The sequence below is a fragment of the Vibrio profundi genome (assembly GCF_005281835.1).
GTDB lineage: Bacteria > Pseudomonadota > Gammaproteobacteria > Enterobacterales > Vibrionaceae > Vibrio > Vibrio profundi.
Genome location: NZ_RZIS01000003.1, coordinates 173,015 through 287,560 on the forward strand (window position 1 = coordinate 173,015; position 114,546 = coordinate 287,560).

General features: G+C 43.4%; 116 protein-coding genes (2 of these 116 only partly in view). 59 read left to right on the forward strand and 57 right to left on the reverse strand.

The genetic code is table 11. The annotated features are described in order from the left end of the window. Window positions 1–299, reverse strand: partial view of an HlyD family secretion protein gene (locus ELZ11_RS09535; protein WP_137357175.1) — the start only. It extends 925 nt beyond the left edge of the window; the window shows 299 of its 1,224 coding nt (coding positions 1–299); its start codon is at window positions 297–299; its stop codon lies beyond the left edge, outside the window. Then, window positions 293–625, reverse strand: a complete 333-nt coding sequence (locus ELZ11_RS09540) for an MFS transporter (protein ID WP_137357176.1) — start codon at window positions 623–625, stop codon at window positions 293–295. Before ELZ11_RS09540 ends, ELZ11_RS09535 begins: the two co-directional genes overlap by 7 nt. A gap of 131 nt (window positions 626–756) precedes the next feature. Here ELZ11_RS09540 and ELZ11_RS09545 point away from each other — a divergent pair, with 131 nt between their 5' ends. Beyond that, entirely contained in the window at window positions 757–1,767 is a 1,011-nt protein-coding gene (locus ELZ11_RS09545) for an AraC family transcriptional regulator (RefSeq protein WP_137357177.1), read from the forward strand. A gap of 31 nt (window positions 1,768–1,798) precedes the next feature. Here ELZ11_RS09545 and ELZ11_RS09550 read toward each other — a convergent pair whose 3' ends face one another. After that, window positions 1,799–2,206 (reverse strand): VOC family protein, encoded by a 408-nt coding sequence (locus tag ELZ11_RS09550; RefSeq protein WP_137357178.1) that lies wholly within the window; start codon window positions 2,204–2,206, stop codon window positions 1,799–1,801. A 126-nt stretch (window positions 2,207–2,332) separates the two neighbouring features. Between ELZ11_RS09550 and ELZ11_RS09555 the strand changes: the two genes are divergently transcribed. Both ELZ11_RS09555 and ELZ11_RS09560 read left to right on the forward strand, forming a co-directional pair. Continuing rightward, window positions 2,333–2,644, forward strand: coding sequence for a putative quinol monooxygenase (locus tag ELZ11_RS09555; RefSeq protein WP_137357179.1), 312 nt, complete (start codon window positions 2,333–2,335; stop codon window positions 2,642–2,644). A 16-nt stretch (window positions 2,645–2,660) separates the two neighbouring features. Continuing rightward, window positions 2,661–3,563, forward strand: a complete 903-nt coding sequence (locus ELZ11_RS09560; RefSeq protein WP_137357180.1) for an NAD(P)-dependent oxidoreductase — start codon at window positions 2,661–2,663, stop codon at window positions 3,561–3,563. Here the strand turns inward: ELZ11_RS09560 and ELZ11_RS09565 are convergent. Then, complete coding sequence (locus ELZ11_RS09565; protein WP_137357181.1) at window positions 3,500–4,399, reverse strand: urea transporter; 900 nt, start codon at window positions 4,397–4,399, stop codon at window positions 3,500–3,502. The genes ELZ11_RS09560 and ELZ11_RS09565 overlap by 64 nt on opposite strands. Before the next feature lie 71 nt (window positions 4,400–4,470). After that, a complete protein-coding gene (locus ELZ11_RS09570; RefSeq protein ID WP_137357182.1) occupies window positions 4,471–5,130 on the reverse strand; it encodes a pyridoxamine 5'-phosphate oxidase family protein in 660 nt (219 codons plus the stop codon). Between the two features lie 91 nt (window positions 5,131–5,221). On the opposite strand from ELZ11_RS09570, the gene pdxR reads away from it, so the two are divergent. Continuing rightward, the gene (pdxR, locus tag ELZ11_RS09575; protein ID WP_137357183.1) at window positions 5,222–6,640 is read left to right on the forward strand and encodes a MocR-like pyridoxine biosynthesis transcription factor PdxR; all 1,419 of its coding nucleotides are present in this window, start codon (window positions 5,222–5,224) and stop codon (window positions 6,638–6,640) included. 44 nt (window positions 6,641–6,684) lie between these two features. Continuing rightward, window positions 6,685–7,443: a class II glutamine amidotransferase gene (locus tag ELZ11_RS09580; protein WP_137357184.1), complete on the forward strand. Its 759-nt coding sequence runs from the start codon at window positions 6,685–6,687 to the stop codon at window positions 7,441–7,443. Between the two features lie 175 nt (window positions 7,444–7,618). Here ELZ11_RS09580 and yjeH read toward each other — a convergent pair whose 3' ends face one another. Beyond that, window positions 7,619–8,890 carry an L-methionine/branched-chain amino acid transporter gene (gene yjeH / locus ELZ11_RS09585; protein WP_137357185.1) on the reverse strand — a complete coding sequence of 424 codons (1,272 nt, stop codon included), beginning with the start codon at window positions 8,888–8,890 and terminating at the stop codon, window positions 7,619–7,621. A gap of 263 nt (window positions 8,891–9,153) precedes the next feature. On the opposite strand from yjeH, the gene ELZ11_RS09590 reads away from it, so the two are divergent. From ELZ11_RS09590 to ELZ11_RS09605, 4 genes are all read left to right on the forward strand, one after another. Further along, complete coding sequence (locus tag ELZ11_RS09590; protein WP_137357186.1) at window positions 9,154–9,603, forward strand: Lrp/AsnC family transcriptional regulator; 450 nt, start codon at window positions 9,154–9,156, stop codon at window positions 9,601–9,603. A gap of 1 nt (window position 9,604) precedes the next feature. After that, window positions 9,605–9,982: a nuclear transport factor 2 family protein gene (locus ELZ11_RS09595; RefSeq protein ID WP_137357187.1), complete on the forward strand. Its 378-nt coding sequence runs from the start codon at window positions 9,605–9,607 to the stop codon at window positions 9,980–9,982. Beyond that, entirely contained in the window at window positions 9,972–10,919 is a 948-nt protein-coding gene (locus tag ELZ11_RS09600) for a LysR family transcriptional regulator (protein WP_137357188.1), read from the forward strand. Before ELZ11_RS09595 ends, ELZ11_RS09600 begins: the two co-directional genes overlap by 11 nt. Before the next feature lie 100 nt (window positions 10,920–11,019). After that, entirely contained in the window at window positions 11,020–11,634 is a 615-nt protein-coding gene (locus ELZ11_RS09605; RefSeq protein WP_137357189.1) for a LysE family translocator, read from the forward strand. Between the two features lie 138 nt (window positions 11,635–11,772). Here the strand turns inward: ELZ11_RS09605 and ELZ11_RS09610 are convergent, their stop codons facing one another. Beyond that, window positions 11,773–12,960 carry an alpha/beta hydrolase gene (locus ELZ11_RS09610; RefSeq protein WP_137357190.1) on the reverse strand — a complete coding sequence of 396 codons (1,188 nt, stop codon included), beginning with the start codon at window positions 12,958–12,960 and terminating at the stop codon, window positions 11,773–11,775. Window positions 12,961–13,010: 50 nt separating this feature from the next. Next, window positions 13,011–13,259 carry a hypothetical protein gene (locus ELZ11_RS09615; RefSeq protein WP_137357191.1) on the reverse strand — a complete coding sequence of 83 codons (249 nt, stop codon included), beginning with the start codon at window positions 13,257–13,259 and terminating at the stop codon, window positions 13,011–13,013. A gap of 274 nt (window positions 13,260–13,533) precedes the next feature. Here ELZ11_RS09615 and hcp point away from each other — a divergent pair, with 274 nt between their 5' ends. The 6 genes from hcp (at window position 13,534) to ELZ11_RS09645 (ending at window position 22,444) form a co-directional block, all read left to right on the forward strand. Beyond that, window positions 13,534–15,195 (forward strand): hydroxylamine reductase, encoded by a 1,662-nt coding sequence (gene hcp, locus ELZ11_RS09620; RefSeq protein ID WP_137357192.1) that lies wholly within the window; start codon window positions 13,534–13,536, stop codon window positions 15,193–15,195. A gap of 80 nt (window positions 15,196–15,275) precedes the next feature. Further along, window positions 15,276–16,328: an FAD-binding oxidoreductase gene (locus ELZ11_RS09625; protein WP_137357193.1), complete on the forward strand. Its 1,053-nt coding sequence runs from the start codon at window positions 15,276–15,278 to the stop codon at window positions 16,326–16,328. Between the two features lie 484 nt (window positions 16,329–16,812). After that, entirely contained in the window at window positions 16,813–17,205 is a 393-nt protein-coding gene (locus ELZ11_RS09630; RefSeq protein WP_137357194.1) for a RidA family protein, read from the forward strand. 173 nt (window positions 17,206–17,378) lie between these two features. Then, window positions 17,379–18,893, forward strand: coding sequence for a sodium:solute symporter family protein (locus ELZ11_RS09635; RefSeq protein WP_137357195.1), 1,515 nt, complete (start codon window positions 17,379–17,381; stop codon window positions 18,891–18,893). Between the two features lie 215 nt (window positions 18,894–19,108). Beyond that, entirely contained in the window at window positions 19,109–19,804 is a 696-nt protein-coding gene (locus ELZ11_RS09640) for an oligogalacturonate-specific porin KdgM family protein (protein WP_137357196.1), read from the forward strand. Between the two features lie 189 nt (window positions 19,805–19,993). Beyond that, window positions 19,994–22,444 carry a family 20 glycosylhydrolase gene (locus tag ELZ11_RS09645; protein ID WP_137357197.1) on the forward strand — a complete coding sequence of 817 codons (2,451 nt, stop codon included), beginning with the start codon at window positions 19,994–19,996 and terminating at the stop codon, window positions 22,442–22,444. 196 nt (window positions 22,445–22,640) lie between these two features. Here the strand turns inward: ELZ11_RS09645 and ELZ11_RS09650 are convergent, their stop codons facing one another. The 3 genes from ELZ11_RS09650 to ELZ11_RS09660 form a co-directional block, all read right to left on the reverse strand. Next, window positions 22,641–24,077, reverse strand: coding sequence for a glyceraldehyde-3-phosphate dehydrogenase (locus ELZ11_RS09650; RefSeq protein ID WP_137357198.1), 1,437 nt, complete (start codon window positions 24,075–24,077; stop codon window positions 22,641–22,643). Between the two features lie 382 nt (window positions 24,078–24,459). Beyond that, the gene (locus tag ELZ11_RS09655; RefSeq protein WP_137357199.1) at window positions 24,460–25,503 is read right to left on the reverse strand and encodes a sulfate ABC transporter permease; all 1,044 of its coding nucleotides are present in this window, start codon (window positions 25,501–25,503) and stop codon (window positions 24,460–24,462) included. Then, window positions 25,500–25,949 (reverse strand): hypothetical protein, encoded by a 450-nt coding sequence (locus ELZ11_RS09660; protein WP_244291638.1) that lies wholly within the window; start codon window positions 25,947–25,949, stop codon window positions 25,500–25,502. Before ELZ11_RS09660 ends, ELZ11_RS09655 begins: the two co-directional genes overlap by 4 nt. Window positions 25,950–26,057: 108 nt before the next feature. Here ELZ11_RS09660 and ELZ11_RS09665 point away from each other — a divergent pair, with 108 nt between their 5' ends. Further along, window positions 26,058–28,685: a hybrid sensor histidine kinase/response regulator gene (locus ELZ11_RS09665; RefSeq protein ID WP_244291639.1), complete on the forward strand. Its 2,628-nt coding sequence runs from the start codon at window positions 26,058–26,060 to the stop codon at window positions 28,683–28,685. Window positions 28,686–28,727: 42 nt separating this feature from the next. Here the strand turns inward: ELZ11_RS09665 and ELZ11_RS09670 are convergent, their stop codons facing one another. The 4 genes from ELZ11_RS09670 to ELZ11_RS09685 form a co-directional block, all read right to left on the reverse strand. After that, window positions 28,728–28,964, reverse strand: coding sequence for a hypothetical protein (locus ELZ11_RS09670; protein ID WP_137357200.1), 237 nt, complete (start codon window positions 28,962–28,964; stop codon window positions 28,728–28,730). A gap of 695 nt (window positions 28,965–29,659) precedes the next feature. Beyond that, window positions 29,660–30,577, reverse strand: coding sequence for a DMT family transporter (locus ELZ11_RS09675; RefSeq protein ID WP_137357201.1), 918 nt, complete (start codon window positions 30,575–30,577; stop codon window positions 29,660–29,662). A 232-nt stretch (window positions 30,578–30,809) separates the two neighbouring features. Then, complete coding sequence (locus tag ELZ11_RS09680) at window positions 30,810–31,436, reverse strand: D-Ala-D-Ala carboxypeptidase family metallohydrolase (RefSeq protein ID WP_137357202.1); 627 nt, start codon at window positions 31,434–31,436, stop codon at window positions 30,810–30,812. A 148-nt stretch (window positions 31,437–31,584) separates the two neighbouring features. Then, complete coding sequence (locus ELZ11_RS09685; protein WP_032550242.1) at window positions 31,585–31,899, reverse strand: DUF496 family protein; 315 nt, start codon at window positions 31,897–31,899, stop codon at window positions 31,585–31,587. A gap of 196 nt (window positions 31,900–32,095) precedes the next feature. Here ELZ11_RS09685 and ELZ11_RS09690 point away from each other — a divergent pair, with 196 nt between their 5' ends. The 6 genes from ELZ11_RS09690 (at window position 32,096) to luxQ (ending at window position 38,458) form a co-directional block, all read left to right on the forward strand. Further along, window positions 32,096–32,299, forward strand: a complete 204-nt coding sequence (locus ELZ11_RS09690; protein WP_137357203.1) for a hypothetical protein — start codon at window positions 32,096–32,098, stop codon at window positions 32,297–32,299. A gap of 65 nt (window positions 32,300–32,364) precedes the next feature. Continuing rightward, a complete protein-coding gene (locus ELZ11_RS09695) occupies window positions 32,365–33,021 on the forward strand; it encodes a YceH family protein (RefSeq protein ID WP_137357204.1) in 657 nt (218 codons plus the stop codon). Beyond that, the gene (locus tag ELZ11_RS09700) at window positions 33,021–33,326 is read left to right on the forward strand and encodes a GIY-YIG nuclease family protein (RefSeq protein WP_137357205.1); all 306 of its coding nucleotides are present in this window, start codon (window positions 33,021–33,023) and stop codon (window positions 33,324–33,326) included. The genes ELZ11_RS09695 and ELZ11_RS09700 overlap by 1 nt, the downstream gene beginning before the upstream one ends. 70 nt (window positions 33,327–33,396) lie before the next feature. Continuing rightward, complete coding sequence (locus ELZ11_RS09705; protein WP_208746702.1) at window positions 33,397–34,530, forward strand: conjugal transfer protein TraF; 1,134 nt, start codon at window positions 33,397–33,399, stop codon at window positions 34,528–34,530. Between the two features lie 248 nt (window positions 34,531–34,778). Further along, on the forward strand, window positions 34,779–35,876 hold the full coding sequence (locus ELZ11_RS09710) for an autoinducer 2-binding periplasmic protein LuxP (protein WP_137357207.1): 1,098 nt from the start codon (window positions 34,779–34,781) through the stop codon (window positions 35,874–35,876). Then, window positions 35,876–38,458: a quorum-sensing autoinducer 2 sensor kinase/phosphatase LuxQ gene (gene luxQ, locus ELZ11_RS09715; protein ID WP_137357208.1), complete on the forward strand. Its 2,583-nt coding sequence runs from the start codon at window positions 35,876–35,878 to the stop codon at window positions 38,456–38,458. Before ELZ11_RS09710 ends, luxQ begins: the two co-directional genes overlap by 1 nt. A gap of 28 nt (window positions 38,459–38,486) precedes the next feature. Here the strand turns inward: luxQ and ELZ11_RS09720 are convergent, their stop codons facing one another. The 5 genes from ELZ11_RS09720 to ELZ11_RS09740 form a co-directional block, all read right to left on the reverse strand. After that, the gene (locus tag ELZ11_RS09720; RefSeq protein WP_137357209.1) at window positions 38,487–39,152 is read right to left on the reverse strand and encodes a PilZ domain-containing protein; all 666 of its coding nucleotides are present in this window, start codon (window positions 39,150–39,152) and stop codon (window positions 38,487–38,489) included. A 122-nt stretch (window positions 39,153–39,274) separates the two neighbouring features. Further along, window positions 39,275–40,819, reverse strand: a complete 1,545-nt coding sequence (gene glpD / locus ELZ11_RS09725; RefSeq protein WP_137357210.1) for a glycerol-3-phosphate dehydrogenase — start codon at window positions 40,817–40,819, stop codon at window positions 39,275–39,277. 271 nt (window positions 40,820–41,090) lie between these two features. Next, complete coding sequence (locus ELZ11_RS09730; protein ID WP_137357211.1) at window positions 41,091–42,872, reverse strand: choice-of-anchor I family protein; 1,782 nt, start codon at window positions 42,870–42,872, stop codon at window positions 41,091–41,093. Between the two features lie 85 nt (window positions 42,873–42,957). Then, on the reverse strand, window positions 42,958–43,389 hold the full coding sequence (locus ELZ11_RS09735) for an acyl-CoA thioesterase (RefSeq protein WP_137357212.1): 432 nt from the start codon (window positions 43,387–43,389) through the stop codon (window positions 42,958–42,960). A gap of 70 nt (window positions 43,390–43,459) precedes the next feature. Continuing rightward, window positions 43,460–44,440, reverse strand: a complete 981-nt coding sequence (locus tag ELZ11_RS09740; RefSeq protein ID WP_137357213.1) for a sensor domain-containing diguanylate cyclase — start codon at window positions 44,438–44,440, stop codon at window positions 43,460–43,462. A 161-nt stretch (window positions 44,441–44,601) separates the two neighbouring features. Here ELZ11_RS09740 and ELZ11_RS09745 point away from each other — a divergent pair, with 161 nt between their 5' ends. Next, complete coding sequence (locus tag ELZ11_RS09745) at window positions 44,602–44,949, forward strand: HopJ type III effector protein (RefSeq protein WP_137357214.1); 348 nt, start codon at window positions 44,602–44,604, stop codon at window positions 44,947–44,949. Between the two features lie 240 nt (window positions 44,950–45,189). After that, window positions 45,190–45,729 (forward strand): outer membrane beta-barrel protein, encoded by a 540-nt coding sequence (locus tag ELZ11_RS09750; protein WP_137357215.1) that lies wholly within the window; start codon window positions 45,190–45,192, stop codon window positions 45,727–45,729. Window positions 45,730–45,752: 23 nt separating this feature from the next. Here ELZ11_RS09750 and ELZ11_RS09755 read toward each other — a convergent pair whose 3' ends face one another. Next, window positions 45,753–46,061, reverse strand: a complete 309-nt coding sequence (locus tag ELZ11_RS09755; RefSeq protein ID WP_137357216.1) for a DUF1289 domain-containing protein — start codon at window positions 46,059–46,061, stop codon at window positions 45,753–45,755. Window positions 46,062–46,274: 213 nt separating this feature from the next. Between ELZ11_RS09755 and yegD the strand changes: the two genes are divergently transcribed. From yegD to ELZ11_RS09805, 10 genes are all read left to right on the forward strand, one after another. Beyond that, the gene (gene yegD / locus ELZ11_RS09760; protein WP_137357217.1) at window positions 46,275–47,627 is read left to right on the forward strand and encodes a molecular chaperone; all 1,353 of its coding nucleotides are present in this window, start codon (window positions 46,275–46,277) and stop codon (window positions 47,625–47,627) included. 187 nt (window positions 47,628–47,814) lie between these two features. Beyond that, window positions 47,815–48,489 (forward strand): DUF3313 domain-containing protein, encoded by a 675-nt coding sequence (locus tag ELZ11_RS09765; RefSeq protein ID WP_137357218.1) that lies wholly within the window; start codon window positions 47,815–47,817, stop codon window positions 48,487–48,489. A gap of 9 nt (window positions 48,490–48,498) precedes the next feature. Further along, window positions 48,499–48,714, forward strand: coding sequence for a DUF3820 family protein (locus ELZ11_RS09770; protein WP_137357219.1), 216 nt, complete (start codon window positions 48,499–48,501; stop codon window positions 48,712–48,714). 41 nt (window positions 48,715–48,755) lie between these two features. Continuing rightward, on the forward strand, window positions 48,756–48,998 hold the full coding sequence (locus ELZ11_RS09775) for a hypothetical protein (RefSeq protein WP_137357220.1): 243 nt from the start codon (window positions 48,756–48,758) through the stop codon (window positions 48,996–48,998). Between the two features lie 289 nt (window positions 48,999–49,287). Next, window positions 49,288–51,615 (forward strand): LysM peptidoglycan-binding domain-containing protein, encoded by a 2,328-nt coding sequence (locus ELZ11_RS09780; protein ID WP_137357221.1) that lies wholly within the window; start codon window positions 49,288–49,290, stop codon window positions 51,613–51,615. After that, entirely contained in the window at window positions 51,612–52,001 is a 390-nt protein-coding gene (locus ELZ11_RS09785) for a hypothetical protein (protein WP_137357222.1), read from the forward strand. The genes ELZ11_RS09780 and ELZ11_RS09785 overlap by 4 nt, the downstream gene beginning before the upstream one ends. Before the next feature lie 666 nt (window positions 52,002–52,667). Further along, on the forward strand, window positions 52,668–54,281 hold the full coding sequence (locus ELZ11_RS09790; RefSeq protein WP_137357223.1) for an endonuclease: 1,614 nt from the start codon (window positions 52,668–52,670) through the stop codon (window positions 54,279–54,281). Between the two features lie 235 nt (window positions 54,282–54,516). Then, on the forward strand, window positions 54,517–55,065 hold the full coding sequence (locus ELZ11_RS09795; RefSeq protein WP_137357224.1) for a hypothetical protein: 549 nt from the start codon (window positions 54,517–54,519) through the stop codon (window positions 55,063–55,065). A gap of 39 nt (window positions 55,066–55,104) precedes the next feature. Next, window positions 55,105–55,755 carry a glutathione S-transferase family protein gene (locus tag ELZ11_RS09800; protein WP_137357225.1) on the forward strand — a complete coding sequence of 217 codons (651 nt, stop codon included), beginning with the start codon at window positions 55,105–55,107 and terminating at the stop codon, window positions 55,753–55,755. 12 nt (window positions 55,756–55,767) lie between these two features. Next, entirely contained in the window at window positions 55,768–56,658 is an 891-nt protein-coding gene (locus ELZ11_RS09805) for a DMT family transporter (RefSeq protein WP_244291647.1), read from the forward strand. A 43-nt stretch (window positions 56,659–56,701) separates the two neighbouring features. On the opposite strand, the gene ELZ11_RS09810 is transcribed toward ELZ11_RS09805, so the two are convergent. The 15 genes from ELZ11_RS09810 to ELZ11_RS09880 form a co-directional block, all read right to left on the reverse strand. Further along, the gene (locus tag ELZ11_RS09810) at window positions 56,702–56,947 is read right to left on the reverse strand and encodes a hypothetical protein (protein WP_137357226.1); all 246 of its coding nucleotides are present in this window, start codon (window positions 56,945–56,947) and stop codon (window positions 56,702–56,704) included. Between the two features lie 229 nt (window positions 56,948–57,176). After that, window positions 57,177–57,650: a MarR family winged helix-turn-helix transcriptional regulator gene (locus tag ELZ11_RS09815; RefSeq protein ID WP_137357227.1), complete on the reverse strand. Its 474-nt coding sequence runs from the start codon at window positions 57,648–57,650 to the stop codon at window positions 57,177–57,179. Window positions 57,651–57,954: 304 nt separating this feature from the next. Beyond that, entirely contained in the window at window positions 57,955–59,163 is a 1,209-nt protein-coding gene (gene choV / locus ELZ11_RS09820; protein ID WP_374939812.1) for a choline ABC transporter ATP-binding protein, read from the reverse strand. Between the two features lie 2 nt (window positions 59,164–59,165). Then, window positions 59,166–60,008 (reverse strand): choline ABC transporter permease subunit, encoded by an 843-nt coding sequence (gene choW / locus ELZ11_RS09825; RefSeq protein ID WP_137357228.1) that lies wholly within the window; start codon window positions 60,006–60,008, stop codon window positions 59,166–59,168. Between the two features lie 54 nt (window positions 60,009–60,062). Then, complete coding sequence (locus ELZ11_RS09830) at window positions 60,063–61,004, reverse strand: choline ABC transporter substrate-binding protein (protein WP_137357229.1); 942 nt, start codon at window positions 61,002–61,004, stop codon at window positions 60,063–60,065. Window positions 61,005–61,147: 143 nt separating this feature from the next. Further along, window positions 61,148–62,845, reverse strand: a complete 1,698-nt coding sequence (gene betA / locus ELZ11_RS09835) for a choline dehydrogenase (protein WP_137357230.1) — start codon at window positions 62,843–62,845, stop codon at window positions 61,148–61,150. A 20-nt stretch (window positions 62,846–62,865) separates the two neighbouring features. Continuing rightward, on the reverse strand, window positions 62,866–64,326 hold the full coding sequence (gene betB, locus ELZ11_RS09840; RefSeq protein ID WP_137357231.1) for a betaine-aldehyde dehydrogenase: 1,461 nt from the start codon (window positions 64,324–64,326) through the stop codon (window positions 62,866–62,868). A 53-nt stretch (window positions 64,327–64,379) separates the two neighbouring features. After that, the gene (gene betI, locus ELZ11_RS09845; RefSeq protein ID WP_137357232.1) at window positions 64,380–64,994 is read right to left on the reverse strand and encodes a transcriptional regulator BetI; all 615 of its coding nucleotides are present in this window, start codon (window positions 64,992–64,994) and stop codon (window positions 64,380–64,382) included. Window positions 64,995–65,428: 434 nt separating this feature from the next. Beyond that, window positions 65,429–65,926, reverse strand: a complete 498-nt coding sequence (locus tag ELZ11_RS09850; protein ID WP_137357233.1) for a GNAT family N-acetyltransferase — start codon at window positions 65,924–65,926, stop codon at window positions 65,429–65,431. A gap of 36 nt (window positions 65,927–65,962) precedes the next feature. Beyond that, entirely contained in the window at window positions 65,963–66,460 is a 498-nt protein-coding gene (locus ELZ11_RS09855; protein WP_137357234.1) for a GNAT family N-acetyltransferase, read from the reverse strand. Window position 66,461: 1 nt separating this feature from the next. Then, on the reverse strand, window positions 66,462–66,977 hold the full coding sequence (locus ELZ11_RS09860) for a P-loop nucleotide/nucleoside kinase family protein (RefSeq protein WP_137357235.1): 516 nt from the start codon (window positions 66,975–66,977) through the stop codon (window positions 66,462–66,464). An 82-nt stretch (window positions 66,978–67,059) separates the two neighbouring features. Further along, a complete protein-coding gene (locus tag ELZ11_RS09865) occupies window positions 67,060–67,764 on the reverse strand; it encodes an esterase/lipase family protein (protein WP_137357236.1) in 705 nt (234 codons plus the stop codon). A 117-nt stretch (window positions 67,765–67,881) separates the two neighbouring features. After that, the gene (locus tag ELZ11_RS09870; protein ID WP_137357237.1) at window positions 67,882–68,877 is read right to left on the reverse strand and encodes an alpha/beta hydrolase family protein; all 996 of its coding nucleotides are present in this window, start codon (window positions 68,875–68,877) and stop codon (window positions 67,882–67,884) included. 274 nt (window positions 68,878–69,151) lie between these two features. Then, window positions 69,152–69,421 (reverse strand): hypothetical protein, encoded by a 270-nt coding sequence (locus ELZ11_RS09875; protein ID WP_137357238.1) that lies wholly within the window; start codon window positions 69,419–69,421, stop codon window positions 69,152–69,154. Between the two features lie 103 nt (window positions 69,422–69,524). Then, window positions 69,525–69,821, reverse strand: coding sequence for a hypothetical protein (locus ELZ11_RS09880; protein WP_137357239.1), 297 nt, complete (start codon window positions 69,819–69,821; stop codon window positions 69,525–69,527). Window positions 69,822–69,972: 151 nt separating this feature from the next. Between ELZ11_RS09880 and ELZ11_RS09885 the strand changes: the two genes are divergently transcribed. From ELZ11_RS09885 to ELZ11_RS09910, 6 genes are all read left to right on the forward strand, one after another. Further along, on the forward strand, window positions 69,973–70,311 hold the full coding sequence (locus ELZ11_RS09885) for a PBPRA1643 family SWIM/SEC-C metal-binding motif protein (protein WP_137357240.1): 339 nt from the start codon (window positions 69,973–69,975) through the stop codon (window positions 70,309–70,311). Window positions 70,312–70,514: 203 nt separating this feature from the next. Beyond that, entirely contained in the window at window positions 70,515–71,399 is an 885-nt protein-coding gene (locus ELZ11_RS09890; RefSeq protein ID WP_167494656.1) for an aminoglycoside phosphotransferase family protein, read from the forward strand. Between the two features lie 170 nt (window positions 71,400–71,569). Continuing rightward, complete coding sequence (locus ELZ11_RS09895; RefSeq protein WP_137357242.1) at window positions 71,570–71,998, forward strand: hypothetical protein; 429 nt, start codon at window positions 71,570–71,572, stop codon at window positions 71,996–71,998. A gap of 111 nt (window positions 71,999–72,109) precedes the next feature. Then, a complete protein-coding gene (locus ELZ11_RS09900) occupies window positions 72,110–72,604 on the forward strand; it encodes a GNAT family N-acetyltransferase (protein ID WP_137357243.1) in 495 nt (164 codons plus the stop codon). 56 nt (window positions 72,605–72,660) lie between these two features. After that, complete coding sequence (locus tag ELZ11_RS09905; RefSeq protein ID WP_137357244.1) at window positions 72,661–73,266, forward strand: sugar O-acetyltransferase; 606 nt, start codon at window positions 72,661–72,663, stop codon at window positions 73,264–73,266. Between the two features lie 263 nt (window positions 73,267–73,529). Continuing rightward, window positions 73,530–75,077, forward strand: coding sequence for a glutamate synthase-related protein (locus ELZ11_RS09910; protein ID WP_137357245.1), 1,548 nt, complete (start codon window positions 73,530–73,532; stop codon window positions 75,075–75,077). A 117-nt stretch (window positions 75,078–75,194) separates the two neighbouring features. On the opposite strand, the gene ELZ11_RS09915 is transcribed toward ELZ11_RS09910, so the two are convergent. The 5 genes from ELZ11_RS09915 to ELZ11_RS09935 all read right to left on the reverse strand — a co-directional run bounded on the left by ELZ11_RS09915 (window position 75,195) and on the right by ELZ11_RS09935 (window position 81,232). Continuing rightward, a complete protein-coding gene (locus ELZ11_RS09915) occupies window positions 75,195–76,379 on the reverse strand; it encodes a BamA/TamA family outer membrane protein (RefSeq protein ID WP_137357246.1) in 1,185 nt (394 codons plus the stop codon). 24 nt (window positions 76,380–76,403) lie between these two features. Continuing rightward, window positions 76,404–76,946 (reverse strand): outer membrane beta-barrel protein, encoded by a 543-nt coding sequence (locus ELZ11_RS09920; protein WP_137357247.1) that lies wholly within the window; start codon window positions 76,944–76,946, stop codon window positions 76,404–76,406. Window positions 76,947–76,954: 8 nt separating this feature from the next. Next, the gene (locus ELZ11_RS09925; protein WP_137357248.1) at window positions 76,955–77,413 is read right to left on the reverse strand and encodes a glycine zipper family protein; all 459 of its coding nucleotides are present in this window, start codon (window positions 77,411–77,413) and stop codon (window positions 76,955–76,957) included. Window positions 77,414–77,622: 209 nt separating this feature from the next. Continuing rightward, window positions 77,623–79,209 (reverse strand): BCCT family transporter, encoded by a 1,587-nt coding sequence (locus ELZ11_RS09930; RefSeq protein ID WP_137357249.1) that lies wholly within the window; start codon window positions 79,207–79,209, stop codon window positions 77,623–77,625. A 358-nt stretch (window positions 79,210–79,567) separates the two neighbouring features. After that, a complete protein-coding gene (locus tag ELZ11_RS09935) occupies window positions 79,568–81,232 on the reverse strand; it encodes an RluA family pseudouridine synthase (protein ID WP_167494669.1) in 1,665 nt (554 codons plus the stop codon). 373 nt (window positions 81,233–81,605) lie between these two features. On the opposite strand from ELZ11_RS09935, the gene ELZ11_RS09940 reads away from it, so the two are divergent. Next, window positions 81,606–82,448 (forward strand): CPBP family intramembrane glutamic endopeptidase, encoded by an 843-nt coding sequence (locus ELZ11_RS09940; RefSeq protein WP_137357250.1) that lies wholly within the window; start codon window positions 81,606–81,608, stop codon window positions 82,446–82,448. A 123-nt stretch (window positions 82,449–82,571) separates the two neighbouring features. Here ELZ11_RS09940 and ELZ11_RS09945 read toward each other — a convergent pair whose 3' ends face one another. Continuing rightward, window positions 82,572–83,255: a hypothetical protein gene (locus ELZ11_RS09945; RefSeq protein ID WP_137357251.1), complete on the reverse strand. Its 684-nt coding sequence runs from the start codon at window positions 83,253–83,255 to the stop codon at window positions 82,572–82,574. Between the two features lie 288 nt (window positions 83,256–83,543). Here ELZ11_RS09945 and ELZ11_RS09950 point away from each other — a divergent pair, with 288 nt between their 5' ends. After that, window positions 83,544–84,380, forward strand: a complete 837-nt coding sequence (locus ELZ11_RS09950) for a LysR family transcriptional regulator (protein ID WP_137357252.1) — start codon at window positions 83,544–83,546, stop codon at window positions 84,378–84,380. A gap of 83 nt (window positions 84,381–84,463) precedes the next feature. Here the strand turns inward: ELZ11_RS09950 and ELZ11_RS09955 are convergent, their stop codons facing one another. The 4 genes from ELZ11_RS09955 to ELZ11_RS09970 form a co-directional block, all read right to left on the reverse strand. Beyond that, entirely contained in the window at window positions 84,464–85,495 is a 1,032-nt protein-coding gene (locus tag ELZ11_RS09955; RefSeq protein WP_137357253.1) for an HlyD family secretion protein, read from the reverse strand. Window positions 85,496–85,498: 3 nt separating this feature from the next. Beyond that, window positions 85,499–86,005 carry a magnesium transporter gene (locus ELZ11_RS09960; protein ID WP_374939813.1) on the reverse strand — a complete coding sequence of 169 codons (507 nt, stop codon included), beginning with the start codon at window positions 86,003–86,005 and terminating at the stop codon, window positions 85,499–85,501. Window positions 86,006–86,189: 184 nt separating this feature from the next. Continuing rightward, the gene (locus ELZ11_RS09965; protein ID WP_137357255.1) at window positions 86,190–87,935 is read right to left on the reverse strand and encodes an EAL domain-containing protein; all 1,746 of its coding nucleotides are present in this window, start codon (window positions 87,933–87,935) and stop codon (window positions 86,190–86,192) included. Window positions 87,936–88,615: 680 nt separating this feature from the next. Further along, window positions 88,616–89,656: an alkene reductase gene (locus ELZ11_RS09970; protein ID WP_137357256.1), complete on the reverse strand. Its 1,041-nt coding sequence runs from the start codon at window positions 89,654–89,656 to the stop codon at window positions 88,616–88,618. Window positions 89,657–89,796: 140 nt separating this feature from the next. On the opposite strand from ELZ11_RS09970, the gene ELZ11_RS09975 reads away from it, so the two are divergent. Then, the gene (locus tag ELZ11_RS09975; protein WP_137357257.1) at window positions 89,797–90,375 is read left to right on the forward strand and encodes a TetR/AcrR family transcriptional regulator; all 579 of its coding nucleotides are present in this window, start codon (window positions 89,797–89,799) and stop codon (window positions 90,373–90,375) included. A gap of 182 nt (window positions 90,376–90,557) precedes the next feature. Here the strand turns inward: ELZ11_RS09975 and ELZ11_RS09980 are convergent, their stop codons facing one another. Genes ELZ11_RS09980 through ELZ11_RS09990 form a run of 3 tightly spaced genes read right to left on the reverse strand, consistent with a single transcriptional unit; the run spans window position 90,558 to window position 94,956 of the window. Continuing rightward, entirely contained in the window at window positions 90,558–91,682 is a 1,125-nt protein-coding gene (locus ELZ11_RS09980) for an HDOD domain-containing protein (protein ID WP_137357258.1), read from the reverse strand. Next, window positions 91,663–93,738 carry an MHYT domain-containing protein gene (locus ELZ11_RS09985; protein ID WP_137357259.1) on the reverse strand — a complete coding sequence of 692 codons (2,076 nt, stop codon included), beginning with the start codon at window positions 93,736–93,738 and terminating at the stop codon, window positions 91,663–91,665. Before ELZ11_RS09985 ends, ELZ11_RS09980 begins: the two co-directional genes overlap by 20 nt. 45 nt (window positions 93,739–93,783) lie before the next feature. Next, complete coding sequence (locus ELZ11_RS09990; protein ID WP_137357260.1) at window positions 93,784–94,956, reverse strand: HD domain-containing phosphohydrolase; 1,173 nt, start codon at window positions 94,954–94,956, stop codon at window positions 93,784–93,786. A gap of 323 nt (window positions 94,957–95,279) precedes the next feature. Between ELZ11_RS09990 and ELZ11_RS09995 the strand changes: the two genes are divergently transcribed. After that, entirely contained in the window at window positions 95,280–95,696 is a 417-nt protein-coding gene (locus ELZ11_RS09995; protein WP_137357261.1) for a hypothetical protein, read from the forward strand. 66 nt (window positions 95,697–95,762) lie between these two features. Further along, window positions 95,763–96,059: a Dabb family protein gene (locus ELZ11_RS10000; RefSeq protein WP_137357262.1), complete on the forward strand. Its 297-nt coding sequence runs from the start codon at window positions 95,763–95,765 to the stop codon at window positions 96,057–96,059. A 137-nt stretch (window positions 96,060–96,196) separates the two neighbouring features. On the opposite strand, the gene ELZ11_RS10005 is transcribed toward ELZ11_RS10000, so the two are convergent. Next, window positions 96,197–96,379, reverse strand: coding sequence for a hypothetical protein (locus ELZ11_RS10005; protein ID WP_137357263.1), 183 nt, complete (start codon window positions 96,377–96,379; stop codon window positions 96,197–96,199). Window positions 96,380–96,669: 290 nt separating this feature from the next. Here ELZ11_RS10005 and ELZ11_RS10010 point away from each other — a divergent pair, with 290 nt between their 5' ends. The 11 genes from ELZ11_RS10010 (at window position 96,670) to ELZ11_RS10055 (ending at window position 102,597) form a co-directional block, all read left to right on the forward strand. Next, a complete protein-coding gene (locus ELZ11_RS10010; protein WP_137357264.1) occupies window positions 96,670–97,536 on the forward strand; it encodes an NAD-dependent epimerase/dehydratase family protein in 867 nt (288 codons plus the stop codon). Beyond that, the gene (locus ELZ11_RS10015; RefSeq protein ID WP_137357265.1) at window positions 97,533–98,006 is read left to right on the forward strand and encodes a GNAT family N-acetyltransferase; all 474 of its coding nucleotides are present in this window, start codon (window positions 97,533–97,535) and stop codon (window positions 98,004–98,006) included. Before ELZ11_RS10010 ends, ELZ11_RS10015 begins: the two co-directional genes overlap by 4 nt. 90 nt (window positions 98,007–98,096) lie before the next feature. Further along, window positions 98,097–98,573: a GNAT family N-acetyltransferase gene (locus ELZ11_RS10020; protein WP_137357266.1), complete on the forward strand. Its 477-nt coding sequence runs from the start codon at window positions 98,097–98,099 to the stop codon at window positions 98,571–98,573. Between the two features lie 78 nt (window positions 98,574–98,651). Continuing rightward, window positions 98,652–98,858, forward strand: a complete 207-nt coding sequence (locus tag ELZ11_RS24010; protein ID WP_137357267.1) for a GDCCVxC domain-containing (seleno)protein — start codon at window positions 98,652–98,654, stop codon at window positions 98,856–98,858. 120 nt (window positions 98,859–98,978) lie between these two features. Beyond that, window positions 98,979–99,128: a hypothetical protein gene (locus ELZ11_RS23785; RefSeq protein ID WP_167494657.1), complete on the forward strand. Its 150-nt coding sequence runs from the start codon at window positions 98,979–98,981 to the stop codon at window positions 99,126–99,128. A gap of 157 nt (window positions 99,129–99,285) precedes the next feature. After that, the gene (locus ELZ11_RS10030; protein WP_137357268.1) at window positions 99,286–99,642 is read left to right on the forward strand and encodes a MerR family transcriptional regulator; all 357 of its coding nucleotides are present in this window, start codon (window positions 99,286–99,288) and stop codon (window positions 99,640–99,642) included. 56 nt (window positions 99,643–99,698) lie between these two features. After that, entirely contained in the window at window positions 99,699–100,076 is a 378-nt protein-coding gene (locus ELZ11_RS10035; RefSeq protein ID WP_137357269.1) for a carboxymuconolactone decarboxylase family protein, read from the forward strand. An 84-nt stretch (window positions 100,077–100,160) separates the two neighbouring features. Continuing rightward, window positions 100,161–101,045 carry an NAD-dependent epimerase/dehydratase family protein gene (locus ELZ11_RS10040; protein WP_137357270.1) on the forward strand — a complete coding sequence of 295 codons (885 nt, stop codon included), beginning with the start codon at window positions 100,161–100,163 and terminating at the stop codon, window positions 101,043–101,045. Window positions 101,046–101,122: 77 nt separating this feature from the next. Next, window positions 101,123–101,482, forward strand: a complete 360-nt coding sequence (locus ELZ11_RS10045; RefSeq protein ID WP_137357271.1) for a nuclear transport factor 2 family protein — start codon at window positions 101,123–101,125, stop codon at window positions 101,480–101,482. Between the two features lie 153 nt (window positions 101,483–101,635). Then, a complete protein-coding gene (locus tag ELZ11_RS10050) occupies window positions 101,636–102,100 on the forward strand; it encodes an acyltransferase (RefSeq protein ID WP_137357272.1) in 465 nt (154 codons plus the stop codon). A gap of 20 nt (window positions 102,101–102,120) precedes the next feature. Then, window positions 102,121–102,597: a GNAT family N-acetyltransferase gene (locus tag ELZ11_RS10055; RefSeq protein ID WP_137357519.1), complete on the forward strand. Its 477-nt coding sequence runs from the start codon at window positions 102,121–102,123 to the stop codon at window positions 102,595–102,597. An 87-nt stretch (window positions 102,598–102,684) separates the two neighbouring features. Here ELZ11_RS10055 and ELZ11_RS10060 read toward each other — a convergent pair whose 3' ends face one another. After that, window positions 102,685–103,332 carry a glutathione S-transferase gene (locus ELZ11_RS10060; protein WP_137357273.1) on the reverse strand — a complete coding sequence of 216 codons (648 nt, stop codon included), beginning with the start codon at window positions 103,330–103,332 and terminating at the stop codon, window positions 102,685–102,687. Between the two features lie 162 nt (window positions 103,333–103,494). Between ELZ11_RS10060 and ELZ11_RS10065 the strand changes: the two genes are divergently transcribed. Then, window positions 103,495–105,762 (forward strand): peptidase U32 family protein, encoded by a 2,268-nt coding sequence (locus ELZ11_RS10065; RefSeq protein ID WP_137357274.1) that lies wholly within the window; start codon window positions 103,495–103,497, stop codon window positions 105,760–105,762. A gap of 70 nt (window positions 105,763–105,832) precedes the next feature. Here the strand turns inward: ELZ11_RS10065 and ELZ11_RS10070 are convergent, their stop codons facing one another. Both ELZ11_RS10070 and ELZ11_RS10075 read right to left on the reverse strand, forming a co-directional pair. Continuing rightward, complete coding sequence (locus tag ELZ11_RS10070; protein ID WP_137357275.1) at window positions 105,833–106,735, reverse strand: DMT family transporter; 903 nt, start codon at window positions 106,733–106,735, stop codon at window positions 105,833–105,835. 238 nt (window positions 106,736–106,973) lie between these two features. After that, window positions 106,974–108,785: an ABC transporter ATP-binding protein/permease gene (locus tag ELZ11_RS10075; RefSeq protein WP_137357276.1), complete on the reverse strand. Its 1,812-nt coding sequence runs from the start codon at window positions 108,783–108,785 to the stop codon at window positions 106,974–106,976. Window positions 108,786–109,043: 258 nt separating this feature from the next. Between ELZ11_RS10075 and ELZ11_RS10080 the strand changes: the two genes are divergently transcribed. Next, window positions 109,044–109,556: a macro domain-containing protein gene (locus ELZ11_RS10080; protein ID WP_137357277.1), complete on the forward strand. Its 513-nt coding sequence runs from the start codon at window positions 109,044–109,046 to the stop codon at window positions 109,554–109,556. Window positions 109,557–109,603: 47 nt separating this feature from the next. On the opposite strand, the gene ELZ11_RS10085 is transcribed toward ELZ11_RS10080, so the two are convergent. From ELZ11_RS10085 to ELZ11_RS10100, 4 genes are all read right to left on the reverse strand, one after another. Continuing rightward, window positions 109,604–110,224, reverse strand: a complete 621-nt coding sequence (locus ELZ11_RS10085; RefSeq protein WP_137357278.1) for a glutathione S-transferase family protein — start codon at window positions 110,222–110,224, stop codon at window positions 109,604–109,606. Window positions 110,225–110,234: 10 nt separating this feature from the next. Next, window positions 110,235–111,266 (reverse strand): NADP-dependent oxidoreductase, encoded by a 1,032-nt coding sequence (locus tag ELZ11_RS10090; protein ID WP_137357279.1) that lies wholly within the window; start codon window positions 111,264–111,266, stop codon window positions 110,235–110,237. Between the two features lie 212 nt (window positions 111,267–111,478). Further along, window positions 111,479–112,069, reverse strand: a complete 591-nt coding sequence (locus ELZ11_RS10095; RefSeq protein ID WP_137357280.1) for a TetR/AcrR family transcriptional regulator — start codon at window positions 112,067–112,069, stop codon at window positions 111,479–111,481. A gap of 250 nt (window positions 112,070–112,319) precedes the next feature. After that, window positions 112,320–114,035 carry a S8 family serine peptidase gene (locus ELZ11_RS10100; protein ID WP_137357281.1) on the reverse strand — a complete coding sequence of 572 codons (1,716 nt, stop codon included), beginning with the start codon at window positions 114,033–114,035 and terminating at the stop codon, window positions 112,320–112,322. A 419-nt stretch (window positions 114,036–114,454) separates the two neighbouring features. On the opposite strand from ELZ11_RS10100, the gene ELZ11_RS10105 reads away from it, so the two are divergent. Beyond that, window positions 114,455–114,546 carry the beginning of a hypothetical protein gene (locus tag ELZ11_RS10105; RefSeq protein ID WP_137357282.1) on the forward strand. 1,021 nt of this gene lie beyond the right edge of the window, so 92 of the gene's 1,113 nt are visible here — the first part of the coding sequence; it begins with the start codon at window positions 114,455–114,457; the stop codon falls past the right edge of the window.

A 114,546-nucleotide genomic window follows, 5' to 3' on the forward strand; every position in this document is an offset into this window, starting at 1 on the left:
GTTTCGTCTATCTCATAGATAAGTTCGCCTTTCGACACAGACTGGTTCGGAGAAATATGTATTTTATCCACCTTACCAGTTACTGCTGTAGAGTCTGGCCTTAGTTGGATATGCGGAGATTGCACCACCGAGCCACCCGATAGATCCATCGGTGTATAGTTAATTAAGCCAACCCATACAAATAGAAGCCATGACGTACCGCCAAGGTAAGCAAAGCTCTTCGTCGCTTTGTTCCAAGGCATACCCACCATACGCAATAAGTAAATGAATAACGCCCATACCGCTAGACCCTCTAACATGATGGCTCCTCCTCAGTTTGTTCTTTTGGTGATGAAGGGGACTTCCATGTATCGCGCAGGTTAATGATTGCTTTTTCCATATCAACGAATGCTAGGATTACCGCGAGTACCCAAACCCAATGCCAAATAAAACCTATCCAGGTGAGGGCGGTAATCAATCCGATTTGATGATGATCTTTACTGTGCGCTTTATTGATAGGTAATTCATGTAAGCGCCAAAAGCCGTAGCCAGCCGCCGCGATAGTCGCGATTAAGACAATTCCTGCCACAACGTGCAATGCGGTATCGGCACCGGTGCCTACGAATGGAACACTAAGTAAACTCATTAATTTATCCTGTTCTTTGCAATGGTTCGCATTCTGACGAAGTTACAAATCAATGATTTTATTTTTACAGATTATCTCTATAGATAAGCATTTTTGATGTAATCTGTGTATTGCATTGGTCGGAGGGAACTATGAGTAAAAACGTTAACTTTATTCGAGCGTTAGGATTGGTCGGGGTTTATCAGTTAAGTCGTGCGCATTACGGGATTAATAACGAGCAGCTTGCATTGCCTGCCTCAGTTTTCAGTAACCCGATGACGTTGATTCCGACGAAAGAAATGTGTCGATGGTTAACCAGCTTGGAAGAGGCAACTAAAGATCCGGACGTCATGCTAAAAATGGCAATGAAAGTTGATTTAGATAGGATTGGCTCAATTAGCCATTGGTTCTTTTCTGGTCACGATCTCGCGTCCACGATACGTCGAATCAACATGGGGCTTCATTGTTTGCAGTCTGGTGCTTACCTAGCGGGAGCGCAAGTTGGGCCATTGATAAAGTGGACGTACCATAACCCAATGGTGGACGCTGACGTTAAGGTGCATGACAGCGTGCGAGTAGCGGTGTTAATGACTAAAATCTTACGTCGTTATTTGGGGGATGACTATTCTCCAACTCGTGTGATGCTCTCTGGTAAACGAGAAAACACCGCCATTTATGAACAGCATTTCGATTGTGAGGTAGAGTGGAATCACTCCCGGACTGAAGTTTGGCTAAAAGCCGATTTACGTTTAGCGATTAATCAACATTCTAATAACTCGCGCAAACAATTGGCGATGAGTTTCAGTGACTTGGATGATTTCCTTAATATGCCGGATCCCAGTGATGAATATAAAGTGATTTATGAAATGGTGAATTACAGTTGTCATTTTGGATTGCCCACGTTAGCCAAAGTGTCTCAGCTGCTGGGGCTTTCTGAGCAACAATTTCAAAGAAGGCTACAAAAACTTGGAATCAATTTCTCTACAGTGATGGGCTATGTGCTGAGCAACTCGGCTGTCGATCTTATGCAGCATTCGGTGCCACTTGAAGAAATATCAAAGCGATTGGGTTACACCAATAGCGCGAGCTTTAATCGTATGTTCAAGAAGCACCGTGGTTTAACGCCTAAACAATATTTAGAAAGGTTCAGGCTAAACGGGTAGAGGCGCTAAGCATGCCTATTTCGCTTCTGGGCTAGCGGATCACTTGCCCAGAAATCGCAGGGTGGAATAAGGGTTGCACCACGTTTCCTGCTGGATCTTGGCAATGGAAGCTGCGTGCGCCGTCACTATGATCATGAGGTGTATCGAGTAGCGGGACATTAATGGATTGCATGTACTCGAACCATTGCTGCAACTCTTCTTTGCTATCAACCACAAACCCGAAATGATCTAAGGTTTGCGCTGGGACATCTATACTGCTTCTGGCTCTACCGAGCGATAGATTGTCATTACCGCAAGTTAGATAAACTAAGTTGTCACTTGCGCGCCTTAGTACACTCATCCCCATGACTTCTGTGTAGAACTGCAGACATTCTTCAAATTCATGTACCACTAACGCCAAGTGTCTAAGGCCATTAAAGGGTTTTGGTTTCTCAGCCATTACAAATTCCTTTTGTACTATATGTGTCAACTTATTGTATACAATTCTTGCGTTAAATACGAATTCATGGTGTTCTAGGTGTTATCTACATCAAATTGCTATCAACAACAAAAAACAGGGAAAGTTATGTTTTCTATCATCGTGAAGAATGTCGTTAAACAAGGAAGTCGAGAACAATATTTGGCTGTCATGAAAGAGAATGCGTTAGCGTCTGTATCAAATGAGAGAGGCTGTTATGTTTTTGATGTTTTAGAAGCGCAAGAAGATGATCATGTATTTTATCTTTACGAAATTTATAGTGACGAAGCAGCGTTGGCAGAGCATAAACTGACTGATCATTATCTAGCGAGCAGGCAGCAACTTGCGGGGCTAGTCGTGGATCAATCTGTGATCCGTTGTGATGTGGTTGACCGTAATTCAAAGCTGATAAACGCTTAATGGTAAGGAGTAACGCATGAACGAAACAATCGGTTTTATTGGACTAGGGCTAATGGGCAACCCTATGGTTGCAAGGCTGCTGGATGCAGGTTACGACGTTAATGTTTGGGCAAGAACGCCCAGTAAGGCATCGTTCGTTGTCAGCAAAGGTGCAAACCTTAAACCAGACTTAGAGGAATTGGTTTGCTCTTCAGATATTCTGATGCTTTGCGTTTCAGATACCAACGCGGTTGAAGCCATAGTCCATGGTGACAATGGAATAATTTCAGCATTAACAAATTGTCCTAATGCTAAAGTAAAAATCATTATGGATTTCTCTAGTATTTCACCAACAGCAACCACAGCATTGGCTGAAACGCTATATAAAGAACATGACATTGAGTGGATCGATAACCCGGTTTCAGGTGGTGTCGCGGGGGCTGAAAATGGCTCACTAGCGATAATGTGTGGTGGCAGTGAATCCACCATCGAGAAGCTAAAACCCATTTATTTCGTCTTGGGTGAAAACGTCACCAGAATGGGTAACGCTGGTGCAGGGCAAGTGACCAAAATTGGTAATCAAATGCTGGTAAGCTGTAATGTTTTGGTGATGGCCGAAGTGTTTGCTCTTGCAGAAAAAGCGGGAGTTGATTCTACCAATATCGCTCAAGCGCTAAGCGGTGGTTTTGCCGATTCGCTCCCTTTACAAATTACGGGCCCAAGAATGGCAGAACGAGATTACGAACCTGTAAAATGGCATGTCAAAACTCTTCTTAAAGATTTAGACATGGCTAAGCAGTTAGCATTTGAAGAGCAAGCCTCTACACCAATGGCTGCACTGGCGGCTGAGTTGATGAGAGTTCATGGCAATCAAGGCTATTTGGATTCGGACCCATGTACATTAATGGAACAGTATTTACCGAGCGCACCAGAAAAATAAACCATTAGCCAAGCGCTCAAAATAAATGGGGCTGTAAGTGGAAGTAGTTGCAGCCCATGAAATACATAAGTAATCACGCAGCTTGTTATCCCACCTAATATCACTAAGCCCCAATGCACATTTTTATAGTGCAGTAAGGCAAGCGTAACCAATACCACGTTGTATCCATATAAGCCTCGGTCGACTAACGCCTGATCCACGCCCAAGTATGAATTCACTCCGGTTGTCACGAGTAATGCCCCAATAACCCAAAGCGCATGTATTGGCTTGTGCATGACCAGTGCCGCGAGAATAAGTAGACCAGAGAGTTCATTATTAATGAACGCCACCTGACTGATGCCTTTTAAAAGAATGGCAAGCTCGTTTGGAATGTGAAACCACAAATGCTGCTCGGTTGAAACGGGACTGATGTCCATATTAAGCATAGAAAGCAAGGTGAAGATCAACCATGTAGTTGCGATAAAGGCACTGGTATAGCTTTTATATCTTTTAAAGCTAAACACGAATTTTGCGATGGGCACCGTAAGCGCGGCGCCTCCAACAGTAACTAACCACAGCCAGAAGTTAAGTTCGTAGAAATTTCCGATGAAAAGCGCGATAAGTGCACCGTTCAGTGCATATAAACCTTGGTCGATATCTGTTTTAGGTTTATGCGTTAACTGAGCAATAAAATGGCTGGTGATAGCACCGCTTACCGTCAGGAAAAGCAATGTAATTGATTCAACGGCAATAGCGCACAAAATGAAAAACGCAGTGAGTAATGAAGGCGAAAAGTAGACTTGCCCGATACCATTGAGCAAGCCATAAACTTGTAAGGTGCGTTTTCCTAACATCATTTCATGTATCAATCCGTGTTTATTGTTATCTAGATTGTATACAACTTGATGGGTTTGAAAATAGCTAAATGTTAATTTTGATACCAGCGTTCACCATAAGCTTGCTGATAATCAGGCTCGTTCAGTGTATCGGATAGATCGGGCGTCGCTTCGAGTGGCCCTACAACCGTTCGATAGGGAAGAACCCCCGCCCATACTGGAATGTCGAGATCGGCTTGATCGTCATTTACGCCATGCTTACCAATCTTGACGGACGCTTCATTCAATGGAATAGCCAGCAGCTCTGTTGCTGTTAATTCTTTTTCATTGCTAAGTCTTACTTCACCCGTTCGCCCTGGTGCGATTTGTTCAATGAAGATATTTAAGAGTCGGTCTTTTTCAGCGTTGTCTTCGATGACCTCAAAGGAGCCAAATACCACTGCCGAACGATAATGTGCGCTATGGTGGAATGCCGATCTTGCGAGCACCCAGCCATCGAACAAAGTGAAGGTTAAACAGGTTTTCGCTCCATTTTTTAAGCTACGTAGCAATCGGCTATTCCGTGCTCCATGAATATAAACATGATCTTCAACACGCCATGCCAACATAGGTATTACCACAGGGCCTGATTCCTCGTTAATGGCAACATGGGCAATCAAGCTCTCGTCGATGATTTGGTGTAGCTTCTCGGTTTCGAATACCGCTTTTCTGCTGTTCTTCTTTATTTGTGTTCTTTGCGTACTTGATAACATATTGCTTCCTCTTTCCTTGCGCTATGTCGCCAATATACGAAGCAACTGGTATGTTATCTAGAACCAGTTCTAACAAGTGGATGGATCCAGTTTGCAGCCGATAGATGTAGGTGATTTGGTATTAGATGACACTAAGCCAAGCCGACAAAGTGCACTATTTCATGGGATTAGAGAGAAAATAATTGCAGGCTTGTGGCCGAAAGAGGGAAAGCTTCCTTCAACGCGAAAGCTGGCCATGGAATTAGGCTTAAGCCGAAACACGATCATTCTTGCCTACGAACAATTGGTTTCTGAAGGTTATATCAATAGTGTGAAAGGTTCGGGCTTTTTTGTGTGTTTGGAGCTGCCGGAACATTACTTAACTAGCAGTGAAACTGTTGCCAAACCAGCATCCGTTGCCATCAATGAAGAGTGCTTGAACAAAGCCTTTGCGCCGGGAGTTCCCGACTTGTCACTATTTCCATTTTCGACCTGGCAGAGGTTTTTGCAACGTCATAGCAACCGCATCTCATTGGCTGGGAGCCGCAGTATACAAGGTGACATGAATTTGAGAGCCGCGCTTAGTGACTATTTGTCTAGCTGCCGCTCGGTGCAGTGCAATCCTGATCGAATTGTTATCACTTCGGGGGCTCAACAAGCGCTGACAATAGCATTAATGGCGACGCTTCAGGCACAAGACGACATCTTGATGGAAGACCCTGGTTACTCGCAGATGCGTAAGTCGATTGATTTACTGACTCTCAACCTTAAACCTTTACCTATTCATGAGGGGGTAGGGCCGCGAATAGATGACATACTGAGTAGTAACGCTAAAGCGGTCTATTTAACGCCTAGTAACCAATATCCGATGGGAACAACACTCACCACCGAACAGAGATTAAAGTTAATTGACTGGGCCCATTCCAAGCAGCGATGGATTATTGAAGACGATTACGATAGTGAATTTCAGTTCGCGCACCGCCCATACACCAGTATGCAAGGGTTAGCGGGGAAGGTGGGCCAAGACGACCGAGTACTTTATGTAGGTTCGTTTAGTAAAGTGATGTTTAACGGCTTGAGGTTAGGCTACTTAGTGTTACCGGAACAGTTGGTGGAGCGATGTATAGCGATAAAAGATGCGCTTAGTGGTGATTCGCCGTCTCATACTCAAGCTGCATTGGCCGATTTCATTGTAGAGGGTGATTTACTTCGCCACATACGAAAGATGCGCAGGGTATACAAAGAAAAGCACTTGGCAATGACTCACGCTATTTCGGCAGAGTTTGGTGATAGGGTGCAGGTTATTTCACAAGCCGCGGGCTTGCATGTCACGTTGAAATGGGTGATTGGCCCAAGTGAGGATGAGTGGTGCGAACGAGCCAAAGAGGCGGGCATCATTGTTCGGCCGTTTCATTTCTATGAAAGTGGTTTGGGTAGTGAGCGTGAGTGGCAAGGTGCGGTGTTAGGTTTTGGTAATGTCGGCTTAAATGATATTGATAGCTTAATAAATAAGCTTGCGAGTGTTTTTTAATCATGATTTAGTAAGGTGAGTCGTTTAAATCATCAGGAGGGTGTATGTGCCGCTGGCTAGCGTATCAAGGGGATCCAATTTATATGGATCAACTGGTGTATGAACCTGAACATTCACTAGTACATCAAAGTTTGGAAGCAAGAAAAGCCGTTACACGAGTCAACGCCGATGGGTTTGGCTTAGGTTGGTATACAGAGCGCTCTACGCCAGGCCAGTTCCATGAAGTATTGCCCGCATGGGGAGATGAGAATCTGCGTTCTCTCACTCATCATATTCAATCTCACAGGTTTATGGCTCATGTCCGGTCGTCGACAGGCACTCAGGTTTCACGATCTAACTGTCACCCGTTTATCATCAGTAATTGGATGTTTTTGCATAATGGGCAAATCGGTGAATTCGATAAGATTAAGTTTGAATTAGAGCGCCGATTACCAGAAGCTTTATATCTTGAAAAACGTGGCTCTACCGATAGTGAGTTGATCTTCTTGCTAATGTTGAAGAACGGTTTGGAAACAGAGCCGGAACAAGCAATTCGAACGACATTGAAAGAAATATCCAGTTTGCTGGTTGATAAAGGAGTGCAAGAGCCTTTCAAAGCGTCTATCTGCATTTCTGATGGTGAGCAGTTCTGGGTAGTGAGATTTAGTACCGATGATGCACCGCCAACGGTCTTTTGTCAGGTCAAAGGGACGGATATTGCGTTAGCGTCGGAACCGTTAGAAACCAAAGCCGGGTGGAAATCTTTGCCCCCTCAAACGCTTTTGCACATAAAAGAGTCACAACTCTCTTATTCAGATTTGTAAAGAAAAGAGCCTAAAGTAAGGATACTTTGGGCTCTTTTTGTATCGTTATCTCGTCCGAAATGTGTTTACACATTGAGGACGAATTATGACTACTTACAAAACTAAAGATTATGAAGGGATAACCCGCGTTTATCGTGCTAACGATAGCTTATTACTAACTACTTACTGTTTCTCGCTAAAGCTCTTTAGATAAAGGGGCTTTCTTGTGCTTTTTGAACCAGCTATTCCAAGGTAGGCAAAGTAGAATGAAAATAGAGACGGCGTAAATCATCGACCAACCCAAACACATGAATACCAGTGTACAGAGAACGAGCGCTACAGCTGATAAGCCTTTTGCAAACCCTGACAGCAGTTTGTAGGCGGCTAGCATCGCAAGCAAATACACTAGGACAAAAATACCATTCGCAAGTTTAAGGAAAAACTCTAAATCCAACCCCGAAAACTCACCGAGGGCGCACGAAACTAATACCACTCCGCCAACCGCTAGCGTCGCATAGTGAGGCACCCCTTGTGACGATAGTTTAGCCATGAAGCTGCTTGGTCGGTGTTGGCGTGCTTGCGCCCAAACCATTCTAGAAAGGCTTTGTGTATATAAGTTTAAGCTGGCAAAGCAGGCAAAGAAACCAAGCACACTAATAATCACTTTAAAGCTGCTGCCAAACAGTTGCTCTGCGATCCACGGAATAGAGGCTGAATCGAATTGAGCTGAACCGTAAGCCTGCATCTTGAGGATGACCACTGAGCAAGCCCAATAGGTCGCGCCAGCTACAAAACAGCCCGCGATAATGGCGATGGGGAAATCGCGCTGTGGATTTTTAAACTCTTCTCCCATATGAGCGAAAGCTTCAATTCCGACGAAACACCAAAACATAACTCCAAGCGCTAGGCCTATCGACCAAAGGGAATCTGTAGTGAGAGCGGGCATGGCAAGGTCTGGTGTACCTATTTCGGCTTTCCAAAGAAATGCGCCGATAAGTGCGAAAATCGAAAGTGCGATGACACTTTGCAGTCGCCCTGAAGATTTACTCCCCATTAAGTTGACCGCAACTAATAGGAATACCGTAAATAATTGCGCGGCAAGAGGAGAGTTAAGCCCTTGAGGTAATAGCTGCTGAGCAAAACCTCCGGCGAGCGCGACGGCCGCTGGCACGCCGACTGGAATCACACTGACAAACAGCCACGCGACGCTGGTTTCAAGTCTTTCGCCGAATGCCTTACGAACAAAGTAAGCCGTTCCGCCTGCATTTGGGTAGCGCTTGCCCAATGAAGCAAAGGTCAAAGCTATTGGACAAATTGCGACAAATAATATGAGCCATGCCCATAGCGAAAATTGCCCGGCAATACCGGCGGCTATGGCTGGGATCATGAATAATCCTGTGCCTAACAACGTAGTGGAAAGCTGACCAATGCCCGACAGTAATGTGATTTCTTGCTTCAATTGCGCCATACGCTCTCCCTAGCATGGTTTTATTATTCTTTGATGATTTACGAGAATAACGCGTTGTTTGTATGATTACAGTAAGCAATATGTCTTAAGTGAGCGTCATTTTGACGGAATAACACATTTTCTGAGTGAATATGACGGCTTCGCACTGTATTTAGGGCATAGAAACACGCTAAGCAATGAGATAAACGGTTTAATACTAAGAATAAATATGTCAAATTGCGATTGAGAAGAATAAGACACAGTATTGGAAGTGGTTACAGTTGATGGATAAATTTGACGAACAAATATTGGATATATTGAAAACCAACGCTCGCTGCTCGGTGAGTGATATTGCTAGGGATGTTAACCTCTCGCGCTCTGCTGTAACGGCACGAATCAAAAAGTTGGAAACCGATAAAGTTATCCTTGGATACCACACTCAAATAGCGGCGAATGAAGAAGAAAGCAACGTGTGCGCCTATCTTGCTCTCAAATTTGATATGTCTAGTTCAACACACAACTGCGAATGCTATGCGAGTCAAATCTATAAGATTGACGGCGTGAAATGGTGTCACGCGATTAGCGGTGAAACTGACATGATGCTTTACGTTGAAGCTCCAAGCATGGCTCGGTTGAATCAGATTAGAGATGAGCTTCAAGCCTACCCTGATTTACGCCATTTAATGACCCACACCGTTTTAACTGAATTCTTTAATACAACACGAGCGAAATAATATGACAGCAAAAGAGGTGGTGTTGGCTTATTGGCAGGCAATGCAAAGTAATGATTTTTATAAGGCCGCCGAGTGGCTCACTTCAGAATGTGAAGTCTATTGGCCTCAGTCTAAAGAGCTAATTGTTGGTCGTGAAAACTTTGGACACGTTAACTCTGAATATCCAGCTAAAGGAAAGTGGACATTTGACGTGAATCGAGTGGTTGCTGAGGGTAATCAAGTCGTGACGGATGTGACCGTTTCTGATGGTGAACGTGTTGATACCGTTGTTACTTTTCACACGGTAGAGGGCCAACTGATAGCCAAGCAACATGAGTATTGGCCGGAAAGCTTTGAGGCCCCAGAGTGGCGTAAAACTTGGGTTAGCTATGCTGAATAACATAAACCTAAACTTGCTGCGTTCATTGCACGTTTTGCTTGAAGAGTGCCACGTGAGCAAGGCCGCTCAGCGCTTGCACATCACGCAATCGGCAGTGAGTCGTCAGTTGGCTCAGTTACGCGAATTATGTAGCGATCCTTTGTTAGTGAGAGACGGGAATCGTTTAATTCCAACGCCTAGAGCTCTGCTGTTAAAAACGAAATTGGACGACTTGCTGGGGGAGTTTGATCATTTTCTCGATGATAAACCGTTCGAGCCGAGTGATTGGAAAGGTGAGTTAATTCTGGCATCTAGTGATTACGTTGCTCAGTATATTTTGCCTGATATCGCGGCCAATATCGCAGCACAGGCCCCTGAATTGGATTTGGCTTATCGTCTTTGGCAGCCAAGTTTTCTAGACGAGATGAACGATACCGGTATTCACTTGGCATCGACCATGCTGCCAACCAAGCCCGAGCAAGTATCGAGTATCAAATTAGGGGAGGACAAATCGGTCTGCGTAATGCGCAAGAGCCATCCGCTCTCTTCGAAGCAAGAGATCAGTGTCGATGAGCTGGTGGCTTATGCTCACATCAAAGTTACAGGTGGTGGAGACAAAGACTCCCATGCCGATATCGCGCTAAAAGCGCTAGGTTATCAACGCAGAATAGCGTTAAAAGTGCCTTTCTTTTCCGCTGCTTGTAATGCGTTGTCCCGTAACGACCATTTAATGATTGTGCCAGAACATATTGCGATAAATTTAGCGCACCACGTTGAACTCGAATATCGCCATTTACCATTTGATACGCAAAGTCATCTCTATTGGTTAATGTGGCACCCTAAGTACGATAATGATTCCGCCCATCGTTGGGTGAGAGAGTTGGTTTCCAAGACCATGAAAGATTCATCGTACTCAATAGGTATGATTTTAAATCATATCCAAGATGATAATCTTTGATTTCAACTTATGATATGGACTTGTTACTGTCGCTTCATCAAGTAGTTAAAGAGATGCCGAATAACAGGAAGGCGCTTCTTAAGTTGAAAAAGGATTCAAAATGACGTTTACAGTTTGGTTGTCGTTATTGGCAATTTGTTTATTAGGAGCGATGTCTCCAGGCCCAAGTTTAGCCATGATTGCGAAGCACAGTTTAGCGGGTGGGCGAGTGAATGGCCTGATTGCAGCTTGGGCACATGCCGCGGGTATTGGGCTATATGCGTTCGTGACGATCATTGGTTTAGCGGTCGTGCTAGAACAATCTCCAATGCTATTTAAAGGCATTAGCTATGCGGGTGCAGGTTACTTGGCTTATTTGGGCTACAATGCGCTACGTTCGAAAGGTGGGGTAGCAGCTAAACTAGAGTCTGGTGAGCGCATGAGTTATGCCCAGTCGGCACGTGAAGCATTTCTGCTCTCGTTACTAAGCCCAAAGATCGCATTATTCTTCATCGCTTTGTTTAGCCAATTTGTGGCGCTAGGTAATGAGTTAAGTAATCAAATTATCATAGTGGCAACGCCTTTGGTGGTCGATGGCTTGTGGTACACCTTCATCACCTTGATTTTGTCGAGCCCACTGGTTGTTGAGAGAATCCGTTCAAAAGCGCAGCTTATCGATAGGCTTTCAGGTTTAGTCCTTATCTTACTAGCGATACGTGTTGTGGTGACGGTGTAACTTATTGAGTGCTTCAATTAGGGGTAAGCTAGATATCTAAGTCAGAACGCAAAAAGCGCGCTCAGTGTGAATATCACTGAGCGCGCTTTTTCGTGTGTGTCAGTTTTCACGTTATAAGTTCTAACACCGACGCTCTCATTAATTAGTGGCGATTTTCGCGGCGTCGGAACTCATTACTTTATCTAACATTTGCATGCTTTGTGCAAAGTAAGGGTTGTAAGTTAAGCGAGCGTGAATCTTTCCTGCTTCTTGATGGCCATATGCCGAGTACCAGATCTCTTCCCCCGCACTACATTTCGCTTCAGCTTCGGTCTCTTGACCGTTATTACAAATGCGCTCTGAGCCGTTAACGCCATAATTAGGATTGTCTGGCGAGAACAATAGCCCCATATGTGAGCCGTTAGAAATACGTTGCTGATCAAGCTGCATTGAAAATGTCTGACTACGGGGATCTGCCAATGACGTTTCTCCCTGCCAAATCAAAGCGTTATTTGGGTTGGAAAGTACGGCCGAGAATTGGTCGGCAACGTATTGAGTGTCGATAACGCTGTCACCTTCGCTCATCATGATAAACACAGGCTTGTTGTATTGCGCTTGTTCTAAATCTTCTCTTACTGCTTCTGATGTTTGGTAATACACCGCTGCGCCGTTCATCGGTAAGGAGTTGTACCTCAAGTAGTTATCTTCAGGATCTTGATCTGCCCACGTAATGAAATTACTGGCAAGACTTGCGTACTGTACTGCGGGTGAGTTTGGTTGAAACGCAGGAGAAAACAGCATCAACCCCGAAATACTAGGATCATGAATGGCTTGTGAGGTGACTAAGTTCGCACCTGTCGAATAGCCGCCAAGCCATACAGAATCGTAATCCTGTTGAAGAAGTTTAGTGTGGTGGGCTACCACTTGTTGCCAATCGTTTAAAGTCGGCAGCATAAGATCGCCAGCCTTACTTCCATGCCCTGGCAGTAAAACGGTACGTACTAGGTAGCCTTGCTCTTGCAAGTGCGTCGCAATATCGACAAATGAATAAGGCGAGTCACCTAAACCATGCACAAGAAGTACTGCTTTTCCGTTAGGTTCGAGAGGGCGATATTCAGTAGGCGCGTTGGCGTCCAATTCTTGCTGCTTGTTATCTGTCACGAATACTCGGTTTTCAGCCAGCCACGCTCTGGTTTCTTTTTGGTATTGCTCGAATGAATCTTGTTGATATTGCGGAAGCTGTGTAGAAGCTTGAAACGCAGGGTCGACAGGCTCGTTAGAGCAACCGAGCAGCGCTACGGAAAGTAGTGCTGCTGAAATAGTGGAGAGTGTGGCTATCTTTTTCATACCTTTAATTCGTATCTGTAGGTTGTTTGGTACTGTGGTTTAAACAGTCATTACTTCTTGTTGGATAGGTCTTCATATTCGCCTTCGATGGCGTCTGAATTAGCGTTATTCGTGTATTGCGTATTCGAGTATTGGCTACCAGCATAGCTAGTTGCGTAACCTTGTTGCTTCATTTTGTTTTGAATGCGCTTACCAGTGATCAATGCAGCGATGGCAAGTGGGATGGCTAAAACAAGGCTTGTTACCAAAGCCATAAAGCCAGCGATTAAAGCAAATACAGTCACAAAAATATTTTTCATGTTCTTTCCTCTTTCTATTTATCAGCACTATATCAAGCGCTATATGAATCAAACATGAACAATTACTTAAGATTAGTTAGTGTCGGAATGACCTAACTGAACTTTTATGACGTCCACTTTATAGGTCATATATACCTATATAAAATATGGTTAATTATAAATGTTTAATCTTTTCAATGATTTAAAAGTTGGCACGCTTGATGCTCTAGGGAGGTCGGATATAAATCACTGTAAGCAAAGCACTTACAGGCAAATAAAATTACTGGAGCCCGATATGTTCTGTATTCAATGTGAACAAACGATTCAAACCCCAACCGTAAAAGGTTGTTCTTTCTCGCAAGGCATGTGTGGAAAAACTTCCGAAGTTTCTGACTTACAAGACGTGTTGGTGCATTCTCTCCAAGGTGTTTCTTTTTGGGCCAGTTTAGGCCGAGCGTGTGGTGTCATCGATTCAGAAATTGATGAATGGGCGCCAAAAGCATTCTTCGCGACATTGACCAACGTTAACTTTGATCCTGCTCGAATCATTGAATTTGCGCAGCAATCACATCAGTACAAAGACAAATTAGAGCAACAAGTCCGTGCGGCATCGATTATTGCGGGCTTTGAAATCCCAGAACTTTCACCTGCTGCGAAGTTTGATTTACCGACCGATCCACAAGCGTTGATCGAGCTAGCACCTCAAGCGGCAGTGAACCGTGGTCATGATTCTCAACATGAAGATGTGATTGGTTTACGTTTGTTGTGTTTGTACGGCCTTAAAGGTGCTGCGGCTTACATGGAGCATGCTCGAGTACTGGGTCAAACGAATGAAGAGATTCAAGGGGAATACCACGAAATCATGGCGTTCTTAGGCACAGATCCTACCGATCTTAAACAACTGCTTGATACCTCAATGCAGATTGGCTTGATGAACTACAAAGTGATGGAAATGCTAGACAAAGGTGAGACGGATACATTCGGTCACCCAGAGCCAACGTCAGTAAACGTCAAAACGGTGAAAGGGCACTGTATTCTTGTATCTGGACATGATCTGCATGACTTAGAAAAAATCCTGCAGCAAACGGAAGGTAAGGGTATTAATGTTTACACCAATGGTGAAATGTTGCCTGCACATGGTTACCCAGAGCTGAAGAAGTACTCCCACCTTGTGGGTAACTACGGTAGCGCTTGGCAAAACCAGCAGAAGGAGTTCGCTAACTTCCCGGGTGCAATTGTCATGACGTCTAACTGTCTGCTTAACCCTGACATTGGCCAATACCGCGATCGTTTGTTTACTCGTAGCATCGTAGGCTGGCCAGGTGTTTCTCACGTTGAAGGGGATGACTTTAGCGAAGTGATTGATTGTGCACTAGCACAACCGGGCTTCCAGCATGATGAAATTGAGCAGATGATCACTGTCGGCTTTGGCCGCAACGCCTTAATGGCTGCAGCACCAGCCGTAATCGACCAAGTGAAAGAAGGTAACATTAAGCATTTCTTCTTAGTCGGTGGCTGTGATGGTGATAAAGCGGAACGTAGTTACTACACAGATTTTACTGCTCAGGCGCCTGACGACTCAGTTATTCTGACGCTAGCGTGTGGTAAATTCCGTTTTAATAAGAACCAATTTGGTGAAATTAATGGTATTCCACGTCTGTTAGATGTAGGTCAATGTAACGATGCTTACTCTGCGATTCAATTAGCTCTTGCACTGTCTCAAGAGTTTGATTGTGGTATTAATGAATTGCCACTGACTCTTGTACTTTCTTGGTTCGAGCAAAAAGCGATAGTTATCTTGTTAACACTGTTTGCATTAGGTGTGAAAGGTATTTATACCGGCCCAACTGCGCCAGCTTTCTTAACGGAGAACTTGCTGAATATCATCCAGCAAGAATTTGATATGCGCGCTATCTCGACTCCAGAGAAAGACTTGAAAGACATCTTAGCTGCCTAATAGTTGCAGTTATAAGCCTCAGTGCAAGCTGGGGCTTTCTCGTATCTATACCTATCACCCTAACAAGAGGTCACGTGGTTATGCACGCATGGTCGGAAAGTGATTCCATTGAACTTATCTGTCTAAAAAAATGGCATGAAACGCCAGATACCGTCAGCTTAGAGCTGGGTAGTGTTCATGAAGAACTTAAATTTGATTTTAAACCTGGTCAGTTCATTACATTAGGTTTGAACATGCCGCAAAAGCTGGACTATCGAGCGTACTCTATTAGTTCTGGGCCTAATGAGAATAGCCTTAAGTTAACGATAAAACGTGTAGAAGGCGGGTTGGTTTCTAATTTTATCGTCGATGAACTGGATGAAGGTGACGAACTCGATGTACTGAAACCAGCTGGTGGTTTTAATTGCGTTGATTGCCTACCGTCTCAATCGAACAAAGTTACTTTGGTGAGCGCTGGCTGCGGTATCACTCCTGTTATGGCCATGGTTAAGTACTGGCTGTCGTTTGATAGTGGAATTGAAATTGATTTCATTCATATGGCCCGTAATCGCCAGGAAACGATTTACTACCAAGAGTTGCTGGCACTAGATACTCAATTTGATAACTTTAACTTACGTTTGTTACTGAAAGACAATACCGATACAGATTGTCCTCAAGGCCGACTCGATAAAAACTGGTTGTTGAAATTAAGCCCTGATATTCAAGAAAGAACGGTGTATTTATGTGGCCCAGTGGGCTTCATGCAAGATGTCGAAAGCTACTTAAAAGAAATTGACTTCAATATGTCTAACTTTTATCAGGAAAGCTTTACGCCTGCAGTAAGCACATCTGAGGTAACCTCAACGCCTACCACACAGGAGGAAGCGAGCTCTGTGAGTGTTTTTGTTCCTGACTTTGGTGTAGAGCTGAATGCCGAGAAAGGGAGCCCGCTCATTGATAGTTTAGAAAAAGGTGGAGTACCTGTTATTGCTGCGTGCCGAAGTGGAATTTGTGGGTCGTGTAAATGTAAAGTGACCAAAGGATCGGTGACGTCGACCAGTACTGAAACCCTGACCGAAGCCGAGATAGAGCAAGGTTATGTACTTGCTTGTTCGTCTTCGATAGACTCGGACGTAGAGATCGCTATCAATTAATCCTTTCTAATAAACAGCCTTCATATTAGCCGCCTTGTTTTCTGGGCGGCTTTTTTGTTTGTGGATACCTCTAATTTTCTCTCTATCCGTAATCCCTACTTATTTATAGCGACCTAGATCTCAAATTTGGGTAGTTACTAACACGCTTTCGCCTATTTCTAACATCTGAAATCGAATCCTAACAAAGTTTATCTTATTGTTTTTATTGTGTTTATTCTTATTGTTACTTTATTTGTGTAGGAAAGTATCACACAAGTTCGGGGTAAATGTGTGTTTTATCACTGTATAAATTAAGGGGAATTGTAAGATGACTACATTGCTTGAGAGATCAAATATCGCTACTTCCTCCGCTGGTAAATTCCACCATGTGTGAGGCGCATTGGATGACATGTAGGGGTATCGAAGGACAACAAGCCAGCTTGCGAATAAGAGTGAGCGAGGCAGATATTCAGTTTTGTAATTAAAGATTTTAATTGGAGTACAAATAATGATTAAGCGTTACGGAGTAGAAGGCGGAACGGGTACTGGCGGTCAACATTTACCATTTGCACGTGCGACAGAGGCGGGTGGCTTCCTTTATGTTTCAGGGCAAACACCAATGACAGACGGTGAAGTGGTTGAAGGTGGAATCGTTGATCAGTCACGCTTAGCCATTCAAAACTGTGTCGATATTATGTCGGAAGCAGGTTACTCACTAGAAGATGTAGTACACGTAAAAGTGGTATTAACCGATTCTCGTTATTTCCAATCATTTAATAAAGTATTTAAAGAGTTTTTTGGTGAGCATCCACCTGCACGTATTTGCATGGTGTGTGATTTAGTAGTGGATGTAAAAGTTGAAGTAGACGTAACTTGTTACAAACAAGATCGCCGCTAAATATCACAGATATGAATTATTAAAGTATTGAGGGGTTATGCTCCCTGTTATTATCCCTCAATACTCTCTCCCTACAAATATAAATTAATTGAAATTAATAAAATAACATTCAATTAAATAAATATAGAAAATGAATTCAGGATTGAATTCTATATCTCACTGAGAGGTGTTTAATGAATAGTACGCTTTTTCTAACAGGCTTCGGCTTGTACGTTTGTTTCTTAATTTGGTTAGGGTGGTTTGTTTCCCGTAATCAAAAATCGGGTGAAGACTTTCTACTAGGTGGACGTGGCCTTCCTTTATTCCTTGTACTAGGTACTACTGTTGCCACTATGGTTGGTACTGGCTCTAGTATGGGCGCGGTTGGTTTTGGTTACGCGAACGGTTGGGCTGGCGCTTTATACGGTATCGGCGGCGCGATTGGTATTTTGCTACTTGCATTATGGTTCGCACCGGTAAGAAAGCTTAACTTCATGACGATGAGTGAAGAACTGGCGTACTATGTTGGCGCAAATCGTATCGTTAAGAACGTGGTCGGTTTACTGATCTTCATCGCTTCTATCGGTTGGTTAGGCGCGCACATTCTTGGTGGTGGTATGTACTTAGCGTGGATCGCTGACATCGACCTAAACCTAGCGAAAGTCATCATTGCAGCAGCCTTTACCATCTACGTAGTTATTGGCGGTTACACAGCTGTAGTATGGACTGACACAATTCAAGCGATCATCTTGTTCGCAGGCTTCATCCTAATGGCGGTTCTGTCTGTTGAGCACATTGGTGGCATGGATAACCTATACGCGGCGATGGACCCAGCAGCAACAAGCTTCCTAGCAATTGAAAAACTTGGTGTGATTCCAGCGATTTCACTAGCGGTTGTAATCGGTGTTGGTGTTCTGGCTACTCCATCTTTCCGTCAGCGTATTTACTCAGGTAAAGATGTATCGACTATCCGCCGCTCATTCGTAGCGTCTGGTGTGTTGTACCTGTTCTTCTCAATCATCCCGGCAATCATCGGTATGGCTGCTCATGCGATTGACCCAACGCTAGATAACCCGAACTTCTCATTCCCTTACATTGCTGCAACGGTTCTACCTGTTGGCATCGGTATGATTGTTCTTATTGCTGGACTATCTGCAACGATGTCGAGCGCAAGTTCTGATGCGATTGCAGGTGTATCTATCTTACTGCGTGACGTCTACGTAATGTTTACTGGCCGCGTACCAAACAAAGAGTCAATGCTGAACTACTCACGTTTAGCTCTGATTGTAGTTATCGGGTTCGCACTACTGTTCGCATTGACTTCAAACGACATTATTGGCTACATCACTAAGATGATTTCAACGGTTATGTCAGGTATGTTCGTCTGCGGTATGTTAGGTAAGTTCTGGAGCCGTTATAACTGGCAAGGTGCTATCGCAACTCTGGCAGGTGCATCAGTCGCTTCGTTTGCGGTAATGCTAAGCCCTGAGCTAACAGCATTCTGGGGTAACCCTGTAATCCCATCGTGTCTATTTGCCTTAATTGCTGGTGTTGTAGTGAGCTTAGTGACTCCTGCTAATGAAGTGACACCTGAAATGGCGCAAGCAATTCTTGATGATGAGCGTGCACTGATGGAAATGGAACTGTCTGACTCTGGTGTGCTGGAAGAAGATAAATCATCAAATCGCCCAGTAACTCAAACCAACTAATATATACCTCAATTTGCCTCCGCTAATTATATAGTGGAGGCAATACTAAAAATACATTTCAAAATAATAATAACTAACAAAGCCCAATCTATTTATTGGTGTTATGGATATTACTCACCAAGAATAAAATAAGAACAACAGGTTATCTAAGTATTTATTTAAACCGTGTGAATCATTCACGTGGGGTTGCTTTTTACTTCTAGGAAAAAGAAATAATGAAAAAATCACTTAGTGTAGCTTTATTAGCAGTATTACCAATGACGGCGGCGGCTGGCGGATATGTTGATCTACGTTCTGAGTATCGTAGTACAACCGATCAATTAAGAAGCCGGTTTATTGTAGGGAACCACTTTGATAATGGATACGGGTTAGAAACGCTAACTAATGTAAGGCATGCCGCTGGAGCGTATGACGAAACCAAAGTAATTAATACCGAGTTTACGCATTACTACACCCACTCAATTAACGACAATTTTATGCTAAACCCTGGTGTAGTCATGAACTTTCAAGGATCCAACACATTCTTGATGCCGTATTTAAAGCTGAATTACAACTTTGATAATGGCTTGTTTGTGCATGGTCGCTATCGCTACGACTTTTCTACGGAAGCTTTAGTGAATGATTACGATGAGGAAGAAACCGCGAAGCGCCATCGCTACGATATTTGGACAGGGTACAACACAGACCACTACACGATCTCTTATGCCTTTACTTATTTCGACCAAATTACTCATCACACAAATGAGTTAGCAACAGGAAAGCTGAACGCGCGTGAGCATACAGTGAAAGCGGTTTACAAATGGAAGCCGACCGTAAGACCTTATGCGGAAGTTGTCGATGCAGACAAAGTGGCATCGCATGACTATAAAACCGACTGGCGATTCCGTGTAGGCGTTAACTTTGCTTTCTAACGATTAGCAACTTGAAAGAAAAATATCACTTTGAATAAACCTTATTGATTGGAATGAACCCTACCGAGTTCAATTCACGGTGTTTATTCAAATCTGGAATCTATTTATCTCTATATCCGAGCGACGATTCGTTATGTGATAACGCTCGGACAAACAAATTTAGTATTTATATTAATAGGATTAAACAGAATGAAAAAAACTATATTGTCTCTATTGATTTCTAGCTCAATGGCAGCGCCAATGGCATTTGCAATGGCACCTAATACCGATTTGAATCTGATGCCTTACCCGCAAGAAGTGGAACTAAAATCGGGCAAAGTAAATATTGATAGCGACTTTAAAGTCTTCATTAAAGGTTACAACTCAGAGCGTGTAGATTTTACAGCGAAACGCTTTATCGACCGTCTTGAACGTCAAACTGGTGTCCCTACACTGAACTGGCGTACTGACAATGAAAAAGACGCGAATCTGATCATCGATGTTGATTCAGCGCCTAAAGCTAAAACCCAAAACATTGATTCGGTAGAAACGTATCAGATCACAACCAAAGGTCAGCAGATCGTTTTAAGTTCTGAGAGTCCTTACGGAGCTATCCGTGGTATCGAAACGCTGTTACAGCTCGTTCAGTCGACTTCTGAAGGTTACTACATCCCTCAAGTTGAGATTCAAGACGAACCAAGATTCCGTTGGCGTGGTATCTCTTACGACACCTCACGTCACTTCGTAGAGTTTGAAGTATTGCTTCGTCAGCTAGACGCTATGGCTTCTGCGAAAATGAACGTGTTCCACTGGCACTTCTGGGATGACCAAGGCATTCGAATTCAAACGGATAGCTGGACACGTTTATGGTCTGAAACTTCAGACGGTAATTACTACACCAAAGATCAAGTTCGCTATTTAGTTGAGTACGCACGTAACTTAGGTATTCGCGTTATTCCAGAAGTATCGCTTCCTGGTCACTCTTCGGGCGTCGCGCACGCCTATCCGCACTTAATGTCGGGCGGCGAAGGGCAAAGCTATGAGCAGCAGCGTGAGTGGGGCGTATTTGAACCACTGATGGATCCGTTGAACCCTGAGCTGTATGAGATGCTTGGTGACGTGTTTGATGAAATGGTTGAGCTTTTCCCTGATGAGTACTTCCATATCGGTGGTGATGAGCCAAATTACTCGCAGTGGAAAAACAGCGAGAAGCACCAACAATTTATCGCAGATAACAATATTGATGGCGAACGAGGCTTGCAGTCGTACCTCAACATTAAAGTTGAGAAGATGTTAGAAGAGCGCGGCAAGAAAATGACGGGCTGGGATGAGATCTGGCATAAAGATCTACCAACGTCGATTGTTATTCAAAGCTGGCAAGGGCACGACAGTATCGGCCGAGCAGCGAAAGAAGGCTACCAAGGGATCCTTTCGACAGGCTACTACTTAGATCAGCCTCAACCAACCAGTTACCACTACCGTAATGATCCTATTCCAACAGGTATCACGGTTGACGATAAAGTCCATGATGGCGAGAAGTTTGTAACATATCAGTGGGAAAAACCAAGAACGAAAGGTGGCCCACGTAAAGGAACATTATCGATTATCGAAGCGAAAGACGGCTCTTTCCGCGCTTTCTCAGATTACAACGGTAAGTCTCGTGAAGAAATCTTCATCAAAGAATACGTTCCGGGTGAGAAGTTCGTTGGCCATTTTGACAACTTTATGTCGTACACAGAGTTCAATTTGGACTTAAACGCGAAAGGTTTTGATGCTGGAAGCTATCAACTGATTGGTAATGTTCGCTGGCCTACCACGGGTAAAGTAATCGCAAGCAGTGATATCAAAGGTAGTGTGATTCCTGAGCCAAATGGTGGCTACCCTGCTGAACTGACGGAAAAAGAAAAAGAGCTGATTTTAGGTGGTGAAATCACTATGTGGCTTGAAAACAAAGACACGCATACTGTTGAGCAATACTTGTGGCCACGTAGCTACGCGATTGCAGAACGCTTGTGGTCGAATCAAGAGCTAACGGATGAGCGCAGCATGTATGAACGTATGCAGGTAATGGATACATGGTCTGAAGTGTCTGTTGGCCTACGTCACCATGCGAATGCTGACATGCTATTGAAGCGCCTTGCAAAAGGGCAAGACATTCGAGCATTGCAACAGTTAGCGAAGTACACGGAGCCAGCTCAGTACTATGCGCGAAACTGGGAGAAGTGGATTTCGACTGAAAACCACGGTGATTTGTATAACCAACATGAGCGTTTGAACCGTTTCGTTGACGCACTTGTTGTCGAAAGCTACGCAGTATACGAAATGGAAGATTTAGTATCAGCTTACGCTAAAGGTGATAAAGCAGCCTTACAAGCGTTGGGCGAGCACTTCAATACAGCGAAATCGGCAGCGGAGTCTGCTAAGCCGGTACTTGCTAACCACGTTGCCTCAGTCGATAGCGTGATCATCGCTGATAAAACGATTCAAGTAGCAGATCTTGCATTGACCTTAATTGGTAAAGCAGAAGCAGGTGAGAAGGTTCGTAAAGAAGATGCTAAAGCGTATCAAGAAATCTTAAGCGAAGCTGCGAAGATCTACGATGAAGCGATTGTGGCGACTGTACGCCCAGCAGAACAGCTATTGAAAACGTTAACTCAGTAATTGTCACTTCAATAATGATACCTCGACAACAACCAATACAAATGAACCAAAAAAGCCGCTCAGATCCCTGAGCGGCAAGATTGGGGGTGATTGTTCTAGTTCATCACAACTAGAACAATATCTTTATCATTATTATGTTGTGGAGTCTGTTCTTAGCCGCTGTCAAAGCGGCTAAGTTATATCTTCCGAAGCTGAATTAAGCGGCTGGGAAAGTCTTGTAACGAACGCCCATCATCTGCTCCATACAGTGAACAACTTGGCAGCTGTAGCCAAACTCGTTGTCATACCAAATGTACAGTACAGCACGGTTGTCTTGTGCAATTGTCGCAACACCATCAACCACACCCGCGTGGCGAGAGCCTACTAAATCGCTAGAAACGATTTCTGTAGAATCTGTGTAGTCAATTTGAGCAGAAAGCGAAGATGTCAGCGCCATCTCACGAAGGTATGCGTTTAGCTCTTCTTTGTCTGTACCTTTTTCAAGGTTCAAGTTTGCTACTGCCATAGAAACGTTCGGGGTAGGGACACGAATCGCGTTACCCGTTAGTTTTCCAGCCATTTCAGGCATTGCTTTCGCTACAGCTTTAGCAGCGCCAGTTGACGTAAGAACCATGTTTAGTGAAGCAGCACGGCCACGACGGTCACCAGAGTGGAAGTTGTCGATCAGGTTTTGGTCATTCGTGAATGAGTGAACCGTTTCGATGTGACCAGACAATACACCATATTTATCGTGTACCGCTTTCAGTACCGGAGTGATGGCATTGGTTGTACAACTTGCCGCAGAAATGATGGTATCTTCAGGTAGGATAACGTCTTCGTTAACACCGAATACGACGTTTTTGATGTCGCCTTTACCTGGAGCGGTTAGCAGTACTTTATCAGCACCGTTACACGCAACGTGTTGGCCTAGGCCTTCAGCATCACGCCATACACCTGTGTTATCAACAACAAGCGCGTTGTTAATGCCGTAAGTGGTGTAGTCGATATCTTCAGGTTTGTTCGCGTAGATAACTTGAATGTAGTTACCGTTAACGATAATCGCTTTGCGCTGCTCATCAACCACAATGCTGCCGTTGAATTGGCCGTGTACAGAGTCACGACGTAGCAAGCTTGCACGCTTTTCCAAGTCGCCTTGTTTGCCACCACGAACTACGATTGCACGAAGACGAAGTGGGTAGCCAGGGCCACTCTTTTCAATTAGCAGGCGAGTCAGTAGACGACCAATACGACCGAAGCCGTATAGCACTACGTCGCGAGGTTCTGTCATTACGTCGCCAGTTAAAGCGCCCATAAGAGCAGTTTGAAGGAAGTCACCTAAGCCTTCGGTGTCTTCACGATCTTGCCAGAATTCATGAGCCAAACGGCCGACATCAATGCGGCTTGGAGATAGTTCCATTGTCGCAAGGTGTTGGATGATAGGCATTGTTTGTTCAGGAGTAAGAGATGATCCGGTGTAGCGTCTAGCAACTCGGTGAGCTTTGATAATGTCGATAGTCGTTGCGTTGACTAGCGTTTTACCAAAGAGGATAACTTCTACGCCTTTTTGGCGATAAAGTTGACCTAATACAGGAGAAATGGATTCAGCAATCGTTTGGCTCGTTTGCCAGTCTTGAAGGTGCTTTTCAGGGCTCATCTTAACTCGGGACCTTTTCACGTTAGTTATGCATCACTTACGAGGTGTAGGGTGGTAAGTGTGCTGTGGGGATTTAATCATCAAGGAATGACAGTCTTAATCGCTGCTAGCAGCCTTGATATAGGGTGTACTTAAGTTGTAATTTTTATGTGGCAGGATTGTAAGGGCTAAACGCTTATTCTGCTAGGAAAAATAAAAGCAGTTGATTCGACTGGTTTTAACTTGTTAATAGGATGATAGTCACAGTTTTGTAGGGTGTTTCACCTATTGACTTTTTTAATGAATACCACTTAATTTGCGATGATAACGATCACCTTCAATCTATATTGATGTCTGTGTGCAATATTATGAATTTTACTGTGATATGTAGCACGTAAAATGCCTAGAATGTGAAAGATAGGCCGATCGAATACACGTTCACTTCTGTTTCAATTCCGTTGAGTGGATTTTGAGGTTCAGAGAAATGTCCACTATTCGGTTCTTCTCTTCCCCAGACATGTTGCCATTCAAGGTATGCGCTCAAATTCGCAATAATTGAGTACTTGGCACCGATAATCAAAGACTCATTGTCGTCTAATTTCCTACGTTGGCCATAAGTGATGTAAGGGGTCCACTCGTTAAATAGATAGTTCATGCTGAAATACCAATTGGAATGTAGCTCATTAGAAAACACAAACTCCGACATTAGGTTCACGTTACCCCATAAGTACTGCCCACCAATGCTGAACATATTGAGTTGATCGTTAACCTTTGGCCCGCCGTGTATGTCTTGAACGTAAGAGGAGTGAATATATGACATCCGAATCAACCCATGTTCATTGTTTAGATCAGCGGTAAAGCCTAAGGTTTTGTCTGCTTCAATATCAAAGGAAAACCCGTAGCGCTCATGAGTAGAAGTGCTGGGGGTGGCGAAAAATGGAGCGACACGCAGTGAAAGGCTTTCTCCAATCCAAGTGTTCCAATCCACTGATATACCATCAAAGTAAGTTAAGCCGAATATGCTGTCGTAAACATCTTGGGGCGGTCTAATCCAAGGGTAAGCCTCTGACACGTAGTAGTATTCGGAAACCATGAACAGAGGTAGCCTTAGTCGACCAATCTTCGTCGTTGTATCGGCGTATTGGTAAGCCACATACGCCCATTCTAAATCAGGATCTGAATAGGTGTTTTTGGGGCTCTTTACCACCTGGACAGAACTCCGAAAGTTTCCACCCATCATCCAATCAAGCTGAACGCCCAGCGTGGTGTCACAGTCGTAACACCATTCATCAGTAAAATTGGAGTGGTAGAACACGGGAATGCTTTGGTCGGTAACAACCGCGGTTTGTGTTCCGAACCCGCTAAGCCGTATGTCATCAGTGAGCTGGAATGCCGCTAATGAAACGGGGGAGATGGTAGCCAACAAGAGTAGAAAGTATTTTTTCATAACTCTTCCTTAATTTTTATTGTATAGAGTATTTTGACGTTGTTTGGTAAGTGTTGTAGCGGGTAATAGGCGATGCCCGTAGGTGTTTTTTTAAGCCAGTTGATGACACTGTTAAGGTCATTCTTTTTTAGTTCAAATGGGGCGGTGGCGCGGCCAGAGAAAGATTGCTTTGCCCAAATAGACTGCATTTGAGAAGGGCTTTTATTCAGAAGGGAAGAATAAAACCTTTTTCTTATATTTGAGTCAGATGGGAGATCAAGCAGTTTGGCACTGTTGCCATTGATAGAAGTGATATTCCCTTTATACAGCATTTTGACTTGAACCTTTTTTAAAGGTTTTAAGTCGTGATTTAGGGATATGACAGCGTATTCCTCTGCGTATGATTGAGAGAAGGCAAATATTGCTAGTGGAGCGACGAAATATGACCAAAATGACTTCATTGTCATAAATTATTATTTACCTTAAATCCATTTAGGCGGTTCAACATTTATTTATTGTCTATTATTACCATAGGCTAGGTGAAATTACTTTCAAGGAAGGGAGTGATTATTATAATGATAAATATATCAATAAAATTGCGTCTTATCTTACTTTCTATCGTTCCCGCAATTATAATAATTGGCTTTAGTATAAATGAGGTAATTAACAACAAAGAGAGAATGCAAAATTTTGAAGTGACTTTGATCAAGACAAAGGCACTCCACGGTTTTGGCTCTCTTACCAACAACATCTATAACGCTTTGATGATCAACCCCGAGCTACAGTCTCGTTCTTATTTTATAAATCAAAGTATTAGCAACCTGCAAGGGATTACTGAGCTTGAAAACAAGCTGACGCAATATCAAGGTTCGACTCAGCTATCGGCAGTGTTAGATGAATTGGCAGAAGTGCTAGCTGAGCTTGCGAAAACGGATGTTCAAGACCAAGTATTTGTGGGTGAATGGGCATTCGATGTGATGCAGGATTTGTTGTTAGAGCTAACTCGAATTGACTCTAATATTTCAGATAAAGAAATTGCGAGGACTGATCAGTTATTTCTAGACTTAAGTAACTTTACATTTTGGCTTCAACGTGAGGCATGGCTTAGTTATATCATCTACTTAGATCCTGCGAGTAAAAATGAAAAGATCAGTTATTTCTATCAAGCAGTCGAAAGGCAAACTCAATATTTAGAGAACTTTTTATCGTTAGGTGCGACTTCAGAACAAATCAATGAACTGCTGGCCATATTTTCACAAGAAGAATATCAACTTGGGCTGTCAATGCGAGAGAGTATTCTTCGCCAGACAACGTCTTCGAAGGTACTCTTAAACTATATTCAGAATCTGGAGCAGCGCCACAATCAACTTACCGAACTAATTGTTCTATATACCAACGGGTTAGATGAACAAATCCAAAATGGTATCAAGCAAGATCAGAGGCACAATACGTTGATTACTTCGATTGTGACTTTCTCGACGCTCTTCATGCTCATTATCGGCACCACTACCTCTCTGCGCTTGAACCGCAAGCTTTCACGTATCGTTGAAACAATGCGACAACACAACGGTGGTGAAGGGGAGCTGAAACAAATTCAAGTGGATGGAAGCGATGAACTGGCGGTATTCGCCCGTAAAGTGAACCAAATCATGGCTGCGGAGCAACAACATATCCATGAGATCATCGCAGCCAAAGAAGATGCGATTTCAGCAAACAAAGCCAAGAGTGCCTTTTTGGCGAATATGTCACATGAGATTAGAACGCCGCTCAATGGTATTATCGGTATGGCCGAAATCCTTTCCCAAAGTGATTTAAATGCCAATCAGAAAGAAGTTTTAGCGGACATCGATTCATCATCCCAGTCTCTACTGGTGCTACTGAATGACATTTTAGATTTGTCTAAGATCGAGTCAGGAAACCTTACCTTAACGCCTCATAATGCAGATCTGAAAGAAACCGTTTACGACTCTGTGAGTGTTATTCTTTCCAAGTCGATTAGCCAACATATTGAGCTAGAGATTAATCTAGATCCAATGTTGCCGCAGCAACTGCTGTTTGATGAGTATAGATTGCGCCAAGTGCTGACCAATTTATTGTCTAACTCCATCAAGTTCACCCCAGCAGGAACCATTACTACTTCAGTTCAGTATCTCCCTATTTCAGCCACGAAAGGTATTGTTGAATTCAGTGTTAAAGATAGCGGAGTAGGGATTGACGATGAGAAGCTAGAATCGATTTTCGAACCATTTACCCAAGAAGATGGCAGTATCACTCGCCAATTCGGTGGCACTGGGTTGGGGCTAGCGATTTGTCGTCAATTGGTAGATTTGATGGGAGGGACAATCGACGCTTCTTCGGTCAAAGGCGTTGGATCTACCTTCAAATTTGAAATCTTGGTTGATGTCGTTGAAACCTCTTTGGCGATGTACACCAACCTTAAGCAAGCATTGATCATTACGAACTCGTTTAATTATGTCGATCAGCTTAAACGGGAATGTAACAGCTACAGTATTGACGTTTCCTTAGCTCAATCAGTCCAAACTGCCCAGTTTGAAGGAACGGACTATGACTTGATCTTGTACTGTCACACATTGCATCACTCGCTTGAAGGGGACCTTGAGTTCTTAAGCCAACACCAAAGCTTGAGTAAAGTGATTGTTTGCCAACACCACTTGTTTAAGTCTGCGGCCAACATAGACAGTGTACATGCAACACACACATTGCCATTCCTAGGAAAGCGTTTCCAAACGAGCCTAGACCGTTTAGATCTTCTGCAACACGATAATGTTGAGCCAGTTCCTGAAGTGGAAATGAAGCGCTCAGCTAATCGACGTATTTTGATCGTGGAAGACAATTTGATGAATCAGAAAATTGCCAGTTTCTTCTTAGAAAAAGCGGGCTACGAGTATTTGATTACCAGTAATGGTCAAGAAGCCGTTGATGCAATAACTCAGGGAGGGGAGTTTGATGCAATATTGATGGATTGTATGATGCCAGTGATGGATGGTATAACAGCGACAAAAACGATTCGCCAATGGGAAAAAGAACAAGGTGTTGCGAAGCTACCGATCATCGCTTTAACAGCCAGTGTTCTCGATGAAGACATTCGTCATTGCTTTGAAGCTGGGATGGATGCTTATCTGCCAAAGCCTTACAAATCCCATCAACTGTACGATTTATTCGACAATCTACAGCTAGCTTAAGGAGGTAAACCGCAGTATGTGTCGGTTTACCTCATCAATTCGTTATCTCACTTCTAAGCCTAGATTGTATTGAGCTAGGCACCTCACTACATAGCTAACTTTCAATATTGCAGCAATCAGGATAGTACTGATGTGGGCGGCAATTTGGACTGGAATAGAAAACTGGTCGGCTAATGGGTAAGAGATAATGACGCTGACCACCATTAATAGAGCGGTTACAGCTAAAAGTGCGTTAGATGCTGAAAGTAGAGTTTTGAAGCGTTGAGTCATTTTGTTCATTTTGAACTCCAAATAGAATTGAATCTTATTTCAAGTACTGCGAGAACTGTGCCAGATTTTAATGTCTTTATTTATCAGTGGTTTAGTTGTGTTTTTCTGAAGTGTGTAGTCATATTTACATGTGTGGTTACGGTGTCATTATGACATAAAGGTGTCAATTGGTGCTTGGTGAGCGAAATGCCTGACTTGGATAATGACCAAGCACCGTGTGAGATATCTCTTACAAATGAGTGCGAGCATGACTAGAAATTACTAAGCAGATTGTTAGTGGATGCTTGTAATTTGCTGATTAATAAGGGTTATATATTTTATCTATTGTTTGGGCTCTCGATTGTTTGAGAAATTGACGATTGAGGGAAGGGGGAAATACCTTATTATTAAGTTGTCAGCAGGAAGCAGACACGGAACAGGAAAGACCCACGGATAGGTCATCTTCAGGACGAAGATTAGATGATTCAGGATGAATTATCTGCAAAGGATGCAACAGGACACCACTTAAGGATTAAGTGATGTGAGCTAACTAGGATAGTTGGCAGGCAGGATAGCCGAGGACACCGCTAGGATGGCGATGAAAAGGAATGCGCTGAAGGATACAGCACACTATCAAGGAATAGATGCAGGGAGCACCTATTAGTAGCTGGATTGCTGCGAGTAAGAACAGAAACCCACCAAGTGAAAACTTGGTGGGTTTTTCTTTATTTCAGTTTAATAATCGACAAGATTACCAGTGTCATTCCAGCGGCATGAAACATAGTGAAAGGTTCGCCTAAGATAGCGATTGCAAAAATAGCGGTAATGACAGGACCGATATTGCTGGTTAAGCTCAATAGCGAAGGTGTGAGTCGGGCCATTGCTGCTGCGACAAAATAAGAGGGCAGTACGGTACAAAAAATCCCTAAGGCCACGCCTAGAATAACTAGCTCTTGATTGAGTGAAGTCATGTCTAAACCTGATACCTGCAAGTGAATCAAGATAGTGACTCCAGCACTCCCCATTCCGATGCTTGTAAATAGCTGGCTGCCAATCGCAGTGATGATCCGTTTACTTAAGATTAAGTAACACGCAAAAATAAAAGCGGAACTTATCGCAAGGCCGCTACCAAACCATACTTGACTTCCTAGGTACGAAAAATCGTGCGCTACAATTAGGCTGATCCCTAGATAACCGATGATAATGGCTGAAACGGTTTTTCTGTTTGGCTTCTGTCCATAAAAACACCAGCTTAATAACACGACAAAAGTTGGAAATAAGAAGATCAGTAGCCTTTCTAATTGCGCAGAAATGGATGCTAGTGCGGTGATATCCAAGTAGCTCGCTAAGTAATAGCCAAGTATGCCAATAGCAGCAGCTTGCCATCCATAATTACGGATATGTTTTCGATTTTGTTCGCTTCTAAGGCTCCAAATCAGCATCACCAGATAGAGTGGCAGTGAGCTAAATGCCCTTAGTGACATGATTGACGTGGCATCGCCGCCATACTGATAAGCGAGCTTGATGAGAACAGGTTTAATTGAAAAGAGCGCAGCGCCGATAAGTGCGAAAATAAGCCCTTGTTTGTATTGGCTTGAGGTTGTTGCATTTTCAAAAGTGCTATCGACGGTTTTTTCTGACATGTGCTCGCTTCCTTGTTGAGGGCTACGAGCGAAAGCAAAAGAGGGGAAACCCTGGCTGTCTACTCGCAGCCAGGTATAACTAATCCTACCGGCTACGTGGTATAAGAAGTAACAGCCAAAGGTAAGAATAGTTAGTGTTCATAGAATCTCTCATTTGATGAAATTTCAGCCTACTAAGGTTTTGTAACATGCACAAGCTCTCATTTACTTATTTAGTCAGGTGAGCTTAAGGTTACCAGCGGCGAAACCCACACGTATCTATATGAAAACGTAATCCGGAATACAAACCTAACCCAACGTCATATTTCTGCCCGACTTTATTGTGTATGGCAATGAGCTTTTTATGAAGTTCTGCGCGGTCTATTTCTTGTGACGGAACTAAGTCTAATGCACAAAAGTTGAGATGTTTACTTCGTGCTGCGCCCCCTGCCTGTTTGTTGTAGATATCGGTTCTTTCGCCAGAGACAGGAATCACTATACCTATTTCGGGTTCAATATATTCTTGAATGAACTTAAGTGTATTGATCATTGTTGAAATATGATCGCGGTGCGGCAAAGTGAATAGGGCTGTGTTACTCATTACCCAGTCTGTACCTTGAAGTAAAATTAAGTGGAGCGGCATGCTCTGCTGGATTCCAGCATCACGAAGCTGATTGCCAATTTTCTTGATTTTGTCTTCCGCGTGATTGAGTAATACCCAACCTTGAAAAGCGGTGCGCGTTGGTACTTTATACCCATGAACATCGACAACCAAATCATCATAAGAAAGCTCCTCTTCAACACTATAGAGTTTGGAGAACTCTTCTGGCATCGGCTGTGAATTAATCACTAGAAGGCTCAACAATAGGCTTAAGCTCATAAACATAATCCATACGAATGAATGAACTCTGAGTATAGACGTCAATAACAAAAACGATGATATAGGGGGAGAGGAACGAATTAGGATGTGGTTACTGCAGATAAAAAGAAACCCACCAGAAGGTGGGTTTTAAGACTGTTCGCTCAGGTTATTTTTTACCTTGAGTTTGCTTGTCTTCTTCAGTTAGTTCGCGGATGCGACGGCTGATGTCACGGCGTGCTTTAGAGATTTCAGCACTCTTGATGATGTGATCATCAACGCGATCTTCGTAGTCCGCTTTCATGTTTTTGATAATACCTAAGATCTCGTCATGAGACATTTCTGGCTTGATGTAGTCCAGTAGGTTATCCAGTAGGTCAACACGCTTACGGTTGTCACGAACTTTCTTTTCGTTGTCTAGAAGTTCACGTTTCAGTTTGTTCTTACGACGTGCTTGGTTAACGATTTCAAATACGCTGCTCATAGATTCCTTTTCCTAATCTTGATAATACGTTGTCTGACGACGATTAAAGCACAACAAAACGTGATGTAACAGTCTTTAGATCAAAGCACACATGGAGTTGACTGAATAATCATCAATCTCGCCGAGCGGTGATTGTGTTTTGTTGATGTATCACGATATTATCCAAAGCAGAAAAACTATCTGAATGAAAATACTAATGGATCAGCAGAAATTGCACGACGAGTTTGATGATGAAGAGCAATACATTGACTTGTCACCAGATCAAGAAAGAATCAGAAGTGCTTACGTCAAAGAGCGTAAGCAGCTTGAAGTCATCGAAATCGAGTTAAACCGTTCTAAGATTATTATGATTGATGAACAAGGCCGAAAGAAGAAAGTCCCTATTTTGTCCGAGCATTAATGTTTTGCTCATCAGAAATGAGCAAAAGTTTGGATGGATTCGTAGACGAATAATAAGGAAAAGGTATGAATGTTGAGCTTTCCCCAGTAGAAGCACGTGTAATTGGTTGTCTGATTGAAAAAGAGGTGACGACCCCTGATCACTACCCTCTGACTTTGAATAGTTTAACTACTGCATGTAATCAAAAGAGCAACCGCGAACCAGTGTTAGCTTTGTCGGAAGCTGAAGTTTTAGATACGGTTGAAGGGCTTATTTCTCGCCGTTTAGTGAGCGATGAAAGCAGTTTTAACAGCCGCGTGAGTAAATACCAGCATCGCTTTTGTAATACCGAGTTTGGTGACCTGCAATTTACTGAGCAAGAGCGCGGTGTTATTTGTTGTATGTTGTTACGTGGCGCGCAAACCCCGGGTGAACTTAGAACGCGTACCAACCGTCTAGCGTCATTCTCAGATGTAAAAGAAGTGGAAGCGGTACTCGATGCGCTTGCTCAACGTGAAGCGGGTGCTTTAGTTGTGAAGTTACCGCGTGAAGCAGGCAAAAGGGAGTCTCGCTATCAACACCTACTTAGTGGAGAAGTTGACATTGAGGCGTTTGTTTCCTCTGCACCTGTTGCTTCGACATCTCCAGCTAATAATGATCGATTAACTGAACTCGAAAGTGAAGTATCGAGCCTTAAACAAGAACTCGCTGAATTAAAAGAGTTAGTGAACTCGCTTATCTGATGTCAGATAAATCAAAAAATACGGATTGGGTCGTTTACCTGATCCGTAATCGCCACAATGCGCTTTATTGTGGCATTACCAATGACCTACCAAGACGCTTCGAGCAACACCAGTCAGGAAAAGGTGCGAAAGCCTTAAAGGGGAAAGGCCCGTTAAGCTTAGTATGGCACCACACTACCGAGTCAAAAAGTGCAGCTTTGAAGATGGAGTACTCCATTAAGCAGCAACCCAAAGCTAAGAAAGAAAAGCTAGTGAGATCACAATTATCCATTGAACTAATCGATGGTACGGTAGTCTATAGCTAGATTTTATGTTCCTGTCTAATTTATAGACTAACCTTATGATGCTATTTAGAATTATAAGGTTGATATGGATATGAAACAGCTAAATAAAATGGCGCTAGCAGTGGGTTTTGCTTGTGCGTCGATGTCAGTTCAAGCTGCCAATCATGTTGCAGATGGCCGTGGCAATGCAATGGGTAATACCGGCGTAGCGTCGGCAGATTATCTTGTTGCTCCTTTCTATAACCCAGCTCTGGGTGCAAATTTTCGCGAACACGATGACTTTGGATTATTACTCCCAGCGGTTGGCGTGAACGCGAGAGATACTGATGAATCATTGGCGACACTCGATGACTTACAGGACTCGATTGAAGAATTTGAAAGTAACCCTTCTCCAGCTGTAGAAGCTGAATTGAACGGGTATTTAGATGATTTAACGGGTAATAAACCTGTTGTAGTAACCGCGGGGGCGGGTATCGCAATAGCATTACCTATTGAGGCTGTATCGACCAACCTGTTTACTCGAGGTTATGTGGAAGTCATAGCATCAGCCGATATAGACGACAACCCAAATACAACGTTGAGATATGAGAATTCGACGGTTGAAATGGCGGCTTTTGGGTATGCGGAAATTGGTATATCGTTTGCTAAAGAGTTTGTGATTCAAGAAGAGCGAGTATCATTTGGTATCTCTCCAAAATACCAAGAGCTTACAACCTATTCCGCAAGCTCTAAAGTTGAAGATTTCGATCTGGATGATTATGACCAATCTGAAATGTCAGAAACCGCATTTAACTTTGATATAGGTGCGGTCTGGTATAGAGAGAACTTCCGCGTCGGTTTCGCAATTAAAGATGTACTGGCACAAGAAGTGGCGTTTTCACAGGGGACAACTGGGGTATATGAGCTAAATCCGCAAGCAACACTTGGCTTTGCTTATGCTCATGAATATTTTACATTGGCGGCTGATGCTGACTTAACCAGTCAAGAGCGCTTTAAGAATGTAGATGATGACACCCAGTTTATTCGTTTCGGTATTGAAGGTGATGCATGGGGCTGGGCACAGCTCAGAGCGGGTTATGAAATTGATATCGAAGATACGTTAGATAACTCTCTAACAGCAGGTATTGGGATTAGCCCTTGGGATGTGGTTAGTTTAGATCTTGCAGGATCATATGCTGGTGACAACCAATTTGGTGCTTCTGGGAATCTTGCTTTCACATTCTAGAATCCAAGTTTGTTTACAATGATAAAGCCGCCTTCAAGGCGGCTTTTATGTATTTGCACTCAACAATAGTGACTGGTTATCGTTTATTCAGATAACGATAAAAATTATTGTGAACACCATACTAATTAGCGGCGAGAGCTATCATTTTGTTTATTTGTCCCCCATAATATATGCACGTCATCGCACGAATGGCGATTGGTTAGGTTACAAAAATGAGCCAAAGTAGCTCATCACATAATGAGAATTAAATGAAACGTTCACTGTTGTTAATGGGGCTGGCGTTTATTGCGTCTCCCGTGCTTTCGCACGGCACCCATGTATTGAATGGATATTGGGAATACAAGGACTACTTAAAGGCCTTCCCAGAACAAAATGCTTTAACGGAACAAATGAACGATGTCGTTCAAAATCACCCCGTTCCTCTCACTATCACTCAAAGTAAACCGATTACGATTTCTGTGGTATATCCGGGCCAGCAAATATCAGATTATTGGAGCCGGAATATTACAGCGTTTGAAAAGCGCCTTGATAAACTCAACATCAATTATCAAATCAATCAGGTGTTCACTCGCGTAAATGCTGACATTGCTCAGCAGAGCATCTCATTGCAAGAAGCGATAGAAAACAAAACCGATTACCTCATTTTTACCCTCGATACTACCCGTCATAGAAAATTCATAGAGCATGTTTTGAGCTCTACAGAAACAAAGTTGATTCTGCAAAATATTACTACACCAGTTAGAGCTTGGAAGGAACGTCAGCCTTTCATGTACGTCGGATTTGATCACGCAACAGGAAGTTTAAAGCTGGCTGAATACTTTAAAGAAGCCTCTAAAGAATCTAGCCAATATTCAGTGCTATACCGCTCAGAAGGCTATATCAGTGATGCGCGTGGTGACACTTTCATCCATGAACTCACAAAAAACAGCGATTTTAAACTTCGTTCGTCTTTTTACACCAAGGCTACGAAAGAAAGTGCATATAAAGCTGCTAAGCTTAGTATTGAAAAGAATGAAGACTTAGATTTTATCTATGCATGTTCTACAGATGTAGCTCTTGGAGCAGTTCAAGCTATTCGTGAGCTAGGTAGAACTGATATCATGGTCAATGGATGGGGCGGCGGTTCTGCTGAATTGGAAGCGATTCAGAACAATGAATTAGACGTGACTGTCATGCGTATGAACGACGACACCGGTATTGCCATGGCTGAAGCGATTAAATGGGATATTGAAGGTAAGCAAGTTCCAACGGTTTATTCAGGCGATTTTGCCATTGTTTCTAAGAACGATACACCAAAGCAAATCGCAAAATTAAAACAAAGAGCATTTAGGTATTCTGGTCAATAATGAGAAAACGGTACTCCGAACTGCAACGTCCAACCCTCGCTAAACTTATTACTCGAATCATTATTCTTGTAATAGGGATGATGGCAGTTGGAGTGCTGATTCAAAATTATCAAACCAGCAGTAAAATCATTCAGCAAGAAACCAGCAGAACAGTCAAACAAACATCGAGCTTGATTCAGAATATGTTCGATTACCGCTTGTCTGTTCTGCAACTTCATCAAGACAGCAGTTCTAATAGCCAAGCCCTCACAAACTTCTTTACAACGAAAGACCAAGAGTCATTAAGTTATTACTTCTTTGGCATCGATCAAAAAGAACCGGACCACGCGCCAGATCTACGTTTCGTCACTACTCATGATGGGATGGTGTGGAATGATGGTAATTCTCACTTCTATGGCCTCTCTCAAGACAATCTAGCGACGTTAGCCAATAAGGTTGCATTTAGCAGTAATTGGCATTTCATTAAAATCGATACTGACATTGGTGAACGCCATATTTTGGCTCGCCGTACCCCCGTTATCGCTCCGGAATCTGGAGAGGTTTTAGGCCAGCTTTATATTGCCATTATCTTGGATAATAACTTCTCGCTGGCTGAGTCGATTCAAAAAGGCAGCAACTGCGAAAACATCGTGATTGAAGCTCATGGCAAACCTGTCACATCGACGTTCTCCGGAAAAGAAGAGTATTCCGTTTCAGATGTTCTTAATTACACCACGCACGACGTCGACTCCCTAGGTCACTTTGTCACGATCACAACGATTCAGATTAATTCAGTAGAAACTCCCTTAATTATCCGAGCCGTTCAAAAAAACTCGAATGTTATTGAGCTTGAGAAGAACCATAGGCAAGCGCTATTGCTGGTGATTTTCGGTATTTTGATGTTGTCGATTCTAGCGCGAGCTTGGATTCAGAAACGAGTATCTGGCGAACTTGATAAATTGATGGATTACACGCGTTCGGCTAGTAACGCTGAAAAATTCAATGAATTCGATGGCTCGGCTATTTATGAATTCGACCATATTGGCCGTACACTTGAGGGGACTTTTGAACGGCTAGTGGAGCAAAACCAAAAACTCCAAGATTTGTTTAATTTTGCGCATTCACCAATCTTGGTGTGGTCAGACACTGGAAATCTGATTCAGATGAACCCGGCGGCGGAGCTAGAGCTATCTAAAGTTGATGCAAGTGATGATCAAGCTTCTCCAGACTTCTCTCCGGCTAAAACCTTTGAAAATGACATGCTGCAACACATTAATATGGTGGTGCAGGGCGCAACGCTCACGGGGATTAACGTTCCTATCGGTAACAAAGTCTTTAGATGGAATTTGTCACCGATTAAAGTGGAACATGGCATTTCTGGGGTGGTGGTTCAAGGACAAGATATCACTAAGCTGATTGATGCAGAAAAGCAGAGTAATTTGGCTCGTAAAGAAGCCGAGCAACTCGCCAGTGTTCGCGCGGACTTCCTAGCGAAAATGAGCCATGAAATTCGCACCCCGTTAAACGGCATTCTAGGTGTAGCCCAACTGCTTAAACGTTCTATTCACAATGAAGCCAATGTCGAGCAAGTGGATATTCTGTGTAATAGCGCGGAACATTTGTTGGCCGTGTTGAATGACATTTTAGATTTTTCAAAGATAGAACAAGGCCAGTTCCACATTCAACAGAAAGACTTCAAAGTGGTTGAGTTGGTCAACACTCTTGAAAAGATCTATCAGCCGTTATGTGTTGAAAAAGGGATCGAGCTTAAACTCGATAACCCTATAGCGAAAGAAACTGAAATTTATACCGATCAAGTTCGTTTGAATCAGATTTTGTTTAATTTATTGAGCAACGCTATCAAATTTACTCCGAGTGGAGAGATTTCAGTCGAGCTCAATTTGGAGACGGTACCTAACTCGACGAAGGGCGAATTCTCAATTGTAGTCAAAGATAGCGGCATTGGTATTCGCGAAGACAAATTGGATGCGGTATTCGAACCATTTGTTCAAGAAGAGCCGACGATCACTCGTGAGTACGGCGGAACAGGCTTAGGCTTGGCAATCGTTAAGAACTTAGTCGATATGCTTGAGGGTGACATCAAAGTCAAAAGTGAGAAAGGCAATGGCTCGACGTTTATTGTCGATATTCCAGTTGAGATTCGCTTTGCGCCAAAATTGAGTTCCGTTGCGGATAGTGAATCTGAGTCTACGGATCTGTTTGATGACGCACTCAAAGTTTTGCTGGTGGAAGATAATCACACCAATGCGTTTATCGCTCAAGCATTTTGTAAGAAATACGGCATGATTGTTACTTGGGCCAAAGATGGTCTGGAAGCGCTTACCTCACTAGAATCAGAATCCTACGATTTGATCCTAATGGATAATCAGTTACCAAACTTGGGCGGTATTGAAACCACTCAGCGTATTCGTGATGAGCTGAAATTGAATACGCCTGTATACGCCTGTACGGCGGACACACAGAAGTTAACTCGAGATAGCTTTATGTCGGCGGGGGCGGATTACGTGATCGTTAAACCTATAAAAGAAAACGACTTACACCAAGCGTTCGTCCACTACAAACAGTCATTTTTACGAGCCTAGATTGCAGCTCGCGCCTAGTTGGTTCTTATTACAATGTTCCAGCTAGGAAAGCTTGCTCTAACACTTCGCGTTTTAAGTCTTGGCTCATATCGATGCTGTTTTCATAGCGTATACCCACCAACCAGCCACCAGGCTTCTTAATTACGCGTACGACCTTATAGCTAATGTCCTTTGGAAGGAATTCATTCAACTTGGTTGAGATTTCAATGTTAGATTTTGAATTCAGGTCAGGATCTTCAGACAGCAAAATACCGCATCCAGAGATCGAAAAATCTACAAGTTTGCCTTCGTAAGTGACTGATTGAGAGACGAGTTGACACTCAAGATCGATCTTATACCTTTCATGCTCTCTAACGGGCTTAGTCGCAATGTTAACGGGAGGACGCAGGAACAGCATTCGAGCAGGTTTAGAGATGAGGCAAATGGTACTGGTTTTGAACGCAATAATATGCCCAAGCTCAGTGTCGGTGATTGCTCGTATAATGATATCAACGTTATCGAGCTTTCTAAGTACTAGGCTTTCGACTACATGTTTAGATAGATCAAGGACGAGATAACCCTCATGCTTAACACCAACATAAGTTGCCGAAATAGATACGGAATCATTTGGTCCGAAATTTAAAGCAGCGGATACTCTTGAACCAGGCTTTAAGTGGTTGATTAGTTGTTTGTTTTTTTCTGACTGCTGACTCATGTACTGCGAAAGGATATTTAATTGGAATGAAGTTCAATATACCTTCGACATGGTTTGTTGTCAGTTATTTATGATGAGTAATATGACACTACGCACTGTGTAGTGTCATATTTTGCAGCAGATTACTGATTAGCAGCGTGTGCTACTTGCGGGTAACCCTTTAGTGAGTTGAAGCAAGTTTCAATTTGAGCTTGGTCTGAAGCATTTAATAATAGGCCAAGCTTGGTACGGCGCCACAGAAGATCTTCGATGGTTACGACAAACTCATGCTCAATTAAGTAGCGGATTTCTTGCTCATAGCATTCGCCAAACTTCTCACCTAAATCTTGTTCAGATGACACACCAGACAATAGAGTTTGAGTACGGCTGCCGTAAGTCTTCAACCAGCGACGTAAGATTTCACCTTCAATGTAAGGGTGTTGCTGTTTCAACGCATCGAACAACGTTTGATAATCGTATTGCTCGCCGCCCGGTAAAGGAGCCTCTGCGGTCCAAGGCGACTGCATGTTCGATAGAAATGGATTCAGCTGTTTCATGGCTGATTCTGCAAGCTTACGATAAGTCGTTAACTTCCCGCCAAAGATTGAAAGTAGTGGCGCATCGCTGCCTTCTTGTTCTAGTGACAATGTATAATCACGCGTGATCGCTTGTGGCGAATCTGATTCATCGTCACATAGAGGTCGAACACCAGCGAAAGTCGATACCACATCGTCTTTGCTAAGTTGTTTAACGAAATGCTTGTTGACCACATCCAATAGATATTCGGTTTCTTTTTCGCTGATAGAGACTTTACGAGGATCGCCTTTGTATTCCACATCGGTAGTACCAATGATTGAAAACTTATCTAAATATGGAATAACGAACACGATTCGTTGATCTTCGTTTTGAAGGATGTACGCCTGCTCTTCGTCATGAAGTTTCGGAACAATAATGTGCGATCCTTGAATCAAACGGATTCCATAAGGCGACTTGCCTTTTAGTTTATCGTCAATGAAAGCTTTTACCCATGGGCCTGTTGCATTCACTAGAGCGCGGCATTGCCTTTCAACTCGAGTATTCGTTTGAGTATCTAGCAAAGTTACTTTCCAGATAGAGCCTTCGCGGACAGCGGACTCAACTTTGCAGTAGTTCCTAACTTCTGCACCTTTTTCTTTAGCTTGCATAGCATTCAATACAACCAATCGTGCATCGTCTACCCAGCAATCTGAGTACTCAAAACCGATCTTCATATCAGGTTTGGTGACGGTTCCTGCGTTTAGGTCGATCCTTTTACTGCCAGGTAGGGAAGTGCGTTTACCAAGGTTGTCGTATAAGAAGAGTCCAGCGCGGATCATCCAAGCAGGGCGTAGGAATGGGCGATGAGGCAAACGAAAACGCATTGGTTTAGCGATATGTGGCGCTTTGCCAAGCAACACTTCGCGCTCTGCTAAAGCTTCACCAACTAATCGGAATTCGTAGTGCTCTAAGTAGCGTAATCCACCGTGAATAAGTTTAGAGCTGGCTGAAGACGTTGCACTAGCAAAATCCTGTGAATCGTATAAGCCAACAGAAAGACCGCGTCCTGCTGCATCCGCTGCGATACCTGCACCATTAATCCCGCCACCAACGACAATAAGGTCGAGTATTTTGTTGTTTTCATTTTCGGTTAAGGGGCTCTGATTGCTCATTTGGTTGTTCCTTTGTTTTCGTTCGCTCATTTTGAGTTGAATATATACGAACTTTAGCTATTGGTGTTAGCTTTTTGTTGCTTTATTTGATTTTGATCTGTTTTTTCTGTTCGAAAGGTAGCTATATCAACATATAAGCGAGCATATCCTTTCGTTTGTTAGTGTTAATTGTAGAAGACGCTGGCTGAAAGTATAAAAAAAGCGAGCAAACCAGATAACTAGTTTGCTCGCTATTGTTCTATTTACTCGTTGTTGCTTTAAAGGCGGATACTTACAGGTTAATACGGTACACCGTGGTGGTTCCGCTTACTTCATTGCCAACAGCCAGTAAGTGTTGTTGATTACGCTGAAAGTATTTGATGGACTCTGGGCCCAGATCACCAGCTTTCGCATTGTACTCGCCGTTGGCACATTCACCATCTTCCACCTGAGTGCAGACATCTTGATCGTAGAAGCGGTTGTTGGTGTAGTTGACGAATAATGCTTGCGCCGGGTTAGTAATATCATAAGTCATGATACCGCCCTGTCGCTCTAATCCAATGAAAGCGTAGTGGCGTCCATTGATCGAAGCTACTTCAATAGCTTCAGGTTCTATGCCTTTGTCGTCGCTTCTGTCGTCTCCGCTCTGATTGCTGTCATTGGTGCTGTTGAAGTGTTCGGCTTGTGATAGCTGTGCAATATTGGCGAACTCGTCACCACTGTCATACACGCGTGTGCCGTTTTCATCCCATATAGAGAATGAACGGGAGCCAAACGCTTGAATAGTATCTGACGATGCCAGTGGCGTTTTGTCATCCACGACTTTTAGTCGACCAAGTTGGGACTTGTCTTTCAGGGCATTCGCAAGTGGGTGGGTGGCTTCAACTTGCAGTCCTTTCCCGCGAGTTTCGTCTGTGTGGGCAATACAGAAATCGACTTTGGAATTGTAGTCCGATGTTCCAGTGTAATCGTCACCGTCCCAAGCAAAGCTTTTTGCGTCACATTGGCTTTGGGTCGTTTCGATACCATATTCTCTGCCGTCACCCTCATTCGCTGTAACTATGTAGGTGTTGCCATTAACTGTGTAGCTCGCGATGCTGTCAGGCATATATAGACCTTCGAGCTTTGAGTAGGATTTGAACTTTCCTAAGGCCTTATCTTTATTTGATGCATCGAGTTGAGTGCTTTGCCAAGATTTACCGCCCAAGCCAAAGATTTCGTCTATCGAAGCAGACTCGACATCTATCGCCGCGATAGCATTGTTCTCTTGGAGTGAGACATACAGCTTGCCGTTCTCAGCAAATGTCAGATATTCGGGTTCCAAATCTTGAGCTACTGAAGCGTTTGGTCCTGAGATACGAACATTATCAGAAAGCTCTGGGTGTCTTTCTGATCCTTCGTTAAACGCTTCGAACCCAATCTGTGTGACTTTAGCGGTGAGAGGGTTTTCGCCTAGATCGACTAGTGTGATGCTACCTACCGGATCATTGGAATAGTCCGCATTGGGTTCACCTTCGTTTGCACTCGCGATGTAGCGTCCATCCTTAGAAAAACTCACCATATCTGGCAGGGAACCAGCAGCATATGTAGTCACAAGCTCTAATGTATCTGAGCGAAATAAGCCAATAATACCTGGCTGTTGCTTATCTTTGTTTTCAATCGCGACAGCGACTAGGCCTTGGTAAGTCGAGACACTGTTAGCGGCACCTATCTGGATATTGGCATGTTTACCAGCGGCTTGTAGATCAATAGTACCCGAGTGGTTTGGTTTAGATTGCTCGTCGAGTTCGAGAACATCCACTTTTTTGGCCTGAGCATTCACTACGTAGAGTTTGTCTGTGCATGAATCGTAACTCACGATTTCTGCAGCGGAGGTACCGAACTTTGCGTCAGCAATCGATGTACCTAATACCGTTAGGCTGCTAATAGAAGTCTCGCCCGCTTCGATATTACTTGTCGGTTGACATTGCACAGGGCTCAATAGTGATGACTCGGATGTGTTAGGCGATGTACAGCCAGCCAGTAATACGGCGCTTAGACTAATGGTGAGTAGTGATTTTGCAGGTAAAGACATAATTCCTCCTTGGATATTAGGAGAAAGAAACTAAAGAGGAATTATGACAAAGAGGTTTAACTTCTATGAATTAAATAAGGCGAGCTTATTTCGTGGAAGACATCTCTTGAATTGCTGCGTTAAGACGAATTGAAAGCAGTGCTTTTTGGTTTGAAGCGAAATCAAACATGACAATAGTCGCACTACCTGTAGTGGTGATCTGATTTTGTTTTTTGCTCACGATGGCGTACTCCATAGTGAACCTGTCTTCTTGAACATCGGTCACTTTAGAGCCAACTAGCAAGGTATCTGGATAAGTGACAGGCAAACGGTACTTACAGTAGGTGTCACCAAGTACTGGGCCAACTTTAGTAATGGCCATTTCTTCCATCAGTTCAACACGCTTGAAAAAATCGAGGCGGGCGGTTTCAAAGTAACGGAAATAGACGGCATTATTGACGTGGTTTAGTGCGTCCATTTCTCCCCAAGCAACAGGGATTTCTGTGATGACAGGGTAATCAGATAGTAGCGCTTCCATGCTTATTCTCTTGTTATTGTTGGAATAAAAACTCTACCCTGATTTTAACAATATCGCAACAATCTAAGCGTTACTCTGCTTTCGCTCTTTTGGTTTGTTTGTGTTGGTACATTTTTTTATCTGCTTCTTGCATCAATTCATCAAAAGAGAGTGGGCTATAACAATCAATAATACTTGTGCCATAGCTAACCGAAGTCAGTTCAAGTTGCACGTGCCCCTTCGTTGCAGCGTGATATTTATCTTCAATTCTTCCAGCCATTAATGTGAGCTCTCGCCGCGATCCTAAAAGCGATACAACGATAAATTCATCTCCTCCCATTCGCGCAATGATGTCGCTTTCTCTGCAATTTTCTTTGAGGATGTTTGCCAATGTCACTATGCATAGATCCCCCGCGGGGTGTCCAAAGGTATCGTTAACCACTTTCATGTTGTCGATATCGAGGTACACCACACCGATGGCATGTTGATATCGACGAGCGTCTTTGAATTTTTGTTCGCCTAATACTCGAAGGCCTCGACGGTTATTGACCCCAGTTAACTCGTCGCAAATGGCAAGGCTTTTGATCGTTTCGTAATCACTGAGCATTTGCAGATCTGCAGTGATTAATTGGCATAGTTGATAGAGAACAGACTGAAGGGTTTGATTGTAATGAGTTGCTTTCGTATCAATCACGCAGATGGTGCCAAAAATCTTTCCATTCGGCCAATAAATAGGAAGGCCGCAATAGGATCGAACAGGGCCGTCTTGTACTGCTGGTGCGTCTTTCCATAAGTCATCATCTTTGGCATTATGGACGTAGAGTTTCTCTTGGGACTCGGCGATTTTTCGACAGAAGCTATGCATTTCCCAAGGCCAAGAATCACCGCTTTTGAGAAAGTTGTCTTCATTGAGGCTTGCCACTACGACATTGAATTCGTTCTGCCTGAATTGGACGATGGTTCCGCAAGCAGAATTGTATAGTTCCGAAATGATATCCACGGTTTGCTGCCATTTAGCCAAATCAATTGAGTCTGGTTTGGCGCTGAGCAAACAAGTTTGTTCATCAAACATAGGGTTCTCCATCTAGGAAGCTATATAAATAGTATATACCCTTGTAAATACGTTGGAGTCGCTTGAAGCCGATATTTCAAGTGGTCTAGCAAATAAAATTATTTTATTTAGTAAGTGTTTGAAATGAAAAAGAACACTTGTGAAAAACAGGAGAAGTAAAAATGGATTTAAATGCATTTCTGATTGCATTAAAGAGTAAACCTGAAGCTGTAGAGTTTGAAGAGACCATGGCAGTGATAGATGGTCACTATGATTTTGAACCAACCGCGTTCAAAAATGGCGATACCGAAAACGAAGCAGGCCAGAACAACGGCTCTTGCAAAATCTTTGCATTTGGGCAATTAAATGATCTTACTGTAGAACAGACATTAGCGTGCTTTGGTAAGTTCTACCGTGTAGACGTTTTAGAGTTTCCAGAGAATACTGATCATCAGAATATTCGTAACTTTATTCAAAATGGTTGGTCTGGTATTCTGTTTTCACAACCTGCATTGGCATTGAAAGGTTAGCCCCAAATAAACAATTAAGGTGCGATATAGGTTATCGGGCCTTAATTTAGTTAAAACTCTTCTTACTAATTTCACATACACCCCGCGTCGACCCCCTCTTTGTGTATCTCGTTTCATCTTTATTGCTGATGATTAATAACGGATTCTTTCATTTTACTTAAGTAACAAATTGAATATTTGGCAGCTGAGTAGACACCTACTAGTCTTAATATGGACTAAGTTTGGTTAGTGGTGGTTAATATGAAAAGGATGGCGTTGGCTGCGGCAATATTAGCAACAACATTTAGTGTGGCAGCTTTGGCTCAAGAAGAGCGAAAAGAGAAGCACCCTAAAATGTTCTATTTAGGTGCAAGCTTAAGTATGGCGAACTTTGGCGACTCTCAGTATCAAGGTGACGATAAGCCTGATAGTACATTGTTGGGTGGCATTGTTGGCTTTCAGCCACTAAATTTTCTGGCGATTGAAGGCCGTGAATACGTACGTGTTTCCGATCGAGATGAACGAATAAAATGGTACGCGTCGGTCGTTTCGAAATGGCTTATTCCGATTGATTATCACTTCAATATTTTCGGTACAGCTGGCTATGCAGGTGTGAAAAAAGACATGGTCGGGGACGACGATGTTGTGTGGGCTCCGACATTTGGCGGTGGCTTACGCTTCAGAAACAACACTCCATTAATGCTGGATCTTGAAGCTGAATACTTACATGAAGATTCAGTCGCACCTGCGGGTGATGATGGTGTTATTTCCTTTAACATCAACGTTTATTACGCATTCTAAACATGAGCTAGTCTAAGTTGCCATTATAAAATTGGCAGCTTAGATAAGCAGTGTCTGCACATACAAGTTCCCGTTTGGGCGACTTGGCTCGTATCGCGCTTTTCTAACTCAAAACACCAGCAAGTTTCTTTCCCTGCACTAATATCGCATTGAGCCGGTTTATCGCATTGAGGGCATGTGTGCGTTGATGACGCTTCACCAAGTCGATTCATAATATCTTGACGCTCTGACTCATCTAAATCTTTCCAACCGACAATTTCGTTCATGGTTCGATAACAGCCACTACAAATTCCGCCGTTGTTCTTACATGCGGCGACACAAGGAGTCTTCATATTGATAATTCCAACGATTGATGAGCGGAGCAAGTTAACATTATTTGTTGGCAAAGTGTATATGGGAGCCTATATCTCGAATCGATGTTTACCTGTCTTAATAGGCAAAGCCGCGCTTAGTCGGCGCATTGTCTTTTATTTCACAATGTTGTCTCGTATTTGGTTGCGTAATCATGTAGCATTTCGCCCCTTTTGTTGAAGTTGAGGGTTATTATGTTTATAGGTTTTGATTATGGCACGGCGAATTGCTCAGTTGCCGCGATGTCTGATGGACAACCTCAATTACTTCCTGTTGAAGGAAGCAGCCATTACATTCCTTCGACTATCTGCGCTCCGACCCGTGAGAGCGTTTCCGAATATTTGTTTCGTCACTTAGACATTAAACCGAGCGACACAATTGGTGAGCAAGTGTTGCGTAGGGCGGTTGCTGCGAATCGAGAAGAGAGCATAGATTTAGTTGCCGAAGATATGGCTTTTGGTCAGGCAGCGTTAGATTTGTATTTAGAAGATCCGCGAGACGTATACTACGTAAAATCTCCAAAATCATTCTTGGGTGCCAGTGGTTTACATGACGTACAGATCAGCTTCTTTGAGGATCTAGTATGCGCCATGATGGCTAATATCAAGTCTCAAGCTGAGCACACCACCCAAAAAGTGATTTCTGAAGCTGTGATCGGTCGTCCAATCAACTTCCATGGACGTGGTGGTGAAGAGGCGAACCGACAAGCAGAGCGTATTCTGTCGCGAGCAGCCAAACGAGCAGGTTTCAACAATATTGAGTTCCAATTTGAGCCAGTAGCGGCAGGGTTAGAGTTTGAAAGCACCTTGCAAGCCGATCAAACAGTACTGGTTGTCGATATCGGTGGTGGTACGACAGACTGTTCATTACTGGATATGGGGCCGACGTGGGCTAATCGAAACGATAGAACACAAAGCCTGTTGGCGCATAGCGGCCAACGAGTAGGTGGTAACGATTTAGATATCTACTTAGCGTTCAAACAGCTAATGAATCCATTTGGAATGGGGAGTAAAAGTGCTGGTGGCATTGAAATGCCATTGACTCAGTTTTGGAATCCTATTGCCATTAATAACGTAGAAGCTCAGCGTGATTTTTATTCTCGTGAAAACTTACGATCATTGAAGTTGCTACGTAAGGAAGCTCAACAGCCTGAGAAACTAGACAGACTTCTTAAGGTGTACCAAGAAACGTTGGGATACAGCATAGTAAGACGTGCAGAGGAAGCCAAAATAGCATTGGCTGATGTCGCTCAATATAAAGCGGCAATGAATATTGCGTCTGAGCTAGTAGAAGTCGATATTAGCGTTGAGCAAATGGTGGAAGCAATTGAAACGCCGAAAGCCAAAATGGTCGAGTTAGTAAAAGAAGCGATTCAGCAAGGTGAGAAAAAGCCTGATGTTATCTTCATGACAGGCGGCTCGGCACGCTCGCCAATTCTTCGCCAAGCAGTAGAGCAAGCTGTACCGAATACTCAGATTGTGAGTGGGAATTACTTTGGCTCCGTTACCGCAGGGCTAGCCCGTTGGGCCGACGTGTGTTTTAGCTAGCTTGCTTTAGATGCCCAAAATTTTCGATTTATCAAAACTCATCCATTTAGGGTGAGTTTTTTTGTTTTAAGTTAGATCAATGCTAACCACTCTGCGCTCAATGTTTTATTCATAACTCATAATTCACAATAATTTCATTTACGGTTCGATATTCTATTTGTAGATGATTTAGAGCAGATAAAAGAATATGAATAGTGTGAAATTAGGGTTTGTTGTTAGCGTAGTGTTGTTATTGGTGGGGTGCGTAAGTGGTCCACGCCATCATGCGACTAAGTTTACCACTTATGAGGATTTTCAAGCTGGGCCAGTAGGGGGTGTTGATTTAGTGTGGGCGAGAATTGGCTTAAGAGATCCTGTCCGTCTACATAATAAGCTCATGAAATATGACTCAGTGGTTATCGACCAAATTTTTGTCGTCGCGGATGAAGACACTATTAACGAAGAGCAAATCGAAGAGCTGACAACCTATATGGTGCAGCAACTCACAGAGAAGATATCTCCACATAAACCGGTAGTAGACACGCCATCAGAACACTCATTACGTCTTAGTATTGCACTAAGCAATGTTGAAACACCTAATCCGATTTTGGCTGTCACGAGTAGTGTTTTGCCTTATGGTTTAGCGATTTCGACTATTTCTATGATCGCGACGGGTGAGCACACCAATGTAGGCAGTGCCACCATTGAATTGCTGGTGAGTGATGCATCGACTGGGCAGCCTTTGTTTGCGGCGATTGATCGTGAAGCGGGCAATAAAGACTTTTCCACTATGATTGATTCTCTAGATGATCCAAAAGACGCGATAAATTTTTGGGTTGATCGTTTAGGTGTTACCCTACAGGGATGGAAACAACCTGACTAAAAAGCAAGAATGTTAGAAAAAGAAAACTTAGTTAAATTGGCCCGCATGCAAATGCCTTTCGGTAAATATGCTGGAAGAGTATTGATCGATTTACCTGAAGAGTACTTATTGTGGTTCGATAAGAAGGGGCTCCCGAGCGGTGAGCTAGGCGATTTATTAAAGCTATGTTTAGCGCTAAAAATAGAAGGTTTAGACAGAGTCGTGAAGCCTTTAAAGCGAATATAACTTGTCGATGAAACTCTCCACTTTTAATTAAAAGACGTACTATGAATTTAGATATCAATGCACTGAAACACCACCAACTAGTAGAAGATGGTCAACTTGAAGGGTGCTACATCCATCAGCCAGCTCAGGGTAGCCAGCAAGACGACAAAGCGGTCATGGCAGAACGCCAAGCGTTAGAAAAATTGGGGTATCAGGTTATACAGGTTAAAGCTAAAGGCGGTTCAACGACGTTTGCTGAGGCAATGCAAAAGCTAGCGAAGAAGACGGGCCATCAGTTTAAATAATCAGTGACTGCAACCGACTATATCCCCTTAACTTTCTTAACAATACTATGTGTTTTCATAAAGAAGAGTCAGACCGTAAGGCTGACTCTTTTTTTCCCCATTGCAAGCTAGACCTTTTACTCATTTACACTCTGTTAATGTGTTTCTACCATATAAAAAGTTATCCGAACTTAGATTGTGATTGTATACGTATCAAATCAATTTTAGTTATTTCGCATAAGTAAACCAGCACAAGCACGGTCACTATTTAGCTATAATTGACCGATATTTACCTGCATTGGTCGAGTTGATGAGATATCAAAGTAAACCCGTAGATTCAATGCCACTGATGGCACCTGAAGATACATTTGAAGAGAAAACACAAACCACCCCCCCTAATCATCCTACATCAACGAATGATCCTCAAGAAGCTACCTTGGAATACAACGTGGCGTTAGCTTGTTCACTCGATGAAGTAAAAGCATTCAGTATTGATTCGTTTGTTATAGCTGAAACTGAAAAAGAAAAGAGCACTCTCAGCTCTTGGGTTAAATCAAGAGGCTCAGATGACATCAGCACCATCTTGAGTACGCCGATATTGGTTAATGAGCCTAAAACTCTGCTCTATCAGTTTGCAGGCTCTAAGAAAACAGCATTGAGCTATGACAACGTCCTTCCTGTCAAAAAAGGCAGTGCCGTTTATCGCGATGTCTTTATTCCGGTTAAGCCTTCAGTTCAAGTTGGTGAGCGTTTAGGTTGGCCTACCGAGGGGTATTTCTACCACTTTATTGATGATGTACTTAGCCATGAGTACAAAATCGCGGGCAATAACAAGTGGGGCTTCAATGTCACTGAGTCCACGAAAGAGGGGCTGAGCGATGAAATCATCGTTTCCAAACCACAATCTACGATTTTACTGCCCTATAAAATCGACAATCAGGTGATTGCAAGGCAACACCTTTTGTATAGAAAAGAGAAACTCTCACAAGACCTACTTTTAGATGACATTACGGGGGAGTGGCTCGATGAATACGCTTGTCCTCTTGATATGGATGTGGTGTTCTCCACTCGAACGGCATCGATTGTAGAAAAAGAGAAAGAGCAGGATGGTAAAGTCATTTACATCATTAAGAGTGGGGATAATCTGTCCAAAGTCGCGCGCAGACAGGGAATAACACTCGATGAATTATTGAGTTTAAACCCTAGGTTCAAGGACTCTCCAGACAGAGTGAATGTCGGTGACGAAATCATCATTGAAGTGACCGAATCTTATTCAGTTGAGCCTGAGTATCATACCTGTCAACGTGATATTAAGACGAACCAACGTGAAACATGGAGTAGTATTGCAGCTTTATATAATCTCTCGGCTAAGTCCCTATTGGTAATGAATCCGGATTATGAAGCAGACCCTTCTTCGTTATCTCTTGGTGACAAGCTTCAAGTGACATTATCTAAAGAATCGAGTGGTCCATCTTCTATACGTTCACCTTTGCCTGCAGAAGACGTGACAACATTAAAAACAGCGTTTGCTCATTCCAATATTCAGTGTGCCGTAAGCAGTAAAACCCACTGTCATGTGCAGCCAGTGGTTGATAGTGGAGACGGTGATCAAAACACACCTGTAATTAAAGTTAAGCAACTCATTCTGCGTTCAGAGCCGTTGTCAACATCTGATAAATTGGAGTTATTGGCTTCTGGTGATGGAGAAGCCCTTAGTAAGGGAAGTAAAGGAGGTGAGGTCAAAGCCATTCAAGAGGTATTGATCGACTTAGGTTTCGATTTAGGGGCTGACGGTGATTTTGGCCGCGTGATAGAAGGTGCAGTTAAACAGTTTCAAGCCCACTATATGCCAACACATACGATACATAAAAGCTACCAATTTGGTGATGTGGATGGGATTGTCGGCAAAAATACCATTATTGCTTTAGATGAGGCTGTTAAAGAAGGTTGGAAGTTTGTTGATGATGAGATGGACGAAAAGTGGCTAACAGTTCCCAAGGGAAAATTTACCTTTGACAGCGAAGGCGATGATAACCCATTATCTCCCTATTTTTCGAGACAAGCCCATGTTCCTAATAATAGTGGCGTGGTGGTCGGTCGATCTGGTATTACAATTGGCCGAGGTTTAGATATGGGTAATCCACCAACGGGTGCAACAGGACAATCCCCTTCAGCATTGAACTTAAAAGAGCTATTCCAAAAATCTGGATTGATGCCAGAGCTTTCAAACTGGTTACTAAACGTCGAAGGTATACAAAAAGAAGCAGCCCTTGAATCGTTGAATAATTCAGGGTTGGACAACAAAACGCTCACCCTAACCCGTAAACAACAACACCTAATGTTTAACCAAGTTTATGCTTATATGGAAGATAAGACCCGAATTTTGTTAACAAAACCTGATGTGAGAGAAAAATTTGGGGTAGTTGATTGGGACAACTTATCTCTCAATGTAAGGAATGTTTTAGTCGATTTAACTTATCGAGGAGACAATAGTCCTAGTACTAGAGAAGTATTTGTTCCTGCGTTAGTTAATTATAATGCCCAAACGTTTAAGGCAGTTATGTCGAATGTTAAAGCGTGGAGGAGATATGATATTCCACGTGGTAGGTTTATTGCGAGAAAGGAACATTTAGAATGAAATTTGAACGTATTTTAACGGTATGTTTGGTGTGGGTATCAGCTTATACAAGTGCTTCTGAATATAGATTATATGCTTCGGATTATTCAGTTAGAACGAAGAAAGAAAACTTTGCTGCCTATGTTTTGAAAGGTAATCCATGTATCACTGTATATGAATTTAAAACAGGGAAGTCAGTCCAATATTGTGACTTGGGAAATAAAGAGAAAAAAGCAGGCTCTGTCCATGGCGATATATCATTAACCCACTTACAGCGAGACTATCCTACTGTTTATGTCACGGATTTAAGTCTGTGGAGTGGTGACGTTACATTTACAGTAGCTACTCCTTGGTCTGATCTATCATGTACCATCGATGTTCAAACACAGGTAGTGAGTTGTGAGTAGCCAGAGTTAGCTATTTTACTCAAATTAGCTACCTCACTTTTATCTCAGACCTTGGTAGATTTTACATTTAACCATAACCACGTTTTTTATGGTCCTAAAATAAAAGTGGTTTTTCATCTAAGCAGTCAGAAAAGGGCTGCTTTAATCAATTCATTTAGATCTAGAAATAAGCAATGATAAACCGCTTGCCATGCTATTATCGGTTGTAATAAAGAAAATCCTGTGCGAGTTTGTGAAAATGCTCGGGGTCATGTCTTTTATTTTGCCCTAGCTAAATTTATTCGAACGTCCGACATTCATCAGAAATCGTAACTTGGAATGTCCAAAGGTGAGTTATAACAATGAGAGGCATGGCCGATCTTCTAAAGTTATGTTTAGCGCAAAAATCGATGGGCTAGACAGTGTCGTGAAATCATTAAGACGGATGTAATTATTCCCTCATAGTCCACATTATTGTATTTGAAGCCCACGTATCTACGTGGGCTTTTTTTGGGGGGCTTTGGCATAGGCAATCGGTTTTAGTGTGTCCAAGAAATACTGGTTTAATGTCACATATATAAATAAATGTCGGTTTCCATACATTTATAAATGAGATCTATATCTCTCTTAACATTTTGATTACTTTCTATGCTTAGTTGATTTTTATCCAATTAAACAGAAGGTTATATGATAAATAGAATAATAACACTAAGTGGTATAGCGCTATTGTGCTCTGTGAATGCGCAGGCACAAGTCCAAAATGGATCTTTTGAAACTTGGACAGGAAATACACCGGATGGATGGAGTGTAATCGACTCTGGTATTTCAGTTTCGTCAGTTTCAACCCCAGTTGATGAAGGTCAACTGGCTGCGCAAATAGTGGTTAATACCGGAACGCAAAGTAGTACCGATTTTTTGCAAAGCGTCTCGGTAGAGCAGGGTAAAACATATGAGTTTTCGGTACGTGTTTACCATACTGAAGGTAATGTTAAAGCCCGCTTGTATGTAGATGGTTATCAAGATTACTCAAATAATGGCGTAACGAATCAGTGGCAAGATCTAAGCTATTCGTATAATGCGGCCTCAACGAAATCTATCCAAGTAGGCCTACGATTCTACGACACAACAGGGTTTGATGGCTCTGAAACCGTATATATCGATAACTTCCAACCTACAGACACGATACCTGTTGAGGGCTGTAGTGATACCAGCGCGACACTGACTCTAGTTACTGATGAATACGCATCGGAAACGGCTTGGGCATTGAAGAATTCAAGTAATCAGGCTGTGTATTCAGGTGATAGTTACCAAAACAACACCACCAATAATGTAGAGATGTGCTTGGCTGATGGTGAATATACCTTCGAAATTACAGACTCTTATGGTGACGGGATCTGTTGTGGCAACGGTAACGGCTCATACAGCTTATCTGTGAACAGTGTAGTTGTGGCGTCTGGCGGCGAATTCCAATCTAGTCAAAGTACCGCTTTTACCGTTGGTGGAACAACGACTCCGACGGAGCCACCAGTATTAGGTGATTACTATAAGGATGCAGAAGGTAAAACTGGTTTTGCATTAAAAACAGCACTGCATCAAATTATTGATGGGCATAATAACCAAGGTTATAGCGCTATTTGGACACTGGTTAAAGATGCAGATCTAGATGCATACTACGAGACAGATGGTTCGATTCTAGATATGTATTCAGAGAACCCTGCGGGTTCTGATGCGATTCAATTTGTTAAAGTGACTGACCAATGTGGTAATTACAGTAAAGAAGGCGATTGTTACAACCGCGAACACTCTTTCCCGAAGAGTTGGTTTGGTGGCAAAATCGAGCCAATGAATTCAGACGGCCATCATTTATTTGCAACGGATGGTTACGTGAACTCAAAGCGTAGTAACTGGCCTTTTGGTGAAGTAGCAACTGCGACTTATACATCTAGTAACGGTTCAAAAGTAGGGGAAGCAGCAACGAGCTTAGGCTATTCGGGCACAGTGTTCGAGCCGATTGATGAGTTCAAAGGCGATTTTGCCCGTGCTTACTTCTATATGGCGACTCGCTACGAGAGTGAGATTGCAAACTGGGAAGGGAATTCGACTAGCTCTGACGCTGTTTTAGATGGCACTAACACCACGGTATTTGAACCATGGTTGCTTAGCATGCTGAAACGCTGGCATTCACAAGATCCTGTTAGTCAGAAGGAGCTGGACCGAAACCAAGCAGTCCAAGACTTCCAAGGAAACCGAAACCCGTTTATCGATCATCCTGAGTTTGTTTCCCAAATCTGGGGAAACTAGGCTTCGATATAGCCTTGATAATATTTGAATAAAAACAATAGCCTAACCGTTTGATTAGGCTATTTTATCGATCAATTTCTGACGGCACCTCTCTCTAAAGCGTCCTAAAGCATCGCTTAGTAAATGCACGTATTTGCGACGATCAATGCAATTCCATTCCTGTTTATCTGTTTTCTATCCTTAGATTAGTGTCAACGATTTATAGTTGATCACTTTGAACTACAGGGACAAGGGTATGAAACGAGTAAAAGGACTGATGCTATTGGTGCCGTTGTTGCTAACAGCATGTGAAGATAAAAATGAGGTGTATAGCAGCCCTCCTCAAGACATCGTTGCAAAAGTTGAGGCGTACCTACCTTTAGTCGAACAATACATTCATGATAATCAGAAGATTGCATTGGAGCTTGGCGAGCCTTTAAGTGACAAGCAACTTCAGATGGCCAGCCGAATTGGGCTTACATATCCAGATAAGGTTCGTATTCATTATGTCGAACGTCTCCCTCGCCCCGAGAATGAATCTTTATTATTTCAATTTCAGAGACTAGGAATGGATTCACCACACTTTGCTGGTATTACTTATGGTCATGGGATTTGGATCAAGAACCAGTACAGAGGGGATAAGCTTTTGCTCGCACATGAGCTTATTCATGTACGCCAGGTGGAAGAACAAGGGCTAACGGAACAGACAAGAAGCTATTTGTTACAGCTCATGATTTTTGGCTACAAGGAAGCACCCGATGAAGTAGAAGCGTATACTCTAGCTCCACAGTACCTAGAAAAATAAGTACGAGCTACATGTTTCTTAACCAAGGAAGGGATCGCCTTGTATCAACTTTACTATTACCCGAATAACGCCAGTCTAGCGCCACACTTTTTATTGCACTATATGCAGTTAGACTATGAACTGTTGTTGGTCGACAAAAAGTCGAATGCTCAGAAATCAGCAGATTATCTAAAACTGAACCCCGCTGGGCGCATTCCTACGCTAGTGGATCAAGGGAGGCCGTTATTTGAAAGTTCAGCGATTTGTATTCATTTGTGTGAGTCCCACCCTGAATATGAATTGATTCCTGAACTTGGTGATAGGGATAGACCGACTTTCTTTCAATGGTTAGCCTACTTAAACAACACTTTACAAGCGGAGCTCATGGTTCGCTATTATCCTCATCGCCATACTAAAGACGGTAGTACAATTCCGAGTGTTATTGAAGCGCAAGATGATCGTATTGCCGAAGCACTTTCGGTCATTAATGATCAACTGGCAACAAATCATTATTTGCTTGGCGACCAACTCACTGCCTGCGATTTCTTTTTGTTTATGTTAGCGGAATGGTCGTTGCCGATTACGCGATCGCCGCTGTCATTTCACCATTTAGCGGCTTATCTAAATCGGTTGAGCAGTCATCCAACGATAGAAGCCGTCTGCGAGATTGAATCAATCGATTTAACGCCTTTCAAAGCGTATGCACATTAAGTAATGACGAAAATGATAGGCACGCCTAACGCACTTTATGCCGCCAGTTGGATGATGGGAGCATTGGCGTCATTCTGTTTAATGGCCATTGGCGCGAGAGAGCTAAGCGGTTTAGTGGACACGTTCCAAATTCTGTTTTTTCGCAGTGTTATTGGGCTAGCTGTGATCACTCTGGTCATTATCTTTTCTGGAAAGCGAAATCTCATCACTACTCAACGTCTTGGCTTGCATACTTTCCGCAATGTATTTCACCTCGGCGGTCAATATGGCTGGATAGTTGGAATAGGAATATTGCCGTTGGCAGAAGTGTTCGCCATTGAGTTTACTGTCCCGGTTTGGACGGCCCTTATTGCTTGTGTCTTTCTTAAAGAGTCAATCACTCTAAAGAAAGTACTCTCAATAACGCTTGGGTTAATAGGCGTTATTGTAATCGTGAAACCGGGCATAGAAATCGTAGATGTGGCCTCACTTACCGTATTAGTGGCGGCTATTTGTTATGCGATTGCTCACACCTGTACTAAAGCGCTATCGGTCACTGAAGATCCTCTGACGATTTTGTTTCAGATGTGTTTGATTCAACTCCCGATTGCTTTTGCCTTGGCGTTAGGCAATTGGGCAATACCAAACGGTATTGAGTGGCTTTGGGTCAGTATTATCGGTGTTTCTTCCCTGACAGCGCATTACTGTATGGCTAAGGCAATGCAAAATGCAGAGGTCACACTGGTGGTAACGTTGGACTTTTTACGCTTACCTGTTATCGCGATTATTGGAGTGGTGTTTTACGCTGAAGGGTTTGAAATGAGTTTGCTTATAGGTGGGGCGATTATGTTATTAGGCAATTTGGTCAACATGTATCGCCCAAATAACCGAATTCAACTTTTGAACAATAATAAAGCCCGCTAACGAGCGGGCTTTTGACTATTTATGGCTTAGAGCCGTTTCGATTTTAGTGACGCTTAGGCCCGTTTCGAACAAGGTCTTTGCCCGTTTCGAATACTTCTTGGGTTACCCAACGAGCTAACAGTAATTTGTTGCTGCCGTCAAAAACCGCGACGAAGTGGCGTCCATCCGAGTTGTTTGTCGCCATACCAATACCTTCAACACCCTGTAGGCCGAATCCGCCATTTTCTACAGAAATTAGGAATTGTTCTAAGTCTTCTAGGTTATCAATTACGTCGTTTTCGTTGTTCATGTATTCAATACTCTTTGGTTTTACTTGTTACGCAGCTACAGCATGTCTCTCTATTAAGAATAGAGCACCGGAGAAAATGGTGGGGACCATTTCATTGATTGACTGTAGCTAGATGGTATTTCTCGCATTTTGCCGTTGGTATGGCTCAAAATAACGCCCAAAGCGTAAGCAATACCAAGGGAGAATGCGTACTAACAACCGTTATAAGGGGCGGTTAGCCTATTCAGTTTTAAGTTTTTGCGATGCTCTCAAGTTGCAGAACAGGTGCGGCATCAATGTCTTCTGCGTTCATCATAGAAGAGACTCGCTGCATTGAAGAAAGCAGTAAACTTTGCTCCCACGCTTCCAAATTCTGGAATTTGTTAACAAAGTTATCTTGAAGAGGGAGCGGCGCATTACTTAGAAGTTCTTGGCCTTTTTCCGTTAGGTTCGCGTGAACTTTACGGCGATCAGATTCACTACGGACACGTTTTACGTAACCATTTTGCTCTAAACGGTCGATGATCGTGGTCGTGGTGGCTTGACTAACATTGGTGTGGTTAGACAATTCTTTGATTGTGACATTATGCATTTCTTGGATTGCCCTCATCAGGATCAGTTGAGGACCAGTCAAACCATATTCTTTGCTTAGCTTTTTCGAATGTAAATCGATAGCTCGAATAATCTGTCGAATTGCGACGAGAACTTCTTCATGTTTTTCCAAGATGCAGACCTTCGTATAAATGCACTGTAGAGTGACTTTACAGCGCTTGAAGTAGGAGAGGCGCTGTAAATAGATAGATTACATATTTATTTTTTCCGCATTGTACTGATGTTCCTACTATTCTCAATCTTTTCTAATTCAGAAAACTCGATGGAACGAGTGAGATTGAACAATAGTTGCTCTTATTTGGGGTATATGGATATGTGTTACACCAAATATGATAAACGGGGTGTATGTGAAGCGCAGTGTAAATAGACGATTTTGCCAGGTCACCACCACTTCACATCCCTTGTGTATATTGGCCTTACGCCGCGTTAGTTAACTGAAAACCCCCAACAAGAGCGTTGTAAAATTCACTGTTATCTAAAATGCCGACCAATTGATTATTTTCTACTAACAAAATTGGGTGATTGCTTAATCGCTTCAACTTGATAGCGTCTCGCATACCAATTTCAGGACTGGCGATCACAAGCGTTGACTCGTCGATTGTGGCAAGGTCATCGGATTCTTGCCATTGCACGAGTGTGAGGCTTGGTTCGCCTTTTAGGCTAAGTGCACCGTTATCCTGATTAACCCACAAGTCTTTGGCTTCACAGATTTTCCAGCTCTTATTCTCTTCGGTGAGTGAAGCGACAGGTTGCATCAAAGAACGACCCTTCAACACGTTGAGCGGGTTGGTGTGAGCGACGAAATCTTTTACGTATTCGGTTTTTGGGGTTAAGACGATTTCTTCAGGCTTACCATGCTGAATGAGTTTTCCTGATTCCATGATGGCAATGTTGTTGCCAATTTTTAATGCTTCATCTAAGTCGTGGCTGACAAACAAAATCGTCTTGTTCAGCTTACTTTGTAGCGTTAGCAATTCATCTTGAAGCTGAGCTCGGATCAATGGATCTAGCGCTGAAAAAGGTTCGTCCATCAACAAGATATCAGTATCCATTGCAAATGCGCGCGCTAGCCCGACACGTTGCTGCATGCCGCCAGATAGTTCATGTGGGAATTTAGATTCCCATTCTGCGAGGCCAACCATTTCTAGCTGCTCTCGTGCTTTTGCGCGGCGAACACTTTTAGCCACGCCTTGCATTTCTAAGCCGAATGCCACGTTATCGAGAACAGAGAGCCAAGGCATGAGGGCGAACTTTTGGAATACCATAGACACTCGGTGCGTGCGCAAATGGCGCAAAGTCGCTTCGTCGCATTGTTCGCCTAAATCGACAAGTTTGTCGCCATCTTTGATTGCCAGTGTTCCACGGCTGATTTCGTTCAACCCGTTTACAGCGCGCAGTAAACTTGATTTCCCCGAGCCTGATAGGCCCATAAGTACGCATATTTCACCTTCTTGAACGGTAAGCGAAACGTTATCGACGCCAACTACTTGTCCGGTTTCATCAATGATTTCCTGACGCGTTTTCCCTTGATCCAATAGCACTAACGCTTGCTCTGTTTTATCACCAAATACAACATCGAGATCTTTTATGGTAATCGCATCCATGACTTTATTTTCATGTGACATAGTTAGACTTCCTTTTGATTTGGTGTTTTGCATAAGCGATCAAGAATAATTGCGACAAGAACGATAGCTAAGCCAGCCTCAAACCCTTGAGAGATGTTTACAGTGTTGAGCGCTCGAACAACGGGTTTGCCAAGGCCATCTGCACCCACCAAAGCCGCGATGACGACCATAGATAGCGATAGCATGATGCACTGGGTAACACCTGCCATGATGCTTGGTAATGCGGCTGGTAGTTCTACTTTTACTAGTAGTTTCATTCGGCTCGCACCGAAGGCTTTGCCAGCTTCAATTAACTCTTCTGGTACTTTAGTCACACCTAAGTACGTTAAGCGAATCGGTGCTGCAATCGCGAAAATAATGGTCGAGATGAGGCCTGGAACAATCCCTAAACCGAATAAGACGAGAGTCGGGATCAGGTATACAAACGTAGGGACGGTTTGCATTAAATCGAGAATTGGCCTTAACAGGGTGTAAAGCCAAGGGCGATGAGCCGCCATAATTCCTACTGGAACACCAATTAATACGGAAATCGTTGTCGCTGCAAAAACGAGGACAAAGGTTTCCAGCATTTCTTGCCAGTAGCCAAGGTTTAGAATGGTTAATAATGCAGCCACTACAAATACAACGAGTGACAGCTTGCGATGTAAGTACCATGCAAGGGCTGCCGTAATAACGATTGGTAATGCTGGTGGCATCCATTTAAATACATCGACTAAAAAGAGAATTACAGTTTCTAGAAAGATTGAAATGGCATCGAAAAAGCCTGCTGCATTGATCGTTAGCCAATCAACACCAGCTTCCATCCATTGACCTACAGGGATTTTGTTGTCCGTAATAAAATTCACAATTTTGCCTTTTATTAGTGGTGGGCCGTTATTGGCCCACCTTTATATTTTTAATTAAGCTTTTACTTGTTTCAGGTATTCAGTGATTGCTTGAGTCGCAGAATCACCTTGCAGGGTTTTTACGTTGTCTAACCATGCTTCTACTTGTTGTGGATTGTTGTTCATCCATTGCTGAGCAGCTTTTTCTGGAGTTACGTTCTGGTTAAGGATCGCTTCCATTAGCTCATTTTCCATTTCTAAGCTGAACTCTAGGTTCTGTAGAAGTTGGCCAACGTTTTGACATTCAGAAAGGTAGTTAGAGCGCACATTGGTGTAGACATTTGCACCGCCGTAGTTAGGGCCGAAGAAGTCGTCACCGCCTGATAGATATTCCATTTCAACGTTGCTGTTCATTGGGTGTGGAGCCCAGCCTAAGTAAACGATCCATTGGTTACGGCGTGCCGCGCGCGAGACTTGAGACACCATGCCAGCTTCACTAGACTCTACTAAGCTAAATTCTTTTAGACCAAATGCGTCAGAATCGATCATAGATTGGATCAAACGGTTACCATCGTTACCTGGTTCAATGCCGTAGATGCGGTCTTTAAATTTGTCGGCATGTTTCGCTAGATCTGCGAAGCTTTTTACACCAGCGTCGTAGACGTATTTTGGAACGGCTAGCGTGTATTTCGCGCCTTCTAAGTTAGCGCGTACCGTTTCAACTGTGCCTGCTTCACGGTATTTAGCGATGTCGCCTTCCATGGTTGGCATCCAGTTGCCTAGGAACACATCAATGTCGCCATTTGCCATTGAAGAGTATGTAACTGGCACAGAAAGTAGGTCTGTTTTGGTTTGGTATCCAAGGCCTTTTAGAAGCTCTGTTGTTACTGCAGTAGTCGCAGTAATATCTGTCCAACCTACATCAGCGAAACGTACATTCTCACATTGGTTTGCGTATGCGTTGAATGCTAATGAACTAATGGCTAGTGTCGCGAGCGTCTTTTTAGTGATAGTCATAATGGGTCCTTTTTATCTTTCCTTTAGCTGTTTCGTAACAGCGCTGCTGACTTTTATTTGTGCTGCTTCTATTTCTTGCTTAGTTAAATTTCTAATACAGACGACCGTGAGTAATCAGATCCACGGCCAATTGAGCTATTTGCTTAAGAGTCGCTAAGCGCTCTCACAGGTGTATTAATTCGTTGCTTTTCTTCCCACTCGGGCGCTATCCAAACAGGCACGTCCTGCTCTTTTAATAATGGTTTTCCTAAGATCAAATCCGAAGCGCGCTCAGCGACCATAATGGTAGGAGCGTTTAGGTTGCCATTTGGAATCGTTGGGAAAATCGATGAATCAACGACACGTAAGTTGTTGATACCTCGAACTCGGCATTGTTCGTCAAGTACTGCAAGTGAGTCATTGTCTGAGCCCATTTTGCAGCCGCAAGATGGGTGATAAGCACTTTCCACGTTTTCTTTAACCCACTGATCAATGGCTTCGTCTGAAGTGATATCCGCACCCGGTTGTATTTCTTCACCGCGATATTTATCCATCGCTGGTTGAGAAAGGATTTCACGAGTTAAGCGGATACAATCACGCCAATCTTGCTTATCTTGCTCGGTCGAGATGTAGTTGAATTGAATGTGTGGTTTTGCGTGTGGATCGCGCGAGGTGATCGCAACGGTACCGCGGCTTTCTGGTTTGTTCGGGCCAACATGAACCTGGAACCCGTGACCATCGAAAGCTGCTTGACCATCGTATCGCATCGCTGCTGGTAAGAAGTGATATTGAATGTTCGGCCATTTGAGGCCTTTACGTGAGCGAATAAATGCGCACGATTCGAAGTGGTTCGTTGCTCCGAGCCCTTTGCGAGTCAGAATCCACTCCGCGCCTATCAAGCCTTTGCTGACTAAGCCTAATTTGCTGTTAAGAGTGATCGGTTCTTTACAGTGGTACTGGAAATACACTTCAAGGTGGTCTTGTAGGTTTTTGCCCACGCCCGGTAAGTCATGCTTCACCTCGACACCTGCATTATCCAGTACCGATTTAGGGCCAATACCAGATAGTTGCAGTAATTGGACTGAACCAATAGATCCAGCTGAAGAAATCACTTCCTTATTAGCAAACGCACTTTGAATGTTGCCGGATTTTTCGAATTCGATGCCAGTCGCGGTATTGCCATTTAGCAGGACTTTACGCGCAACGATGCCTTTCATTAATGTCAGGTTGCTACGTTTTAATGCTCGGCGTAGGTACGCATTAGAAGTAGAAGCGCGAACGCCTTTTTCTACTGTCATATGCATTGCACCGAAGCCTTCTTGCTGATAACCGTTGTAGTCTTCTGTTTCGGGATAGCCTGCATCTTTACCTGCATCAATGAATGCTTGATAAAGTGGGTTAAGTGCCATGTCGTTACCACCACATGTACCTAATGGTCCAGTGCCGCCGCGATAGGTATTTTCACCTTGAGTCCAAGTTTCTGCCCGACGAAAGTAAGGCAAGCATGCTTGGTAGTTCCAACCTTGGGCGCCTTGTTCTTCCCATTCATCGAAATCACACGCATGGCCACGTACGTAAACCATGCCGTTGATTGATGAGCTACCGCCTAAAACTTTACCGCGAGGGCAGTGTAGCTGACGTCCGTCAAGGCCATCTTCTTGCTGAGTTTCAAACTGCCATGCGTATTTCTCGGTGTTCATCGGGTAAGAAAGGGCTGTCGGCATTTGAATAAAAATACTCTTATCCGAGCCGCCAGCTTCTAATAGCAATACGCTGTTTTCGCCACTTTCGGTTAGCCTATCCGCTAACACGCAGCCGGCCGAACCCGCGCCGACGATAATATAATCGTAGCGTTGTTCCATATCTGTCATCTCCGTGGGGTTTAGGCGTATGGGCTGGCGTAATCGCCTAGCTCAATCAAAATGCTCTTGGTTTGCGTGTAGTGAAGTAAAGTCTCAGGGCCATTCTCTCTGCCAATTCCTGAAAGCTTATAGCCGCCAACTGGCATTTCAGCAGGGGAGTCGCCCCAAGTGTTTATCCAGCAAATACCCGCCTGCATTTGGTGAATCACTCGATGAGCGCGCGATAAGTTTTGAGTGAATACGCCAGCTGCTAGGCCGTATTTGGTGTCGTTAGCGCGGCGAATTACATCGTTTTCATCAGTGAACTTCATTACTGACATGACAGGGCCAAAGATTTCTTGCTGAACGTGTGGCATCTCGTCGTCACAATCAACGAATACGGTTGGAACCACAAAGTTGCCGTTGGCTAAGCCTTTGTCGGTGACTTGGAAGCCGCCAGTAAGTAGGGTAGCGCCCGATTGCTTGGCCTGTTCAATGGCGTTTAACACCTTAGATAGGTGTTCCTTGGAAATAAGGGCACCAATTTGTGTGTCCATATCCATTGGGTTGCCAATAACAAGTTTTTCAGTGCGCGTTTTAAGTTGCTCGATGAAGTCGTTGTAGATGTTTTCATGAACGTAAACACGTGTGCCGTTGGTGCAAACTTCCCCTTGCGTGTAGAAGTTGGCAACCATTGAAGCAGAAACGGCGTCATCAAGTTTAGCGTCGTCAAAAATGATCATTGGCGATTTACCACCAAGCTCCATAGTGACGGATTTTAAGGTTTGCGCGCTATCAGCCATGACCGCTTTACCAGTGCCAGTTTCGCCAGTAAACGAGACTTTCGCGATGTCAGGGTGAGCGGTCAGCATTTGGCCTACGCGGTAATCCCCTTGAACGATGTTAAATACACCATCAGGTAGACCTGCTTCGGTAAAAATTTCTGCAAGTTTCAGTGCTGTTAGAGGGGTCTCTTCAGAAGGTTTGAAAATCATGACATTGCCAGCGGCTAATGCAGGCGCTGATTTCCACATTGCGATTTGAATTGGGTAGTTCCAAGCGCCTATACCAGCACAGATACCCAGAGGTTCACGACGAGTATAGAAAAACTGTGATTCGCTTAGTGGTTGTTGTTCACCTTGAAGAGTCGCTGCAAGGCCTGCAAAGTACTCTATAACGTCAGCCCCTGATGCAACATCGACTTCAATCGCTTCTTGAAGCGGCTTACCTGTATCAACAACCTCAAGAGCAGCAAGGTCATTGTTTCGTGCTCTAAGTATCTCGACCGCTTTAAGTAGAATTCGGCTGCGTTCAACGGCAGACATTGCTGACCAAACCGCGAATCCACGCTTAGCTGATTCAATGGCTTTCTCGACGTCAGCTTGTGAAGCTTGACCGAGAATAGCGATGGGCTCGCCATTCGCAGGGTTAAAACTAGTAAAGGTTTCTCCAGAGCTAGCTGGAAGGCTTTTTCCGTCGATGTATAGCGAGTTCATTTCCATTTGATGTTCTGACTTCATTATTGTTATGGAGGCCAACAGGCCTAAGTGAATGACTAATTTGAGTCTTGCTTAGCAAGGCATGAATAAAACGTAAGTTGTTTGTCTAGGTAATCATTAATGATGGCGCGTGCGTTTGCCGCGTTAATCCCGTCGGGGTTCAAAGTCCCTCTCAACCAGATCCCATCAATTAAAGAAGCGATACCATGTGCGACTAGCTCTGCTTGTTTTGGTTCTAATAGTGCTTTTAATTCAATACGTAAGTGAGAAAGCAGTCGCTTTTCATTGACGCGTTGCAAGCGCTTAAGCTGTGGGTCATGCATTGAATAAGACCAAAATGCTAACCACGTTTTTGCCACCTTATTTTCAGCTTGGTAACCCTCAAAGTTGCCTTTAATGATCGCATTGATCCTTTGGTGGTGAGCGTCTTCTGGGAGTGCTTTGAGTTGAGTGGTAATGGTGTTAGATAGCTGACGAAGGATTTCTCGCATGGTTTCTTCAAGCAGACCATGCTTTCCACCGAAGTAGTGATTAATGATCCCGGTTGATACACCCGCTTCTTTGCTGATCAAAGCAATGCTAGCGGCATGTAACCCCACTCGATCTATGACAGCCATAGTAGCTTGAACAAGCTGAGGTTTACGTATATCAGGCATCCCAACCTTGGGCATTTCATCATCCTTTTATTTTATATTGAACGTTCAGTTAATTATAAAATGACAGATTATTCATTAGAGTTCAAACTAATATTCTGGGTTTGTTGCAGATTTGTAGTGAGATGTTTTGGTTAATGGTCATTTAAAACAAGGGGTTAAGTATTGTTTAGGGGGCTAATTAAATTTTGTAAAGATTCGAGGTGTGATGTTTATGGGTCGAAAGTTTTATCTCTATATGCTGGTTATTTGAACGGTGAGTTGTGCTGTATTGAATGCGTGTTGCTTGCTTTAGCTGGTGGCTCGTGAAAAGAAAATTCGGAGTAAGTAGATATGGGAGGAAGGGACCAGTTTACCCGCAGAACGCGGGTAGGTATTGGAGTTTGTGTTTTTCACATATTGCCGTGTATCGGTGAGTTTAAAGTGATTGGAAAAACGGCTAATGTTTGATGCTATATGTGAGAATCTAAGGAAATTTGATAGCGTGCCACGTCAAAGTTAAATCGCTCTTTTCTATCAACCAGTTCAAAACCATAGCGTTCGTAAAATGCTCTTAAACGTGGGCGATCTCCATGACAATCACAGCGTAACCATTCAGACTTTTTTGCCGTCGCCAAATCCTGAATAGCCTTCAGTGCTTGGTGTCCTAGGCCTCGTGAATGATATTTATCACCAATGGCCAGTTTATGAAAAAACGTACTGTTACGAGTGTCTTCATCGGGCCAAAACGCATCGCTCCCAAAGCTGATGAAAACACTGCCTACGTGAACATTATTCGCCTGAAGTAGATATAGATCTTCAAAATCATAGGATTGCTTGAGTGATTCCGTTGTCACCTGCTCGTGCGTCCATAACGGGGTATTATTTCGATTGCATCTTTCGACAGTCTCTAATAAAAATGTCGAAGCGATATTCCAATGTTCTTCTGCTGTTGCTTGTACCAATTCCATTGGTTCTCCGTATTCTCTACGTTTGGTGATGCTAGGTTAGCAGTTAAACTTTTTCTCAAGCCACATCGAGCTAATGTATTGGCCATTCTTTTTAGCGTAGGCATCGAAAATGCCAACTTCATGAAAACCAAAGTGTTTATGTAATGTAACGGACGCTTGGTTGGGAAGGGCTATGCCAGAAAGGGCTCGATGAACACCTTGAGCTTTTATAGCACTGAACAAACGTGAATACAGTTTGGTTCCGTAACCTTTGCCTGCAGCTTCTGGCATCAAGTAAACGGTAACTTCTACTGTGTCATCGAATGCTGAACAAGCACGATAAGGTTGAGAACACGCAAATCCTATGAGTCGACTATGTTCCAATGCGACATAAATCTGATGTTTGGAACCTTCAGAGAATTGAGCAAACCATTGTTGCCGGTCTTGGTATGACAGCGGCTTCTCTTCGAACCGCGCGTTGGTGTGTTCAATGTAGTAATTGAATATGTCGGTGATACTTTCAATATCAGACATTGTTCCGGCTCTGATATCCACCTTATTCTCCATTTGTAGGCTCATGAGTGCGTTTAACGCTCTTTATATTAAGCTCTTCAGCATTGGTCGGGATTTCAAAATACTGGGTAACATGGTGGAAAACCTCTTCAGTATCGAAGTGGCTGCGTTCCGGTTGTTGTGTTCGGCGCAAAGCGATATGTGCCAAGCATTGTTCGTCGGTGAGATCCAAATAGAACATTTGGTGTTCACATGTAATATCAGCACACAATGATTTGAACCATGACCTTTGGTTTATCGTGTTTGCAGGGAAGTCCATGACTACGCTTGTTCCAGTAGACAGAATGTTTTGCACATGCGATTTAATGAAAGGCTTTATCGTGCGAGACAACTTCAAATAGTCATCAAATGTTTGGATCTGTTCGGGATAATGCTCTGCCAGCCATTCGTCTTCAGAAATACAAACCGCGTTATTCTGTTTAGCAATTTCTTTTGAAAGTGTTGATTTTCCCGCTCCCATTTTTCCACAAAAGAAAAATAGTTTCCCTTTTCGTTCCATACGATCCTTCACCTTTAATCATCCTATATAAGTGACTTGTCCGTTAAGGTGTTACTTGTCCAGCATTGCGCGCTATAAAGCGTTATAGCTGTGACTTTATCTCAAATTTTCCTGTTTCTAAAAATGCCTTTACTTGCTTAATGACGGCTTGATCATTCATCAAAAAAGTGTGCGTTACAGGCAAGACAATATGATCACTCATGCCTTTTACTTTGGTTCTTTCTACGGATACTTTTCCATCGTCAGGATTTGGCAGCATTAACGAAAGCAGAGGATTCATGGTGGAGCTGCCAGCGATGACTCCTACAGGATAACTAACAGGCCCTAAAGTGTTCGGTACGCTTTCATCCTCTGTACCTAGCTGCAATCCGGCAGGGCCGTTTATCCATTCAAATACGGGAATATCTCTTAGCGTATCCACGACTTCACTGCCTTGATTCGGAGGGGCGAGCATAACCACTCGGCCAAGGTTATCCAGCGTATGAGTACTAAGATACTGGCGAACGATAATTCCGCCAAGAGAGTGCGTGACAAAGTTGACCGTATCCGTGTTCTCACAGTGTGCTAGAGCCAGTGGGACATGAACGTTAGCTAATTCAGCGATCTCGAAGCTTGTTGATGGGTAGTCGTAATTCACGACCTGATAGCCTTCGGCCTCGAGCTCCTTTGCCATTGTTTTCATCGAATCTGCACTGCGCGCCATGCCATGTAAAAGCACGATGCACTCCTGTGCAAAAGCAGGAATACACCAAACTGATAATACCAAGTACAGAAGGACTTTATTCATTCACTGTCTCTCGAATAATTGCCGATGTGTTTGCTATCAAGTTTTATAGATTAGTCATTATGAAACCTCAGAAATGCCCCGGATTCCTTAATCAAAAGGTGACATCGACATTGTTACCTATATTCGATTGCTGTGGGTGATTATCTTCACAAGTTTCTGATGAATAGCCTCACGTTCAACGTTAGGCGCTTCTTGACAGACAAACGCCGCGCCTTCTTCTGCCAATATCGAGACAGCTTTCGGTTTACAGTCTTGCATGAAACTAAAATGAGAAGCGCCCTCTACTTCTTTGTATTGAAGATAGCCTGACTTTTGTTTTAGGTAAGGCGTAATCTGAAGTTGAGGCGGTATAGTTTTGTCAAATTCAGCGCCAACAATGACGGTTTTTGTAGAGAGCTCTTTTAGGCTCTGAGAGGTGACAGCTGGCATGTAACCGGGAGCGATCGCTATTGCTGTGGTGACTCGGTTATCTTTGTAACTGAGCGACATAGTGGAAAGGTCAGCCTTGGTTAAATCATCCAAAGTGTCTTTGAAATAGCGACAAGAGTTATCAGACATTCGTTTGCAATAATCTTGATAGCCTTTCATATCTAACTGCGCTCCAGCCATCGCTAATGCAGTGTACCCACCAAGCGAGTATCCAATAACAGTAATATTAGTTGGATCAACGAAGGGTGAATACGCATTTTTTAAGGTTTGATCGATAATAAATGAAACATCTTTGGGTTGATCCCACATGCGTATTACGTTTTCTGGGGTTGCTTGCCTGGTGGTGTAGCTAGGGTGGTTGGCCGATATTACCAAAGCGCCTTCTTCAGCCAATTGGCTTCCTAGCCACGACAGGTTTTTCCAGTTTCCCGAAGTGCCATGAACGAGAATATATAGGGGTAGGTTGCGTCCGGTGGGTGGCGCATCTTCTATCGCTTTAAATCCATAGAAGGCTGCATTTTCGGCAAAGGTCTGCATATTGGCTTTAGCGGCCGTGGGGTAGAATACCTTGGCTTCAATGATTCGGTTTCGAGTCCTATCTTCAAAGGTTTCGGTTGCAATACCGATACTACCCAATGCGGTAGGGCTAATTGCACACAATGTCCAAAACAAAACCTTTTTCATATATTTCCTTATCGCATGGATGACTTTAGCCAGATTCGAGGGAGCCTGTAGGTTTCAATCTGACTAAAAATCAATGAATTTCATTTTATCCAGTTGATTTACTTATAACTCAATGTACGAGTCAAGTTGTATATTGTGAGGTGATTGTAAATTCTTGGTAAAGGGAGAGAGCCCTGCCATTTATTCTGAGTCTGGTTACAGCGAAAATGATATGGCGGTTAAATGTGACGAAGAGAAAAGGCGCTGTACAATTGTAGGATCAAGTAGAACTCGATTATTGAGTCGTGCTTTGTAGACTATTTTTGAATTTAGCTTCGGCTTGGATTCGTTGTTTGTTTGGCTGGTGTTTAAGAGCGATTTCTTTGCGGCAAGAATCGTAATTAGTCTGAGACTCTACCCAGCACTGACTCCCTTTATTTTCCAAGCAACTTTTTAGCGTTGCAACGGCCATTTTGTCGCAAGTCATAAACTCATTGGATGTAGGCGAAGCAGCAGAAGTAAATGTCCAAATGGATACAATGAAAATGAGGAATCTGAGCTTCATTATGGGCGCTTGTTTAAATGTCTATGAAAGGAGTTATCTTGCCCTAGTTCTTAGGCTCATCCAAACGCACACACAAATTTTTGGAAATAGAGCTTACATTTGCCTAAGCGAGAAGTTTGCCTACAAGGAAGAAACCAAAGAAGGATACAATTTTGGTAAACACAACCACCCAAATGCAGTCGCCAATACTTGCATGTGTTGCCTTTGCTAGAAGATAAACAAAAAGAATTAGCCCTAAGATCCATCCCACAGTTGGAATCATTGATACTAACGCAACGCTCACCGCAATAATAAGAAGCGACTTAAACTCAGCCGCAACAAAAGACAGCTTGGACGCTAAATACATACAGCAGGTTGTGATAAATGCATCCATTCCAAACGCTAACGCTTCTAATCCCATTGTTATTACTCGTAATTTTTCTTTCAAGAAATTAGCTAACAATTTTAAGCTTTGCTTTGCTGACTCTGTCAACACATTGTCAAACTGAACTAATTTCGCTTATCGGCGTTTAAATTGCTAAGATGCCGCTTTTTTCAAGTCTAAGAAAATTATGTCTAAGTTTTTCTATCGCGGAACTCCCGATATTATGGGAAATTACGGTAAAAGTGGTTACAACCCTAAACCGACTGTAAAGCTGGGAACGGAAAGTGCACCGCTTACTCTAATTGTTGCCAATGAAGAGAGAAAGAGCGAAGTTCAAGCTCTTGTTGAACAACACAAATATTTCGCGAATATCGAAATCAATGCTGATGTTGAAGAAAATATCTCCGAGCTAGAAGTGTTGCTGAATAAGCCGAAAACGCAGCGCTTTGAAAAAACACCTGAACGAAATGATCCATGTTCGTGCGGAAGTGAAAAGAAATACAAGAAATGTTGTGGTAAGAACTAACTTCGAAATAGGGTTAAATTTTTCGCGTTAACCTAAGATTGAAACACACGTCTCGCTTATTGAAGCCCATTTAACGGACTAAGTTAAATGGGCTTTTTGTTGGCCTACAGCCGGGCGTTGTGAGGGTAGATATTGGCGTCAATAATCACTAACCTTTAATTAAAAAAGTGGTTAAAAGGGTAGGTAACCATCGAATGGAATGTATGGAGTTACGAAGAAGACGCCTCGAGAGTGTGCAGAACGTCTTTGCAGAGGAAATTGAAACTTTTGCTCACATTGGCGAAGGGTGGTCGAACGATTGTTACTTAGTCAACCAGCATTGGGTCGCACGCTTTCCTCATCTGGTAAACCACCCTCAATCTCATGTTGAGGCTCGGTTACTTGATCAACTGCGCAGTGGTGACAGTTATCAAATCCCTAAACTTCGTGTAAATCACCTAACGGAATATCAAGAAAACTGTTTTCAGCTTTATTCGAAAATTCGTGGGAGGACTTTGACCGCTGGAGATTTTGAAACCTTGGCGTCATCTGACGAACAGACTGCATTTTTTAAATCGATAGGCCAATTTCTGACTCAACTTCATTCAGTCGACAACAGCAAAGTTAACGCTTCATTAGAGCCATATGGTGGTGGAGATTTTTGGTTAGATTTATGGCTCGATACGAAAGTGCTCTTGCCGAAGGCGCAACAACAAGTAGCTTATCGCCGTTTTAAGCAGTTGGAGGCCATTCAAAGTCAGCAGTCATTCCCGCTTGTTATTAATCATGGGGACTTGAGTTTTAATAACTTACTTTGGGAAACAGGCAGTACCAAATTGAGCGGGATAATTGATTTTTCAGACGCAATTCTGGATGACTGTGCCTATGACTTCAACGCATTTTATCGTTACGGCGGTAAGGATTGGGTCTCCAAGATACTGTCCCATTACGATAGACCTTACGGTGAGCAGTTTAGTGAACGTGTAGAGTGGGCTGTTTATCGAAAGAGTCTCTTTGTGATCTATTTTGCGCGTAAGTATGGTTTTCAAGATTATATTCCAGCTCTAGTCCAGCAATTATCAGAACGAATCGTTCGGGAGTTAATCTAGCGCTAAGTACGGAAATTAGAAGCGGGTGTGGGGTAGTTCAACCTTGCATAGGCTAGATCTAGACTTATTGAACAAATACTGTTCAACTCAATGGTTCGATTGGAATTAATTCAACGCACGCATCAGTCTAAAGGTGACAATGTACCGTTGAGGAGTAAGCAAGGACAGCTATGTATTTTTGGAAGATTGATAGGCTTAAGCATGATTTACGGAATGAGTTGGTAACAGAACACGAGTTCCTAAAGTATTTGATTGCGTCGACGATTATTGTGGGCTTAGCATTAATGCCGCTTTCCGAAACAAACGATCTAGACATGCTGTCCGCCGGGATCAGTATCCCGATTGCAGTGTTTGGAACACTTGCTACTTTCCATGTCAGTAACAAACGTAACTTTGTCGCTCAGTTTATCGCAGTGACCTGGGTCGTCGGAATTCGCCTAATCCCAGCAGCAATTCTTCTTCTGATGCTTACTTTAGATTCCTCTTCCACAGAAACCACTCAGCTAGAAGTCGCTGCGTTTGCGTTGGTTGAGTTGATATTTTATTGGCGAGTTATTCACCATATAAAAGATATTGCCCAAAATAACTTAGCGGCATGATTTATGAGTCCCCTTTTTCCCCATTGTGCGTTCTTTAGTAAAGAGTGGCTTTTGAAGTCATAAGAAAAATTCTTTATATTCAGTTGATTACTCAATGGAATAGAGAAACCTATGGACGTTAGCATTCGAAAACTAGAACAAGCTGATATGGCAGCGGTGAGTGCAATCTACCAGTGCCGAGAGGTAGCAGAGAATACCTCTCAATTACCTTACTTGAGTTCATCTGAAATCAATCAAATCTTCTCTCAACCTGACTTTTACAATTTGGTTGCTGAGCTTGACGGTCAAGTTGTCGGGCAAGTGACGGTATTTTTAACTAATAAACCGAGGGCAAAGCATTCTGCGGCATTTGGTATTGCGGTTCATCCAGACTTTCATGGTAGAGGGGTGGGCAAATCGTTGATCGATGCAACGATCGAACAATGCGACAATTGGCTGAATATCGTTCGCTTAGAGCTTGAAGTGCATGGTGATAATAAGGTCGCTATTTCTGCTTATCAGAAAGCTGGTTTTGAGCTGGAAGGTGAAAAACGCATGGCAGTGTTCAAAAATGGTCGCTATGAAAGTTTATTAGTGATGGCTCGCATTAACCCAAGCTATTTGTAGTCATTTTGCATTTAACACGTTGTTATTAAATAAATTTAATAACCGATAGAGTGATTATGAGCCAATCAATTTCAGATTTTTCAGTACGTATTCCTATTACCCCTGAATTCTTTGAGCTCCAAAATCAGGTAAAGGAAAAACTCTACGACTTTAATCACTCTCGCCCCTTGGAGCATGATACTAGGCAAGCTATATTGTTAGAGCTATTAGGCCGACATGGCGGTGTGAATATCATTCCTCCTTTTTACTGTGATTTAGGAAGTAACATTTATTTTAAACAAGGTGGTTTCCTAAATACTGGCGTCAAAATCTTAGACCTCGCTCCGGTGAATATTGGCGAGTATGTACAGTTTGGGCCCAATGTTGTGATCAGCACAGCAGGGCATCCGCTGGATTTGTCACAGAGGGTTCGCCCGGTTGCGACAGGTAATCCAATAAACATTGGCAATAATGTGTGGATTGGAGCAGGAGCGATCATTTTGGATGGCGTGACTATAGGTGATAGATGTGTGATTGGGGCGGGTAGCGTTGTGACGAAAGACATTCCTGCCGATAGCGTTGCTGTAGGTAATCCATGTAAGGTGATTAAATCCATTAAGCAGAGCCCAATGCCTTCTGACGAGGAAATCAATGAAATGTGGAAGCCACTGATGGATGCCTAATCGACTTTGATAAATGCTCATTAGCAAGTCGCTAAAAGTAGCTTTGGTGTTATTCGATTTATTCAAGCGCGAGCCTAAGGTTCGCGCTTTTTGTTTCAAAAATGGCAACTCTTACGATCTTCGACAAGACTTATATCCAGAGCAATGTCTACTCAAGATAAAAATAAGAACGAAATTATTGATATATAAATCAATCGTGATGAACAGCGTATCCCTAATATTGAGTTTCGTTCGACTGACACTGGAATCAAAAGGACGATCATATGAGTAACCCCATTATCGCCAGTAATAAGCCGATCAAAGTTGAGTTGAAGGAAGGAGAAGAATACTACTTTTGTGCGTGCGGAAAGTCTCAACGGCAACCTTTTTGCGATGGCTCTCATGCTGGAACAAGCTTTAAACCAAAAAGCTTCGTTGCAGAAGAAAGTGGCGACGCATATTTATGCCAATGTAAGCACAGTGCTAATACTCCCTTTTGCGATGGCACCCATAAGCAGTTCTCTAGTGCTCAAGTGGGCAGCGAAGGGCCGGGTGTTCAAATACCAACGACCAATATTCCGGTAGCAACTGCCACTCAAGAAGAACCGACGGTGGAATTTATTCACCAACTCGCTCGTGATGGGCTATCTAAGCTGGGGCATCATGGTCCAATGACGTCTATGGGCGTTCCTAGGCACTTGCTGCCCCATTGGGATGACTTACAAGTAATGGTCGCACAAATGGCGAGTAAGCCTTTGCTAGAAGACGCTAAGGTCAGTACAGAGTTGGTGATAGGTCCTAATTCACGTAAGCCTCTTAAGTTAGACATCCCATTGTTTGTTTCTGATATGAGTTTTGGTGCGTTATCTGAAGAGGCAAAGGTTGCGTTGGCGACAGGAGCTGAACTGGCGGGAACAGGGATTTGTTCAGGCGAAGGAGGAATGTTGCCAGAGGAACAAGCAGCAAATTCACATTACTTCTATGAGCTCGCGAGCGCACAGTTCGGGTACGATGAAAAGCTATTAAAAAATGTGCAGGCGTTCCACTTTAAAGGAGGCCAGGGCGCGAAAACTGGGACGGGGGGTCACCTGCCGGGTAATAAGAACGTCGGTAAAATCTCCCAAGTACGTGGCATACCTGAAGGTGAGCCTGCCATTTCACCACCGACTTTTAAGGAACTCGTTACCGCTGACGACTTTAAAAAGTTTGCCGATCGCGTTCGAGATGTAACTGGCGGGATTCCTATTGGGTTTAAGTTGAGTGCTAATCATATAGAGCAAGACATTCAGTTCGCACTTGATGCAAGCGCAGACTATATCATTCTTGATGGTCGAGGTGGGGGTACGGGTGCTGCACCTGAAATGTTTAGAGATCATATTAGTGTGCCAACCATTCCCGCACTCGCAAGAGCAAGGCGTTATCTTGATGAGCAAGGCGCCAGCGGTCGAGTCACTTTGATCATTACCGGTGGCTTACGCGTGCCGATGGATTTTGTTAAAGCGATGGCGCTTGGCGCTGATGGCGTCGCCATTTCTAACAGTGCCATGCAGTCTATCGGGTGCGTGGCGGCGAGAATGTGTAACACCAACAATTGCCCTGCCGGAATCGCCACCCAAAAAGCCGACTTAAGGCAGAGGCTGAATGTTGAAAAATCGTCTTTGCAGCTGAAGAACTTCTTCGAAGCGTCGACTGAATTGATGCAAGTGATGGCGAGAGCTTGCGGGCATCATCATTTAAACCAGTTTAATCGAAATGATTTAGCGACTTGGCACCGAGAAATGGCATTGTTGTCTGGGGTTAAGTTTTCTGGTTATCACGACCCTAACCAGTAACCAGTAACCAGTAATCAGTAAATAAAACAGAGCCCGCGCTTAGGGGCTCTGTTATGTTTTAGGCCGTCAGGAAGTGAACAAACTAAACCGTGAGCCATGTTGTCGAAGCATTGGTTGCTAGATGCCTGCACCAACTTGAAAATATATTGCGCTGTCTTCTTCACTGACCGCAAAATCGATTCCAGATTTCAGCCCGTAGCGACGTGCAATTAAATAGCGAAAGCCCATGCCATAAGCATAATGACTGTCTTGATCAAATAAACTGTCTTCCTCTGAGGCGGCATAGCCGATCCCAGTGAACACATTCGTTGACCATCTCGGGGTAACTTGCCAAGTCAATTGAGATTCTACTGATAGCGTTTGATCACCCTGATATCGGTTACGGGCAATTCCTCTTAACTCAATGTCTGGGAAAACTGTAGGTGGGAGGAACTGATCATTGGAATACAGTTCTTTGTATAATCCTTTTAACGCAAACGACCAGTCCTTAGAGAGTTCCCAGTAGTTAATGCCTTTAACACTCAGGGACGAAAAGTCATAGTCACTGCCTATATCATCGTGATAGACGAGAAACTCAGCGGTGTAGTTGTAGCCTTGAGTCGGGTTAAGAAAACTGTTTCTAGAATCATATTCGGCAATCAACCCGACACCAGAGAGCGTGGGTGACGTGTTAGCGAGTTTTTGAAAAATCTCATCAGCTAAGCGATGGCTGTTGATTTGCATATCCGCTTTGTAGTATTTCTGCGAGAATCCCAAAAACACGTTACTGTCGTCAACGCGAAATTGTAGCTTTTGTATTCCACCACCACCTTGCATACCAAACTCAACACCTTGGCCATCAGCGACTGGCTCTAAAAGGTCTGGTGTACTTTTCGGATAAAAGTTCATGTTGATATCGCCGTAGCCTAAGCCACCTAAATAGCGGACAGAATCTTTGTCCCAGGTACGACGGTGCGCTAAAAATCCCATCCAGGTACCATTTTCGGTAGTAAAGCCGCCTACAGCCGTAATTGCTGGCGTCAGCAGCTGTGCACCTCCGTCTAGTGACTGCGAAGCGAGGGCCTTACGCTTTTCACGTTGTTCGTCTGATTCGTGAAGAAAAATGCCAGTAAAGCCAGCGCCGTACCCGACGGCTGGCTCTGTGATTACGATAGGAACAGGTAAGAATCCATAGGCGTTTTCTGCGAGGTATTCACCCATATCCAACGCGCCATCGATGGGGTCGAAAAATTCGATGGCGTAGCTAGGAGAAAAAGAGCTAAAAGAAAGCAGGATGGAACTCGCAAGAGTGCGTAATCGCATAAAGTTCCTCTATGGTTGTATAGCTTAAAAGTTGTAGGCCGCCATGATACGAACTGCGACATCATCATAATTATTATCGGAAACCAATTCGTGTTCCAAATCCACTTTGTAGAATTCAGAGATCACTCCCACTCTACCGATATCGATTTTTACGCCAAGGGTAGGTGAGAACTCATCTAAACTTTCTTCTCGAAGAATCTCACTGGTTTCAGGATCGGTTTGTTGCATAGTGATCGCGTTGTAAGTTAAGCCGACTCGTGGAGTAATGGCGAACGTTGGGGTGAGATTAAACTCGTAACCTATTGCTGTGTGCAGACCCCATGAATCGATTGTGGTTGGGTAGACACTGGCGAATTGCGAACCATCGTGTTCTTCAAAGGTCGTGCTGTAACCTAAAGACCAGTTAATATGAGGTGCAATTTCAGCGCCCACTTCCAACGTGTAAGTTTCAACATCTTCAATGAACCCAACCCCACCGGATACGAATGGATCTTGCTCTTGAGCTGCAAAGGCACTCGGTATAATCGCGAGTAAGAAAATGCTAATCGTGAGAATTGTGAAAGCCATGGCAACCCTTAGTTCAATGCATTATAGCCGCGCTCAGCCATACAATTTCTCATGACTTGAAGCTGCTCTTGGCTGCTATGAGTTTGTTGGGCGTTTTGCTCTGCATTTTTGCCAAGTCGACCACCAATGAGGCCGATAGCGGCTCCGACTTTTGCTCCATCGCTACCAGAATTTCCAGATATTGCACCAACCGCTGCGCCCGCGGCCGCTCCCTTAGCTGCTCCTTTTACTCCACTGCCATTTACGGGCTTGTCTTCATTTGCGGAGGGCTGAGCAACACTTTGGGCGAGGACTTGGCATTCTTGAATAGAGGCGTTGAGAGCTGTGCTATCGCCTTTAGGATCGGAAAATACAATGCCATAAATCTCATCTTTGACAGAAACGACACTGCTGTTGGCCATCGCTGAGTGGGAAAACAAGGCTGCGATAGAACATGAGATAACTAGGCAAGAAGAGAATATTTTCATAAGACACCATTGATGTGATTGTTAAAACACGTCGATGGTAAAGATTCTCAACAAACTAATTTGATAACGGCTAGGCTCAAATTTGAGCGAGGGGGAAAAAGACACAAGAAGGAGTGTCGAGTAACCGCTTAAGGCCGCTAGATTGCCGCCTTAAACTGGTTACTCGTGAAGCTAAAAGCCAGTATTTACGCTGGATTAACGAGCTGAATTTAAACTAGCCCTTGCTGCTTAGCCATATGGTTGGCGATTTTTGGAGCATGCCACAGGCAAGGCAATAGAATTAACGATACAGGAACAGCGGTGATCACAATGAAAGATTGTAATGCTGAAATTCCACCTGAGCCCATTGAGATGAGGGCAATCGCCACAACTCCCATGATTAGCCCCCAAAATGAGCGAACTAGCGCATTAGGTTCTGTTGATCCTGTAATGACGACACTGATGGTGTAGGTCATGGAGTCACCTGTGGTGACAATAAAGGTGGTGGTTAAAATCAGAAACAGCACTGAAATCAGCACAGGGAAAGGCAATTGAGATGTAATTGCCAGTAGCACTGCGGGCAGGTTAAAGCCCTCAAAGGCATTTGAGATACTGCCTGGGTTTGCCAGCTCGAATGCTAAACCGCTGCCACCAACAATACTGAACCAGAAACAAGTCACAAGCGGAGCGGCAATACTGATCGAAAGGATCATTTGGCGAATGGTGCGACCGCGTGAAATGCGAGCGATGAAGATTGCCATCATAGGCCCATAACCCAGGAACCACCCCCAGAAAAATACCGTCCAGCCACCTAACCAAGCTGTGTCTTGGCGGAAAAGAGCCATCGGGATGAAGTTATCAACCATACCGCCTAGGCCTTGTAAGTAACCATCAACGATAAAGCTTGTCGGCCCTACAAGTAGGATGTAACCAATGAGTGCCAACGACAAAATAATATTGTAGCGACTCACTATTTGAATGCCCTTGTTAACGCCACTTAACGCCGAAAGCGTATACATGGCGATGGCGAACAGAATAATGAGTGACTGCGTGAAGAAGGAGTTTTCAAAGCCAAATAGTTCGCTAAGCGCGTAGCTGATTTGTAGGCCAAGAAAGCCTATTGGGCCTATAGTGCCTGCCGCAACCGCAATGATGCTGCATGCATCCACTACATTTCCCAACCAGCCATGTATCGCTTTGTCACCGAATACTGGGTACAACAAAGTGCGTGGTTTGAGTGGCAAGCCTTTATCGTAATGCAAATGCATTAACACGATAGAGGAAAGCCCACCTAAAATGGCCCAAGCAAGAAAGCCCCAATGCATGAAGGATTGGGAGAGTGCATTCGTTGCCATTTGTTGCGGAGAGGCTTCTCCATATATTGGTGGTGCTGATACGAAGTGAGCTATCGGTTCTGCTGCTGCCCAAAAGACACCGCCGCCAGCAAGCAAAGTACATAAGACGATGGCCATCCATTTAAAGGTGTCCATCTCCGGTATAGAAATTCCCCCTAAACGAACGTACCCAGTACGACTAATCGCCAGTACTAATCCAATGATAAAGTTGAGCAGTAACAGTACTTGCCAAAAAGCACCAAACCACTTGGTCGATAAGCTGAAACCATGATTGACTAGTGCTGTAAGCGCGCTGCTATTAGTAATCGCGAATAGTACAAATAGGGTTAGAAAGCTACCACTAAGCCAGAAGACAGGGTTGCCGAGTTCTAACTTTTGAAAAAGAGAGCCGGCTTGAAAAGGGGTAGATGGCTTAGAGGAAGTAACGATGTGATCGCTGGCGACATGCGTCAAGTCAGACATTATAGTTTCACTATCTTTGGCTTAAATTAAGCCTATGTATTTACCTAACACGATTGCAATAAAAGTGTGAGGTTCGTCAAAAAGTCGGTGATACTAACACATTTGTTACTAGCTGGTGCGGAAATCACAAAAAGAATTATAGGGCGAGTGTAAACCTGACTTTCCTGAACAATATTCAAGCGGGTTTAGCGGTTTAAAAGCTTGATGAGTTAAAGTTTAACAACCTAAAAACTGACCGTGGGTGGTAAGCATTAGTCGAAGAACTGAAGAGCCTTATGACAATCTTGACTCATAAGGCTTTAGGCATAGGTGGTTAGGAGGGAGAGCATTTACAGGTATATGTGGATGCTCGCGTTACTTAAAATTCGGCATCAACTTCGAATTCGAGGGCTTCCCCTGTGACTGGGTGAGAGAACTTTAGGTAACCCGCATGTAAATGAAGCCTATCTCGTTTAAAGCCGTATAGGTCATCACCCGTAATTGGAATACCAAGTCCTTGCGGGTGTGCGCAGTGAACACGGAGTTGGTGCGTTCTACCTGTTTTGGGATAAAGGTGAACTAAGGTCTTACCTTCGTTACGGTTGATGACAGCCCACGTTGTTTCCGCGTGACGACCATCTTCAAAGCAAACCAACTGGCGTGGCCTGTCGTTTGTATCACCACGGAGGGGCAACTGAATAAGCCCTTCATCTTGCTCTACGACCCCATCAAGCAAAGCGGTATAACGCTTTTCTACCGTTCGATTAATAAATTGTTGCTGAACATGTTTGTTCGTTTCAGGCGTTAGCGCAAGTACGAGTAAACCAGAAGTCGACATATCGAGTCGGTGAACGATGAGTGGGCCTGTAGCGTCTGGAAACTGTGCCTTGATTCTTGAGTAAACCGAATCCTCAATGAATTTACCGGGTACTGATAAAAATTCAGCAGGCTTGTTAACCACCACGATGACATCGTCTTGATACACTATCTTAAAGTCTTTTCCGATAGCTGGATTGACGATCAACGGGTTATCTTCAAGTTCTATCTCTTGCAGCATGTGTTCAAGTATTTCAAAGCATTTACTCTGACAAACAGGGTATAAGTTTTTATGTTGTCGGATCTCTGCCGCGGGCGCTTTACCCCACCAAAACTCGGTCAAAGCTAACGGTTTTAAGTCATGGTTAAACGCAAAATTCAGTAGCTTTGGTGAGCAACATTCGCCGCTCGCTTGAAGCGCAGCCTGCCCATTAAGCAAGTCGAAAAGTGATCGAGTTTGTTTCGATGAGTTTAAAAAATGAAAATGCTTTAACCGCGTATCTTCGAGTTTTTGTTCAAGATGTTCTTTTGAATGGATAAGCTCGGCCAGTGTGTTTTCTTCACCTGACAAGGTTTGTTCAAGCGCATGACAGGCGTGTTGAGCTTCAAGCTTTAACGCTTTCAGTTCACGTTTCTCTCGGCTACTTTCGTTCCCAAGCTCAGCGACATATTGTGCTAACTGTTCTTCATTGAATTTCGTTTCAGCTTCTTTTCGTAGCTGTTTCCGACGTTGTTTACTAAGCTTCATCGCGTCTTGGAACTGAGCGATTTTCAATTCGAATTGTTCACGTGTCGACTGCAGTTTGTTTGCTGTATCTGATTCGAGTATTTTCGCGTTGGTTCGAGCCAGTTTTTCCATAACCTCGGTGAGGCTGAGCTGAATCGCTCTGGACGCGACGATGAAGTTGTTTTTATCAAATGCACTGGGTACAAAGTTGACCTTGATAGAAGAAACACAGGCCTGATTAAGATTGAGTTCGCCAGCATGCGCGGATAAATAGCCAAGTTGTCCTTTATTATCTGTAACCAAAAGCACCCCATACATCTGGCCGTTGGATTGCTCGTCTATTCCCGCGTCTAAAAGCTTACTTTGTAGTTCTCTCATCGCTATTTCGCAAAGTGGATGCGGAGAATAGTAATAGGGAAAGGTAAAGCGGGTCGGCTGTTTTATCCCAGCGACCTGTCGAGTGAAAGGATTGAAATGATCGATTGCTGGCGAACTAGGCATGAAGTCACTCTTAATGGGTGTGAGGCGCAGTAGTGATGTTGAACGCATGTAGTGAACGTTGCGCTTCAGGATGGCGAGATAGTAACGCTCAATGGCGGATTTTGAAAGCTCAATAGTATTGATACTGAGGTTAGTGTAGCTGGGCGATTTGATGTGATTATAGAGGAACAAATCGTCATAAAGCGAGAGGCCAACTGAGTCAGAAACGAATCGACTCATCGGAGGTTTCTATTAGTTTTTCTCATTGGTTGCGTACGCAGTTTTATAAGAGTAAGCTTTTGTAAAGTCTATAAATAATTGTAAATTATGTCCTGTCGATTTCTTGTCCGAATTCCCCAAATTAAACTCATTATTGCTTCTATAGGGGATAGCTATGTTTCTTGATCCTCTACTGATGGTTTGGCTGCCTCTATTAGCTTCAATTCTCTGTTTGTTCTTTAGTAAGGAACGGGCGGCATTTTGTTTACTGTTCATCACTTTAGTTGTCGCGATGGTATTCGGCCGACTAGAGCTACTGGGCGCTGTCAGTGTTATGGCTGGAATCGGCTTAGCTTATGGTATTCGCTTTTTACCGGAAAAAATTCGATTTATTGGCCATGGTTTAGTTCTGCTGTGGTGTATTGCGTTATTTCTTCATTTACCGCCAGGCTTTAACAACCTAAAAGTACTCGACCAAGTGCTCACGGGAGAAATGAGCATTCCATTCTCGATGCACATTAACCTTGATAAACCGTTGGCGCTATTTGCTTTGTTTATTGCTTATCCAGGTTTGTTAGGTAACAGAACAAACCTGGACCTACTTAAATTGGCTCTGGTGTCGCTAGCAACGCTAGCGCTTTTACCGATAGCGTGGCAATTGGGAGCGCTAAAGCCTGAGTGGTCTTTGCCGAGCTGGTGGTGGCTATTTGTGCTCAATAACCTGTTGCTCACTTGTGTCGCTGAAGAGGCGCTATTTCGTGGTTACATCCAACAAGGTTTGGCCAAACGTTTTGGCTGGGTGATCGGTTTAGGAGCCGCGAGCCTTTTGTTTGGCTTAGCCCATATGGCTGGTGGGGCAATGCTTGTGATATTCGCTTCATTAGCCGGAGTAGGCTACGGATTGGCGTTTTACTTTAGCTCACGCTTGTGGGTCGCGGTGGCTCTTCATTTCCTATTTAATTTATGCCACCTCCTGTTTTTTACTTATCCAATGTTATCGGCTTCACCTGCGCAGTAACAGAGTAGCGGTTTGTTCTATGGTCAGACCGCTGTCCTCCCATATATGTTATTAGAGGGTTAATATTTTAGTGACGGCGTCACTTTCGTGAGCCATCGGCACAAGTTATCAATTTAGATAGCTTTAGTTAAATTCGTAGGTAAAGGTAGCACCAAGTCGGCTGTTATCACCAAAGTCGTCTTCAGCCATCACGCCATATATGTTGATGAACTTAGATCTAGAGAATTGATGGCTCAACCCGACACCAATCCAAAAGCCAGTATAGTTATCTGAACCTTTAGATGCGCCGCCAAAACCAATGACTGACCAACGTTTTCTGATCTGTTGAAGCCCTAATATTCCAAGATAGCCACCGTTGCTAGATGCAGGCACAAGCATGTAGTCGCGCTCTAGATTACTGTCGTCAAAATGGTCGGTTTCACCTGTGTTATAGCTATAGCCAGCCATCGGAAAAAGCTGAATGCTAAAAGGTTCGATTCCAAAGTAGCGCAAGGGGATAAAGGTTCGGATGTTGTAGCTATCTCGCTTACCTGGGTCAAATTCAGTTTGAGTGAAGCTGAAATCCATGATGCCAAGTCGCATTAACCACGACCCTCCAATGCGCCATTCTTCACCGTCAGCATTCACACTTGCATCAAGCCGGCGCAAATCATCCAAACGTACCGAACCCGAAAATTTGACGGAATCTGTATAGGACAATCCTAGATGAGTGGCGATCTTGGTGGGATCTTCATGGTTCTTGTCGCGAGCTAATGCATTTAATGGGAAAAGACTAACTAGAATAAAGGTGATAATTGGTTTGATCATAGCGCTACTTAACCGTTAAGTGGACGGCGATGAAAGGGCGATATTCATCGAACGTGTTATATATGGTAGTCGTTTTATTGTGAGACTAATGGCATCGACCTAATTGGAGAACTCACCGAAAGTATAGTCGTTTGATTTCATGATTGCGTTTCAACCTCGAGTTGTGGATCTTTAGTGGGTATTCATTCTAGGCTTAAGAAGGAGCCAAGCTTATTTGGGTTAAATCCATTGGAAACATGAGATTATTTACGTTAGTTTGGCTAAAGATATGAACAAAAGTGAATGCTGATGAATGATTTAAATGCGCTTCATGTGTTTTTGGCATTAATGCAAACTCGCTCAACTCAACGTGCAGCCGTCAAGATTGGGCGTTCTCAGTCTTATGTTTCAAAGGTATTGGCGCAACTTCGGGAAGAGTTGAACGATCCACTGTTTCTGAGAGAGGCTTCAGGCCTTGCGCCTTCTGATTACGCACAGTCAATTGAACCGAAAGTTCGAGCGGCATTAGCGCAGTTAGACTTAGCCTTAGAACCCGAAAATTTTGATCCTATGTCGCTAGACAAGGTGACACTGCATATAGTTGAGCCATACCTAGTACAATTTGGTCGCGAAATCATTCGTACTATTCGTGCAGAAACCAACGCTGTTATTGAATTGAGGCAGTGGGGAGAACACAGTGAATCGTTGATTCAGAGTGAAGATGTGGACGTTGGCTTACACATTATCAATGATAAACCGCAAAGCTTTTATCAAAGACGTATTCATTCTGGCGCTGGATATTTTGAAGGGAATCGAGACGGAGAATACGTTAAGTTTATTATTTCTGGCGTTAATGAGCATGCAGACCACTTTAAAGCGCTCGACCCTGATGTTGAGGTTGGCGTCATAGTTGATAGCCACCATCTGATGAATCAATTGATGGATGATTGCTTCACGTTAAGGTACGAACCTTACCTGGATAAAGAACAACATCATAAACTTAATATTGATGTTGCCTTGATCACCAAAGCTTCACTTCGTCATGCCGCTATACAAAAATGGCTTTCGGAGTTACTGGTCGGCATTGTTGATAGCTTTGTACAGCAGTGGGTAAGCCTAAGTAATGTAAGCAAGAAGCCTAAGTAATGTATTTTGGTGAACTAGTGTTATACAAACAAAAAGGAAGCCGAGTGGCTTCCTTTTTTGGTAATAAGGCGAGGTAAAGAGACTTAGAGCGCAGATAGGTAAGATTTGTAGGCTTTGAGTCGCACGGTCGCCGCGCCGATAATGTCCATAAAGCCAAGTGCAGGATGCGGTTTGTTAGCCGAGACCCAACCTGAACCAGTTGCACCAATCGGAACGTTATAGCCTTCTGGTTCTTCGAATTCGATGACAATAGTACGGCCATGCGAGCCTGTATTGTTACCTACGTGCTGGCGAACATGTTGTGACCCATTCATCACGGAAACACGCGCTTCACCCGTGCCGGCCGTTAAGCTATGCACACGACCACGGAATATCTCACCCGGATACGCGTCGACATAGAATTCGGCAAATTGACCTACTTCAATTCCGCGATATGTTTGGTCGGCAATGCGCATCTCAACAAACTTCTTACTGGTGTCGTACAGATGCATGTTACCGATACGAGTACCATTCACTATGTTCGTGATAGACAACTGCCCATCAAATGGCGCTCGGATTTCACGACGTTCATTTTGCCAATTTGCGGTGGCCATTTGTGCCTCGATATTGAGGATTTGTGCATTAACCGCTGCTATTTTTGCTTCGGTCGATTCAATACGAGTTCTTAGATCGTCACGTTGGTATTCTTGAGCAAAATCTTCGAGCTTGTTAAGGCGTGCTAAGTTCTTCTTGTCGTTCTCTATCTGGTGTACTAACGCAAGTATTTCCGCTTGTGCTGCTTCTTTCTGTGCTTGCAGTCCGTGCATTTGAGATTCAGTGTCTTCGGTGCGCAGCGTGTAGATAAGGTCGCCTTTTTTGACTATCTGGTTGTGGTCGACAAATACTTGTTCAACTTCCTGCCCAAGGAGTGGGCTAAGCACAGCATGTGGCGCTTTAACTGTCGTGCTATCGGTTAAGTCGGCAGGCGACCAAAATCGGTGAGCGGTAAACAAAGCAAAAGCGAGAAGAATTCCAGTACTGACGATGATCACTGCGTTTTTCAGTGTCCATTGAATCACGCCAGCTTTGACTAGAATCCAGCAAATTAGCACGTATGGCAGCATAATTTCTTTCATGACTTAGTCCTCTACTCGTTTCGCTGGGGCGCGGCCGTTACGAATAATGTTCGACAGTTCTTGGGCAAGTACGTCCCAGCGAGCAAACGCGATGATGATGGCGAGTACCCACCACGCTTTATCGATGAATAAGCCACAAAGTGATAACGCAAACACTATCTGAGTGTGAGCACTAGACATTTCGGCCGCTCGATGAACCGCGACTTCATGCAATTGCCAAAATAGATAAGCAACATAGATTAAGATAGCGACGGTGACAAAGAAGACGAAGCCCATGAAAACTTCAGAATCAAGCAAGGCTAAAATGCTTGGGTAGCCGTTTGAGAAGTAATCTTCAGGTAGAGATTTGCCGTGAATCGTGCCTAGTTTAGATAATCCGACCGAGGCCCCGATAAGAACACCTAAGCCAATGATTAATTTAAGTAAATATGTAGCAGTTATGCTGGTGATCCGTTTGAGTTTATCCATCAGTCCTTTAGTTGGTATTGTGGGAGTCTTATTGATTGACATGATGCATTGAGCCTTAGTTATTGATCTGGAATCACCATACACACTACGGCACGTTTATATGGAATAAACGAAATTCCGAATAAATGTATTCGTGCGAAAAGCGCGCAATCATAAACTGAAAATAAATGCCAGCAGGGGAGTGCTGGCATTATAAAAAGGAGAGTGGTTGCTGTAGTTGGGCTGGCTACTGTTGCTCGTTTTTTTCTGCTCGGCTATACAGGTAACCTTGGTGTAGGTAGTAACCAAGTTGGCAAAGGATGTATTGCTGCCTACGTGTCTCAACACCTTCATAAATCATGGTCATGTTCGACAGCCTACCGATTTCTGAAATATTCAATAAAACCCCCTTATGGTGTTCGCCAGATTCGATATCCTTTACGAAGCAACGATCAAGCTTTAGGTAAGTCGGTGATATCGCGCTAATGATCTCGATATTGTTATTACCCGTTCCAAAATCATCCAGTGCAATGGTAATGCCTAAACTTTTAATTTCTTTAATATTATCAATGACCTCACAACCATATCCTATGTTGGAATATTCAGTGATCTCGACGATGAACTCATTGGCTTCCATTGCTGATAAATGATGTTTAATCTTGCTGAAATTGGCTCCAACTAAAGCGCTAGGGCAAACATTCACACCATAGATCGCGTGGCTGTTGTTCAATTTGGCATTCTTTACTGTTTCGATGAGTAAGATCGTATGAAACGTCAGTAGGTTGATTCCCCTCATTGAGTTGATGAAATCAAGAACGCCAACATTGCGAACTCGCGAAAGCAATTCGTAATATAGGATGCTGTTGTCTTCAGTATTAATGATTGGCTCTTCTTCGAAGCTAATATGCTGCCATTGAATTAGGTACTTCAAAAAGCCGATGATGTAAGTGCGATAAAAGAAAATCGTTAGAAAAAGAAACAACGCCACCCATAACGTGAGAATGTGCTGACTATAAAGTGTGAGAGTGGCACCGGAAGGTAAATCATAGCTGTAAAGTTTGATGCCTGGATCTCCAAGCGTGACGATGTAAAAGCCATTTTTCTCAATGGATACAGAATCGATGAACAGCGGTAAAAGTGAGTTTCGATAGCGCGCTTCTATCGAACGCTTAGAGATTCGTGCGACAAGGCTAGTGCCCGTATCCGGGTTATTAAATCGAGTGTAAGAGAAATCTAGACTGTTATAGAAGTCATCATTGTTGTCCGCATCTACTGGTTTGCTTTCGTTTCTAGAAATAAAACAAGCGTCATCTTGGGTTGTAAGGACAACGGAATCTAGATTGAGTGAGTGCCTTAATGCGTGTACAGAACCATCTCGATAGCAGCCGTAACTCATCACTTCCTCAGCGATTTCTTTGGTATTCTCGCTGTACTCGTTGGCTATTTTCGTTGTGTATAGAATCTGGAAAAAGTAGATAACAAAAAGAATAATAGATGAAATACTCACCATTTTTATCGACGATTTGATCAGCTCTTGGTGGTATGAAGTGAACATGAGTTTGATAACGTCAAGGGAAGAGGGCTTAAACTGGCTAATATCGACTTTGGTGCTTTTGCAGTCAGTCGGCCTCTTTTCTAAATCGATGAAATAGCCCACTTTATATAAGTTAGATATTAACTCGCTATTACTTTCTATATTTGCATCTTTACATAAACTTCGATATTTCTTTCGTATTGATGCAATAATGTTTTTTAATGCGTATAAACTGAATTCTTCGTTAAAGTGTGATTTAAAAGATTCTTCTACGTCACGTGCAGACTGTGGGTTTGAGATAGAGGAATTCTCGGCTAAATATTTTAGTACAAAACTTTCTTTACTATTAAGGTTCTCCTCTGATATTTTATTGCAGTTCCTTTTTATATAAATTTTTTCTTCATTATAGACCAATTGCAAGCTCTCATTATTGTTGTTTATATTGAAAGAACAGTGCATGACTTAACTCCTAAGCAGTATTTATAATTTTGTTATGATCATTATCTAGTGATTGGCATATTCATTTGTGCTGTAAAATGGCAAAAATACCAAGCGTATAGCACTTAACGATAACTTTAAAATGGTGATCTATATCACAGGTTATTGTTTATAATGAAAAAGTGTAGAGATGCTCATCCAAGACTGAATTTATAAATCAATGCAAGTGTATTACAAGAGGTAAAGCGGATTTATCCATGAATTTTGGTGTTTATCCAATTGGATTAGTAAAATTTAGGAGTTTTTAAGTGCTAGATTAGCGAGTGCTACATTAGCTTTTGATAAGGTTTTCGTTTGATAGGTTTTATCAGTCTTTAATCATTTTAGATATTTTCCGTTTTTTAAATCATCAGATAGATATTCACTTTGTTTTTAATTTTCCCTTTATAATTCTATTATATCTATTCAGACTATATGTAATTAACTGGATGGGGTTAATTAATTTAATCGACAGATTTTTTAATAAAGGTCTAATCAATATCTGATGGTAAGTATATAACCGTAAATAAACAAAAAAGCCATCAAGAATGAGCCTGATGGCGAAAGTGTTTTCAGTGAAAGGAGAACAACTGGAAACAATAATATGTGGCAACGAAAAGGCAGTGTTGCGTTAATTTTTGAAATTTGTGGCTATCAAAGGTTTAAACTAATTCAGCAAGCATTTCGTCAGAATATGCAACTAATTCATCACCAGCTTTCACTTTAGCGACATAATCTGGGTTGGCGATTAGTGGGCGACCGATAGCCAGTAAATCAAACTTATTCGACGCTATCGCTTCGCTACCTGATTGCGCAGTGTAACTTCCTACACCTACTAGTGTTTTGCTATAGTTCGCTCGTAGGTAAGCAGAAGCGCTGCCGTCTAAGTAGTCGAAGGTCATCGAGTCATCAAAAATACCAACGTGTAGATATGCTAGGTTTCGCTGGTCAAGCTCTGTAAGCAAGTAGTCGAAAACTTCGCGGTCACGTTTATCTTCTTCGATATTAAAGTAAGCCCCCGGAGATACACGCAGAGCGGTTCTGTCTTCACCAATACGATCCGAAATTGCATCAATTACTGACAACGGGAAACGCGCCATGTTTTCCGCACTGCCACCAAACTCATCTTCACGAACGTTACTAGAGTAGTGTAGGAATTGGTCGATAAGGTAGCCATTTGCACCGTGGATCTCTACACCATCAAACCCCGCATCAATCGCATTCGCGGCAGCTTGGCTGTAATCCTTCACTAGCTCTTCAATTTCATCTTTGGTTGCTGGCTTAGGAACAAGGTAAGTCAATTCGCGCATACGAGGCACAGTGCCTTCAACAGCACTCGCTGATGGTGCTAGTACGTGGTCACCGTTGTAAAAGTGTGGATGGGCTACACGGCCTGTATGCCAAAGTTGAGCAAATATTTTGCCACCATTCGCATGTACGGCGTCTGTCACGACTTTCCAGCCCTTAATTTGTTCAGGCGAGAACAACCCCGGTGTGTTTGGGTAGCCTTGGCCATCAGGGCGAATAATTACCGCCTCAGAAATGATCAGTCCCGTGTCAGCACGGCGCGCATAGTAGTCCGCCATAGCTTGAGTTGGAACTAAGTTTTCATCCGCCATGCAGCGAGTGAGAGGCGCCATTAGAATACGGTTTTGTAGTGTGATGGTTTCGTTTAGTGCGAGAGGTTGAAATAAGTTTTCCATGCTGAGCCTTTTGTATATTCGGTGATTTCTTGAATGCCCATTCAAATTAGAACAACTTGAACGATCATTCAAGAACTTTTTTGAATGAATGTTCAAAATCGGTTAGAATCTACGAATACCCACTTAATCTGAGAACCGATATGCGCAGTGCCGAGTTTGATCGAGAAAAAGTTTTACGATCTGCCATGGATGCTTTTATTAGCAAGGGCTACAGCAAAACCAGTATGCAAGATTTGAAGAAGGCTACGGGCTTACATCCGGGGTCAATTTACTGTGCATTTGAAAACAAACGAGGGCTGTTGGTTGCCGCTCTTGAACATTATCGCTCAGAGCGTAATGCTGAGTTTCAAGCCCTGTTTGATAGCAAGCCAACTGTTATTGATGGCTTAACGGCATATTTGGAAAATGTGGTTGAAGAGTGTGAAAGTGAACAGATTCAAGATTGCTTGCTTCAAAAAGCAATGAGTGAGCTGGCGCATCAAGACGATGAAGTTGAAGGCATTATCAGTACAATGTTGAACGAATGGCAGCATGCATTTACTGACAAGCTAAGACTCGCTCAAGAGAATAATGAAATTTCTGCAGAACGTTCGTCTGAAGAGCTCTCTCAATTTCTGGTAATGGGAATTTACGGAATCCGAACGTTTTCTCACACCAATCCTGAGCAAGGTTCATTAACCCGATTAAGCGAGCAATTATTGAATTACATTCGCGGCTAATGAGCCGCGCTTGCTAAATCAGTATGCCGTGAAAGCTGAACGAAGTTATGTACTCGTTCAGCTTTTTTGTTTGCGGAATGATGAGTAGCTTTGAGAGTACAACGAAGGATTCATATCTCGGCGAGTGCCATGTAGCTGTCGGGATAAAGAACTTAGATTTAGATACGTGGAAGCACGGATAATCAATTGCGAACTTGGCTAGCCCATAATGGCAATTTGTTTTCTAACTCGAAATGAGCGACGACTTGCTCTGAAATCTTCTCGCCACTGATTAGGCAGTTGGCTACGTAGACTGCGCAGGCCGCACCGAAGGGCTCTTTAATCAATTGCTCAGGGTCATTGTGGATCAGTATATGGTTGATGATTGAAGCTGGAAAACGCCAAAAGTAGAGTAAATAGGCGCCAAGTTGTTCCGATTTTGTGTTGAATAGGTATTTTTCTAAGTGCGATTTATCCATTCCTTTCGTTTTTGAACAAATATAAGCACTCATTAGATCTGGCGTGATTTTCATTCTTACGTATTCTCCTAGGTGGTGAAGCATACCCACCAAAAACACCTTATCTTTTTGTTCATCGTCGACAAAACCAGACGCGAGCATGGCGACTTTGTAACTGTTGGTTCGTAGGTCTTCGAGCGGTTTACTGGCATCGTTGAGTGAAACGGCCCCGACTTCTAAAAGCGACATAATGCTGATAATGATTTGACGCCCTAAGCGGTTAATCGCTTCAGGAATACTGCTAACTTCTAACTTATCCCTGAAAGTAGCGTTGTTAGCGATGTGCAAAATCTTGGCGCACATTGCAGGATCTTGGCTTATTAGCATCGAAATCTCATGCATTGATGCGCTGTTGTCTTGAAGTTTTCTTTGTACCTGAAAGAAGGACTTAGGGCTAATCGGGAGCGAAGTAATAGTACCGATGGCACTTTGAATGGTTCTGTCCGGAAAAAGGTCGAGTATTTCTGAAATTCGAGCCATCTCTTCTTTGAGTGTTTCAGGCTTACAGGGTTTAGTGAACGCTTGGTGGGCAAAAAAGCCGCCTTTTACGGTAATGATAGGATCTGAATAGCCTGATAGGGATGCGCGAATAATGCTGGGGTATTGTTTACTCACGATTTTAAGTAATTCAGCGCCATCCATACCTGGCATTAACATGTCTGAGATGATCACGTCTATCGGCTCATTTTCAAGTATCGTTAACGCTGCTTCACCGCCTTCTGCTGTATACAAATCCCAACCTGCGCCAAACAAGGCGCGTTTCAAACCGTTTAAGATCATCTTCTCATCATCAACCAGTAAGACTTTCACGATAGCCTCCTTCCGTAGAATCCGAAAGTTCTGATTCTTGATTGTTATCGATGCTTGATGGGTTCTCTTGTGCCATCTCAAGCGGCAGGATAATAGAGAAGGTAGTGCCTTCGCCTGGGGTACTTTCCGTTTTTATTTTTCCTTTGTGTAAATCCGTAATAACTGAGTAGGCGAGGTTTAATCCTTGACCTGTCCCTTTGCCTACATCTTTAGTGGTAAAGAAAGGGTCAAAAATTCGATTGATGATGTTTTCTGGAATGCCCACTCCGTTGTCTTCAATTTTGATGACCGCGTCGTTTCCACTGAGCTGAGTTGATATTTTGATGAGGCCTAAACAATCATCAATGTCGGCGTACCTTTCTTGTATTGCATGTGCCGCGTTAATAACAAAATTCAGTATGACTTGGTTAAACTCATCGCGATAACAAGGCACAGTCGGTAGGTTTTCATCGAAATCAGTTTCTACTTTGGCAACATAACGCCATTCACCACGAGCGATAGTGATCGTGGACTCTATCGCTTCGGCGATATCGACATTTTGTTTCTCGTAGTTACTCGAATGAGAAAAGGATTTCATTGCACGGACGATCTTGTTTATTCGTTGCAGTCCTTCAAGGGACTGATCTAATGCGAGCGGTATTTCCTCAGTCATGAAGCCAATGTCGTTTTGGCTAAGTTCATTCATGATTTGTTGAGGGTAATCTTCAATTGCTTGATTTTGATGACTTTCAGTAAGCGTTTTGACGCTGTTGATGGTATTTAAGCAGCTTTGAAAGGCGTCTTTGAGGAAAACAGTATTGTCAGACACATATTGGGTTGGCGTGTTAATTTCGTGTGCGATACCCGCAGCAAGTTGCCCCATGGATTCTAGTTTTTGCGCCTGCCTTAATTGCTGCTCTAATTCTAAGCGCGCTGAAATATCGCGAATTACGCAGTTGAATAAACGCATGTCGTCGTGGCGAGTCGACATGGCAGAAATACTCACTTCGACAGGAAACATTTGCCCGTTACTTCGCATCGCTTCCATTGCAATATTGGTTTGATGATCTAAAAGTGCGACATCTTCTGCGGGTAGGGTATTGCGATCAAACTTCGGCATCAGATCTTGGATATTCTTACCGGTAATTAGGCTTTCTTTGTAATCAAACATCTTCAAGCCCATGAAGTTGATGCTGTCTATTACGCCTGTTTCATTGACGATGATCAGGCCATCAGCAAGGTTATTCACGATGTCTTTTTCACGGGTTAGACTCGCTTCAACAGAAGATTCGGCAATTTGCAGTCGATTGTCGACAATCGAGCAAAAAGCGGTGGCCGCAACGATAACGATAGCGAAAAACGCCACCACAAGAGCGATCATGTGTGCATTACTCATGTGCATGCCAATGTTACTTGCCCCGTTTGCTGCATAAAAGCTAACTGAACCCATCGCCGTGTAGTGCATGCCAGCGACAGAAAGCCCCATAATGGTGGACACGAAGAACCGACGGTGTACCTCTTCGTTATAGCTTTGGTTTTGAAGCTTAATGAGGTAAATCGCAATGCATGCAAAAAGGTGTGCGACTACGATGGAGAGAACAAAAAGCGTGAAGTCGTATACCATAAGCACGTCCATTTTCATCGCTTCCATACCGATGAAATGCATGCTGCCAATGCCTAGTGCGAGATAAAGCGCACTCATCTGAATATTAATGGCCGAGAAATCTTGCTTAGACAGAATTTGAAATGCGAAAAAGGCTCCGAAAATAGGGGGCACTAACGAAAGTAAAGTTAATCCAGGATCATAAGACATAGGTACGGGGATCATAAATGCCAGCATACCCGTGAAGTGCATCGCCCATACGCCTAAGCCGAAAACGATGCTGCCGAATACACGCCAAAGCTTTACTGTTTTTGCGTTATTGGAAAACCACATCCGTTCGATAACGATTAAACATGAATAAGCCGCCAAGCTCGATATCGCCACCGAGAGAAGAATGAGATAAACATTAAACTGACCTTCCAGTAATAGGTAATTTTGTTCATTTACGGATTGAAATCGCCAAAACTCAAACATAGCCTTGTACCCCAATAGAAACTGACATTGTTATATTTATGCTCTTTATATTTGATGGTCCTGAAGCTTGGTTGGCTCTTTGACCTCAGCTTCTATTATGGAAACTTGCGCATCCCAAGACATAGCTCGATTACGTAAGCAATGTCGGATGATGTTGATCAACGCGTCAGTTACTTTCTGGCCTTTACTCGCCACTAACTGACCGCGGTCAGTCCGCAGCTCTTGATTTAACACCATTTCTGGAGCAAGGTCTGCGATACCTATGCTGGCTACGGGCCTTTCAAAAGTTAACGTTGTTTTAAATGCCGTGAACAGAGTAGGGTCGTAGAGCTCTTTTTGCTCACTCAAGGTCTCGATGGCTTGTAATGCTGGGACTTTGGCTTTTTCTAAGCGAGTGTAGTCACACACAATCTTTAGCATTCGCGCGCCAAGTGGTAGCTCTTTTCCTTTGAGCTCATCTTCGGGTAGCCCTTCACCATTAAAACCTTTGTCTTGATATTGAATGGCATTGGCTATGGTTCCCATTCTTGGGATACGTCGAATTAAGTCGGCTGCGAGCGTTGCGTGCTGGGTAAAGTATTGCTGGTCTTCTTCAGACAGTTGTTTGCCATCGTGAATGCTCTTTAATGTACTTTCAGGGAAAATGATGTAGCCCAGTTGCGAAAGCTGAACCATAGGCTCAAAGCTCCAATGGGGTTTGAGCTTTATCGTTTTGGCGAGCCGTCCCATATGGTATTGAATCCGAGAGTTATGTTCGCTGATTTCAGGGTTCACTAATGACAACACTTCATTTAGCACACTGATGACGCCTTTTAGCGTTTTGTTGAGTAAAACCTTCTCAGCCACGATTAAATCGTATTGATGGATCGCTGACTTTATATAGACGAGCAGTTCATCGGGTGAACAAGGTTTGTTGATAAACCGAAACACGTCGCCAATATTTACCGCGTCGACGGCTGTTTTTTGATCCGCGTTGCCAGTAAACATCATTCTGACGGTATCGGGCGACAACTCTTGTACGGCTTGGAGCAACTCAAGCCCGTTCATCTCTGGCATTTTCATATCAGAGATAACCACGGCGTATTGTTTTTTTGCGATTAGTTTGAGGGCTTCTTCACCTGAGTTAGCGAGATCGAGAGAGACGTGGTTACGAAGGGTTCTTCTAAATGAGTTAAGAATATTGATTTCATCATCAACTAATAAAATAGGCTTATCCATAAGCAAATACTCAACGTGTTGCATTTATATTTTGAGTATAGTGCAGATTATATTTTATGAAATTAAAGGCTTATAAAATGTAGGTTTAGTTTGATTAGGGTCAGGAATGAGTATGAAAAGCAAGTTGCGAGAAGTCGCTTATCGGTGATCAATAAGTCACATTCAATTTCTGACGATTATATTCTCCGCCTGATAGGGGCACTCATGGCGAAGCAATATGCCCATGCAGTCGCCGACGCTGACATTTCACATCTTAGTCATACGGACTTAAAGATAAACTCTAGTAACATCGATCTCCGATATCGTAGTGAGGGACAAAGGCTATGTATAAACGAACGCAACTTAATAAGACGTTGTTAGTGATTCTTGTGATCATCAGTGCTGCTGTCGTTCTAACTTCGGCCGACTACCTGAGCGTGTTAGTTGCGATAGCAATTAACCTAGTGCTCGCTGGGCTCTTTTGGTCGATGACAGTGGAAGTTAAAAATACACGTGTGAGTTGGTATTTCGGGTCCGGCTTTTTTCGAAAGGAATTAAGCGCGTTAGACATTGTAGAAACTTCAACGTATCAAACCAAATGGTATCAAGGTATTGGAATTAGGTTGTTGAAAGATGGTTGGTTATACAATGCCTCAGTGGGTAGTGCTCTCAAGCTAACGATGAAAAGTGGAAATAACGTTTACCTTGGTTGCCCTGACATCGAAAGGCTACAGAAAGAACTTGATAAAGTCGTTAAGTAACGTGTTCATTTAGAGTATGGTAAATGCCACGTGATAATCGCTATTGAATAGAAGAAAGGGACCTTAATGATTCGTCATATATTGCTGATCAAATTCAAACAAACCGCTTCATCCTCTGATATTGCTCATTTGAAAACACTCTTTGAGGGAATGCCAAACAAGGTCGAAGGCGTTGTAGCAGTTGAATGGGGAATCAACGACAGCCCAGAAAACAAGAACCAAGGATTTACGCATTCTGTGCTGATGACTTTTTCTGATGAAGCAGGGCGTCAGAACTATTTGCCACACCCAGAGCACGAAGTGTTAAAATCTGTATTCAGACCTCTGCTTGAAGATATCGTAGTGTTTGACTATCAAATGTAGCGACAGGTTTAAGCTCGCCCATATTGTTGAAATGAATCTCTTGAAATCGCCCAACGCTGATGTGTTGGGCGTTTTGCTTTTATCTCGATATTGGCGTAGTCAGCTTAAGTTCGTAATTTGTAGTTAGGGCTAGCAGACTAGGCGTGAATAACGATATCTTGGTCGTCGTCGGTCACAAGGCTCGCTTTATTCTGCTCGATGAGTTGTGCTGCATACGATGGCGTCACGGCTTGCATATTTCCTTTGGCTTTTATGGTGAGAGCTTCCCATGCCTGATCTCTGTATTTGCCTGCTTGTGTGTATCGAATAAGAACTTTCATCACTTTCTTTCCGGTGTAGTGGACGTGCTACTAACAGTAATCGGTTTGTGAGGGTTGCGCAGCTGTTAAATATGAAACATAAGATTAACCAAATGAACGCAATTTTTTCTAATTTAGTGCTATATAGCGAAATTAGTAACAAGTAGCGGTAGCGACCATTTCCTTTTAAATTGAATCACGATGCGTGGCATTTATCGGTGTTGTTACGGCAAGAGAATGTGATATAGATGTAACTATTAATTCGAAAATTCTCCTTTCCATTGATGGATAGTCTGAACGAGCAAAGGAATATGAAAGTACTAGTCGCAGGTGCAAGTGGGTACGTTGGACGCCATGTAGTAGAGGCATTTGGTCGTTGCGAGCACGATGTTTATATCTATTCTCGCGATTCAAAACAGCTTTTGAGTGAAGAAAGGTGTGTGACTACATCAAATACTGAAATGCATGGCATGTTTGATGTAGTGATTAATTGTGCCCGACCGCATTGGTCTCAGTTTAGTGCCGACCAGATTGTAAACATTGAGCAGGCTTTGTTAGCAGACCTGGAGCGATTTGCGTCTGATCGTGCCGTAAAGGTACATACCTCAGGCGTTTGGTTGTTTGGAAAAGCAGCAGGTGAAGACTTGCGACACTTTCATTTCAAACCGCTAGAAGCTGTAAAACAGGATGTCCGAACTGTAAAACGTGCTTTGGCGAATGGTTGGCACTTAGTGTATTGCCCAAGCTTAATTTATGGTGGTGAGCACTGCCAACTACGGCGTATTCTAGAAGAAAAATCTCACCGCACCATACAAGTCCCCATGCCCAGTGTGGGTTACAATCAGTATGTTCATGTAAAGGATGTCGCCAGCTTCTATATATTGTTGGCCACATGCAGTAAGCCGTTGAGTGAGAAGCAGCATTTTATCGCTGAAGAAGAAGGTTTTTCGCCTCTAGAGTTTGCAACATTGCTAACGGAAAATGGTGTTATGGAACGCATCGAAACGGTCGAGTGGGATTGGTTTGAACAAGAATATGGATCTGAGGCAGTTGAAGTCGAGAAGCTCGATTTGAAATTACCAATTAGTCGTCATTTCACTCCCAGATTTAAACTAAGAAGCTACATTTCACAATACAACAATAGTCAGTCGAACAGTCAAAGGAAAGACAACCAATGATCATTACCAATACTCTCGTCCCGGGTGATTTGGGGGATGTAGTTAGGCAGCATGGGCTCATTTATTCAAAAGAATACGGCTATGACGCAACGTTTGAGGCCTATGTGGCAGAGCCTCTTGCGCAGTTTGTGCAGAGACAAAACTCGCGTGAAAGAATCTGGGTAGCGAAAAGCGATAACACCTTGATTGGCTCCATCTGTATTTGTGAAGTTTCTCAATCTGAAGCGCAGTTGCGTTGGTTTTCAGTCTCTCCAGAGGCGCGTGGCAAAGGGTTAGGCAAAACATTGATTGATAATGCTCTTACCTTTTGTATTGCTACCGGTTATTCAAAGGTGGTCCTGTGGACCGTTGATGGGTTGGCTGCGTCTAAAGCCCTGTATGTAAAAAATGGTTTTGAGCTTGTGGTCGAACGCGAGCTTGAACTGTGGGGAAAAGTTCAACTTGAGCAGTGTTACGAAAAGGTTTTGTAAGCCAAGTGAGCTGAGAATGCTCGAAGTGCGCTTAAACATTGAAACAGGTTGATGCTTAAGTTGTGACGTAGCAACACATAGAGGTGATAAATGCAGTTGGTTCCTTTCGAAGATGAACATGCGTCGATAGTAAAAGATTGGTTTGAGAGCAAACAAGACGCACTCATGTGGGGAGGTCGTGTATTCGGTTGGCCTCTTTTATCTAAAGCCATCATTGAGCGCTCTTTAGCTAATGAAATCGAGTTTTTTGTGTTGATGAATCAAGACGAATTGGTGGGCTTCATCGAATTTCAAACCACATCTACGAATGAACTACGGTTTTGTCGAGTCGCCGTTGCTCCGTCTTCTCGAGGGAAGGGAGTTGGTAAAGTTTTGATTAGAGCGGCTATAGAAAAGGCGAAAACAAACAGCGACATAACGGTTGTGACATTAGCAGTATTTAAAAATAATGTGTCAGCCAAAAAGTGCTATGAATCGATAGGGTTTGAAGTTTTCGATAGGGAGCCCAAGTATAAAGTATTTGATGGGCAAGTTTGGCCTTTGTACCAAATGAGACGCTTCCTTTAACCATTCACAGCTTGAGAGCAGCATGTTCGTAGTTGAATGTTCACTATGCTTAAATGAAATGCTAAGTGAGTAAAGAAGATGGATATTGAGTTGGAATCGGAATTAGTTTGTCCTAATTGCGGGTTTAAAAGCTTAGAAGAAATGCCAGTCGACGCTTGTCTTTATTTTTATGAGTGCCGAGGTTGTGGTGTGATATTAAAACCGCTCGCTGGCGATTGTTGCGTGTTTTGTTCGTTTGGAAGTGTGCCTTGCCCACCAATTCAGAAGCATGGTAAATGCTGTTAACGGTTCAGAATGTTCACGCCAGCTTGATCATTAAATATTGATAGATTCAATAAAACTCTCTTGACCTAAACTTAACTTGAGGTTTTATCCTCTCCTTAACTTAAACAGGGAGAGAAAAGTATGCAAAACAATTACATCAAAGCACTGGCTGTTAAAACCTATCAAGAAGAACCCCAAAAAGAGCCTTACCGAAACACAAAACGCACCTTTCATTCACCTAGCTTTATTGCAGGCATACTCGTCTCGGTATTGATTGCTGGAGTATTGTGAATGGAAGGGACTAATCACAATAGTTAAGGTTAACGTTTCACTGATGAATACTGAGAAATTTCGGCACTAAGTTATTGATTAAAAACGACATCGCTTATTTTCCTAAACAATCAATGACTTCATTATTGCTGCGCTCAGCCTAATAAAAGGATCAACCATGAACATGAGAAGTTTTGCAGAGAGGGTAGGGTTGTCGCCTCATACTCTTCGATATTATGAAAAGATAGGCTTGCTTAGCAATGTGCAGCGTAATACAAGCGGCCACCGAGATTACTCGCAGAAAGACATAGATTGGATAACCTTTGTTAAGCGACTAAAAGAGACAGGAATGCCACTTTCTGAGATTCAGGGATACGCTCAGTTACGTGCATTAGGGGCGGATACAGCGCAACAACGCCAGCAGCTTTTAGAACGCCATAAAAAGAGTTTACAAGCACATATTGAATTGCAGCAAAGCCATCTAGCAGCGCTTGAAACTAAGATTAACTTATATAAGGACAACAAAGTCACTTGACTTAGAGTTAACTCTAACTTGTACGCTTTACTCCTACACAATAGAAGGAGTATCGAATGGAAAACACAAGATTTACCGCAGGCATGGAGCAGCTCACTAAAATTGATGGTGAGGCTGGGCACCGAGTAATCGAAAGTCTTGAGGGTATCTGCCCTGATTTAGCGCGCTTTACTATCGAGTATCCATTTGGCGATATCTATACGCGACCAGCGTTAGATCTAAAATCCAGAGAGATAGCGACGGTTGCAGCACTAACGGCATTAGGTAACTGCAAGCCTCAATTGCAAGTTCACCTAAACGCAGCGCTTAATGTGGGGTGTGCAGAGGAAGAGATTAAAGAAGTCCTATTACAAATGTCGGTTTATGCCGGTTTTCCTGCCGCTTTAAATGGTATGTTTGCGTTTAAAGAGGTACTAGACGAGAGAAGAAGATAGTTTAGGCAATGCTTTGTATCTTTCTGTACTTCTAATTCGGATTTGCTATTAGTAAATAATTAGAAAGATTTTCGAAGGTTTTGGATGAAAATACTCGTCACAGGCTCCGCAGGAAGGGTTGGCCGTGCAATATACATAAAGTTAATGCGAACCCATCAGGTTGTAGGATTGGATACCACGCCATGTTCGACCGTCGATATTGTTGGGGATATTCGAGACAAAGAAACAGTGAACAAAGCATTAGACGGGGTTAAAGTCGTGGTCCATACCGCGGCTTTGCATGCTCCACATGTTGGTATTGCAAGCGAAGAAGATTTCCAAAGTATTAATGTCGATGCGACTAAACAACTGGCATTGCAAGGGCTACAAAATGGTATTGAACATTTTGTATTTACCAGTACTACCGCATTATATGGTCATGCGTCTACTCCAAAGGGTACCGCAGGCTGGATTGACGAAAAAACAACGCCACAACCTAAGTCGATTTACCACCGAAGCAAAATTGCAGCAGAGAACGGCCTTAAAGAAATATCTGATTTGTTCAACTTGCCTGTCACCGTGCTTCAAATGTCGCGTTGCTTTCCTGAACCTGTCGACCTAATGGCGATCTATCGTTTAAACCGCGGAGTCGATGCGCGTGATGTGGCGAGTGCGCACTTATGCGCATTAGATAAACGCTTAAATGGTTTTCATCGCTTCATTATTTCAGGAAAAACACCTTTTGATGCATCCCATTGCCAACGGTTGTTTACAAGCGCTAATTCGCTCGTAAAAGAGTTACAACCTCAAGTCGCGGTTGCCTTTGAAGAGAGAGGTTGGGGCCTGCCAAAAACCTTAGACAGGGTGTATGACTCTTCAGCTGCGCAACAATATTTGGACTGGCAGCCGAAGTATGGTTTTGAATCGGTACTTGAAATGTACGATCAAGAGTTAGCAGAAGTATTACCGACCATTAAACGGTGTCCGTAAAGGGCGGTAAATAGCGGCTTCTTGATTTAGTAATCCATCCTATAGTTAAAACTGTTAATAATATGGGAGGCAGACTAATGAAGTTAGCTGATATCGTGCAACAAGGGTGGGAAGCCGTCGGGGCTGGAGATTTTGATAAATTGGTGATGGATTATGTTGAAGACATGACGTTCATCATGCCAGGGCAAAATGATGTCCTAAAAGGGCGTAGCCAATTTCGAAGTGCATTAGATGGAATAGGGGGCGCATTCCCTACAGGGTTTGAAATTACGGGATTGCGTCATATAGAAGGGGACAGCGAAGTGATTTCTATAGTGGAATGGAAATCTACAAAGGTTGAATCATCACAGCTTACCGTGTTGTTTAAGTTTGATGGCGACAAAATCTATGAGGAACGGTGGTTTGTCGATACCAAACAGTGGGACACTGCCCTTTAATGTCGATTCAACAGTGTGCAATCAAGTGCACTTTCAGTTTTGTGAGTGCCATTTTGCCATTTCAATAACACCATAACCATGAATTAAGTTAGAGTGCCCTAGTATTGGGCACTTTTTGTATGTCACTGTTTTAAAAGTAATCACGGAGGCTTAATGGCAACCCCAAGAGTGATAGAAGCGAAAATAGTGGATGTGGATTGCGGCGAGAACGTCACGATCATCCAACCATCAAATGTATATGGCTGTGAGTTAGACGATGATGTGTTTATCGGGCCATTTGTAGAGATTCAAAAGAATAGCCGCATAGGCGCGCGAACAAAAGTTCAGTCTCATACTTTTATCTGTGAGTTTGTGAACATCGGTCAGGATTGCTTCATTGGCCATGGCGTTATGTTTGCTAATGATTTGTTTAAAGAAGGGTATCCCGACCCTGATCCAAATAGTTGGGGAAGAACCAATATTGCTAACGGCGTTACAATAGGCTCAAACGCAACGGTATTGGCTGTGAGTATCTGCGAAGGCGTAGTGATTGGAGCAGGTAGCGTCGTCACAAAAGACATTACAGAAAAAGGGATTTACGCCGGAAACCCAGCCAGAAAGTTACGGGATTTACCATAGTGAATGATGTTATACGTGATGTGGCCTTAAGTGAGGTTTCCTCAGAAGAAGTGCCTTTGGAACTGTTGCTGGAAGCCGATCCATCTCAAGCCAGTATCAAATCTTATCTTGATGGATCGTGGTGCTTTGTCGCCACATATCAGGGAAAGGTCGTTGGCGCTTGTGTGGTCAATTGTTTGGATCAAAGTAAAAAGGATTCTTCACATACCGCCGAAGTATTTAACGTATCTGTGCTTTCAGAGTATCAGCAACATGGTGTCGGTTCTGCGCTGCTAAAGTTCTGCTTAATAGAACTGGCAGAAAAACAAATAGGCAGGGTTGAGCTAGGGACTGGCTCATTTGGCTACCAGCTAACTTACTATCAACGCCTCGGCTTTAGAGTGGAATCGGTAATCAAAGATTACTTTCTGGATAACTACTCGGAGCCAATTTTTGAAAATGGTATCCAGCACAAAGATATGCTGCGCTTGTATATTGATTTGAACCCTAACTACTAATGAATTCAAAGTGCAGGGTCACGTGAATAGAAAGGTAACGCGAACCCAATCGCGATACCTTGCTTAGGACAGGTACGATAACAATGGCTACTCGAACAAAAACTCTTCTTTAGTTTCTATCCACTGTGGGTATTGCTTCATTACTTTTGTGTATAGCGGACTTTCGTAATGTGCTTTTAACCATTTCCCTAAGTTGACGTATGAAGACTGCACAAACCACTTTTTGTCGACGCGAGCAAACTGGCTAATGAAAGGCATGAGGGCGAAATCTGCTTGGCTAGGGGTATCGCCAAACAAATAAGTGTGGTTTCTCAACTTTTCTTCTAACGGTCTAATAAAGGATTCGCATGCTTCACGGCGTTGAACTTGGTCATCGTTGTGGTAGCGCATTGATGCTCGGTACTGCTCTAAGTTTGGAATAAATTTCTGATCATTTAACGCGATCAATTGCTGTATCGAGCCCGCAAGCTCTGGCTGTTCACTGCGTAAAAGGTTTGCGGGATCGTTTAATTGCAGTGCCCATCTCATAATGTCTAAACTCTGTTCAATTACTTGCCCATTGCTGAGCACTAACACAGGCACCGTGCCTTTTGGTGAGGCGTCTAATAATTCTTGAGGCTTATTTCGAGTGACGATATCACGTAGCAATACCGGCTGTTTTGCGAGAATTAACCCCATACGAGCACGCATCGCGTAAGGGCAGCGGCGCAAAGAATATAAAATAGGTAATGACATAATGTTCTCGCTTGAAGTAAGTGACGGTTTTCTAACTCTATTTCTATAATTATTATTGTGATTCAGGTCAATAAAAGCTTGAGCTGTGGTAATGAATTAGTGATGTCGTTAGAATACGCGCTCAAAAAATATTATAAGTTTAGCAAGTGAGCGGTTTCAAAAATGAGCAGAAAAATTGAGTTATTGGCCCCTGGTGGTGATGTAGAAGCCATTAAAGCGGCTATCGTTGCCGGAGCGAATGCAGTTTATTGTGGCTTGGATACCTTCAACGCTCGTAACCGAGCATCCAATTTGTCCTTAGATGAACTGAATGGCGTTATTCGCCTAGCTCATGAGTACGGCTGTGAAGTGTTCTTAACTTTGAATGTTGTGCTATTAGAACACGAGATCAAAAACATCGTTAAACTTTTGAACCAGCTTGTGAACACCAAAGTAGATGGCATCATTGTGCAAGATCTTGGTTTGTTCGATTTGGTTAAAAAGCACTTCCCAACGTTAGATGTACACGCGTCTACACAGCTAACAACGCATAACGAAGGTCAAATCAAGTTCCTATCAAAGATTGGTGCATCACGCGTTAACTTATCGCGCGAGCTGAACCTTGAAGAAATCAAAACCTTGACGGAAGTGGCACATGATGTAGACGTGCTTACTGAAGTGTTCGTTCATGGTGCACTGTGTATTGCATTCTCTGGTCAGTGTTATTCAAGCTCTGTAAGTGTAGGTAACTCGGGTAACCGTGGCCGATGCAGCCAAGCGTGTCGTGATGAGTACGAAATTACAGAAGCTGGCAACCGCTTCCCGCTAAACTTAAAAGACAACTCTGCCTACTATGATCTACCTGAACTCGTGGACGCGAAAGTAGATTCCCTGAAAGTTGAAGGCCGTATCAAAGGTGCACACTATGTGTATACCGTGGTTGATACGTGGAGAAAGCAAATTGATAGCTTTGTAGAAAGTGGTTTGCTGCTTGAAGACGACTCGAACTTACACAAAGTATTCAACCGAGATTTCACGAATTCTTTCTTAAAAGGCAACTTAACGAAAGATATGTTTATCGATAATCCGCGCGATAACAGTATCAACTATGCAGTGGAACAAGCTTCAGAAAAAGCGTCTGAAAAAGCAGAGCAAATCTCTGTTGTGCAAATCCAAGAAGTGACAGAGCACCTGCATGCCGAGAAAGATGTGCTTGGGGATGAAATGCGCGAGAAAATCAAATTTCTCGATATCCGTAAAACACCAGTGACGATCGCTTTTGCTGCAAAAGCAGGAGAGCCATTAACAGTAACGGTGTTGTCTGATAAAGATCCAATCGTTGTTCAATCTAACTCACTACTGGTTGAAGACGAAGAAAAAGCACTGACTCAAGATCTGCTTAAGAAACGTTTTAAATCGGTTAAGAGCTCGGTACATAGCTTAGAAGGGCATAACTTCGATGCTATGGAAGATGGTTTGGCGCTTCCTTTACGAGAAGTATCGGATATCAAAGATGAGATTGATTTCATCTTGAATGGCTCGGTAAAAGTAATTAAGCATGTTGAAGTGCCTGCGCCGAAGCAACAGCCAAAAGTAAATGAAACGCCAACGCTTTCAATGCTTATTGCCGACGTGAAAGACCTTCACTTGTGTGACGTGACGGATGCAGATGTGTACTTCAAACTGCCAGAAAGCTTCAAGAAGCGTTGTAACAAGTACATTGATATCTTGTCTGAGAACCCTCGATTGATCCCTTGGTTCCCAGCGGTACTGATTGGCAAAGACTACGATGAAGCCGTGCGTATCCTTGAAGAAGTAAAACCACAGCGTATTGTGACCAACAACACGGGTATTGCTTATAAAGCGTATGAGATGGGTATTGAATGGGTTGCGGGTCCATTTATGAATACGACTAACTCACACGCGTTAGTGACACTTAAAGAAGAGCTAAACTGTGCTGGCGCGTTTATCTCAAACGAGATCAACAAAGGCCAAATTCGTCACATAAAACGCCCTGAAAACTTTAAGTTGTTCTACAGCATTTACCACCCGATCTTGATGATGACAAGCCGCCAGTGTTTCTTCCAAAGAACCGTGGGCTGTAACAAGCCGAGCATTGAAGCTGGCTGTATGCTTAAGTGTGAGAAAGCTACCACCATTACGAATGTGAAAGGCATCTCGTTTGCGGTTGATAAGCAGAAAGGTGGTTATCCAAGTATCTACAACCATGAGCAGTTCTTAAACTATGAAGCGGTTAATGATCTGTCCGGTTTATTTGATGAATTCTTCATTGATTTAACTAACATCGGTGCGGGTTCAAAAGAAGAACAAGATAAGGTCGAGTTGATTAAACACTTTGAAGGCCTACTGAATGGCGTTGAAGGTTCTCAGCAACAACTTGATCAGTTAGTGGAAATTCGTACTAACGCTCAGTACGTTCAAGGTTTGTAAGATTTCAGCATTAGCGATAATAAAAAGCCGACTCGATTGAGTCGGCTTTTTTTGTACGAGACAAGTAACGTTAGCTTTTCGCGGGAGTAGGCTTGGCTTTTCTTCCGCCAAACACATTGATGAGGGCGCCCGCAATGATCAAGCTACCACCAGCCAACGTCCAAGCGGATGGGATTTCACTGAACATTAGCCAACCAAGAATAATAGAGAACACCACCTGAATATAGGAGTAGGCGGTGGCTTTACTTGCGACTTCAGTTTGCATTGCTTTCGTCAGACCGACTTGGCCGATTTGCGTAAAAATGCCAACAAACAGCAGTAATACAAACGCTTCAAAGTTTGGCATTACGAAGTCGCTACCAAGCGCAATCAGCGAAATTGGCAGTGCGATCAGTGGGAAGTAGAAGATGATGACTGAGCTGTCTTCCGTGTTGCTTAATTTTTTGACGATCACGTATGCTACCGCACTACCAAACGCACCTAGCAAAGCTGCTGTCACACTAATAAAGGGTAGGTCATTTGCTCCGCCGAATGTGGTACCTGGGTTAACGATCAAATAAAGGCCGGATAAACAGAATGCAATGCAAATCATGGTTGAGAATTGAATGCGTTCGCGTAAGAAGACCAATGCCAATACAGCGGTAAAAACTGGGTGCAGATACTGCAAAATTGTCGCTTCGGCTAAAGGCAAAGTAGCAACGGCGTAGTAAACACACATTAGGGCGAGTGAGCCAGTAAAGCCTCTCGCGAATAATAGTTTTTTATTATTGCCCCAAATCGAAATACGTTTACGTTTCACATCGACATAGCTAATGATGAGCGACACTAATGCCCTGGCTGCAACAATTTCAAAAACGGGAATTCCGTGGGTGCTGACTAACTTTACAAAGCTCGACATAAGCGCAAAAGCAAGCGCAGAAATTAGCATGTATCTTAAGCCCACAGGGACAAGATTAAGGGTAGAAGAAGGCATCGACAATTAACTATGTTATCTATAAGAGCGGTGATCCTAGGGAACACAGCGCGGAAAAGAAAGCATTATTGAGAAAATCAGTAATGGTAAGCTGAGTTGAGGAGAATCGAGGTGAGATTGTTGGAAGCGTAAAGTCGTTAAAACTGAGGTTACGTATATTAAAAAGCCCTAGCTAAAGGGCTCCAAGATTTGTTGCGTATATGACCGAGGACCTTTAGAGGCCGCCAGTGACACTGTGCTAGTTGTGCATGTGTTTAAACTGAAGCTCGACTAAGCGCTGGTACAGTTCGCAGTTCTCCAAAAGTGATTGGTGATTACCAACTTCTACCAGACGGCCTTGATCCAGTACTGCTATTTGGTCGGCGTGTTTTATGGTCGATAAACGGTGCGCGATGATCAATGTGGTTCTTCCTTTCATTAACTCTTCTAGCGCTTGCTGTACGTGATGCTCACTTTCACTATCTAGCGCGCTGGTGGCTTCGTCTAACAATAGTATGTTGGGATCCTTTAAGATCGCTCGAGCGATCGCAATTCGTTGTCTCTGACCACCAGAAAGGCGAACGCCTCGCTCACCTAAGAAGCTGTTGTAGCCTTCAGGGAGGTTCAAAATAAACTCATGAGCATGCGCTTTTTTCGCGGCTTCAATCACTTGTTCGTCGGTCGCATCCGGTGTGCCATAGCGGATGTTATGGAAGACATCATTACTAAATAGCGCTGGCTGTTGAGGCACAAGTGCCATTTGTTGGCGTAACTCATTTGGATCAAATTTACGTAGGTCGATACCGCCTAATGTTACGCTACCTGATTGTGGGTCATAAAAACGTTGTAGCAGTTCGAATAAGGTTGTTTTACCCGCACCGGACGGCCCAACGAGCGCGAGTACTTTTCCTTCCTCGGCTGTTAACGCTAGATGCTCTGTGGCTGCTTGATCCGGCCTTGAAGGGTAGTGGAAAGTGACATCATTAAACGACACTTCAGCCGACAAGGATTTAGGCGAGATAGGGTTTTCTACTGGTGCGACGATGTGGCTTTCTACTTGTAGGATCTCAATCAATCTTTCAGTTGCACCCGCAGCGCGTTGTAGTTCGCCGAGCACTTCTGAAATGGTCCCTAATGAGGAAGCGACCATAATGGCGTAAAACACAAACGCACCAAGGTCACCCGCCGACATGGTGCCATTGATAACATCGCTACCTCCAACCCATAGCATTCCGGCAATCGCGCTGAACACGATCACAATGACGCCTGAAATTAAGATCGCACGTTGCTTAACGCGCTGGCGGCCAATCTCATAGGCTTTCTCTACTTCATTTGAGAACGAGAGACGCTCTTGTTCCTCATGGCTATAACTTTGAACAGTTTTAATGTGCTCAATTGCTTCACCTGCATAGCTGCCTACATCTGCCATAGAGTCTTGGCTTTTACGTGATAAGGCACGGACGCGTCGACCATACACAAGAATTGGCACCAGAATAAATGGAACGGAGGCAAGCACAATCAGCGTGAGTTTAATGTTAGTTGCGAACAGCATTATGACGGCGCCAATACACATGAGAGCGCTGCGCATCGCCATAGAAAAAGACGAGCCTATGATACTTTGCAGTAGCGTTGTATCGGTCGTGATACGAGACATGATGTCACCGCTACCATTGGTTTCAAAGTAGCTGGGGTGCAAAGTAATAACGTGATTGAACACGGCGAGCCTGATGTCTGCACTGACTCGTTCGCCAACAGAGGAAACCAAATAGAAGCGGAAGAAAGTACCGATCGCAATCATTACGGTAACGGCAAGGATGAACTGAATTGCACTGCCCAAGTCACTGAGTGATTGTTGCGAAAAGCCTTGGTCAATAAGGATACGAACGCCGTGGCCGACGGATAACGTCAGAGCTGCAGTGAAGATCAACGCCACTAATGCAGCGGCGACTTTCGCTTTGTAAGGACGAACAAACTGGAAGAGTTCAAACAAGATGGTCAGGTTCTTACCTTTCTTCTCCGGCACCGCGTTTAGGCTCTCGGAGTTGGGTTCTTGGGATGTACTTGCCTGCATATATCTGCCTTATGTTTGCCGAGAAAAAGATGAAAGTGTCGGCTCTGTTTGAGTTATTGGGGTGAGTTAAGCGAATAGCAAGCTAACCGAGTTAATTTATTTTCCAAATGTATAGTAAAAATTATTTTTCAATGGGTTTGGTTTAGGAATACACGTTGAATATTACTAATTATATTTTTGTTAATGGCCGATCTTTAACCGGATATCACCAATACTAGATAAAGCATGAGCGCAGTAAGTGCGGGAGAACAAGCAATCATGAGCAATATAATCATAGTACAAGGTGACATCACGACGGCGCGAGTCGATGCCATTGTTAATGCGGCGAACCCCAGAATGCTTGGTGGTGGCGGGGTTGATGGTGCTATTCATCGTGCAGCAGGACCTGAGCTTAAGCAATCATGTTTACAAGTCCCTGAAGTAAACGGTGAACGGTGCCCGACAGGAGAAGCAAGGCTGACTGTAGCAGGGGCGTTACAAGCGAGCTATGTGATTCATACTGTAGGTCCTGTATACGAGAATGTGCCTGAGCCAAAAGTCTTGTTGGAGTCGGCTTATGTGAACGCACTAGCGCTAGCGCTAAAAAACCAATGCGGCTCGATAGCGTTCCCCGCTATATCTTGTGGGGTTTACGGTTACCCGCATTTAGAAGCGGCTGAAGTGGCATTAGCGGTATGTAAACGAGAGGAATACTTGGGCTTGATTATCTATTTTTATCTGTTTGATGAAGCGATGGCGATGTTGTGGCGAGAAGTGGATTCCCAGTATTGAATCAAGGAAATGGAGTCAATACTGGGTATAGTTGTAACGGATAATACTTAGTTAGCGTATGCAGATTCTACTTCGTTTGCTTTGTGAAAAGCAGAGTGAGTTTCAAGCTGCTGAGCGTAGCGCTCAATATGTTCAAACGCGCTGATGGCTCCGTTGTTTTGCAGTATTTCCACAACGAACGACATCATAAAGTCAGCACCAGTGAGGCGCTCTTCAACTAAGTAAGTTTTACCTTTCAAAGATTCGTTTACGTAACCCATGACTTTCATCGTTTCTGAATCAGCGTAGCCACCCAAGAAATTGGTTTCGCAACCATCTTTAGCCACGAACATTTTCAGTAAAAGGGGAAGCATTGCTGAGCTTTCTGCAAAATGCAGCCACTGTGAATACTCAACATATTCAGGTGTGCCGCGCTTCGGTGCAAATTTGTCAGCCCCGTACTTTTCGATCAAATACTCAGTAATCGCGCCTGATTCAGTAATCACTAAACCTTGGTCTTCGATTACAGGTGATTTACCAAGTGGGTGAATCGATTTAAGCTCAGGCGGCGCGAGAAAAGTAACACTGTCACGTTGGTACGGCTTAATGTCATATTCTAGCCCTAGTTCTTCAAGTAGCCAGATAATGCGTTTTGAACGAGATTGATTTAAGTGATGCAAAGTAATCATGATTTGGTTCCTATTTCGCAAGGTTAGTTTGAATCACTAATTTGCCGAAGTTCTTGCCTTCTAGTAGCCCCATGAATGCTTCTGGTGCGTTTTCTAGGCCTTCAACTAAATGTTCGCGATATTTGATTTTGCCTTCAGCTAACCATTGGGTCATCTGTTGAGCGAATTCTGGGTAACGGTGCGCGTAATCGTCGAAGATAATAAAGCCTTGCATTTTGATGCGTTTAATTAGCAATGTAGCGACTAAGCTCGACATACGATCTGGGCCTTCTGGAAGGGAAGTCGCGTTGTATTGAGAAATCAAACCGCACACAGGGATACGTGCGCCTGTGTTAAGTAATGGCATGACTGCGTCGAAAACTTTACCGCCCACATTTTCGAAGTACACATCAATGCCTTGGTCGCAGGCTGCGGTTAACTGCTGTGCGAAGTCTTCTGCTTTGTGGTCGATACACTCGTCAAAGCCGAGTACTTCTTTTGCATAGCGACACTTCTCTTCACCGCCTGCTACGCCAATCACACGGCAGCCTTTTAGTTTACCAATTTGACCAACAGTCGCGCCTACAGGGCCAGTCGCGGCTGCCACAACAAGAGTGTCGCCTGCCTTTGGTTGACCAATGTCGAGTAAACCCATGTACGCCGTGAAGCCCGGCATGCCCATAATTCCGAGAGCGTATGATGCATGAGTCGGATTTTGACCAAGTTTGATCAGCCCTTCACCGTTCGATACGCCGTAATCTTGCCAACCTGTGTAAGCTAAAACCCATTCTCCCACCGGAAAATCAGCGTGGTTAGATTGCTCTACTTGGCACACTGTAGCGCCAACCATTACCTCGTCGATTTCCACAGGGTCAGCGTATGACGCTGCATCACTCATTCGTCCACGCATGTATGGGTCTAATGAAAGGTAGACACTGCGTAATAGCATTTCGCCTTCACCGATTTGCGGGATGTTCGCCTCTTCGATGCGGAAATTTTCTTGAGTAGGGGCTCCGACTGGGCGTGATGCAAGTACGACGCGGCGGTTTTGTAGGTTGGTCATTGGTGATTCCTCAATTTGTAATAGACTGATATTTATTATTAGACCAGTCGTCTAGTGTTTGTTTCTAAAAAACGCCAAGGTCGAGACATTGGCGGAATTTTAACTTTGTTAGTCGTAACAATACTTAGATTGGTAAAGAGTCCTAATCAGCTTGAACACATTTAAGCTGATAGATGTTCCCCACACAGAACCGCTGTACGGTTCTCTATCTATTATTCTTTAACGGATAAAAGGCCTTGAGTCGTTTCAAGGGCTAACTCTAAGCTAGAGACATCTTGAGCCAATTTGCTCAGTAAGCTTGCCCCAAGCCAAAGAGAATAAAGACTCTTAGCAGCGTTTTGTGTGTCTTGTTGCTTAATTGAACCGTCTTGAACCCCTTTGTAAATACACTCTGCAATGGCTGCCGTTACTTGGTTTGCACCTCTTAATAGCGCTTCACGCATTGGTTCTGAAAGGTCAGATACTTCCGCGCTAAGTTTTACTACTAGGCATTTATGAGCATTGCATTGACCATCATCGAAAACTAACCAGCGGCTAAAGTAGCCGACAAGCCTTTGGTAACCTGTACCTGCAGTTTGATTAAACGCTTCGTCTAGTCGAGCTAAGTATTGTTCAAAGTAATAGGCAATTAACGCTTCTCCAAATTGTTCTTTAGATTTGAAGTAGTGATAAAAAGATCCTTTAGGCACATCAGCCGCTTTCAATAGCTGTGAAAGCCCAACGCTCGTAAAGCCTTTGGCAACGATCAGTTGGTATCCCACATCTAAAATGTGCTGGCGAGTATCATGAGTTTTCGTATTCATGGCGCTACTATAATCTCCACTAGACCAGTCGTCTAGTAATTTCGCTGAATTAATGATTTTGGACTTTTGAGATTACTGGTGACGTTGATCGGGGAAAGCTGCTAGAGATTTATAAGTTTTTCGGTAGCAGCCTTAGATCCTCTGTAAGAAAACGCTAGGCTGCCAATACGGCTAGCCTAGCTATTTAGATGTTAGAACGGTTAGAAAGTCTTCACTTCAAATAGAAGGTTATGATTTAAAATTAAAAAGGTTAGGGCTTGTAGACGGTGATCTGCTCGCCTGAGTAAGATGATGTGAAAGTGACACTTGGCACACTGTTTCTAATTCTACGTAAAGTACATTCATTGGCACTACATCTCGCTCTACCAGAAGCAGACCATGTGCCGTCCAATTCGTCGAGGTTACTGGTCACGGTCGCTTTCCAGCGATTTTTGGTGACTTTGGAACTTCCAGATAAGACTTCCTCAACAACACCTTCTGTTACGGTGATATCTTGCATGATGCTGTCTTGGTTATTGTCAGCATCAGTGACAGTTAATGTTACAGAATAGGTTCCTGATTGGCTAAAGTTGTGAGCTACTTGCTCTCCGCTGCCCGTGTTGGCGTCCCCAAAATTCCATTCGTAGGAAACAATTCCCCCATCATCTTGAGAGGATGCTGCATCAAAAGAGCATTGTAGGTCGGTACAATTAAAGACGAAGCTAGCTTCAGGTGGTGTACCTACATTGGGCTCGACAAATGTTGGGATAAACACGGGAGCAGAAATATCTAATAAAGGCTCAGTTATTCCATCACCAGAATCGTCGACCCAATCATAGTTACCTGTGCTTAATAGAGTCTGAGTGATGTTGGAATCACCATTACTGGCGAGTAGAGCGGCGGCTCCAGCAACATGTGGTGCTGCCATAGAAGTACCACTAATGGTGGCGTAAGCGCCTTGTTCAATTGGGAAGGTAGAGTAGATACAGGCGCCGGGCGCTGTTATGTCTACAATTGAGCCCCAATTACTGAAATCTGCGAGAGTGTCATCAACATCGAGGCGACAGGTTGGTGAACCCAGGCCTCCAGCTAAACCGTCGAAGTCGGCGAGTGCAGATACCGTGATGGCACCGGGTGAATTGGCGGGAGTGAACCCCGATGAGTCTGAATTACTGTTGCCGGCTGCCACAACCACTGTCACACCATTCGCGACAGCATTGGCTATTGCGTCGTCCATAGCGCTGCTAGCTCCAGCACCGCCCAAGCTCATGTTAATAACTTCGATATTACCTTGTTCAACAACCCAATCGATACCTGCGATGATTCCCGCTAGGGAACCTGAACCGCTGGCATCAAGAACTTTGACTGCCCAAAGACGAGCGCCAGGAGCCACACCTACGACACCAAAATTATTATCTTTTGCTGCGATGGTACCGGCCACATGGGTACCGTGGTAATGATCATCATCCCCCCCTAAATCGCTGTCACAGTGATATACACGTCTGCGCGGGTTGTTGCCTGTGTAATACAAGCAGTTGGTTCCCGCGACTACGTTGAGATCAGGGTGATCGAAGTCGATACCGGTATCCAATACTGCGACATCCACATCGACGGGATTGTCTTCTGAACCATCAATATTCAAATTGGTTGGGTCGGCATAGATTCTTTGCAGCCCAAGCGGAATTGGCTGGGTATCCACTATGGACAACGTAATGTTCGGCTCAATATAGGCCACTCTAGGATCGTTACGTAGGCGACGCATTGCGCGTTCAGGGAGGTCGATTGAAAATCCTCTCAATACTTTCCGGTACATGTGCCTAACGCGGCCATTATTGTTTCTTTCTACGTCGTCAGCGGTGTTTTTAACATCGTTGGATTTCTTTAGAACGACAATATAGGATTTTTTGTCTGGGTCGGGTGCTGCGGGCAGCATTGTAGGTATCATTAACGCGAGGCTAATGACGATAGTGATGACTTTGCTAAACATGTTGGAATCCGTCCACTGATGAATCTATCCAAATAGTAGACGTGGGCAAATGGCCTCGCTAAGAGTAGCTATGCATATGTTTTGTTTCAGATAATTATCTCAGAAGCTAACCCTATGATATTCGCTGAACTAAAGTCTTTTGTGTTGGGTTTTCTATTCTCTGTGATTCGATCTGTTGATATATTCACCAGAACAATATATCATCACGCCAAATTTATAAGATGCACGTTACCCTTGTGAAGCTTCATTTCTGAAGTTATTGCCCTTGCCCTCGCGCTTTTGTGAAGAGGAGCAAACATGGACCTCGCAAATTTTACACGGAATGGCTAGCAGCCATCTTCAATAACAAATAACGCTAAAAAGCAGTATATACACAAGCTGTTTATTGAATCCATTATTTGACCTTATTGAGGTTTCGCATGCTTAACACTATCTCTACATCACCTCTGACATTGCCACTGAATACGATCAAGAAAGCATTTAGCGTGCTGATTGTTGCTTCGTGCCTTTC

What these genes read in the sequence shown, in the direction of transcription:
- ELZ11_RS09745 (WP_137357214.1), top strand. Translation starts at nt 44,602, where the DNA reads ATGGATTTAAATGCATTTCTGATTGCATTAAAGAGTAAACCTGAAGCT.
- ELZ11_RS09595 (WP_137357187.1), top strand. Translation starts at nt 9,605, where the DNA reads ATGACAGCAAAAGAGGTGGTGTTGGCTTATTGGCAGGCAATGCAAAGT.
- betA (WP_137357230.1), bottom strand. Translation starts at nt 62,845, where the DNA reads ATGGAACAACGCTACGATTATATTATCGTCGGCGCGGGTTCGGCCGGC.
- ELZ11_RS09540 (WP_137357176.1), bottom strand. Translation starts at nt 625, where the DNA reads ATGAGTTTACTTAGTGTTCCATTCGTAGGCACCGGTGCCGATACCGCA.
- ELZ11_RS09695 (WP_137357204.1), top strand. Translation starts at nt 32,365, where the DNA reads ATGAATGTTGAGCTTTCCCCAGTAGAAGCACGTGTAATTGGTTGTCTG.
- ELZ11_RS09555 (WP_137357179.1), top strand. Translation starts at nt 2,333, where the DNA reads ATGTTTTCTATCATCGTGAAGAATGTCGTTAAACAAGGAAGTCGAGAA.
- yjeH (WP_137357185.1), bottom strand. Translation starts at nt 8,890, where the DNA reads ATGGCGCAATTGAAGCAAGAAATCACATTACTGTCGGGCATTGGTCAG.
- ELZ11_RS09830 (WP_137357229.1), bottom strand. Translation starts at nt 61,004, where the DNA reads ATGACTATCACTAAAAAGACGCTCGCGACACTAGCCATTAGTTCATTA.
- ELZ11_RS09920 (WP_137357247.1), bottom strand. Translation starts at nt 76,946, where the DNA reads ATGGCTTTCACAATTCTCACGATTAGCATTTTCTTACTCGCGATTATA.
- ELZ11_RS09550 (WP_137357178.1), bottom strand. Translation starts at nt 2,206, where the DNA reads ATGGCTGAGAAACCAAAACCCTTTAATGGCCTTAGACACTTGGCGTTA.
- ELZ11_RS10005 (WP_137357263.1), bottom strand. Translation starts at nt 96,379, where the DNA reads ATGAAAGTTCTTATTCGATACACACAAGCAGGCAAATACAGAGATCAG.
- ELZ11_RS09805 (WP_244291647.1), top strand. Translation starts at nt 55,768, where the DNA reads ATGATAGGCACGCCTAACGCACTTTATGCCGCCAGTTGGATGATGGGA.
- ELZ11_RS09995 (WP_137357261.1), top strand. Translation starts at nt 95,280, where the DNA reads ATGTATAAACGAACGCAACTTAATAAGACGTTGTTAGTGATTCTTGTG.
- ELZ11_RS09740 (WP_137357213.1), bottom strand. Translation starts at nt 44,440, where the DNA reads ATGTTTGATGAACAAACTTGTTTGCTCAGCGCCAAACCAGACTCAATT.
- ELZ11_RS09700 (WP_137357205.1), top strand. Translation starts at nt 33,021, where the DNA reads ATGTCAGATAAATCAAAAAATACGGATTGGGTCGTTTACCTGATCCGT.
- ELZ11_RS10045 (WP_137357271.1), top strand. Translation starts at nt 101,123, where the DNA reads ATGAAGTTAGCTGATATCGTGCAACAAGGGTGGGAAGCCGTCGGGGCT.
- ELZ11_RS10035 (WP_137357269.1), top strand. Translation starts at nt 99,699, where the DNA reads ATGGAAAACACAAGATTTACCGCAGGCATGGAGCAGCTCACTAAAATT.
- ELZ11_RS10070 (WP_137357275.1), bottom strand. Translation starts at nt 106,735, where the DNA reads ATGCCTTCTTCTACCCTTAATCTTGTCCCTGTGGGCTTAAGATACATG.
- ELZ11_RS09645 (WP_137357197.1), top strand. Translation starts at nt 19,994, where the DNA reads ATGAAAAAAACTATATTGTCTCTATTGATTTCTAGCTCAATGGCAGCG.
- ELZ11_RS09865 (WP_137357236.1), bottom strand. Translation starts at nt 67,764, where the DNA reads ATGAATAAAGTCCTTCTGTACTTGGTATTATCAGTTTGGTGTATTCCT.
- ELZ11_RS09625 (WP_137357193.1), top strand. Translation starts at nt 15,276, where the DNA reads ATGCACGCATGGTCGGAAAGTGATTCCATTGAACTTATCTGTCTAAAA.
- ELZ11_RS09780 (WP_137357221.1), top strand. Translation starts at nt 49,288, where the DNA reads ATGAGATATCAAAGTAAACCCGTAGATTCAATGCCACTGATGGCACCT.
- ELZ11_RS09875 (WP_137357238.1), bottom strand. Translation starts at nt 69,421, where the DNA reads ATGAAGCTCAGATTCCTCATTTTCATTGTATCCATTTGGACATTTACT.
- ELZ11_RS10060 (WP_137357273.1), bottom strand. Translation starts at nt 103,332, where the DNA reads ATGTCATTACCTATTTTATATTCTTTGCGCCGCTGCCCTTACGCGATG.
- ELZ11_RS09710 (WP_137357207.1), top strand. Translation starts at nt 34,779, where the DNA reads ATGAAACGTTCACTGTTGTTAATGGGGCTGGCGTTTATTGCGTCTCCC.
- ELZ11_RS10075 (WP_137357276.1), bottom strand. Translation starts at nt 108,785, where the DNA reads ATGCAGGCAAGTACATCCCAAGAACCCAACTCCGAGAGCCTAAACGCG.
- ELZ11_RS09850 (WP_137357233.1), bottom strand. Translation starts at nt 65,926, where the DNA reads ATGGAATTGGTACAAGCAACAGCAGAAGAACATTGGAATATCGCTTCG.
- ELZ11_RS09675 (WP_137357201.1), bottom strand. Translation starts at nt 30,577, where the DNA reads ATGTCAGAAAAAACCGTCGATAGCACTTTTGAAAATGCAACAACCTCA.
- ELZ11_RS09950 (WP_137357252.1), top strand. Translation starts at nt 83,544, where the DNA reads ATGAATGATTTAAATGCGCTTCATGTGTTTTTGGCATTAATGCAAACT.
- ELZ11_RS09720 (WP_137357209.1), bottom strand. Translation starts at nt 39,152, where the DNA reads ATGAGTCAGCAGTCAGAAAAAAACAAACAACTAATCAACCACTTAAAG.
- choV (WP_374939812.1), bottom strand. Translation starts at nt 59,163, where the DNA reads ATGTCACATGAAAATAAAGTCATGGATGCGATTACCATAAAAGATCTC.
- ELZ11_RS09880 (WP_137357239.1), bottom strand. Translation starts at nt 69,821, where the DNA reads ATGGGATTAGAAGCGTTAGCGTTTGGAATGGATGCATTTATCACAACC.
- ELZ11_RS09580 (WP_137357184.1), top strand. Translation starts at nt 6,685, where the DNA reads ATGTGCCGCTGGCTAGCGTATCAAGGGGATCCAATTTATATGGATCAA.
- betB (WP_137357231.1), bottom strand. Translation starts at nt 64,326, where the DNA reads ATGGAAATGAACTCGCTATACATCGACGGAAAAAGCCTTCCAGCTAGC.
- ELZ11_RS09570 (WP_137357182.1), bottom strand. Translation starts at nt 5,130, where the DNA reads ATGTTATCAAGTACGCAAAGAACACAAATAAAGAAGAACAGCAGAAAA.
- ELZ11_RS09970 (WP_137357256.1), bottom strand. Translation starts at nt 89,656, where the DNA reads ATGGAAAACTTATTTCAACCTCTCGCACTAAACGAAACCATCACACTA.
- ELZ11_RS09730 (WP_137357211.1), bottom strand. Translation starts at nt 42,872, where the DNA reads ATGTCTTTACCTGCAAAATCACTACTCACCATTAGTCTAAGCGCCGTA.
- ELZ11_RS09610 (WP_137357190.1), bottom strand. Translation starts at nt 12,960, where the DNA reads ATGAAAAAGATAGCCACACTCTCCACTATTTCAGCAGCACTACTTTCC.
- ELZ11_RS09735 (WP_137357212.1), bottom strand. Translation starts at nt 43,389, where the DNA reads ATGGAAGCGCTACTATCTGATTACCCTGTCATCACAGAAATCCCTGTT.
- betI (WP_137357232.1), bottom strand. Translation starts at nt 64,994, where the DNA reads ATGCCCAAGGTTGGGATGCCTGATATACGTAAACCTCAGCTTGTTCAA.
- ELZ11_RS09965 (WP_137357255.1), bottom strand. Translation starts at nt 87,935, where the DNA reads ATGCACTGTTCTTTCAATATAAACAACAATAATGAGAGCTTGCAATTG.
- ELZ11_RS09945 (WP_137357251.1), bottom strand. Translation starts at nt 83,255, where the DNA reads ATGATCAAACCAATTATCACCTTTATTCTAGTTAGTCTTTTCCCATTA.
- ELZ11_RS09660 (WP_244291638.1), bottom strand. Translation starts at nt 25,949, where the DNA reads ATGACAATGAAGTCATTTTGGTCATATTTCGTCGCTCCACTAGCAATA.
- ELZ11_RS09860 (WP_137357235.1), bottom strand. Translation starts at nt 66,977, where the DNA reads ATGGAACGAAAAGGGAAACTATTTTTCTTTTGTGGAAAAATGGGAGCG.
- ELZ11_RS10040 (WP_137357270.1), top strand. Translation starts at nt 100,161, where the DNA reads ATGAAAATACTCGTCACAGGCTCCGCAGGAAGGGTTGGCCGTGCAATA.
- ELZ11_RS10050 (WP_137357272.1), top strand. Translation starts at nt 101,636, where the DNA reads ATGGCAACCCCAAGAGTGATAGAAGCGAAAATAGTGGATGTGGATTGC.
- ELZ11_RS09665 (WP_244291639.1), top strand. Translation starts at nt 26,058, where the DNA reads ATGATAAATATATCAATAAAATTGCGTCTTATCTTACTTTCTATCGTT.
- ELZ11_RS09930 (WP_137357249.1), bottom strand. Translation starts at nt 79,209, where the DNA reads ATGTCTGACTTGACGCATGTCGCCAGCGATCACATCGTTACTTCCTCT.
- ELZ11_RS09905 (WP_137357244.1), top strand. Translation starts at nt 72,661, where the DNA reads ATGAGCCAATCAATTTCAGATTTTTCAGTACGTATTCCTATTACCCCT.
- ELZ11_RS09600 (WP_137357188.1), top strand. Translation starts at nt 9,972, where the DNA reads ATGCTGAATAACATAAACCTAAACTTGCTGCGTTCATTGCACGTTTTG.
- yegD (WP_137357217.1), top strand. Translation starts at nt 46,275, where the DNA reads ATGTTTATAGGTTTTGATTATGGCACGGCGAATTGCTCAGTTGCCGCG.
- ELZ11_RS09615 (WP_137357191.1), bottom strand. Translation starts at nt 13,259, where the DNA reads ATGAAAAATATTTTTGTGACTGTATTTGCTTTAATCGCTGGCTTTATG.
- ELZ11_RS09650 (WP_137357198.1), bottom strand. Translation starts at nt 24,077, where the DNA reads ATGAGCCCTGAAAAGCACCTTCAAGACTGGCAAACGAGCCAAACGATT.
- ELZ11_RS09940 (WP_137357250.1), top strand. Translation starts at nt 81,606, where the DNA reads ATGTTTCTTGATCCTCTACTGATGGTTTGGCTGCCTCTATTAGCTTCA.
- ELZ11_RS09545 (WP_137357177.1), top strand. Translation starts at nt 757, where the DNA reads ATGAGTAAAAACGTTAACTTTATTCGAGCGTTAGGATTGGTCGGGGTT.
- ELZ11_RS09925 (WP_137357248.1), bottom strand. Translation starts at nt 77,413, where the DNA reads ATGAAAATATTCTCTTCTTGCCTAGTTATCTCATGTTCTATCGCAGCC.
- ELZ11_RS09680 (WP_137357202.1), bottom strand. Translation starts at nt 31,436, where the DNA reads ATGAGCTTAAGCCTATTGTTGAGCCTTCTAGTGATTAATTCACAGCCG.
- ELZ11_RS09765 (WP_137357218.1), top strand. Translation starts at nt 47,815, where the DNA reads ATGAATAGTGTGAAATTAGGGTTTGTTGTTAGCGTAGTGTTGTTATTG.
- ELZ11_RS09955 (WP_137357253.1), bottom strand. Translation starts at nt 85,495, where the DNA reads ATGAAAGAAATTATGCTGCCATACGTGCTAATTTGCTGGATTCTAGTC.
- ELZ11_RS09915 (WP_137357246.1), bottom strand. Translation starts at nt 76,379, where the DNA reads ATGCGATTACGCACTCTTGCGAGTTCCATCCTGCTTTCTTTTAGCTCT.
- ELZ11_RS09935 (WP_167494669.1), bottom strand. Translation starts at nt 81,232, where the DNA reads ATGCCTAGTTCGCCAGCAATCGATCATTTCAATCCTTTCACTCGACAG.
- ELZ11_RS09810 (WP_137357226.1), bottom strand. Translation starts at nt 56,947, where the DNA reads ATGAACAACGAAAACGACGTAATTGATAACCTAGAAGACTTAGAACAA.
- ELZ11_RS10095 (WP_137357280.1), bottom strand. Translation starts at nt 112,069, where the DNA reads ATGAATACGAAAACTCATGATACTCGCCAGCACATTTTAGATGTGGGA.
- ELZ11_RS09655 (WP_137357199.1), bottom strand. Translation starts at nt 25,503, where the DNA reads ATGAAAAAATACTTTCTACTCTTGTTGGCTACCATCTCCCCCGTTTCA.
- ELZ11_RS09605 (WP_137357189.1), top strand. Translation starts at nt 11,020, where the DNA reads ATGACGTTTACAGTTTGGTTGTCGTTATTGGCAATTTGTTTATTAGGA.
- hcp (WP_137357192.1), top strand. Translation starts at nt 13,534, where the DNA reads ATGTTCTGTATTCAATGTGAACAAACGATTCAAACCCCAACCGTAAAA.
- ELZ11_RS09870 (WP_137357237.1), bottom strand. Translation starts at nt 68,877, where the DNA reads ATGAAAAAGGTTTTGTTTTGGACATTGTGTGCAATTAGCCCTACCGCA.
- ELZ11_RS09990 (WP_137357260.1), bottom strand. Translation starts at nt 94,956, where the DNA reads ATGGATAAGCCTATTTTATTAGTTGATGATGAAATCAATATTCTTAAC.
- ELZ11_RS23785 (WP_167494657.1), top strand. Translation starts at nt 98,979, where the DNA reads ATGCAAAACAATTACATCAAAGCACTGGCTGTTAAAACCTATCAAGAA.
- ELZ11_RS09705 (WP_208746702.1), top strand. Translation starts at nt 33,397, where the DNA reads ATGAAACAGCTAAATAAAATGGCGCTAGCAGTGGGTTTTGCTTGTGCG.
- ELZ11_RS09750 (WP_137357215.1), top strand. Translation starts at nt 45,190, where the DNA reads ATGAAAAGGATGGCGTTGGCTGCGGCAATATTAGCAACAACATTTAGT.
- ELZ11_RS09900 (WP_137357243.1), top strand. Translation starts at nt 72,110, where the DNA reads ATGGACGTTAGCATTCGAAAACTAGAACAAGCTGATATGGCAGCGGTG.
- ELZ11_RS10065 (WP_137357274.1), top strand. Translation starts at nt 103,495, where the DNA reads ATGAGCAGAAAAATTGAGTTATTGGCCCCTGGTGGTGATGTAGAAGCC.
- ELZ11_RS10080 (WP_137357277.1), top strand. Translation starts at nt 109,044, where the DNA reads ATGAGCAATATAATCATAGTACAAGGTGACATCACGACGGCGCGAGTC.
- ELZ11_RS09785 (WP_137357222.1), top strand. Translation starts at nt 51,612, where the DNA reads ATGAAATTTGAACGTATTTTAACGGTATGTTTGGTGTGGGTATCAGCT.
- ELZ11_RS09590 (WP_137357186.1), top strand. Translation starts at nt 9,154, where the DNA reads ATGGATAAATTTGACGAACAAATATTGGATATATTGAAAACCAACGCT.
- ELZ11_RS09670 (WP_137357200.1), bottom strand. Translation starts at nt 28,964, where the DNA reads ATGAACAAAATGACTCAACGCTTCAAAACTCTACTTTCAGCATCTAAC.
- ELZ11_RS10090 (WP_137357279.1), bottom strand. Translation starts at nt 111,266, where the DNA reads ATGACCAACCTACAAAACCGCCGCGTCGTACTTGCATCACGCCCAGTC.
- glpD (WP_137357210.1), bottom strand. Translation starts at nt 40,819, where the DNA reads ATGAGCAATCAGAGCCCCTTAACCGAAAATGAAAACAACAAAATACTC.
- ELZ11_RS09565 (WP_137357181.1), bottom strand. Translation starts at nt 4,399, where the DNA reads ATGATGTTAGGAAAACGCACCTTACAAGTTTATGGCTTGCTCAATGGT.
- ELZ11_RS10015 (WP_137357265.1), top strand. Translation starts at nt 97,533, where the DNA reads ATGATCATTACCAATACTCTCGTCCCGGGTGATTTGGGGGATGTAGTT.
- ELZ11_RS09890 (WP_167494656.1), top strand. Translation starts at nt 70,515, where the DNA reads ATGGAGTTACGAAGAAGACGCCTCGAGAGTGTGCAGAACGTCTTTGCA.
- ELZ11_RS09770 (WP_137357219.1), top strand. Translation starts at nt 48,499, where the DNA reads ATGTTAGAAAAAGAAAACTTAGTTAAATTGGCCCGCATGCAAATGCCT.
- ELZ11_RS09885 (WP_137357240.1), top strand. Translation starts at nt 69,973, where the DNA reads ATGTCTAAGTTTTTCTATCGCGGAACTCCCGATATTATGGGAAATTAC.
- ELZ11_RS10010 (WP_137357264.1), top strand. Translation starts at nt 96,670, where the DNA reads ATGAAAGTACTAGTCGCAGGTGCAAGTGGGTACGTTGGACGCCATGTA.
- ELZ11_RS10085 (WP_137357278.1), bottom strand. Translation starts at nt 110,224, where the DNA reads ATGATTACTTTGCATCACTTAAATCAATCTCGTTCAAAACGCATTATC.
- ELZ11_RS09960 (WP_374939813.1), bottom strand. Translation starts at nt 86,005, where the DNA reads ATGTCAATCAATAAGACTCCCACAATACCAACTAAAGGACTGATGGAT.
- ELZ11_RS09560 (WP_137357180.1), top strand. Translation starts at nt 2,661, where the DNA reads ATGAACGAAACAATCGGTTTTATTGGACTAGGGCTAATGGGCAACCCT.
- ELZ11_RS09975 (WP_137357257.1), top strand. Translation starts at nt 89,797, where the DNA reads ATGCGCAGTGCCGAGTTTGATCGAGAAAAAGTTTTACGATCTGCCATG.
- ELZ11_RS10020 (WP_137357266.1), top strand. Translation starts at nt 98,097, where the DNA reads ATGCAGTTGGTTCCTTTCGAAGATGAACATGCGTCGATAGTAAAAGAT.
- ELZ11_RS24010 (WP_137357267.1), top strand. Translation starts at nt 98,652, where the DNA reads ATGGATATTGAGTTGGAATCGGAATTAGTTTGTCCTAATTGCGGGTTT.
- ELZ11_RS09795 (WP_137357224.1), top strand. Translation starts at nt 54,517, where the DNA reads ATGAAACGAGTAAAAGGACTGATGCTATTGGTGCCGTTGTTGCTAACA.
- ELZ11_RS09895 (WP_137357242.1), top strand. Translation starts at nt 71,570, where the DNA reads ATGTATTTTTGGAAGATTGATAGGCTTAAGCATGATTTACGGAATGAG.
- luxQ (WP_137357208.1), top strand. Translation starts at nt 35,876, where the DNA reads ATGAGAAAACGGTACTCCGAACTGCAACGTCCAACCCTCGCTAAACTT.
- ELZ11_RS09690 (WP_137357203.1), top strand. Translation starts at nt 32,096, where the DNA reads ATGGATCAGCAGAAATTGCACGACGAGTTTGATGATGAAGAGCAATAC.
- ELZ11_RS09755 (WP_137357216.1), bottom strand. Translation starts at nt 46,061, where the DNA reads ATGAAGACTCCTTGTGTCGCCGCATGTAAGAACAACGGCGGAATTTGT.
- ELZ11_RS10000 (WP_137357262.1), top strand. Translation starts at nt 95,763, where the DNA reads ATGATTCGTCATATATTGCTGATCAAATTCAAACAAACCGCTTCATCC.
- ELZ11_RS10030 (WP_137357268.1), top strand. Translation starts at nt 99,286, where the DNA reads ATGAACATGAGAAGTTTTGCAGAGAGGGTAGGGTTGTCGCCTCATACT.
- ELZ11_RS09985 (WP_137357259.1), bottom strand. Translation starts at nt 93,738, where the DNA reads ATGTTTGAGTTTTGGCGATTTCAATCCGTAAATGAACAAAATTACCTA.
- ELZ11_RS09775 (WP_137357220.1), top strand. Translation starts at nt 48,756, where the DNA reads ATGAATTTAGATATCAATGCACTGAAACACCACCAACTAGTAGAAGAT.
- ELZ11_RS09635 (WP_137357195.1), top strand. Translation starts at nt 17,379, where the DNA reads ATGAATAGTACGCTTTTTCTAACAGGCTTCGGCTTGTACGTTTGTTTC.
- ELZ11_RS09910 (WP_137357245.1), top strand. Translation starts at nt 73,530, where the DNA reads ATGAGTAACCCCATTATCGCCAGTAATAAGCCGATCAAAGTTGAGTTG.
- ELZ11_RS09640 (WP_137357196.1), top strand. Translation starts at nt 19,109, where the DNA reads ATGAAAAAATCACTTAGTGTAGCTTTATTAGCAGTATTACCAATGACG.
- ELZ11_RS09685 (WP_032550242.1), bottom strand. Translation starts at nt 31,899, where the DNA reads ATGAGCAGCGTATTTGAAATCGTTAACCAAGCACGTCGTAAGAACAAA.
- ELZ11_RS10100 (WP_137357281.1), bottom strand. Translation starts at nt 114,035, where the DNA reads ATGTTTAGCAAAGTCATCACTATCGTCATTAGCCTCGCGTTAATGATA.
- ELZ11_RS09790 (WP_137357223.1), top strand. Translation starts at nt 52,668, where the DNA reads ATGATAAATAGAATAATAACACTAAGTGGTATAGCGCTATTGTGCTCT.